The following is a 115,343-nucleotide window of genomic DNA, read 5'->3' as shown; positions in this document are numbered from 1 at the left end:
TGGGCCAGGCCCAGCGGATCGCCCTGGCCCGAGCCATGCTGCCCACGCCTTCGCTATTGTTGCTCGACGAGCCAACCGCCAGCCTGGACGCCCGCAGTGAACAACTGGTGATGCGGGCGCTGGATGAGGCTTCCCGCCGCCAGACGACAATTCTGGTTACACATCAGTTGTCGGATCTGGGGGGATACGACGATGTCTGGGTGATGGGGGATGGCCGAATCGTGCAACAAGGTCCTTACGCGCATTTGGCGACGACGCCCGGCCCCTTCGCCGATCTGCTGGCCCATCGCCGGGGAGATTGCTGATATGCGGATATTACTGCCCTACCTGGCCCTTTATCGCCGACACGGCGGACGTATCATCCTGGGCATGCTGCTGGCCGTGGCGACCTTGCTGGCCAGTATCGGTTTATTAAGCTTGTCCGGCTGGTTTCTGGCCGCCTCTGCGCTGGCCGGCGCGGCCGGGCTATACAGTTTCAACTACATGTTGCCCGCCGCCGGCGTGCGCGGCGCGGCGATAAGCCGCACGGCGGGACGCTGGGCGGAACGCGTGGTTAGCCATGACGCCACCTTCCGGGTGCTTGCGCATCTGCGCATCCATGTCTTTAGTCGAATTCTGCCGCTTTCACCCGGCGTTGTCGCCGGCCTTCGCCAAGGCGAGCTGCTCAATCGGCTGGTGGCCGACGTAGATACCCTCGACCATCTGTACTTGCGTGTTCTCTCGCCCCTCCTGAGCGCTTTGGTGGTCATTCTGACGGTCACTCTCGGCTTGTGCTGGCTGGACATTCCGCTGGCATTGACGCTGGGCGCTATCATGCTGGCGATATTGCTGCTGTTTCCGCCGCTGTTTTACCGCGCCGGCAAACCCGTCGGCCAGGATTTGACCCGCCTGCGCGCCGCTTACAGGTCGCAGGCGATAGCCTGGTTGCAAGGCCACGCCGAGCTAACCGTCTATGGCGCCGCCAATCGCTTCCGGGAGCAATTGGACAATACCGAGCGACAATGGCAGCGACGGCAGCAACAGCAAGCCGATATCGCCGCGCGCGCTCAAGCGTCGCTGACCCTGATTAGCGGGCTGACCGTCACGCTGCTGCTCTGGCTGGCCGCCGGGGGTATCGGCGGCCACGGCCATCCCGGCGCGCTGACGACATTGCTGGTGTTTACCCCGCTGGCGGCGTTCGAGGCTCTCGGACCGGTCGCCGGCGCTTTCCAGCATCTCGGTCAGGTTATGGCTTCCGCCGGCCGTCTCACGGATATCATCAGTCGCCGGCCGGCGGTGACTTTCCCGCCCGCGGGCCCGGCGGTAAGCGACGGCGCGGACTTGACGGCGGATAACATTCGCTTCAGTTATCCAGACCAGCCGCAAGCTGCTCTCAATGGTGTTTCGCTGCGCGTACGCCCGGGCGAGCACGTGGCGATCCTCGGGCACACCGGCAGCGGTAAATCCACCTTGCTGCAACTACTGACCCGCGCCTGGGATCCCGACGGCGGCCATATTCGGCTGAACGGAGAAGCATTGACCGCCTGGAGCGAACCGGCGCTGCGCGCCATGATGAGCGTCGTTCCGCAGCGGGTGCATATTTTCAGCGCCACCTTGCGGGACAACCTGACGCTTGGCGCGCCGGCAGCGGACGATGCCCTGCTGTCCGCCGTGCTGGAACGCACCGGGCTGACGCGGTTGTTGGAGCGGGAAGGATTGGGTCAGTGGCTCGGCGAGGGCGGACGACCGTTATCCGGCGGCGAACAACGCCGGCTCGGCATTGCCCGCGCCCTGCTTCACGATGCGCCGCTGCTGTTGCTGGACGAACCGACCGAAGGACTTGACGCCGGAACCGAACGGCATATTCTGGCGTTGTTGCATGACATCGGCCATGACAAGACTGTGGTGATGATTACACATCGCTTGCAGGGATTGGAACGGATGGATCGGATTTATGTCATGAACGACGGTAGAATCGAAGAACAAGGCGCGCATGACGATTTGATGGCGAAAAAAGGCCGTTATTTCCAGTATCATCATTAGGCACGGAGATACCGGAGACGGTGTCAGGCAAGAGTGAACCCGCTCGGCCGCATGTCGGTAAAGGGGAAAATAACGAGACGTTTTATGCGATTATATCGGCTGTCACCCAATTCATTGCAATTTCCCCCGCCGACGGCCGCGCTGCATGAACCTAACGGTTTGCTGGCTTTCGGCGGCGATTTATCCCCCGAACGCCTTTTGCTCGCCTATCAACAGGGGATCTTTCCCTGGTATTCTCCGGGCGACGTGATCCTCTGGTGGTCGCCGGATCCCCGCGCCGTGTTGTTCCCGGATGAATTCCACGTCAGCCGCAGTCTTAAACGCGCATTATCCCGCATTACCTTTCGCATTACCCTGAATCAGGCTTTTGACAGGGTCGTCGCGTCCTGCGCCGAGCGGGGCATGGAGGGAACCTGGATCGGTCCGGAAATCGAAATGGCTTATCAACGCCTTCATCAGCTTGGCCAGGCCCATTCCATCGAAGTCTGGGAAGGCGATGCGCTGGTGGGCGGCATGTATGGCGTGGCTTTGGGCGCGCTGTTTTGCGGCGAATCCATGTTCAGCCGGCGGGATAACGCCTCAAAAATCGCGCTGTTGGCCTTTTGCCGGTTTTTTAGCCAACAAGGTGGAAAACTGATAGACTGTCAGGTATTGAACTCACATACGGCCTCGTTAGGCGCGCGGGAAATTCCCCGGCGCGACTATCTTGCCCAACTGAGTCAGTTACAATCATTAACGCTAACGCCCCATTGCTGGCAACCGCAAACTCTCTCTACCGCCATGTTGAACAACGGCACGTCTTCCGGCGGATGACGTGTTGTCCTTCATCACTTCTTTACATACCGAGGGTTTTTCGGCATTATCTTGCCGGTTAAAAATGATGGTTTTCAAACCTAGAGGATTCGATGGCCAAAGAAGACAATATTGAAATGCAAGGCACGGTACTGGACACACTGCCGAATACCATGTTTCGTGTGGAACTGGAAAACGGACATGTGGTCACGGCACATATCTCCGGTAAAATGCGTAAAAACTACATCCGCATCCTGACGGGCGACAAAGTCACTGTTGAGCTGACACCGTACGACCTGACCAAAGGCCGCATTGTCTTCCGTAGCCGCTGATAAGCGTCACACCCTTTCTTCTCCACGGCAAGACGCGAGATACCCAGTAAAGTCCGGCCCGCCTATAGCTTGTCTGTGGGGCGACGGATATCAGCCCCGCCGCCATGGGTCGGCGCGCCTTTCGCCAATTCGGCACCCATTTACCCCTCAAAAAAAAAGCGATGCTCAAGCATCGCTTTTGTGTTGCGCCTTCGCTTATTGCGTTAGGCCAATCAATGAACCGCGCCCTCCGCTTTGCGCTTTTGCGCGCTAAGGAAGTGATAAGTCAACTTTTTATTATCTTTATCCAGTTTAACTTTTACCGAACCGCCATCCACCAGGGTACCGAACAACAATTCATTGGCCAACGGTTTTTTCAGATTTTCCTGCATCACGCGAGCCATCGGGCGGGCGCCCATGGCCTTGTCGTAACCCTTGACCGCCAACCAGTCGCGGGCCTCGTCGCTGACTTCCAACGATACCCCCTTGGCGTCAAGCTGGGCTTGCAGTTCCACAATGAATTTATCCACCACCTGCTGAATAATTCCCGGAGACAAGTGATTGAACCAGATGATGTTATCCAACCGATTGCGGAACTCGGGCGTAAAGATTTTCTTGATCTCGCCCATCGCATCGCTGCTGTTATCCTGCTGAATCATCCCGATGCTCTGGCGCTGAGTTTCCTGCACGCCGGCATTGGTTGTCATCACCAGAATGACATTGCGGAAATCGGCCTTACGCCCGTTATTGTCGGTCAAGGTGCCATTGTCCATTACTTGCAACAATAGGTTGAAGACATCCGGGTGCGCCTTTTCGATCTCATCAAGCAGCAACACCGCATGGGGATGCTTGAGCACCGCGTCGGTCAGCAAACCGCCCTGATCGTAGCCCACATATCCCGGAGGCGCGCCGATCAAGCGACTGACCGTATGCCGTTCCATGTATTCCGACATGTCGAAGCGCAAAAGCTCGATATCCAACGCTTTCGCCAGTTGGACCGTTACCTCGGTTTTACCCACCCCGGTGGGCCCGGCGAACAGGAACGATCCCACCGGTTTATGTTCCTGCCCCAGTCCGGCGCGGCTCATTTTAATGGCTTCGGTCAGCGATTCAATGGCTTTGTCCTGACCAAACACCAACAACTTCAACCGATCGCCCAGGTTGCGCAGCACGTCCCTATCACTGGCGGACACGGTCTTTTCCGGGATGCGGGCGATGCGCGCCACCACTGACTCGATATCGGACACATTAACGGTTTTCTTGCGTTTGCTCACCGGCAACAGCCGGCTGCGCGCGCCCGCCTCATCGATAACGTCGATGGCTTTGTCGGGCAGATGCCGATCATTGATATATTTCACCGCCAGTTCCACCGCCGCGCGAACCGCCTTGGCGGTATAACGCACGTCGTGATGGGCTTCGTATTTGGTTTTCAGCCCATTTAGGATCTGCACGGTTTCTTCCACCGACGGCTCGGTAATATCGATCTTCTGGAAACGGCGCGCCAACGCCCGATCTTTTTCGAAGATATTGCTGAATTCCTGGTAGGTGGTGGAGCCAATCACCCGGATTTTCCCGCTGGACAACAGGGGCTTTATCAGGTTGGCGGCATCCACTTGCCCGCCGGAAGCAGCGCCGGCGCCGATGATCGTATGAATTTCGTCGATAAAAAGAATACTGTTCTGATCCGATTCCAGTTGCTTGAGCAGGCCTTTGAAGCGCTTCTCGAAATCGCCGCGGTACTTGGTGCCGGCCAACAGAGAGCCGATATCCAACGAGTAGAGGGTGCAATCGGCGATGACTTCGGGCACATCCCCCTGGACGATACGCCAGGCCAGGCCTTCGGCGATGGCGGTTTTACCCACGCCGGATTCGCCCACCAGCAGCGGATTGTTCTTGCGGCGGCGGCAAAGAACCTGAATCGCGCGTTCCAATTCGCGGTCCCGGCCAATCAGAGGATCGATGCTCCCCACCCGGGCGAGCTGGTTGAGATTGGTAGTGAAGTTTTCCATACGATCCTCCCCGCCTGCCTGCTCTTCATTGACCGGATTCTCAGGACCGGGTGCCTGTGATTCGTCTTTGCGCGTGCCGTGGGAGATGAAATTCACCACATCCAGGCGGCTGACATCGTGCTTGCGCAACAGATAGGCGGCCTGGGATTCCTGCTCGCTGAAAATCGCGACCAAAACATTGGCGCCGGAGACTTCGCTGCGCCCGGAGGACTGGACGTGGAATACCGCGCGTTGCAACACCCGCTGGAAGCTGAGCGTGGGCTGGGTGTCCCGCTCTTCATCGCTGGCCGGCAAGGTCGGCGTGGTCTGTTCGATGAACGCCTCCAATTCCTGGCGAAGCGCGGTCAAATCGACCGTACACGCCTCCAGGGCCTCGCGCGCGGAAGGATTGCTGAGCAAAGCCAGCAACAGATGTTCCACGGTCATAAATTCATGCCGGTGCTCGCGCGCTCTGGCGAAAGCCATGTTTAAACTGAGTTCCAGTTCTTGATTGAGCATTGGCACCTCCCCCCAAATATATCGCCTTTTCAGGCCTTTTCCAGCGTACAAAGCAACGGATGCTCATTTTCCCGGGCATAACGGTTGACATGCGCCACCTTGGTTTCAGCGACCTCAGCGGTAAAGACCCCACAAGTGGCCTTTCCCTGATAATGCACTGTCAGCATCAGTTGCGTTGCACGTTCAACATCATAAGAAAAGAACTTTTGAAGTACGTCAATAACAAATTCCATCGGTGTGTAATCGTCATTGATAAGTATCACTTTATACATTGATGGGGGCACTACCGCATCTTTCACCAGGTCTTCAGCAAGATGCTGTTCACCCGGTCTGTCACTTGTCTTGCCCATCGTCTTTCCGTCGGAACATCTTTCAATACCTGAATGAACGTTGCGGCAAGCGGGTATCTTATCGCCACAACCCCCTCATGATCGCCAGTCTATCATCCCGATAGCGGTGATGCTTCCTGCTGCTGCCTATCTCTATAATAGGATTCCGATCGCAGCTTTCGTATTGCGTTTTTGTCAAAAAAGTGTCAATAGCGTTATCTGCTTCAAACTTTGGCAATGTCGTCGGCCAACTGTCCCCGCATCCTCTTGACCTATTGTTCCTATCCTCTAGAGTGTACTTGCGTAAGCGGCCGTGGTTTTGATGGAACGGGCTTACAACGTCAACAATCCTCATCACACTTCAAGATTCGGTTGCGAGGGATGTAGAAACATGGAGACGGGTAAAGTTAAATGGTTCAATAACGCCAAAGGTTTTGGGTTTATCTGTCCTGAAAGCGGCGGCGAGGATATCTTTGCGCATTACTCAACAATCCAGATGGACGGTTATCGAACACTCAAAGCCGGACAAGTTGTCAGATTCGATGTTCATCAAGGTCCCAAAGGGAATCATGCGAGTCTGATCGTACCTGTCGAAACCGAGACTGTCACTGAATAACACGCCTCGCGATTAATGCATAATGATATTGGTTAAATGCCAGTGGCTATCGCTGGCATTTTTATGCCTTGTACCATCTGTCCCCGCTTACTCAAGGTATAACATTTTTAATTTAAGACGCAAGCATAATTATACCTGCAGTAAACAGTCTGTTTGCCCGCCCGTCGCCACTATCACCGCCCCCGGATCGCCGGGGCGAACACCCGGCGGGATCCGGTACCGGATGGGTCATAATCTCAATATCAAATAAACAAACGAGGTATGAGCGCCATCTTTACCGTCGGGTTTCACCCTGGTTGAGACACGCTTTGCTGGAATGATGCTTTTACTTGCACTGTTCCAGGGCGTATCACCATGAGCCAATTCATTTCCCGACGGGAAAACGCCGCCGTGGCGGAATCCGGACGGCAACTTGCGACAGAACTGTTCCTGGGCCGCCGAATACCTGGTCCGGCCTGGCGCCGCCGCTACTATCGCTGCAAATTCATGCTGCGCCATCTTTCCACCCTGCGCTATTCCGGTCCCTGGCTGGAACAGCTGGCCCGCCATCCGCTGAGCGACCGGTTGATGGCCGCCCAGCCCGGTCTACCCTGCAAGCTGCATCGCCCCTACCTGGCCGCCAACATGACCCAAGGCCAGCGTCTGGCCGCTCTACAATACCATTATAGCTACCTTTATCAGCATCTGCCCGTCGGTTTGCTCGACAGGCATTACTGCCGTGACGGGGCGCTGCTGGCGGTGCTTGACGCTAAAAACGAGCGGCGATTCACGCTGCGCTTGTGCTCGCTGGATCAATTGAACCGCGAAGGCGAGGCCACCCTGGTCTTTGCCGATGAACAAAATGTCATGCTGGCGGAAATCACCTTCGCCATCATGCCGGAACAAGGCGCGACCCTGTTTATCGGCGGCTTGCAGGGCGCTCACCGGCAATTGCCCCACGATGCAATCCATTCGGCCACCAAGGATTGTCACGGCTTGTTCCCCAAACGCCTGGTATTGGAGGGCGTCGCCGCGCTGGCGGAGGCTCTCGGCGTCAAACAGATACTGGCGGTCGGCAACCGGACACATATGTACCGGGAATGGCGCTATTTTTATCGGAGCAAACGTTTTTTGCACGCGGATTATGACCGGTTCTGGCTGTCCATGCGCGGATTGCCACAGGAACGGGGTTACTTCAGACTGCCGCTTCGCATCGCCCGAAAGTCCTTCGATTGCCTGCCCAGCAAAAAACGCGCTGAATATCGGCGTCGCTACGCCATGCTCGATAGCATCGCGGATCAGATCAACGCCCATTTCAACCCGCTTTAGACAATCCCCGCCGCGCAACATTCCCCCTACGGCGATATCGCGCGGCGCGACTTTACAGCGCCGGAGGTTTTGGTTAGTTTAATGCGGCACTTCGCCCGCCGCGCAAAAGGATGTGACCCCCGTTATGTATTCCGGCCTGTTGATCATTCTTCTCCCGCTGATTGCGGGCTACCTATTGCCTTGCCTGCCTTCTTACCTGGTTCGCCTCGTGGATCGCGTCCTGAGCGGCATGGTCTACGTCATTTTGTTTTTCATGGGAATAAGCCTGGCCTTTCTTGATAATCTGGCCGCCAACTTAATGCTGATAGCCTGGTATGCCGGGTGCAGCGCAAGTTGTATTCTGGCATGCAACGCCGTCGTCTTGTGGCAGTTGGAGAAGCGCGCGCCCTGGCGCGCCGACGGTTTGGCGCTCCGGCGCCCTGCCTCGCGCTGGCGCATGGCGCTTGATTCGCTGAAATTATGCCTGGTGGTGGCGGCCGGATTTTTGATCGGTCTTAGTCAATGGCACTGGTTGACCATTGCCTCAAAGGCCAGCGAATTCGCCCTGCTCCTACTGCTGATGCTGGTGGGTATTCAGTTACGCAACAGCGGCATGACGTTGCGCCAGATCTTGGTGAACCGGCGCGGCGCCTCCATCGCCCTGGCGGTGGTGTTGAGTTCGCTGGCCGGCGGCGTGTTGGCCGCCGCCGTGATGGGATTGCCGCTGCGCACGGGTCTGGCGCTGTCTTCGGCTTTCGGCTGGTACTCCCTGTCGGGTATTTTGATGAGCGACGCGTTCGGTCCGGTGGTGGGCAGCGCGGCGTTTTTCAACGACTTGACCCGCGAACTGCTGGCCATCATGCTGATCCCAAGCTTGATGCGGCGCAGTCGTGTCACAGCGCTGGGATTATGCGGCGCCACTTCAATGGATTTTACCCTGCCGGTACTGCAACGCAGCGGCGGACTGGACGTGGTGCCCGCCGCCATCGTCCACGGTTTTTTGCTCAGTCTGCTGGCCCCGGTGCTAATCGCCCTCTTCACCGCTTAAACGCGCCGCCTTTATCGGATTCATCCCCTCCGGTGCTGCCATTCCTGGTCTAAAAAGACTAAGCTTGTTTGGCATAAATTTTTGACTCCGTATGAGGTGTCACTCCACCAAGGGGTAAGCTATGAAACAAACCGTTGCATCAATGATTGCCAATACGCTGGAGCAAGCCGGCGTTAAACGAATCTGGGGCGTGACGGGCGATTCGCTTAACGGCTTGAGCGACAGCCTGAACCGCATGGGCACCATAAAATGGATGGGAACACGCCATGAAGAAGTGGCGGCCTTCGCCGCCGGCGCCGAAGCCCATCTTACCGGCCAATTGGCGGTGTGCGCCGGTTCGTGCGGACCAGGCAATCTGCATCTGATTAACGGTCTTTATGATTGTCATCGCAACCGGGTGCCGGTATTGGCCATCGCCGCCCATATTCCTTCCAGTGAAATCGGCAGCGGTTATTTCCAGGAAACCCATCCCGAAGAACTGTTCCGGGAATGCAGTCATTATTGCGAGCTGGTGTCCAATCCGGAACAATTACCGCAAGTACTGGGAATAGCCATGCGCAAGGCTATCCTGGATCGCGGCGTGTCCGTCATCGTCCTGCCTGGCGATGTTGCGCTGAAGGCCGCGCCAATAGAAGGCAAGCCGGTATGGCACACGCCCCGACTGCCGTTGGCGGTGCCACCGCACGATGAACTGGAAAAGCTGGCCAATCTGCTTAATCATGCGGAAAACATCACGCTGTTATGCGGCAGTGGTTGCGCCTTGGCTCATGATGAAGTCGTCCAGTTGGCCGGATTGCTCAAGGCGCCGGTGGTACATGCCCTGCGCGGAAAAGAATGGCTGGAATGGGATAATCCCTATGACGTCGGCATGACCGGACTTATCGGCTTTTCGTCCGGATATCAGGCCATGATGAACGCCGATACCCTGGTTTTGCTCGGCACGCGCTTTCCTTATCGGGCCTTTTATCCCACTGAGGCCACCATCGTTCAGTTGGACATCGATTCATCCAGCCTGGGCGCTCATTGTCCGGTGAATATGGCCCTGATGGGGGATATCAAATCGACGCTGACGGAATTGTTGCCGCGACTTAAGGAAAAACTTGACCGCAGTCATCTTGACGCGGCGTTGGAGCATTACCGCCAAACCCGCGAGGATCTTGATACGCTGGCCAAACCGAGCGGCAACAAGCCTATACACCCGCAGTATGTGGCGCAGCAAGTTAGCCGACTGGCGGCGCCGGATGCCATCTTCACCTGCGATGTGGGTACGCCCACCGTTTGGGCCGCCCGCTACCTGACCATGAACGGCAAGCGCCGTCTACTGGGCTCGTTCAATCATGGTTCCATGGCCAATGCCATGCCGCAGGCGCTCGGCGCGCAATCCGCCTATCCCGATCGTCAGGTGGTGGCGATGTGCGGCGACGGCGGTTTCGTCATGCTGATGGGGGATTTTCTTTCTCTGGTGCAAATGAGGCTGCCGGTAAAAATTGTTATCTTCAACAACAGTGTATTAGGTTTTGTCGCTATGGAAATGAAAGCCGGCGGCTACCTTACCGACGGTACCGAGCTGCATAACCCGAATTTCGCCGCCATCGCCCAGGCGGCCGGGATCAAAGGTATTCGGGTGGAAAAATCTGCCGACCTCGATTCCGCGCTGGAAGAGGCGTTTGCCACCGAGGGGCCGGTGGTGGTGGATGTGGTGACCGCCAAAGAAGAGCTGGCGATGCCGCCGCAGATTAAGTTTGAGCAGGCGAAAGGATTCAGTCTTTACATGTTGCGCGCTATTATCAACGGCCGCGGTGATGAAATAGTGGAATTGGCGAAAACCAACTGGCTGCGTTGATATTTGGCGCCGGGGGTCCGAAACGGCGATGAACGGCTCGGATCCGCCGGCGCCGAATGCGGCCGTATTCAAAAGATTAGCGGAGCAAGCATGATCGATTTACGCAGTGATACGGTCACCCTGCCCGGCGACGAGATGCGCCGGCGGATGGCCGAGGCCGATGTGGGTGACGATGTCTACGGCGACGACCCTACCGTAGCGGCGCTGGAAGCCGACGGCGCGCGGCTGAGCGGTAAAGAGGCGGGACTTTTCTTTCCCAGCGGCACTCAAGCCAATTTGGTGGCATTGCTCAGCCATTGTCAGCGGGGCGAGGAATATATTGTCGGTCAGCAGGCGCACAACTACCGATTCGAAGCCGGCGGCGCGGCGGTGCTGGGCAGCATTCAGCCGCAACCCCTGGAAGCCGACGCCGACGGTACGCTGCCGCTGGATAAAGTGGCCGCCGCCATCAAGCCCGATGACTTTCATTTCGCCCGGACCCGGCTGTTGTGCCTGGAAAACACGCATAACGGCAAAGTTCTGCCGTTGGAATATCTGCAACGGGCGTGGCAGTTTAGCCGCGACCACGGCTTGGGGTTGCATATCGACGGAGCGCGGATTTTCAATGCCGCGGTCGCCCTTGATGTGCCGCTAATCGATATTGCCCGCTATTGCGATACGCTGACCATTTGCCTGTCCAAAGGACTTGGCGCGCCAGTGGGCTCATTGCTGTGCGGCGACGAGGCGTATATACGGCAGGCGAAACGTTGGCGGAAAATGGTCGGCGGCGGTATGCGCCAAGCCGGCATACTGGCGGCGGCCGGCCGTTATGCCCTGTCCCATAATGTCCAGCGCCTGCGCGAGGATCACGACAACGCGCGCTGGCTGGAACAACAGCTTGCCGCCCTGGGGGTGGAAATCATGGCGCCCGGCGCCCAGACCAATATGCTGTTTATCCGCCAGCCGGCGGAACTGGCGGCCAAACTGGGTCCCTGGATGAAACGGCACGATATCAAAATCACCGCCGGCACCGTGACCCGTCTGGTGACGCATTTGAATATCAGCCGCGCGGATCTGGAAAAAGTGGTCGGGGTCTGGCGTGAGTTTCTGCAACACCACGACGAATTAACCGCCGCCACCGTCAGCAGGGGCTACTTCCAGTAGCGCATCAAGTATCGCCTCGGTTTCCGCGTCCGGCCGGCCGCGGAAATCGCCGGGACGGAAATGCATCTGGAACGCCGCCACCGCCCGCTGTTGCAGGGCCTCCGACATACCCGGCGTTACATCATACCCATAACGGGCCATGCGCTCGAGAATACCGGCCATGGGCACCGCCGCGTGCGGCGCCCTGCCTGCCAGATAATAAATTACCCGCTGCCGTTTCGGCCAGACACCGACGCCCGCTTCCGCCAACTGCCGCCAGGGGAACAGCGGTCCGGGATCCTGTTTGCGACGCCAGGCGATGTCGCTATGGCCGACCACGTTATAGGGGGCGATATGATAGCGGTTGATAATGTCCCGGCATAAGGCGATGACCACGGCAATCTGTTCAGGCGGATAAGGCGCGGCCCGAAAGCCGGTCAATCCCCGGCGATAACCGGCATTTTCGATTTCGATGCCGATAGACGTGTCATTAAGGCGGCTACGCCCCCGCCAGCCACTCTCTCCGGCATGCCAGGCGCGGCGAGATTCGTCCACCAAACGGTACACCCGGGGAACCCGATGGTCAGAACCGTTGGCGAGAGGCACCAGATAATGGGCGCTGACGCCGCCGGCGGTCAGCGTGGCGAGTGAACCGTCAAAATCCTCCGCGGTATAATGCAGTACCAGGAAATGGATACGTTCGTCCACGCCGGCGGCCCGGTAACTGTCGTCCAGCCGATACGCGATTGCCTGTTGCGTATCGGACTGGCAGCCGGCACAGCACAGACAGAGTAGCACAAACCGCCAATAGCCGCCTGGGACCAATAGCCGGACAAGCCCGGCGCCTATTCCATTGTACAATCTGCCGTCACCCCTCTGGCGGATATCCGCGCCGCCTCGCCTGGACCGCCCTTGCCTTGGGGCATCGCGCATCCTTCGCCGGCGCCCATTGCGCCACAAACGCCTGTTTTTTCATTATACTTAATGCATCCCGCTTTCCCGTTCCCATTCCATGCAAGGTTAAAAATGAACAGAAAATTATGCGTATTGCTGCCCTTGGCGTTGATCGTCAGCGCCTGTACCCAGGTTGAGCCGGCATTCAAGGATATCGGCACCCGCAACGGCCCGTGCGCCGAAGGCGGCCCTGATAAGGTGGCGCAGCAATTTTACGATCTCCGTATGCAACAGCCGTTGCGGGGCCGTCCGGACAGCACGCAACTCGCACGGTACCGCCCCTACTTGAGCGACGGCTTGTACCGAATCCTGGCAGAGCGTCTGCAACACCCGGCCACGGCGGCGAAATTGCCGGCAGGGGATCTGTTTAGCAGTAATACCGCCGGCCCGACGTCGGCCGAAGTATACGACGCTTCACGGATTCTGAATACCGATGCCAGAAATATACCGCTGCGGGTGGCCATGTCGCGTCAGCGCGGGGACAGCGCCCCCGTCCGGTGGCGGGATGAGGTTCTGATGATCCGCGAGGGTCATTGCTGGGCCATTGATGATGTGCGCTATCTCGGCCCGATGTCCCCCTGGCCGGCCGGTACGCTGCGCCAGAGCCTGGCGGAACGCTAGTCGATGACGCCGTCGGCGGAGGATGCCGGCAGCCGGCCATCGCGGGCAAGCCGGCAGAAAACGCCTTGCCCAGGCCCGGCATCTTGCCCACAGGGGAAGAACCGGCGCCGGGGTATCTGGCACAGGCCTCGCCGCGGGAAAATGCCCGGGGCGCAAGCCAGCATGCATAAGGTGATAATGACGGTTTATAAAGCATAACACGAAGGTAGATCCCCGCCATAAAGACGTTTCGTGCTGCTTACGATATAATTAACACACTAAATGTAAATTTTGATCTTGATAGATTGCATCCGTCGCCGGTGGACGTTAACATCTGCCGCCTCAATGGCTATTCAGTTTCATCGCATGAGTATTCAGCTTAACCGCATCGACTGTTTTTATGGCGCCTATCAGGCCCTGTTTGATATCACTCTGGATTGTCCTGCCGGAGAAACACTGGTGCTGCTGGGCCCCAGCGGCGCGGGCAAAAGTTCACTGCTCAGGGTGTTGAATTTGCTGGAAACGCCGCGTGCCGGCCAGTTGTCCATCGCCGGCAAGCAATTTGATTTTCAGCAGGCGCCGGGGGAAAAAGCCATTCGCGAACTGCGGCAAAACGTCGGTATGGTTTTCCAGCAATATCATCTGTGGCCGCATTTGACCGTGCGGCAGAATCTTATTGAAGCACCATGCCGGGTGCTGGGACTTGGCAAGTCGCAAGCCAACGAGCGGGCCGATAAGCTCTTGGAGCGGTTGCGCCTGACCGATTTCAGTAACCGTTTTCCCTTGCATTTGTCCGGCGGCCAGCAGCAACGGGTGGCCATTGCCCGCGCGCTGATGATGGAACCGCAGGTTCTGCTGTTCGATGAACCCACGGCGGCGCTGGACCCGGAAATCACCGCCCAAATCGTCAGTATCATCCGTGAGCTGGCGCAAACGGGCATCACCCAGGTGATTGTCACGCATGAAGTCGAGGTCGCGCGCAAAACCGCCAGCCGCATCGTCTACATGGAAAATGGCCGAATTGTGGAGCAGGGCGACGCCAGACGATTCGCCCAACCACAAACCGAGGCCTTTGCTCATTACTTATCGCACTAGAATTTGGATAAAAAAATGAAAAAAATCCTGATCGCCGCCGTCGTACTGGCCGGATTAACCACTGCCGCCAACGCCGCCGAAACTATCCGTTTTGCTACCGAAGCATCCTACGCGCCATTTGAATTCGTCGATGCCAACAATGCCATTCAGGGATTCGACATTGACCTGGCCAAGGCGTTGTGTAAAGAAATACAGGCACAATGCACCTTTACCAATCAGGCTTTTGACAGCCTGATCCCGAGCCTGAAATTCCGCCGTTTCGATGCGATCATCTCCGGAATGGATATTACGCCGGAACGTCTCAAGCAAGTGGCGTTCACCCAGCCTTACTATGAAAACTCGGCGATTTTTATTGCGCAAAAAGGCAAATACGCCGATTTGGCCTCGCTGAAAGGAAAGCGCGTCGGTATTCAGAATGGCACAACCCACCAAAAATTTCTCCAAGACAAACATCCGGAGATCACCGCCGTTCCCTACGATAGCTATCAGAATGCCATTCTCGATCTGAAAAACGGCCGGTTGGACGCGGTATTCGGCGATACCGCCGTGGTTAACGAATGGCTGAAGAAAGACGCCGATTTGGCGACGGTGGGCGACAAGATTACCGACAAGAACTATTTTGGAACGGGCCTGGGCATCGCGGTACGCCAGGACAACCAGGCGTTGGTAAATCAATTCAACACCGCGTTGAACAAGATCAGGCAGGACGGGACCTATCAGACCCTCTATCAGAAATGGTTTCAGAAATAATTCGGCTCCATGACTGAATTTTATCCTATAGCCAGCGCCGCCGGGACAACCCTCGGGCTGGCAGTGTCCGCGCTGGCGGTCGGCCTGCTGTTGGCAATGTGTTTCGCCGCATGGGAATCCGTGCGCTGGCGCTGGCTGGGTTTGCTTGGCGCCGGCGTGGTCACGGTATTGCGCGGTCTGCCGGAAATCCTGGTGGTTTTGTTTATCTATTTCGGCGCGGCGCAGCTGTTGCTGTCGCTGTCAGACGGGGTGACCCTGCATCTGGGTTCCACCGTCCTCGCCCTTCGCCTGCCAAACGAAATCAATGTCAGCCCCTTTCTGTGCGGGGTTATCGCGTTGGCGCTGCTCTACGCGGCCTATGCGTCGCAAACCTTGCGCGGCGCGTTAAAGGCCATACCGCGCGGGCAATGGGAATCGGGACAGACGCTGGGCATGGGTAAGCGGACGATTTTTTTCCGGCTGATTATGCCGCAAATGTGGCGACACGCCCTGCCCGGTCTGGGCAATCAATGGCTGGTACTGTTGAAGGACACCGCGCTGGTATCGCTGATAAGCGTCAACGATCTGATGCTGCAAACCAAAAGCATCGTGAATTTCACGCAACAGCCGTTCACCTGGTATCTCATCGCCGCGGCGGTGTACCTGATCATCACGCTGCTGAGCCAGATTATCCTGCGCGCCATTGAGCGGCGGACAACGCGCTTTGAAACGAGGGCTTCCTGATGCCGGCCTATTTTCCGGAGCTGCTGAAAGGACTGCCGGTCAGCCTGTCCCTGACGGCCTGCGCCATCCTCATCGCGCTGTTGCTGGCGCTGCTGTTTACCGTGATCATCAGCCTGAAAGTCCCGTTGCTGATGCCGCTGGTGAAAATATACATTACGCTATTCACCGGTACGCCGCTGTTGGTGCAGATTTTCCTGATTTATTACGGGCCCGGCCAGTTCGCCGCCCTGCGCGCCATTCCCTGGCTATGGTCCCTGGTTTCGCAGCCCTGGCTCTGCGCCATGACGGCGCTGGCGCTTAACAGCGCGGCCTACAGCACTCAGCTTTTCGCCGGCGCCATGCGCGCCATCCCGGCTGGACAATGGCAATCCTGCGCCGCCCTGGGGATGTCGCGTTGGCAATCCCTGCGTCTGTTGATGCCGTATGCCGTCAAACGCGCATTATCCGCCTATTCCAATGAAGTGGTACTGGTGTTCAAGAGCACATCGCTGGCCTATACCATCACTTTATTAGACGTGATGGGACACGGCCAATTACTGTATGGCCGCACCTATGACGTGATGGTTTTTGGCGCGGCCGGGGTTATCTATCTCTGCGTTAACGGCATTCTGACGCTATTGATGCGGCTTATCGAATACCGCGCCCTGCGATTCGAGCGGCGTAATTAAGCGCGGCGGCTAAGCAACGCCAACGTCTCATAGTGGGCGGTGTGCGGGAACATATCAAAGAGCTGCGCTTTGTCTATCCGGTAGGATGGCAAAGCCCGCACGTCCCTTGCCAGGCTGTTGGCCTGGCAACTGGAATAGAGAATCCATGGCGGCGCCAGTCGCTCAAGATAATGGCACAAGTCCTCGCCGATACCGCGTCGCGGCGGATTCACCAGCACCAGATCCGGCCCGTCATCGCGACTGTCAGCGAAGCGGGCCAAATCCAACGCCTGAAAGCCGACCTGGCGCAACCCCATGATTTCGGCCGACTGCCGGGCGCTGGCGATAGCGTCGGCGCTGATTTCGATCCCGGTCAGCCGGGTGCGCGCGCCGGCGCAATGCAAACCAAATCCCCCCGCGCCGCAAAACAAATCCCATAGACCGGTTATCGCCAGTTCGCTAACCCACTCGCGGGCGGTTTGGTACAAGCGGGCGGCGATTTCCGGGTTGGTTTGGAAAAAACTGCGGGGCCGGATAAACAGCGGCACATCATTTAGCCGTTCCTCCAAGGCAATTTGTTCCGTCAGGAGAATTTCCGTTTCTCCTTCCAAAATGGCCATATGCACCGGCTGAATGTTGACCGAGACGACCCGTAGCGCCGCAATCCGCTCTTGCAGCCACGGCAGATGCGCGCGTAACGCGGCCAGCTTATTTTCGGAGCGCAGCACGAAACGCAGCATCATGTCCCCGTTATAACTGCTGGCGGTCAGAAGAACGAACTTTAATTCTCCACGTCGGCGTCCCACCTGATAAGGGGTCAAACCGACACGGCCAATAAAGGTTTTCAGCAAGGCGAACACCGGCGCGAAAGCGGGCGGGTAAAGCGGACATTCGCTTAAGTCCACCGGTTCGCCCCCGGCGGACAACATTCCCAGCGAAGGGCGCTCGACACTACCGCCCACCACCATTTTGGCTTTATAACGGAAAGACGCCTGGGTCGATGACACCGGCTCAAGCCACCGCGCCACCGTTAGACCGCTTAGGATCTCGGCCAAATCAGCCTGCTTGTCCAACAGTTGTTGAGCATAAGGTTTCGCCAGCCATTGGCAGGAACGGCATTGTTCTGAGTTAAATAATTCGCAATTCATTAGTAGACAGAGGAAACGGTTAGGCCGCGCATTGTAACACCGTCCGCGCGGACAAATCATCTAGCTTAGAGGCGAAACCTCCGCCCAATGCGGGACGCGAAGAACTGCGCCGGGGCGGCCTGTCTGACAAGCCGCGCAATAAGGCCGACGCGAAGACAGCGGCGATACAATCTCAACCACGGGCGGCCCGTTGCCGATCCAACCGCCGTTGCTTGTCGCTGCGCGCCATCAACCACCAGGCAAACAGACCGATAATGCCCACTACGCCCAAGATAATCGTGGCCAGGGCATTGATTTCCGGGTTAACCCCCATCCGCACACTGGAAAACACCAACATCGGCAAGGTTGTCGATCCTGGGCCGGCGACAAAACTCGCAATGACCAGGTCATCCAAAGACAAGGTAAACGCCAGCAGCCAGCCGCTGATAATCGCCGGCGCAATCATCGGCAAGGTGATGACGAAGAAGACTTTGATAGGCGTTGCGCCCAGATCCATGGCCGCTTCTTCAAGGGATTGATCCAGCTCGCGCAACCGTGAATTGACTACCACCGCCACATAAGCGCAACAAAACGTCACCTGAGCCAGCCAGATGGTCAAAACACCGCGCTCGGCCGGCCAGCCGATGGCATGTCCCATTGCCACAAACAGCAACAGTAGCGACAGGCCGGTGATGACATCGGGCATCACCAGTGGAGCGGTCAGCATAAACGCGAACAGGTCTGAACCGCGAAAACGGCCGAACCGGACGATGACCACCGCCGCCAGCGTGCCCAGTATGACCGCCATGGTGGCGGTGGCCGCCGCCAGGGACAGGCTAAGCGTCACCGCGCTTATCATTGCGTCATCATGGACCAGCACCCCATACCAGCGTACTGACCAGCCTGCCCATACCGTGACCAATTTGGAACTGTTGAACGAGTAGATCACCAGCATCAGCATCGGCGCATACAAAAACGCGAAGCCCACCGCCAAAATCGCGATGCGCCATGCGGAGCGGACCACGGGCAAATTATTCATGCCTGTTCCTCTTCCTGTCTGTTTTGATGTTTATGGAACCACATGATGGGGACGATAAGCAGCACCAGCATGACCACCGCCACCGCCGACGCCACCGGCCAGTCGCGGTTATTGAAAAATTCCTGCCAGAGGATGCGACCTATCATGATGCTGTCCGGTCCACCAAGCAGCTCAGGTATCACATACTCCCCCACCGCCGGAATAAACACCAACATCGAACCGGCAATGATTCCGCCCTTGGTCAATGGCACAATCACCTGAAAAAAGGTTTTCAGCGGCCGCGCGCCAAGATCCAGAGACGCCTCCACCAAAGAATAGTCCAGCCGGGTTAACGCGGTATAAATCGGCAACACCATGAAAGGCAAATAAGCGTAGACCACGCCGATGTACACCGCCAAATTGGTATGCAGGATAACCAGCGGCTGATCAATAACGCCAAGCCACAATAAGACGTTATTCAGCACGCCATTTTCCTTGAGTATCCCCATCCATGCGTAGACACGGATAAGAAACGAGGTCCAGGACGGCAGAATGACCAGCAATAAAAGAATATTCCGCGTTGATGGCCGGCTGTGCGCCACCGCCCAAGCCACCGGGTAGCCGATTAACAGGCAAATACCTGTGGAGATGGCCGCCACCTGTAGGGATTGCAGATAAGATTCGATATATAACGGATCACTGAGCAATTGCAAAAAGTTGCCGATATTCAGCGTGATGTCTAATTTGCCATCTGCCCAGCCGATGAGGTCGGTATAAGGTGGAATGGCGCGGGCCATATCCGCCAGGCTGATTTTAAAGACAATCAGAAACGGCAGCAAAAACAGCAGTAACAGCCAGAGATAGGGCAGGAAAACGACACCTTTGCGGCCATGGCGCATCTGTAGCCGCGCCAGCCGGCGGGAGAAGCGATACCCACCGCTTGCCGGGCGAACGGTTTTTTTTTCAAGGGGAACCATCATGTTTTTCCTCCGCTCAAACCGTCAGCACGACGCAGCTGTCCGCATCCCAGCACAGGCGAACCTCATCTCCCCATGTGGGCGCGCCCTTGCGGAACCGGTGGGCATTCTGCAATTGCGCGCTGATGATCTGCCCGCTGGCCAGCCGTACGTGATAAATGGACAAATCGCCGAGATAGGCGATATTCACCACGTCCCCGGTCGCGAAGTTATAACCGTCCGCCGGCGCGTCATCGCACAACATGACTTTTTCAGGACGCAGCGCGATATGCACCGGCACGCCGTCCAATACCGAGACATCGGAATTGACCTGTAGCGGATGCGTCATGGCCGGGCTATGCATAATCAACGATTCGTCGCGCCGTTCCGTGAGCAGCCCTTCAAACATATTGACCGAACCGATAAATTCCGCGCTAAAGCGGCTGTTGGGATGCTCGTAGATGTCTTCCGGTTCGCCTATTTGCACGAATTTACCGCGGTTCATGATGGCGATGCGGCCCGCCATGGTCATGGCCTCTTCTTGATCATGGGTGACCATGACGCAGGTCACCCCGACCCGTTCAAGAATATCAACCACCTCAAGCTGCATACGATCACGCAACTTTTTATCCAATGCGCCCATGGGTTCGTCCAGCAGCAACAGCTTAGGACGTTTGGCCAGGCTGCGGGCCAAGGCCACGCGCTGCCGTTGACCGCCGGAGAGCTGGTGCGGCTTGCGATCGGTAAATTCGCGCATATGCACCATGGCCAGCATCTCATCCACCCGTTGTTTAATTTCCACGCGCGGCAGTCGGTCTTGCTTGAGCCCGAAAGCGATATTTTGCGCCACCGTCATATGGGGAAAAAGCGCATAAGACTGGAACATCATATTAATGGGACGCTGGTAAGGCGGCATATTGGCCAAGTCCTGGCCATCCAGCACAATCTGGCCGTGGGTAGGCTGCTCAAAACCCGCCAGCATACGCAGCAACGTGGATTTGCCGCAACCGGACGCACCCAGTAAAGCAAACATTTCCCCTTTATAGATGGTCAAACTGACATCATCCACCGCCAACTGCCCGTCAAATGTTTTGGTCAGATTGCGTATTTCCAGCAATGGCGTAACCATGTTTTGATTTTTAGGTTGCGGGCGGGGTGTTGCATCATTCACTGACATGTTTCTCCGAAAAGAGGAAAACGGCCCCCTTCCAAGGTAGCCGTTTCTGAAAAAGCATGACAGGCGGGGGTTTAAGCCGCCTGTCGGTTAAAATGTCCACGCCCGCGCAGACGGTGCTACTTACCGCTTTTCACCTTGGTCCAGGCACGGGTTATCACGCGATCGATGCTCGGCGGCTGGACTTTGAGGGTAAAGAGCTTGGCGCGCACATCCGGCGGCGGATAAATGCCGGGATTATCGCGTACCGCCGCATCCACGAAAGGCGTCGCCGCTTTATTACCGTTGGCATAGAAGATCTGATTGCTGACATTGGCTATCACTTTGGGATCCATCAGGTAGTTCATGAACTGATAGGCTTCATCAACATTTTTGGCATCGGCGGGGATGGCCAGTACATCGAAAAAGGCCAGTGCGCCTTCTTTAGGGATACTATAAGCAATATTCACGCCATTTTTCGCTTCTTTGGCGCGATTGGCCGCCTGCATGACATCGCCGGCCCAGCCGATGGCCACACAAATGTCGCCATTGGCCAAATCGTTAATATATTGCGATGAATGGAAATACCGAATGCTCGGACGCAGCTTGAGCAGCAAATCGGTCGCCGGCCCGGTATAGTCGGCGGGATTGGCGCTGTTGGGATCTTTGCCTAGATAGTTCAATACCGTGGCGAAGATCTCCGAAGGCGCATCAAGGAAGGACACGCCGCAACTTTTCAGCTTGGCCAGATTTTCCGGTTTCAACACCAGATCCCAACTGTTAACCGGCGCATTTTCCCCCAGAATCGCTTTAACTTTATCGACATTATAAGCAATACCGGTGGTGGCCCACATGTAAGGGATGGCGTATTTGTTGCCCGGATCGTGCCGACTGATTAATTTCAACAGGTCAGGATCGAGATTTTTATAATTAGGCAGCTTACTTTTGTCCAGCGGACGGAATACGCCGGCGGTCAATTGGCGCTCCAGAAAACTGGCCGAAGGCACAACGATATCGAAACCGGTGCTGCCGGCCATCAGTTTACCTTCCAGCACTTCATTGGAATCAAACACATCGTATACGACTTTGATACCGGTCTGCTTTTCAAAATCCGGCACGGTATTCGGCGCGATATAGTCCGACCAGTTATAAACATGCAATACTTTTTGTTCCGCCGCTGTCGCGGTGACAGACGCAACCATCAATAGCCCGGCGGCCATACCGGTCAGCCATTTTTTACCTTGGGTCAACATCCGTTGCCTCCTCCAAACCCCAGAAGATGAGAAAAAGCCATGTGCATCACATCCGAAACACAATGCCCCATTAAAGTGCAGCGGCTGATGGAATACCGAGAACAATTATTATTCACCCGATACGCCGGGAACAATGGCGTACACTACCTTATTCCCTAATGATCCAGAGCAGCATCGCAAGCATAACCGCAGCGACTTGGCTACGCCAGTGATCTGCAAAAAAAATGAATTTAATAGATTATTTATTCATAATTAATATAACAATAAAGTTATTCGACGACACCCTGAGGCATATTAAAATCGCCGGCGGCGGAAAGTCGTACTGCCCATGGCCGCCAGCGTAAATCCGCCCTAGGGGCCGTTGCCGCCCAAGCAGCGGGAAGCCTCGCCCCACGCGGCGTGAGCCGTCACGGTCCAGGAGAGCGTTGGGATAGGTTTCATCCATCACTGGGGTAAGCGTCGCGGCCAATGCCGGGACTTCTTGAAATATGACGACTAGCAATACGGAAAAAAAGAAGGGACATCAGGCCCGCTACTCAAAGGCGGATAACGGCGGGCTAATGAATAACCGGTACTGTATGCTTTTGTTCCATCGGGGGTTCTTCTTCTTCGATAAATAACAGATCGTTGGCCCGCGCTTCCAATATCAGCATGGATACCTGTTCCTCCGCCTGCTGCATAAAATAGCGGAACTGGCCGAAAGTGACCCCCGTTTCAACACTCAGCGACTGACAGGCCACCAATTTCGGCAGGTTATCATCTTATATATCGATAAACGCCTTAACGGTGAGGGAGCTGGCGTTAATCTGGCTCAGGTCGCCCACCAGCGCGATCAACGCCGTGGGGCGTACTTCAGCAAGCCCGGAGAACAAAATAACATTATCTATCAAATCGATTTTTGCATCAAAAATGCCATCATAATTTTGCATATGCGGTAAATGCAATGCCTGACATGAGTCGCATTCAAAGAACGACAGGCTTAACTTGGCTAACCAGCGTCTAAGAATATCGAGATCCGGGACAACAAGTGAATCCATAACGCCAACCTCAAATTGGAAATCGAAACGGGGCATAGCTTACGGAATATTCATCGAAGGCGCTATGGCCTGACGCAGTAATTTACATCAAATCCCTTCATTGGCAAAAATTGACATCCTATCCTTTCTTGCCAACAATCCATTTTCCGCTTTCATCGTATTGATTTTAAGGATTTCCTCCCGTCAGCCCGCCATTCTGAACCACTTACCGTCCGGTGGGACGGGCAAATTCCGAAAATACCGCACCGCGTTGCCATTGACGGCGGATTAAGGGGTGCGAGGGATTGAGCGCTGCAGTTCGATATAACGGATCATTTTGCCGGCGATATCCACCCCCGTCGCGGTTTCTATTCCCTCCAACCCCGGCGAGGCATTGACCTCCATCACCAGCGGCCCGCGGTCGGCGCGCAGTATATCCACCCCGGCGGCTTTCAAGCCCAGTATGGCGGCCGCCTTGACGGCGATTTCACGCTCGCTGTCGGTAATGTCGATTTTCTGCGCCGAACCGCCGCGATGCAAGTTGGAGCGGAATTCCCCCGCCTGCGCCTGACGTTCAATGGCCGCGACGACATTATCCCCTATCACCAGGCAGCGGATATCCCGGCCCCGCGCTTCGCGGACATACTCTTGCACCAAAAACTGGGCCTTCAATCCGCGAAACGCGTCGATGACGCTCTTGGCGGCCTGGGATGTTTCCGCCAAGACCACGCCGATACCCTGCGTGCCCTCCACCAGCTTGACCACCAGCGGCGCCCCGCCCACCATGGCGATGAGGTCGCCGGTATCGTCGGGGGAATCGGCAAACCCGGTGATGGGCAAATCGATACCTTTTCCGGCCAGCAATTGCAGGGAATGCAGCTTATCCCGCGCGCGGGTAATGGCAGCGGAATCATTGAGGGGATAGGCGCCCAGCATTTCAAACTGGCGCAACACGGCGGTGCCATAAAAGGTCATGGCGGTGCCTATCCGTGGGATCACGGCATCATAGGCCGCAAGGCGCTTCCCCCGATAGTGTATGGACGGCGAATCGCGGTTGATATTCATGTAGCAGGAAAGCGGATCGATGACGTCCACGCAATGATGACGCGCTTCGGCGGCTTCCTTTAGGCGCTTGCAGGAGAAAAGGGAACCGTCGCGGGAAAGGATGGCAATTTTCACACAGTATCCTGACTTGTCGGCAAAATCCGCCTGATAATAATCCCGGGACGCATTCCGGTCGAGCAATGTTTTAGCGACACGCCGACGCGCCGTGACGGCAGCGGCCAGATAGGCGTCGGCCATCAAACCGAAAGGCAATTACTGCTTTTTTTTGACGCAGGTCACAGGCATAGTAAGGGGTAACAATAAAACGTAGCGGCTTTAACCAATTCGTTGCCATTGTCAATTTGAAGCTTAAGGAGTGAATATGTTTGCTGTCATTTTCGGACGTCCGGGATGCCCATATTGTGTGCGCGCTAAACAATTGGCGGAAAAACTGACCGATGAACGAGACGACTTTTCCTTCCGTTATGTCGACATCCATGCTGAGGGGATCACTAAAGCCGATTTGTCAAAAACAGTCGGCAAGCCGGTGGAAACCGTACCGCAGATTTTCATCGATCAGGTGCATATCGGCGGATGCACGGATTTCGAAGCCTATGCCAAGGAACATCTCAGCCTTTACCAGCAACAGTAACCACAAGTCCTGTTTCGCGGACCGGCATCCCCCGTCCGCGGACGGCGTCGCCCTCCCGCGCGATCCTGTCTTCCCTCTGTTTTAAAGCAACGGCCGTGTGAACATTTCCACAACGAAATAGCATCCCAGCGCCCCGAAGGCGCACCAGAACACCGCGCTTAATAAATAGGTGAACTGATACCAAAGCGTATAATGCGAAGATGCGCCCAAATTAAAAAGCAGCAGGCACACCGGAAACATCAGCAGGACGCCGGCGAGCGGGCCCATTATCTTGTGCTCAGGCGACAACAGGCTGCCGATGATACCCGGCAATAAAAACAACAACAACCCCAGTGCGGCGCCATGTTGTTTGGCGCTCTCCACAACAAACCCGCTCTCCTGGCTGGCGAACACAACCAGAAACAATACAGCGCTGCTTATGGTTCCGGCCCTAATACGATTTATCGTCATTTCCGCCTCCCATCTTTTGCCCTGTTCCAACACCCTCTGGTACATGCCATAAGTGTCTGGTATACAAACTGCAGCGAGAAATCATGCTTTCCGGCAAAACCGCTTTATTACGATCAGCTTTAATCCCTTTAATTAATAAAGTTAAATGGGATAATTATCGGGACGGCATTTAGCGTTGTGGGCACCCCGGCAAACATAAACTCATCGCATACCACAAAAGGACGCCCTGATTCACAGCAATCAATATAGCGGATAAATTCATTAATATCAAATAGTTGCTAGTAACAATATCGTTATCGGCAGTGATTAGTAACGTATCGAGGTTGTTAAAAGCCGATCACATTTTGTTATAAATCAGGATACAAAAAAAAATCCACAGACAGCGATAATACATTGGCTAACGACAAGCGTGTCATTCAATTGATTTTTTTTTCGTCGATATTTTTCGATTCACGTTAAGCTCCCTTACGGCGAGGAAGACTCCCCCGTTATTTCAATGAACGATAAATAACATCTGCGATAACATAACAACGCCAATTTCGGTTTTTTCCTACCTCCGCCGCGGATCGTCGATAACATTAATAATCGTCAACAATGGAGATAGGCCGGGCGAGGCGTTTTACAGCCGCCATATCCCGGATTGCCGCTTCATTGCCAGCGTTCTCCCCCCAGCAACACATTGTCCATACGTCAGGATGCGCCTGGGGACGATAAGAACATCCCGTCTCTCACCGAGGCCCGCCATTGACGGTGCAAGTTGTGGGCGGCCCCGGCACCGCGGATATGCCGTCGCGGTGCCGGGGCCGCCTACGGAGATAACAATTTTATTAACGGATGGAAATTTTTGAGGCCACTGCGAACTTTTTTTGCGCACATGAGTCTCAATTGATGCCACTGCTTTTCTTTGATGTCCCCAAATTGAGGAGCCCGATAGTCCCGCCTTATTCAGGTTCAAGACTTTCGGGTTTTTTATTGGCCGTTATAACACTGTTCACCTAACAAATCCCGGCATAGGTCACAACCTGACACTTGGAGCCCTTCCCAGCAAAGGGGATATAGACCCGTCATACCTTCATTTGCCGTTTTGTTGGCTATGCCCGCTCGCCCCAGCCAGCCATGTTCCTGGGAGGATGTAAGACATCCTGTCTCTCGCCGGAGGCCCGCCGTTGGCGGTTAAAATGCGTTCCCGACGAATTTATCGCCCCCTTGCCGCCGCCAAGCCGCTCGGTGTATTTAGCGTATTGATATAGCCGGTCTGGACAAGGACAGCGCGGAAAAACCGAAGGGCGCGCGGGAAGGAGAACATCGTCGCAGGCAATATGAACGCGATTGCCGGTGGCCCGCCATGAAGGCCCCCAGTGAGGGATCGCGTTATGCCGATACCAGGCAAGATAATGTATGACCGGGATAACTTGATATCATCAACCGATACCGGGTCGCCACCAAGCCGCATAGATAATAGACAGGAGATATTTTCCTGGCAAAAAATTTCAAAATTCGCTTATTCATGCATCAATAATCGAAATTTACTAAAAGAAAGTCGCCTCGATGCCATTGGCGGTTTTCTATTATCGATTCCCGTAATTAACGCGGGCGAAGAATAAACGAGAGGTTTCTTTGGTGGCAAAAAGAATCGACGGGCTTCAAAAAAAACGGCTTTACCTCATGAAGTGTCCGTTTAATTAATATAGTATACCGCCGGGTCATCCAAAGAGACGCGATGTCATTGATATTTCAATTCCTCGCAATAAAGTTTTGAATAGGTAATAGTTCAAGCAGGGTGTTTTTACACCCCGCCCCGTTTTACCCCGGAGAAAAGATGAATACGACGCAATTCAGTACGCTGGCGGTCGCCGGCCGCGAAACCGCATTAGCGTGGCGCAAATCGGATTCTGTCTGGATGCTGAGCCTTTATGGCACGGCGATCGGCGCAGGCGTGCTCTTTCTACCCATCAATGCCGGCGTTGGCGGTTTTCTGCCGTTATTGATAATGGCGCTGCTTGCCTTTCCAATGACGTTTTTCGCCCACCGCGGGCTGTGCCGCCTGGTGTTGTCGGGAGGACCGGAATGCCGCGATATCAACGACGTCGTCGAGCAGCATTTCGGTTCACGGGCGGGAAATCTGATCACAGTGCTTTATTTCTTCGCTATCTACCCGATTCTGCTGATTTACAGCGTCGCCATCACGAATACCGTCGAGAACATCATCATCCATCAATGGCACTTAACCGCGCCGCCGAGATATCTCCTATCGTTATCATTGCTGGCGGGCTTGATGGCCATCATCCGGCTGGGCAAAAATGCCATCATTAAAGTGATGAGTATTCTGGTATTCCCTTTTGTGGCGGTATTGATGTTTTTGGCGGTTTACTTGATTCCTTATTGGAATACGGAAATATTTCATCAACAACTGTTCGCCGGCAGAAATGACTACTCCGGATTATTGAATACCTTATGGCTGGCGGTGCCTGTACTGGTTTTTTCCTTTAATCATTCGCCTATTATTTCCGCGTTCGCCATCGCGAAAAAGGGGGAGTATGGTAAAGACGCGGAGCGCAAATGCTCAAGAATATTACTGATAAGCAATATTCTCATGGTTTTGACGGTAATGTTTTTTGTTTTTAGCTGTGTTCTCAGCTTATCGCCAGAGCATCTAGCCGAAGCGAAAGAACAAAATGTGACGATTTTGACCTTCCTGGCCAATCACTTCAACACGCCGCTCATAGCGCTCATGGCGCCGCTGGTGGCGCTAGTGGCCATCGCCAAATCCTTTTTCGGGCATTACCTTGGTGCCTGCGAAGGATTTTCCGGCTTATTGGACCGGGCAATACGCGCCTGCGGCCATCAAGCCGCGCCCACAACGCTTCGGCGCATCACCGGAGGTTTCATGTTTGCCACCGCCTGGCTTACCGCCACGGTAGACCCCGGCATTCTCGATATCATTGAATTGATGGGCGGCCCGATTATCGCCTTGCTGCTTTTCCTGTTACCCATGTACGCCATTGAAAAGGTACCGGCACTCGCCGCCTACCGCGGCGCGCCGATTAACTACTTTGTCTGGGCGATCGGATTGATTTCATTGGGCGCTATCCTTTACAAATTATGGTAATCGCCAGCGGGCGGCGCCCCCCTCCCCGTGAGGAGGGTCGTCGACGCAAAAGGTGAAAGCGCGTCATACTTCACGTCGCCTCTTGAGTGGGCGGCGTTCCCAACCAGGATAACGCGAGCCTGCCGCCGCGAGGCAACGTGAATCATCAAGAATAGCATCAGAGTAAGTTATGCAGTTTCAGCAAAAGCCAATCCCAGATCTGGCGGAAGATATTGCCTTTCGGTACATCTTCCAGCGCAACCAATGGCCGTTGCTCAATCATCTTGCCATCCAACTGAAAGTCGATGGTGCCCACCACCTGATTACGAACCAACGGCGCCTCAAGGGTGGGCGTATTCAGGGTAAAGGTGGCTTTGAGATTTTTCATTTGCCCTTTGGGCAAGGTTACCGCGGCGTCCTTATCCACCCCGAGATCAACTTCGCTGCGATTACCATACCAGACCCGCTGTTGCGTGAAGGGACGATTCGCGGCGATAGGCGTTGCCGTTTCGAAAAAGCGAAACCCCCAGGTCAGGAGCTTTTCACTATCGCGAAATCGTCCACTGTCGGTAGGGGCGCCCAGTACAACCGAAATCAGCCGCATGCCGTCGTTGGTGGCCGACGCCACCAGGCTGTTGCCGGCTCCGCTGGTGTAACCGGTCTTGATACCGTCGACATTGAAACTGCTACTCCACAATAACCGGTTACGATTGAGTTGCTTGATCTTATTGAAAGTGAACTCTTTTTGCTTGTTTAGCGCATACTCGTCCGGGACGTCGCGTATCAACGCCTGGCTAAGAATGGCCATATCGCGCGCGGTGCTGTATTGCCCATCGGCGTCCAGGCCATGGACGGTCAGGAAATGCGTATTTTTCAACCCCAGCACATCCGCATATTTGTTCATCAGATTGACGAACGCGTCCTGGCTGCCGGCAACATAGTCGGCCAGGGCGATACTGGCGTCATTACCGGACTGCACCACGATACCATTGTTCAGATCGGCGACGGAAACCTGCTCGCCGGGCTTAAGGAACATCAGGGACGAACCGCGTAATTGCGGATTTCCGGTAGCCCAGGCATCGCGACCAATGGTGACTTTATCATCGGGTTTGATTTTACCGGCCTTAATGGCTTGCCCAATGACATAACTTGCCATGATTTTGGCCAGGCTGGCGGGATCCAGCCGTTCATCGGCGTTGGATTGCGCCAGAACCTTGCCGCTTTGGTAGTCCATCAGGATATAGGCTTTGGCGTTGACATCCGGCACGCCGGGAACCGTGTCCGCCTCGGCGACGGGGACGGAGAGAACGAATAAGGCGCTAAAGGTCAGCGCATAACAGTGAGATTTAAGAGCAAGATTCTTCATGACGTGACCAGAGTATCCATTCAAAAAATGGTTACCGCGTTACTCACGGTAGCGGATCGGGCATAACAGGCAAAGAACGGCTTCCAGTGCTGCCCGCATGCTCAAACGAGCTGAGTATACTCTAAATACATCGAGTTGCATCGCGGCGGCAAGGCCGCGACAGCTTGGTCGGAAACGCATGCGAACCTGGCCAGCAAAGGGGTGAACTCGAAGTATGCCGAGTATATATGCAATGTTTCTTAACTTTGCCTCAACGACAAGAATTTTTCAGCTCTTTTTACATGCGAATCGTGCCCGCCTCCCGTCCCCCCCCTGTCCGAGCAAGGGTTCGCGGCGTATTTTGCCGATTCAGGCCAATTGTGGAGGCAAGCCCGCGGCAGCGTAGCGGCCCACGCGACCGGGGCCGTCACAAAGAAAGAAGGAGGGAAGGGATCTGGCGAATTAACGCCGGCCATGTCTGTCGGCGCGCCGGGCCAGCCAGTCGCCGGCAACCTGAACGATTTGCACCAAAACAATTAACACCACGACAGTGATAATCATGACTCGCGTCTCATAGCGGTAATAGCCGAAACGGATGGCCAGGTCGCCCACGCCGCCGCCGCCCACAATGCCCGCCATGGCGGAATAGCCGATAAGGCTCACCAGTGTTATGGTCAGGCCGCGCAGCAACCCGGCCAACGACTCAGGCAACAACACAGTGAGGATAATGCGTAGCGGGCCGGCGCCGAAGGCCTCGGCGGCTTCGATAATGCCCGGGTCTATTTCCCGTAAGGCACTGTCCACCAACCGGGCGTAAAAGGCAATGGCCGCCACCGATAACGGCACGGACGCCGCTACCGGGCCGATGGTGTTGCCCAGCAATAATTGGGTCAGCGGCAATAGCAAGACCAGCAGAATCACGAACGGAATAGAACGGATCATATTGACCAGCACGGTACCCGTCAGATAGAGCGGGCGGTTTTGCCAAAACAAATGTCGGTCGGTCACAAAAATCATCACACCCAAAGGTAAACCGCCAATCAGGGAAAAAAGAGCGGCGATGCCGACCATTTGCAGGGTTTCGCCAAAGGCGGTCACCAAATCAAGCCATAAGTCAGCCATGCAGCACCTCCGTTTGCGCCGTATTTTGCCGAATATAGGCCACCGCGGCGGCCACCTGTTCCGGCCGATCAGGATGCGTCAGCAACGCCACCAATAATCCCAGGGCGCGATGGTTGATGTATTCGATTTTCCCATGCAGGATATTCACCGAAACGCCAAATCGAATTGCAACCTCCGAAAGGACCGGCTGTTCGGCCGAGGCGCCGACGAACGTGATTTTCAGCAAGGTACCGCGCAAATCCCGCATCAGTCGGGGAGGCAGTTCCAAATTAAAGGTATGCGAGACCAATTGACGAGTGAAATCATGGCGGGGAGTGGCGAAAACATCGAATACATCGCCCTCCTCCACCACTTTGCCGCCAGTCATCACCGCCACCCTGTCGCAAACACTTTTGATAACGGTCATTTCGTGGGAAATCAGCACCAAGGTGATCCCCAAGCGGCTATTGATTTCTTTTAGCAAGTCCAATATGGACGACGAGGTTTCCAGGTCAAGGGCCGATGTCGGTTCATCGCATAACAACACCGCCGGCTGATTGGCGATGGCGCGGGCGATACCCACCCGCTGTTTCTGGCCGCCGCTCAATTGCGCCGGCAACGCACGGGCTTTCTCTTCCAGTCCCACCATGGACAGGATCTCAGGAACCCTGCGGGCGATTTCCGTGGAGGATTTGCCAGCGGCTCGCAAGCTGAAAGCCACATTGCTCGCCACCGTGCGGGTATGCATCAAATTGAAATGCTGAAAAATCATCCCAATGGATTGCCGCTGCCGACGCAAGTCCGCGCCGCGAAGCACATCCATGCGCACCCCATTGACGTTGACAGTGCCGGCGCTCGGCCGTTGTAGCATATTGATAACACGCAACAACGTACTTTTGCCCGCGCCGCTGGCGCCCACTATGCCGTAGACTTCGCCTTTGCCTATCCTCAAGCTGACATCATCCACGGCTCGGGTCACTTGTTGTTTCGCCCGACTAAAATCCACACTGATATGGTCTAGCTCGATCATCGTTCGCCAGTTCCATCCTTTTCAATCAAGACAGAAGACTCTCGGCGGACCAGGCCGCGCGAGATTGTTTTTTAAGGATGGGATACCCGCATCCAGTCAGGTTTCTGGAACTGGCTGAATTCGCCGGCGGGATTATTTATCACGGCGGCATATGCCGGGGATTGTACCGCGGCCTTAATATCCTTGACGAAAGGCTTATCCTGATCTTCGCTGCGCACGGCAATGACATTCTTGAGATTTTCATCCAAGGTTTCCAGCGCCAAGGCGCTGGACAGCTTCAAACCGGCGGCGATAGCGAAATTGCCGTTCACCAGCGACCCGGCGACACTATCCAATGTGCGGGGCAATTGTGCGGCATCCAGCGGTTTGAACACCAGACCACGCGGATTTTGTGCAATATCATGTTCAGAGGCCCTGGTCGGATCAATATCGCTTTTAATGGTAATCAAACCCAACTTGACCAGAAAACGCAAACCACGGGCCAGATTGGTCGGGTCGCTGGACAAAGTGATAATATCCCCTGCTTTGAGTTGATCAAGTTGCGTGATTTTGTGGGAATAGAAACCCATACTGGCTGTGGGTACCGTAATCAGTCCCGAGATTTTAAGGCCTTTATCAGCGGCGAACTTTTGTAGATACAATGTATGTTGAAACAGGTTGGCGTCGATGCTGCCATTGGCCAGGGCGATATTCGGTTGCACATAATCGCTAAATTCCCTCACAATGACTTTATACCCTTTTTTGGCCAGCTCGGGTTTGATGGCCTGATTGACCATATCCCCATAGGGGCCGGGCGCAACGCCGAACACAATGGTCTTGGGATCGCTATTTGCCTGTGCCGTATGCAACCCGACAGCAAAAAGCCCGACAATAAATAAACCGCGCAAAAATTTTAAAACCACCATAGTAATGAATATCCTTCATGAGGAATATATACTCTCGATACTTCGATTCGCGTGTAAGAGTATAACCCGTGTTACACAATCATTGATGGAGACACACTTTATCAAAAATTATTTCAAATTCCCTAATAAAATAGAATTTCAGAATAAAATATCGTTTTACTTTATCGGTTAACTTTTTCAATCACGGTATTGTAGAATAGCAAACAAAAGTATTCTACTTCGCCATCCTATCTGCCGATCGGCGTTGTATATGCCAGTTTCATCTAAGCATATTGATAATCGGCATACTCCATGCCGCTTTTTATTGGCTGTTTTCCTCCCGGCCACGCCATCTTGTCTACGCCCTGGAAAGGCATGAACAGCCACCCTGACCTTCACCCACGGCCCGTTTTGGCGGCTCAGGGTCTTTCCTGACAAATTTACCACTTAATGTACCGCCGCAATGCGGCTGGAATTATTTGCAGTATATTGTTTTCCCAAAGCCGTTAAGATAATTTTATTGATACCGCTTTGTGCTTTGGTGCTCCGCTGGAGTCGCCGTATTAACCCAGCCTTTATTGGTACATGTCAACGCTGAGAGGGTACAATGCTCACTATCTGGGGTCGTGAAAACTCTATAAATGTTAAAAAAGTATTATGGTGTGCGGCCGAACTTGAACTTATCTATAACTTTATTCCCGCAGGAGGGGAATACGGCAAAAATAAAGAGCCCTTGTTTCTTTCCCTAAACCCCAACGGTCTGGTCCCCTGCTTGCAGGATGACGTAAATGATCTGGTATTGTGGGAATCCAACACTATCGTGCGTTACTTAGCGGCCCGCTATGGCCAGAATATCTGGCCGCTTCGTGATCCCCTATCCCGGGCGATATCGGAGAAATGGATGGACTGGACATTGTCCACGCTGGCGCCGGCGCTGCAACCGTTGTTTTTTCATGTTGTGCAAACGCCCGCCGGCAAGCAGGATACAAAACGGATTGAGGTTGGTATTGAAACCTGCGAGGGTCTCTTTGATATTGCTGAAAACGCATTGGCAAAACAGCATTATTTTTCCGGCATCGATTTTAGCATGGGTGATATTCCCATCGGCTGTTTCGCTTACCATTGGTTCAATATGGATATTCCCCGCAAACCTCGCAATGCGTTGCAACGCTGGTATGATGCCATTTCGGCCAGAACGGCTTTTCAAGCCAGGGTAATGACACCCTTTATCTGAACGGCCGCGCGCCGAGGTATCGCCACCTCGGCGCACGAGGGCCCGCAACCGACATATCCGGTTAATGAACGGCCCGGCCGGCGAATCCGGCCCCGAGGGCAACGAGCATCATTCCAGCCCCAACTTGAGCAGACTACCGTCCCGCTCATCAGTCAGCACGTAGACATAGCCGTCGGGGCCGACCCGCACATCACGAATACGCTTGCCGAGATTCATCAGCAGGCGTTCTTCCGACACAACCTTGTCGCCGTCAAGGATCAAGCGAAGCAGCGCCTGTTGTTTGAGCGCGCCGATAAATAACGAATGCCGCCAGGCGGGAAAACGTTCGGCATTATAAAATGCCATACCGCTTATTGCCGGTGATTTTTGCCAATACCAGATAGGTTGCACCGTTCCCGCCACCGTTTCACCCTTGGCCTCCGGAATTTTTAAACCGGAATAGTTGATGCCGTAAGTCGCTATCGGCCACCCGAAATTGGCGCCTTTGGCAATGATGTTTACCTCATCACCGCCCTTCGGGCCATGTTCGTCTTCCCAGAGAACGCCCGTCCAGGGGTTGATCGCCATTCCCTGGGGGTTACGATGGCCAAGCGACCAAATTTCCGGTCGGGCATTTTCGTCATGAACAAAAGGATTATCCGGGGGCACATCCCCTTCAGCGGTCAAGCGGACGATTTTACCCTGATGCTTAGTAAGATCTTGCGCGGTGGGCCGGCGATTATTTTCACCCAGGCTAATAAACAGATAGCCTTGGCGATCAAACACCAGACGTCCCCCAAAATGCTCCCCGACGGACAGCTTCGGTTGCTGACGGAATATGACGTTAAAATCGGACAAGCGTCGGTTGTCATCCGATAAACGGCCATAACCCACAGCCGTACCGGCATCATCTTTACCTTGTTCGGCATAGCTAAGATAAACCCGCCGCGATTGGATAAAATCCGGCGCCAAAACCACATCGAACAAGCCCCCTTGCCCTCGGGCATAAACGGCCGGTACCCCTTCGATAGGCGCGGAAAGGGAGGTGCTCGGCGACCAATAGCGCAACCGTCCGACCCGCTCGGTGATGAGCATCCCCGCCTCTCCCGGTAAAAAGGCCAACGACCAGGGATGATCCAGATCGGTTTGCAATGTGGTTACCTTAAGTTCGGCTGCGATTCCTTGTCCGCCCGACAAAAGCAGACAGCCCGACAACAAAAGGACGACTCGCCATTTCATCTCGTTGTCTCCTGCAAAAAAGTCCCTTTTAAGCGTAGAAATGACCTTGCCGTAAAGCGATCGCCAGCGGGCGGTTTTACAATTTCTGACAAAGTTTCGGGTTCAAGGGGACAGGTCTGGCCTAACCCAGTGAGGTCTTTTCAAGCCTGGGGGAAACCCGTTTATGCCACGCTTCCTCGGCGGCCGGCTCCCCGAATACGCGGATACCGCGCCGACCGCACGGTATCCGATCACGGTGCGATAATCGAGCTGACGCCGAACAGTGATTTTGACAAGCAGCCGTATGATTGCATTGATTAATGATAATCTGTTTATAATTATGTAGTCTAAATAATTCATATTGCATCACGGCGGCCACCGAACGCCACCAACGGCGTGGCAACATCAGCATGCAAGAAAACGGATAACGGCGACAGGGCAATGAACAGGGGTACCCGACCCGTGGCCCGCACAACAGGATAAACACGCTATGCCCCAGTCTCTTCGCTATTTCAGCATGATAGTTATAACCCTGGGCCTGACCATCGGCGGGTGCGTTTCACATTCGCCGGCAACGAAGGCCGATAACGGGCAGCAGCGCCTGACCGACCAAAGCGTGCTGGCGGTCAATTGGATGCAACAGTCTGGCGAGTACCGCGCGCTCTCCTTTCAGGCGTTCAACGCCGCCGAGATGGCCTTTGATCAGTCCGTGGCTAAGCATGGTTTGAAAAAGGCGGTGGTGGTGGATTTGGATGAGACGATGCTCGATAATAGCGCCTATGCCGGCTGGCAGATTCAACAACATCAGCCGTTCAGCGGGCCAACCTGGAGCCGTTGGACACAAGCCCGACAAGCCAGGGCATTACCAGGCGCGGTGGATTTTTCTCATTATGTTATTGCCCACGGCGGCCGAATTTTTTACGTCTCCAACCGTGACGAGCGGGATTACCAGGCAACCGCCGATAACCTCAAGGCATTGGGATTCGCCGATGTTTCGGCGCAAACCTTATTGCTGAAACCCGCTGGCGGCAGTTCAAATAAGGCTGGACGATTCGATGCTCTGCAGCGGCAAGGTTACGACATCACCGTTTTTGTGGGCGATAATCTTAATGATTTTAGCGGCGAGCCTTATCATCAGTTGAACACCCAGCGGCGCGAGTTTGTCAATCACCACCAGGGCGATTTCGGGCGTAAATACATTATGCTGCCCAACCCCAGCTATGGCGATTGGGAAAGCGGCCTGGCTCCAAATTACCTTTCCGCCAGTCCGCAAGAAAAGCTGCGTATACGGGCGAAAATGGTCGAGGCATGGGATGGGAAATAGGCGCCTGCTTTTTTGTTGCGATACTGCTTATTCATGCCGGAAAGCGATCTCAATGACATTGCTAAGCGGTTAGCTAAAAGCCGCCGCCATCTGCTTTAGTTCGGCTATATAATCCGGGCGTTTCTGACGGATTACGTCTTCGTGGATTTTGATGATAATGGCTTTCAAAACATCGGCACGGGTGGTTAAACCCTGTTGCTGCATTACCTCATCCAGCTCGCGTTTGTTTTTTTCGCTCAATTTCATGGATAATCTTTTTGAGGATTTCGCTTCGGCAAGCTCCGTGTGCAGCAGACTCGCTAAGCCATCCGCCGGGAAATGACCAGTGTAGATGGCATGCAGGTAATACAGCAATAAATTTTTATGAAAGCTTTCGTTCAATTCCGGGGCAATCTGATCAGTGGCCATATTGAGAATATCAAGATAATGCGCGGGCACTCGAATCTCCATGGATGACTTAATGTTGTCGTATTGCGCCTTGATTTTAGGCGTAGACTGACTAGGAACGCCAACCACTTGATCGCATTTGTCGCATACCGCCGCCAACACGTTTTTCACTATGCCGCTGTGGTCGCTGAAATCCACGTCCCGCAGCAGGTAAGTCGCCGTGGAAGGCCCGCAATGATGGCAAAGCACATTTTTTTTCTCACCTTCTTTAACAATTTTCATAATATGCCTCATCATGGTGAACACTAATAAAGAAAATATCGTGGCAATAAAAATAAAATTTCACGTACCATCTAACCTGGTCTTTGTAAGGTTTCAAAATATGAATCATCACATCAGAATCATGATAATGTTTGTAACAACAATAATAATCACCTGATGTTTTCGTGATCAGCTCAATGACATATTCCTCACTAATCTGACCAGTGGCGAACAGGTTTTTGACATCGATTTTACCCCTTGCTTCATGAGTATAGGCTCCAGCCTTGAGGCGCTTGATCGCTTCTTTTTTGATATCGTTGAATCCCATCGACCGCTCCATTTTGTACGAAGTTTTTCGTACAGTCAAGTCTTATCGCCCATTCATTATGGTAACGACGATGATTTTGTTAAATGGTTTTTGCTGAGGGTTGCGAAGACGGTTCCACAAAGCCACCGGAAATGCGCGAGGCGAGCGAACGAGCCATTATCGGGCAGCCGACCCGATAATTCAGATCCCGTTACTTTTGATTAAGGGCGACTCGCTACCGGCTTGCCGTCAGATTTTAAGTTTTGGGTCAAGCGCATCACGCAATCCGTCGCCCAACAGATTAAAAGCCAGTACCGTCAGAAAAATCGCCAGGCTGGGAAAGATGGCGGTGTGAGGCGCCGTGACCATATCGGCCCGGGCCTCGTTGAGCATGGCGCCCCATTCCGGCGTGGGCGGCTGAGCGCCAAGACCGAGAAACGACAAACTGGCGGCGGTAATAATGGATGTACCGATACGCATGGTAAAATACACCACAATGGAAGACAGCGTTCCGGGCAGAATATGCCTTAGAAGAATGACCCTATCGGGCGCGCCGATACTGCGAGCGGACTCGATAAAGGTCTGATGTTTGATAACCAGCGTATTACCGCGCACCAGGCGGGCAAAGGCCGGGATACTGAAGATGGCCACGGCGACGATCACATTGGTCATTCCGCTGCCCATGATCGCCACTACGGCAATGGCCAGTAAAATACCCGGAAAGGCGAACAGCACATCGCAAATCCGCATGATGATCCGGTCCCACCAGCCTTCATAATAACCGGCCACCAATCCCAGCAACGTGCCGACCACCATACCCAGCAACACGGAAAAAAATCCGGCCGCCAATGAAATACGGGCGCCCATCAGAATTCGGCTGAAAATATCCCGGCCAAGGGAATCGACTCCTAACCAATGAACCAGGGTCGGTCCCTGGTCCAACCTGTCATAATCAAAGTAATTTTCCGCATCATACGGGGCTAGCCAGGGCGCTAAAATCGCCACGATAACCAACAGCAGAACGAACGCGCCCGCCGCCATCGCCAGGGGCTGGCGCCGGAACCTCCGCCAGAATTCACGCCAGGGCGTGCGCACCCGCTGCGCTGAGACGATAGGCATGGCCGCCATGGCGGCCTCTCGGCGCCAGAATTTCATCGCGAATCCTTAGCGGTACCGGATCGCAGGATTGATGGCCGCATATAACATATCCACCAAAAGATTGATAAGAATGAACTCGAGGGAGAAGAGCAAAACTTCCGCTTGAATCACCGGATAATCGCGCATCTCCACTGAATCCACCAGCAAACGTCCCAGACCGGGCCAGTTAAAGACCGCCTCCACCACAATGGAGCCGCCCAGTAAAAACCCGAATTGCAGGCCCATCATGGTTACCACCGGGATCATCGCATTACGCAGGCCGTGTTTCACGATAACCCAGAACTCCCTTACCCCCTTGGCACGAGCGGTGCGCATGTAATCTTCCTGCAGCACTTCCACAAACGATGCCCGGGTAAAACGCGCCATGATGGAAGCGACCGCCGCGCCCAGCGTCAGGGCGGGCAAAATATAATGCCGCGGGCTATCCGCCCCGACCGTCGGCAGCCAGCCCAGTTTTACCGAAAAAATCTGCATGAGCAGCATACCCAGCGCAAAAGCCGGAAAAGAAATCCCGGTCACCGCCAACGTCATACCAATGCGATCCGGCCATCGATTGCGCCATACCGCCGATACGATACCCAACGCCATACCGATTATCACCGACCATAACATGCTGGTCACCGTCAACCAGAACGTCGGCATGAAACGGGAAGCGATCTCAACGCTGACCGGACGTTTCGACACCAGCGAAGTGCCGAAATCGCCCCGCACCGCGTGAGAAAGAAACCGGACAAACTGCTGGGGCAAAGGTTTATCCAGGCCCAGATCCTGCCTGACCAACGCCACCACCGTGGCATCGGCATCCGAACCCGCCACCAGCCGTGCCGGATCTCCCGGCAGCAAATGCACAAACAGAAAGACCAGCACCGCCACAATGAACAAGGTTGGCACCAGCCCCAGCAAGCGTTTGAGAAAATAATTCAGCATCGGCCTATTTCATATCGGCATGACTGAAATCGAAAGAGGTATCAGGCATGACATAAAAGCCGGTCAAATCCTTGTTGTGCGCGTATAAGATTTTCTCGGTCAGCAAAAATACCCAGGGGGCATCAGCCCAGATTCTGTCCTGAGCATCCTTGTACAAACGGGCTTTCTCCGTTCGATCAGTGGTTTTCAGCGCATCGGCCAAATCCCGGTCGACCTGGGGATTACTGTAGAAAGCGGTATTAAAGATGGCCGGCGGCGCCGACTGGGTGGCGAACAACGGCGTGAGCGCCCAGTCAGCCTCGCCGGTGGAAGCCGACCAGCCGGTATAAAGCATCCGCACACCGGTCTCCTTCACGCCCTTGTCTTCCACCTGCGCGGCGCGCTGTCCGGCGTCCATGGCGGTTACCGTGACTTTAATGCCGACCTGCGCCAGCTGCTGCTGGGTAAATTGCAGCGCTTTCTGGAAAGTGCTGGTGTTATGGGACGACCACAGTGTGGTGGTGAAGCCGTGAGGATACCCCGCCTCTTTCAACAGCTCGCGCGCCTTGGCCGGATCATAGGGCCAGGGTTTGTATTGCACCGCATAATCGATCGCCGCCGGCAGCGGGCCTTGCGCGGGCACGGCGTAGCCTGCGTAAGCCACCTTGATAAGCGCTTCTTTGTTGATGGCGTAGTTGATGGCCTGGCGGACCTTAAGATTATCGAACGGTTTCTGGGTGACGTTCATACTGATATAGCGCTGTAGAATCGATGGCGCCGATTCTAATTGCAACTGGTTGTTTTTCGTCAATAAGGCGGCCTGCTCGTAGGGTACCGGATAGGCGAACGTGGCTTCGCCGGTTTGCAGCATGGCGGCGCGGGTATTGTTATCCACCACCGGGCGCCAGGTGATACTGTCGAGCTTGGCGGCGCCCTTTTGCCAATAACCATCGAAGCGCTTGACCTTCATATAATCGGTTTGGTTCCACACCACGAATTGATAGGGGCCGGTGCCCACCGGATGAAAACCGATGTCTTTACCATATTTGCGTAGCGCCGCCGGAGAAATCATGACCGCCGCCGGATGCGAGAGGTTATTGATAAAGGGCGAGAAAGGGGTTTTCAAGGTAATCTTCACCGTATAAGGGTTGACGACCTCGGTTTTGGCGATCATTTTAAACAGGTTATAGCGTTTTAAATGATTATCGGGATTGCTGGCGCGATCCAGATTCACCTTGACCGCCTCGGCATTGAAATCGGTGCCGTCCTGAAACTTCACGCCCTGGCGCAGTTTAATGGTATAGACCAATCCATCGGGGCTGACCTGATAACTTTTTGCCAGCACATCGATTTGCTTCATGTCTTTATCGAATCCAAACAACCCTTGGTAGAAAGACTTGGCCACCGCCTGAGACAAGGTGTCGTTGGCATCGTAGGGATCCAGGGTAGTAAAATTGGATCCCACCGCAATCACGGCGTCTTTGGCGGCCCATGCCGGGGATGACGCCAGTGCGGTCAGAACAACCGTTGCCGCCAGCCAGCGGCCTTTATTTTGGTGCTGCATCATAACATTCTCCGTGCATATCCTTGTCAATAAACGCCGCCGACCAGGTGGCGAGCCACAAAGTGCCCCTCCCCCACCCGGACCAGCGGCGCAACCAGGGGGTCGTCACCCAACGCCCGAACCGGGCTTGGGATCTCTTCCGCCGTCAGCGCGCGCTCAGGCCGCCGCCGCGCGGGATCGGCCACCGGCACGGCGGCCATCAATTTTCGCGTGTAGGGATGCTGTGGATGCGCAAATACCTGCCGCCGGGGGCCGATTTCCACGATTTGCCCCAGATACATTACCGCCACGCGATGGCTGACGCGCTCAACCACCGCCATATCATGAGAAATGAATAAGAAAGCGATACCGAATTCCCGCTGCAAATCCAGCATCAGATTGATAATTTGCGCCTGAATCGAGACATCCAGCGCCGATACCGATTCATCGGCCACGACCACCTTGGGATTGAGCGCCAGCGCGCGCGCGATGCATATACGCTGACGCTGTCCTCCTGAAAATTCATGAGGGTAGCGTCGGGCGTGTTCCGGCGACAAGCCGACACGCTCCAGGAGGGCCGCGGCCCGACGTTCGGCGGCCTTACCGCGGGCCACGTCGTGAACCAGCAACGGTTCCATAATGGAATAGCCCACCGTGAGACGAGGGTCAAGAGAAGCATAAGGATCTTGGAAGATAAACTGAATATCCCGACGCATATGCTGCAACTCTTCATCCGGCATATTGACGATGGAACGGCCTTCAAACAAGATATCACCGCCGCGGCTTTCCACCAGACGCAGTAATGCCCGGCCCGTGGTGGACTTGCCGCAGCCGGATTCCCCCACCAATCCCAGGGTTTCGCCGGGATAAAGATTGAAACTGACTTTTTCCACGGCATGCACCCGACGCCGCACCCGATTGAAAATCCCCCCCCGCAGGTCGAACCCGGCCACCAGATCCTTGACTTCAACCAGGGGCCGTCCCCCGGGCGCCGGCGGCTTACCGGCAAAATCCCCGGTCGCAAAGTCATGTCGCGCCGGATCGTTGGCGGTGGAGATGATCCGCTCATCCAGCGCGCCTTCGCCCACTTCTGCCGCCATCGGCGCGGCGGGCCGGTAACCATCCGACGCAAGCTGTGTTCGCCAGTCCTGCAACAACGGGAACTTGGCCGGAAGATCCTGGTCGGCCATGGAACCCAGCCGGGGCACCGCCGCCAGCAGCGCGCGCGTATAAGGATGGCGCGGCTGGGCAAATAATGCGCTTACCGCCGCTGATTCCACATCACGGCCCTGGTACATCACCAGCACCCGATCGGCCATCTCCGCCACCACGCCCATATCATGGGTGATGAAAATCACGCCCATGCGCATTTCCCGTTGCAAACTGCGAATCAGTTGCAAAATCTGCGCCTGGATAGTGACATCCAACGCGGTAGTGGGCTCGTCGGCTATCAATAACGCCGGCTTGCAGGACAGCGCCATGGCAATCATGATCCGTTGGCGCATGCCGCCGGACAATTGATGCGGGAAACGGTCCAACATATTGCGCGCGGTGGGAATCCGCACCAAATCCAGCATGCGTAGAGCCTCGGCGCGTGCGCCGCGATGATCCATGCCCTGATGCAGCCTTATCGACTCGGCTATCTGTTCGCCAACCGGAAACACCGGATTAAGCGACGTCATCGGCTCTTGGAAAATCATTGCCATATCCGCGCCGCGCAACGTGCGCATCATCGACGGATCAGCGGCGGCCAAGTCGATTATCCGGCCATCGCGACGGCGGAACAACAGCGTGCCGTTGATGATCCGACCACCACCGAGTTCAACCAAACGCATCACCGACAACGCGGTCACCGATTTGCCGGACCCCGACTCGCCGACGATCGCCAGCGTCTCGCCCCGGTCGACGGTAAAAGAAATCCGCCGGACGGCATCGATAGACTCACCCTCGTGGTCGAACCCCACGGCGAGATCATGGGCGGCCAACACCTGGTTTTCCGGCAGGAATGGCGCATCAGCGCTAAGATTCAAATGTTCCGTTGCGCCGGCGGCCATCAGCGAGCATTCCCGACGGGGGCGCCCCATTGCGCAGAGGTGTCGGCCCGGTACCCGTTTTGCCCATCAAAAGGCAAGATCCGCCGCGCGATCACGCCGCCATGGATGACTATGACTGGTCTGTTCACTGAATCCGCTACCTTCGCCCGCTTGAAAAAACGATACTGTCCGGCCCGCGGTTACACCATGGCCGACGACCGATACTATGCCTTCCCGTCAAAAGGCCGCAGGTGAGTCAGAACCGCACGCAAAGACGCCGCACGGACAATCCGCGAGAAGATCTCGTATTGCCCGGTCCTAGACAACCCACTCACCGGCCCTGAGTGACAGGATCTCTTGGTGATGGAGAAGAAACGCTACTGTTTTGACTATATTGACCCTGCCGGCCAGTGTAAAGAAGAAATGCACGCTATTGATTGCATAAGCCTTATTGGCATTTGCTTATAATACCGCCGCCTGTCAGCCACACGCCAGCCGACATCCGTTCTCGTCGACGGCGTTTTCTGCCATAATGGCGCTATCATCACGATACCGGCCGCCGCACGTCAGGCCGGTGACACAGGAGTGAAAATGGTTGAGTCGCGTTCCCCTTTGTTAACATTGGAGCAAGCCTTGGAACAAATGCTATCCCAGGTTTCTCCCCTGACCGACAGCGAATTTCTGGCACTCACCAATGCCGCCGGCCGGATTTCCGCCGCGCCGGTGATTTCGCCTATCGATGTTCCGCCTTTCGACAATTCCGCCATGGACGGTTATGCGGTCCGTCTGGCGGATATCGCCGAGGGATCGCCATTGCCTGTGGCCGGGAAAGCCCTCGCCGGGCGGCCTTTTGCCGGCGACTGGCCACCCGGCACCGCCTTGCGTATCATGACCGGCGCGCCGGTACCCGCAGAAGCCGAGGCGGTCATCATACAAGAGCAAGCCGATATGACGGGGGACGGCGTCCGTTTTACCGCGCCGGTCAAAATCGGGCAAAATATCCGACGGGTCGGCGAGGATGTCCGCCGGGGCGGTCAAGTTCTGCCGGCCGGCCGGCGGCTCGGCGTGGCGGAACTGCCGCTGTTGGCATCCCTTGGTATCGCCGAAATCGCCGTACTGCGCCGGTTGAAAGTGGCGCTGTTTTCCACCGGCGACGAACTGCGTCCCATCGGCAGTCCGTTGGCCGCCGGACAAATCCACGACACCAATCGCTTCACTGTCCGCTTGATGTTGCAGCGCATGGGATGCGATATCCAGGATCTGGGCATTGTGGCCGACAACGCCGCCGCTTTGCGCGAGGCGTTTCGCCAGGCCGATGAGCAGGCGGACTTGCTTATCACCAGCGGCGGCGTTTCAGTGGGCGAGGCGGACTATACCAAAACCCTGTTGGAAGAAATGGGGCGTATTGACTTCTGGCGGCTGGCCATCAAGCCCGGTAAACCCTTCGCCTTCGGCCGCCTGAATCACGCCTGGTTTTGCGGTTTGCCCGGCAATCCAGTTTCAGCGGCGGTAACCTTTTATCAATTGGTCCAGCCGTTAATTGCTTGCCTGTCCGGCCGTACCGGTTGGCGATTGCCGGCGCGCCTGCGCGCCCGACTGACGACGCCGGCCAAGCCCTCCCCGGGCCGTACCGATTTTCAACGCGGCTATTTTCAAAGCACGACGCAGGGCGGGATTGAAGTGGCCGGCACCGGTCACCAGGGGTCGCATATTTTCAGCTCTTTTAGCGCGGCCAACTGCTTTATCATCCTGCCGCCGGGTCAAAACAGGCTCATGCCCGGCGACGAGGTGGAGATAGAACCGTTCAACACCGTGTTGCTAGACTGAGGCCGGACCGTGGCGAATGAATTGAGTCGAGAAGAAATACTGCGCTATAACCGGCAAATTACCTTGCGGGGTTTTGATTTCGACGGCCAGGAAAAACTCAAGTCGGCACGCGTGCTGGTTGTCGGATTGGGGGGGCTGGGTTGTGCGGCCGCGCAGTATCTTGCCGCCGCCGGCGTCGGTCGGCTTGACCTGCTGGACTTCGATCAGGTGTCCCTGTCAAACCTGCAACGGCAAATCCTGCATACCGATGAGCGGATAGGGATGGCGAAAGTCGCCTCCGCCGCCCAGGCGTTGTCGGCCATCAATCCGCACATTGTGCTGGCCCCCCATAACGATCACCTGGATAACGACCGGCTGGACGCGCTGATCAGCTTGTGCGACGTCGTAGTTGACTGCAGCGACAATCTCGGGACCCGGGAACAGTTGAACCAGTTGTGCTTCTCCCGGCGCGTACCCTTGGTGTCCGGCGCCGCGATTCGCATGGAAGGTCAACTCAGCGTGTTCACCTATCGCTCCGGGGAGCCTTGCTACCGTTGCCTGAGCCGGTTGTTCGGCGCGGAAAACCTAACCTGCGCCGAATCGGGGGTTATGTCTCCGCTGGTGGGCGTCATTGGTTCGCTGCAAGCCATGGAGACCCTTAAATTACTTACCGCATTCGGTCGGCCCGCCAGCGGCAAGCTGGTGATTTATGACGCAATGACGCTGCAATTTCGCGAGATGACGTTAACGCGCGATCCGCGGTGCGCTATCTGCGGCGCATCCTGACTGGCGTTGTGTCCCGCCGGGCCGGACGATCGGCCCTACAGGCCGCGGTAGATCAATTCAGCCCCTGGCTGCGCAAATAGTCTTCATAATTACCGGTGAAATCCACGACGCCTGCTGGCGTCAATTCCAAGATCCGGGTCGCCAGGGAACTGACGAATTCGCGATCATGCGAAACGAAGATCAGCGTGCCTTGATAAAGCTCCAGCGCCGAATTCAGTGATTCAATGGATTCCATGTCCAGGTGGTTGGTGGGTTCATCCATGATGAGAATATTCGACTTTTGCATCATGAGCTTGCCAAACAACATTCGGCCTTTTTCCCCGCCGGACAGCACGCCGACCGGTTTCAGAATATCATCCTGGCTGAATAACAAACGGCCAAGCACGCTGCGCACCGATTGTTCATCATCGCCCGGCTGTTTCCACTGGCTCATCCAGTCGAAAACCGTCATGTCTAGGGCGAACTCACCGGCATGATCCTGCGCATAATAACCGAGACGCGCATTTTCCGACCATTTGATCAAGCCGTCGCGCGGCGACATTTCCCCAACCAGGGTCTTGAGCAACGTCGTTTTACCGATGCCGTTGGGCCCCAGCACGGCCACTTTCTCACCGACCTCCAACATCAGATTGAAGCCCGTAATGAGCGGCGGCAGGCCCTCATAGCCTTGGACAAGCTGCTGCACTTCCAGGGCATTGCGGAATAATTTTTTGTCCTGTTCAAAACGGATAAACGGATTCTGCCGGCTGGATGCCTTAACCTCATCCAGTTGAATTTTTTCTATTTGTCGCGCGCGCGATGTCGCCTGCCGCGATTTAGAGGCGTTGGCGCTAAACCGGCTGACAAAGGATTGCAGTTCGGCAATCTGCGCTTTTTTCTTGGCGTTGCCGGCCAATAAGCGCTCCCTTGCCTGAGTGGACGCGGTCATGTAATCATCGTAATTACCCGGATAAATACGTAATTCACCGTAGTCCAGATCGGCCATATGCGTACAAACCATATTCAGGAAATGCCGGTCATGGGAAATTATGATCATGGTGCTATTACGTTCGTTCAGCACCTGCTCCAGCCAACGGATGGTATTAATGTCCAGGTTGTTGGTCGGTTCATCCAGCAACAGGATGTCAGGGTCGGCAAATAGGGCCTGGGCCAGCAACACCCGCAACTTCCAGCCCGGCGCAACTTCGCTCATCAACCCCTGGTGCTGTTCGAGCGGGATGCCGACGCCCAGCAACAACTCTCCCGCTCTGGCTTCAGCGGTATAACCGTCCATTTCGCCGTACAAAACCTCCAAATCGGCGACCCGGTAACCTTGTTGCTCGTTCATATCGGCCAGGGCATAGAGGCTGTCGCGTTCCTGTTTAATCGCCCACAGTTCCGCATGGCCCATTATCACAGTATCCAAAACCGTGTATGTTTCGAAGGCGAATTGATCCTGGCGCAGCTTACCCAATCGCTCGTCAGGATCGTGCGTGACATGACCGGCGCTAGGCGGCAGGTCGCCGCCCAGTATCTTCATGAGCGTCGATTTACCGCAACCGTTGGCGCCAATCAGGCCGTAGCGATTGCCGCTGCCGAACTTAACGGAAATGTTTTCAAACAGCGGCTTACTGCCAAATTGCATGGTGATGTTATTACTGATTAACAAAGCGAATACTCGTTATAAAATTGTGATATTCCACACAGTATGCCACAAATGAGAGATAAAAAGCGCGCTTTCTCCTCCATCGCGCAAGGCGGAAAGCCATTGGCGCACGCAAGTCGCCCTATTGCCTTCAGCGGCGCCGAACACAGAGAAGAAATGTTGCAGAGGGGGGATCGGCAAGACAGCACGTTTTTGCCGCGATCAAGACAGGTACTCGTCAACCTCGCGTTGCCATGTTGTTGGTCGCGGCGCGTCCCAGGCGCATTGCAGGCAATGTGACTGGGACGATAGGGATATCCCGTCTTCCACCCACGTACCGCCATAGGCGGTTCACATGCGTTTCCGACACAGATGTCGATCATTTGCCGCCGCTTGGCAACTTAAATGATGTAAAGCCTGGCCGTTCATGGTCTGAATGCCGGCCATATCAATACCCGCCCATATATGGACTCAGGCTTGTGGCTCATCCAATCAGAAACGATAGCCTACGCCGGCGATCCAGGTACCGACATCAACACTGCGGATACGGCTCTGTTCATAAGAAACGTCCAGAGCGACATTTTCCATTGGGTTGAACTGTAAGCCCGCGCCGTAAGAAAAACCAACATCGTCGTTATTTTGTGTATGCCGCACGCTTTGGGAATTATTGGTGAATTTACCAGCACCAATACCCACTACGCCATAAATACTTGCCCAATCATTGATGCGATATACCGGGCCGCCGGTGAAGCCATAATATTGGCCTTTTTGATAATCACCGTCCTGGACTTGATTTTTTTCAATGTAGGTAAAAGAACCAATAGCGCTCCAAGGGCTGGTGTTATCCCATTCGTAGCGATACTTCAAGTTAAAACCATTGGCTTTATTAATGATGCCTTGCGCATCACCCTGGGCATAACCGATGGACACGGTGCTGTCGCCGGCCATGGCCGAACCTGCTGTGACGCTCAGGACACAAGCTAATGCTGAAAGACATGCAATTTTTTTCATACCCACCTCAAATGTGAAATTTACGTCCTAACCGTGAAAATATACCAAAAAATAGCACGAAACTCTGCTAGAGAATTGTTGTCTAAGTAAACGTATCGTGTAACATAAGTTTTCTGACTTATCTATCTTATTCATTTGGCAGCGAAAATCGCGCAAAATGTCCAGATTGGCTTTACTTAACCTTACATGATATTGAGAAAATTCCGAAGCACATGACCAAAATTAGACCAATTTATCCGCCTCGTCTGTTTAAACTTTTCAACAAGTCATGTCGTTTATTTCAAGATAGCGTTTAAATAATTCAAGTTGCATCGCAGCAGCAAATGAGCAAACCCGGCCAGCCAAACGACAACTTGATGTATGAGCAGTATACACCCCTGGTAAATTGACGTCTGGTTATCTATTGGCCATTTTAGCGAGGCCTGTTTATCGGCGATGTTCACGCATTTGATCAGTTGGCCATTTCTGAGCCGGCAGGAATAAAAATACCCTGTTTCGCATCGCGGTTCTGCTGCGGAAGGCGCCAATGGGTTCCCGGTTAATTCGGCACTTGCCTGTTGCCGCGATACAATGGGATACCCCTTAAATGTTGTAAAGTTTATTTACGCGTCAATGCGTCAACTGGTACAAATAATGCATATTTTGATTTTTTGAGGGACAATTTAGCCAGACGGCATCAATATCCTTTTATGGTAAATAAAAAGGGGAAATAATGTACGTTTTTGAACAATTTTCTCTATTTAAACGTCACCTGGAGATACAGCGCGACGCACTGTCTAAGACACGCTGTTTTTCCTTTCTTTGCCGGGGGAGGGGTTAGTCCCATTCTCCTTTTTGTTGTATACTTGTCATATTTCAAGTTGCCTCTTTGCTGGCTGCGTTCGTTCATCCCTATCACATGGTTATCTATGCAGCCGCACAGTTAACTATGCTTCTGTGGACTTGTTCGCTTGCCGCCGCGATGCACCTTGAATTATTTAGACTAGTTAATTTATCAGCCAAAAGTTTGTAATGAAAATTATTACCGTTTGCCATACCTTCGCGCCAATGACGGAAAATGGCATGTTATTCGTTTAGGTTGCGGCGCGTCGGCAAGTGACCATCACCGCAAAGGGCTTCCCCCCTGCAGTAACAGGGATGCGCGAACGCGCGAAGAGGCGCTGAAGCGGCGGATACGGGCACGCGGCAAATTTGCCGCTTTCCGCGGGCGGTAAGGTCTCCCGGCCTTGAAGGGATCGGGAAAACGGGGGGCGAAAGGTATCGGCGATACGAGCGATAGGCAACATTGGGCGCGTTTGTTGCTATACTTATTAGCCTGAACGAATCAATAATGATCAATTAAGAGGACGATTGATGATGAGTACCGCTAAACTGGTTAAGACGAAATCTTCCGAACTGATTTATACGCGTAACGATATGGACGAAAATCTAAAAACGGCCACTATCGCTCTGCTAAACCGTTTGGTTGTGGAATACGTGGATCTGGCATTGATCACTAAACAGGCGCACTGGAACATGCGGGGCTCCAATTTTATTGGCGTTCATGAAATGCTGGATGGGTTCCGCGACGCCATCTTGGAACACCAGGACACCATCGCCGAACGCGTTGTGCAACTGGGGGGGGTCGCGCTGGGTACGGTCCAGGTCACTAATGATAAAACGCCGCTTACCAGCTATCCCACCAATATTCACAGCGTGCAGGATCATTTAAAAGCGTTGGCGGAACGTTATGCCATTGTGGCCAATGACACCCGCAAAGCCATCACTGAAGCGGAAGACGACGATACCGCCGATATTTTCACCGCGGCTTCCCGTGATTTGGATAAGTTCTTGTGGTTCATCGAATCCAACATCGAATGATTTGAAACGACGCCCCGCGCTGATATGACGTAGACGGGCGAATATTCCATATTCAGGCCGGCAACCTTCGTTGCCGGTTTTTTTGCCCAACAAGGCTAAAACGGGTAGTTAAAACGGATAGTGTAAACGGATAGTGTAAACGGATAGTGTATTAGCGAGGACCCTATCATGGCGAGCGGGTGGGCGCCGGATGGCGCTGTACAAGATCAAATCGACTCCACCATTGAGGACGAGGTGCGGCGGGCCCGCCAGGCGTTGTCCCATGGCGAGGGTTCAGCTTACTGCCGCGAGTGCGGCGACCCCATCCCCGAAGCCAGGCGCCGCGCATTGCCTGGCGCGCAACTTTGCCTGCCGTGTCAGGCCCAGCATGATAAAAAGACTCACTTCTCCGGTTATAATCGCCGCGGCAGTAAGGACAGCCAATTACGCTAGCCGGCTCGGCTGGCCGGATGATACCGTTCGCGTCGCTTTCTCAGGCCGGGCATTGAAACTTTTGCCGGCGGGATTTACTCTAAACAGAAATGACAATCCGTCTACCGCGTCATCAGGCACTTCAGGCCGGATCCGTGCGCGGTCAGCGATGCGGCCGCCGACTCGGATTGCGGCCGCCCCATCGACAGCCAGTCCGGAGCAATGATGAATCAATCCGCTTATCATTATTACGAACCGCGTCATGGTCATCATTTGGCGCATGATCCGCTGAATGCCATTATCGCGCCCCGCCCCATCGGCTGGATAGCCTCGGTGAATCAACACGGCCAGCGCAATCTTGCACCTTACAGTTTTTTCAATTGCTTTAATTATTCTCCACCCATTATCGGCTTTTGCAGCGTCGGCTGGAAAGATAGCGTCGCCAATATCAACGCCACGGGCGAATTTGTCTGGAACCTGGCGACCCGGCCATTGGCCGAAGCCATGAACGAAAGCTCGGCCTCGCTGCCCCCCGGCGAGGATGAGTTTATGTTCGCCGGTCTGACGCCCATCCGGGGCACCCGGGTGGCCGCGCACCGGGTGGCGGAAAGCCCGGTGCATTTTGAATGCCGGCTCAGCCAATGTATCCGCCTGTTGGATGCCGACGGCATCCAATTGGAAAGCTGGCTGGTACTCGGCGAGGTGGTGGCGGTGCATATTGATAAATCGTTGTTTGATGAACAGGGTATTTATCAAACGGCAGCCGCTCAACCCATTCTACGGGGTGGCGGACCGAGCGCATACTTCGGTATCACCGACGAACAACGTTTCGATATGATGCGGCCCGACGCCCGGTTGTAATTCACGCAAAAGGATAACCGGCAGCCCGTTTCTCACCAAAGGCCCGCCGCAGGCGGTTTTGACGAGCGTCTTGCTCACCGGCCGTCCCCATGCAACCTGGGCACGCTAGCGCACGGCCCGGGCGAATTGTTCACACATAGCCTCATCCCCCTGAGCATTGGATGCCAGTAGCCGTTCGCCATCGACCACGCTTATCCTCGCCTGCCAGTCAAAATCAGCGGGGGGTTGCGGCCGCTTGGCGGCATTGGCGATATCGATTTGTGCCTGCCGCCAGGCTTCATCCGCCGTTTGATTGCACACCCGCGCCAGGTAAGCGGGATTAAAGCCTTCGCCGGTCAGACTCCGTAACGTTTCGTCATGGCTAACGCTGTTGCCCGGCCCCCAGTAGTGCTCCGCCAGCGCCGGCCCGATGGACGGATTATCCGTCAGGTAACCGTCGCGATCGAGAAAAAAGCGCCGGGTCTGCTCCACCGCCATCAGCGCCAGCAAGTACCCCTGATAGGAGCAGGCCGATTCCTGCGACAGCAGATGCGGTATCGCCAGCAAGGGACGGGGGCTGCCGTCAATACCGAGGATGCGCTGCTCGCACTCCCGCGCCAACCGGGTGATATTCGGCGGTGTCAATTGCGCATCCGGCCACTGATACAATGCCCATTCGAAATAGGGCACCAGAAGAATATGCCGTTCATTGAAAGCCCGCATCGGCTGCCGGGCGGCGATAAGCGCCCGCAGCAGATCATCCGGCGGCGGGTTGCCGTTGCCGTCCAGGGCATAGCGTTTAAGCCAGTCGACATCATCCAGCAGGCTATCGCAGAACATGGACTGGGTTTCAGCATAAGCCATGGATGTGGGCGGATACTCCTGGGAAAAGCAAGGCGCGTTTTGGCGGATGTTGGCAAAGTGCGCCGCATGGCCGCCCTCATGGAACAGCGTATTAATACCGGCGATACCGCTGCCCACTTGATCGGGCTTGGCCAGGCTGGTGAAATTGATCCGGGCCGGCAGCCACCGCCCCTCATCTAAAAAAGCCGGCACCGGCCCGTGCATAAATCCGTTTTCATATTTGTGCTGGCGCACCAGCAGATCGAGCTGCAGTTGCGCGCCGTTAAAGCCAATATGCAACCGTTTGAAACTGTCTACCCAGCGGCGCAGGGAAGCGGAAAAAGGCAGGTAAGGATCCAGGCGACGCGTGACGTCGCCGGCGGTGGCATAACGGATATTCCACGGCTGCAAGGCATGTTCCCCCTTATCCTGCGCCAATTGCCGCAGACTGCGCAAATTGGCCTGCCGGGTTTGCTCCTCGAACTTATCAAGAATCGCGAATAATTGCTCCGGGGTCATTTGCTCGGTCTTGCTGACCTTATAATCGAAATAGTTGCGATAGCCCAATTGACGGGCGAAACGATTGCGCAGACAAACCAGATGGGGAAAGCCGTGACCAAGCAGCCACTGTTCCAGATCCCGCAGGGCCTGCTGAGAACTCCGCCGGCGGCCTTCGTCGGTGTTATTGGCCTGATTGGTCAACAGTTCACCCAGGGTGGCTGGCACGCGCTCACCGTTATCATTCACATGGGTCAATTGCACGGTTTTGCGTTGCGTAAAAAGGGCGTTTTCCGCTGCAATGATCTCATCCATCAATACCTGCGCCCGCGGGTCCTCAATCACGTTGCAGGCAAAAAAACGCGCCCATCCCCGCAAGCCGTGCAATAGCGCATCCCGTTGCGCGCCAGCCGGTTCCCGCTCTAATGCAGCGATATGCCGACGAATTTCACCGGGACGGGCGGGATTGGCGATAAAACGCTTGTACGCCTGCTCCGCCTGCTCGAAACGCGCCGGAATCGCTTCGCCGCCGATAGCCATATAGTTTTGCCAGAACAAATCCTCTTTATGCTGGTGAACCGCCAGGTAATCCTGGTTAAGGGCATTGAAATACTCCCGTATCTGTTGCATGTTTTTCCTCAGCGTAATCGCGATGCTACTCAAGCCGCCGTCTTTTCCGGCGCCGTATCGGATAGGCACGAAATAGGATCTCCGGCAATCGCCCGGTCAACGTCGTGCCCTGACGTACCTTCCCTTGGCTTTGATATCGCCTATCAGCCGTCGGCGCCGAATACCCGGCCAATATAATCGAGCGCCGCGGGCAGCTCTGAGAAGCGGCCGGCGGCCAATAAACAGCAAGCCAGTTGCAGCCGTATGGCTGTGGGCAGAGGACACTCGCCAGCGAGACATGCCCGCGTCCAATGAACGGTCGACGCCGCATCGCGACCGGCGGGCAGCATTTCCGACGGGGGCAGCGGGTGATCCGCCGGGTCCAGCAATAGCTGGCGCTGCCCCTGATAGAGGCCATAGATCGGCGTCAAACGCTGCGGGTTGGCATAGGTTTCACCTTCGGTGCCGTTCATCAGTAACGCGTTGCTATTGATGGACGTGAAAAAATTGCCGACTCGAGCGATGTATTCCGGGTGCGAAACACTGGCCAGACGCCAGTGCAAATGATGTTGAAACGGCGTCGCGAGTTTTGCCAGCGTATGGGCGCTATTGCGCACCCCCATCCGCCAACGTAACATCAACTGGCCATCCAGCGCCGGGCACAAGCGAACGATGGGAATAAACACCGGTTGTCGCGCCAGGGCCAGGGCGCTTTGCGCCTCGGCGGCGGAATCCTGCCAGGCCACGCCCAATTCGCGAAAAATTTCCGCGCTGGTCACTCGCCCCGGATCGCCGGTAACGCCATGCACTACCACCGGGAAATCCAGCCGCGCCAGCGCCAATGCCAGCAACGGCGTCAGGTTGGCTTGTTTGCGGGCGCCGTTATAGCTGGGAATGACTATGGGCATCGGTCGATTCACCGGCGCCTGCAGCGACATGACCCGCTCTTGCATCGCCTGATAAAAGCCCAGCAATTCCTCCTCGCCCTCGCCCTTGATGCGCAAGGCAATCAATAATCCCCCCAGCTCCAACGGCGGCATGTCCCCTGCCAGAATAGCGCGATAAAGCGTATAGGCCGTTTGCCGGTCGAGATCGCGGGCGTGATTTTTACCTCGCCCTACTTCTTTAATGATCCTGCTGAAATCCATAATGGGTATCATTGTTCAATGAAACATTTCACCGTCACTGAGCATAGTCCCGGCGACAGCCGTTTTTCAAATCTTTCATTCCGGCACGATCGGCTGTTCGATGGGGAAAACCGGCAACGCCGCCAGCAACCGACGGCCATAGGGTTTGGTAAGCAGCCGTCGGTCGTAAACAACCACTTCGCCGGTACAACCATGACTGCGAATTAAACGTCCGACCTGTTGTATCAGCGCAAAGGAGGCGCTGGGCAAGCTTTGCACCTCGAACGGATGACGTTTCTGGCTTTTCAGCCATTCTCCCTCAGTGAGGATGACCGGGCTATCCACCGGCGGAAAGGCGATTTTGTGAATGTGCACCTGGGTTAACAGTTCGCCTTTTAAATCCAGACCTTCGGCGAAGGATTGCAAGCCCATCAAGACGCTGACGCCGCCTTGGGAAATGCGTTTGCGGTGTTCCTCAATCAGGCGGTAGCGCGGTTGGTCGCCCTGCACCAGCAACGATAAACGCAGATCCGGCACCTGCGCCAGAAAGGCCTGCATGGCGCGCTGGCTGGCGAACAACACCAGCATGCCCCGGTGAGCCTTTTTCGCCAGTTCGCCACGAAAATAACGGGCCATTTCCGCCAGATGCGCCGTTTCGTGCGCGATAGAAGGCTCATGGCGCATGCGCGGAATAACCAGCTTGCCCTGATGTCGGTGATCGAAGGGCGACGCCAGCGCGACGAACCGGTCGCCGGCCCGATCATCCAGTCCGCTGAGCTCCCGCAGACGATCGAAACTGTTCAAGGACCGCAGCGTGGCGGAAGTCACCACGGTATGCGGGACTCTCGACCAAAGCAGCCTCTCCAACTGTTCGCACACCCGTATACCGACGCAGTGCAAATAAAGATGCACGCCATTATCGCGCGACTCGCGGGTCAGCCACTTGCAGACCGGCGCGTTGGACGCCTTTTCCCGGGCCGCCAATTGCCAAAGACGGCCGGCCGACTCCCAATATTCTTGGAAACGGCTGGCGTACAGCAGCGCCTGGTGCAACCGCACTGTATCTTGCCGGCCGGTTTTTTCACCCAAATCGTTGATTAGAAACTCGGCGAGCAGGCGTAGCCCCTCGGTAAGTTTATGCAAACGCTCCGCCAAGGCGACCATGTCTTCCGGCAAGCGGCCCATGGAAAAACGGTACTCTGCGGCGATACTCTCGGACGGCAAATAAGCCGACGCCTGTCGCTCAAACATCTGCGTCAGCTCGCGAATTTCATCGCAATGGTTTTTCAATCGTTCGGTCTGGCTCAAACGGGGCGGACGGGCGGGCTTGAATTGGCTGAGCGTCTGTTCGATGAGGCGCATGAATTGCTCTAGCTGATGCGCGACGAATCCACCGGTGATCTCGCCGGACATTTCCAGCGCATCGCGGGCCACATCAGGCAAATGATGGCCTTCATCAAATACCAGCAGCATGTGCTGCGGCTCGGGCAATACCGAATCATTATCCAAAGCCGCCATGACCAGCGCATGGTTGGCCACTACCACGTCGGCATGTTCGATTTCCCGCCGGGCGAGAAAAAACGGACATTCACGGAAATAATGGCAATTGCGGCCGAGACAATTTGCTTTGTCGGTGCTCAATTTGCGCCAAAGCCCATCTTCCACCGTGCGGGGATAATGATCGCGCAGACCGTCCCAGGCCAGGCTCGCCAGCGCCTGCTGCAAATCGGCGCATAAAGCCTGCTCGGCATCGTCGGCCGCCAACAGTTCATCGTCGATAAAGAATTTCAAATCCCCCTGAAATGCCCGATCCGCGGCCAACGCCGACAGATTGCGGGGACAGACGTACCGGCGGCGGCCGAACGCGGCGGTAAATGTCAAATCGGGGATCAGCTTTTTTAATAGTGGTAAGTCCTTGTCAAATAATTGATCTTGCAGGGCCACATTGGCGGTACTGACCACCAGCGGTTTTTCCTCCGCCCGACCTATGGCGATACCCGGCAGCAGATAGGACAGCGTTTTGCCCACGCCGGTCGGCGCCTCGATCACCAGATGACGCTCAATATCACCCGACAGCGCCCGCGCGACCTCGGCAATCATTTGGCGCTGCGCGGGACGCGGTATGAAATCAGGAACGGATTTTTGCAGCGCTTTATACCAATTAAGGATTTGCGCCTTGACGGCAACGGACAGCGGCATCTTCAATGTTTTCTGGGCAAATGACGGGTTATTGTCCCACAGAGGGCTTTGCACGTCAGCCCGCCACTGGATATAACTTCAGGTTTTTCGTCGCGCCTCGCAAAAAAGCCCGCGGCGAACGTTGTCCCGGCGGGGCTTGCCGGTATAATAGCGGTTAAACCTATGTTAAGGAAAAGCATGAGCCTAACCAAAGTTGTCATTCTCGGCGTCATTTCCCTGCTTGCCCTCGGCGCCATCGGCGGAGTAATGCTGTCCGGCTACATCATCATCGTCCACAGTTGAACGGCGCGCCGGGATTGCCAAAAGCGTCAGCCGCGGTGGAAAACGGCCAGCCAGCGCTCAAATAGCATATCGCAAATGATCGCCAGCAGCGCCACCACGATGGCGCCTTGTAACACATAGGCAGTATTAAAGCCGCTCAGGCCAATGATGATCGGCGATCCGAGGGTTTTGGCCCCCACGGTGGACGCAATGGCTGCGGTGCCGATGTTGATTATCACCGAAGTACGGATGCCGGCAATGACGACCGGCGCCGCCAGCGGCAATTCGACCCGCATCAATATTTGCCGACGGGTCATGCCCGCGCCGGTGGCGATTTCCCGTAAAGACGCCGGCACGGTCTCCAATCCGGCAATGGTGCCCTGGACAATGGGCAGCAAGCCGTACAGCACCAGCGCAATAACAGCCGGCTGTTCGCTAAATCCCATGACCGGCACCGCCACCGCCAGCACCGCCACCGGCGGGAACGTTTGGCCCACCGCCACCACCGTCTCCACCAGCGGGCGAAACGCCATGCCGGCCGGGCGGGTCACGCCAATTCCGGCGCCGACGCCTATCGCCACCGCAATGATACTGGATACGAATACCAGCCGAATATGCGCCCAGGCCAGGGCGGCGAAGCTGTCCTGCAAATACACCGGCCGATCAAGGGTCGGAAACAGATAGGAAAAAAGCCCACTTAACCGTGGCATGCCGAACATCAGCATCAGCAGCAATAACAGGCACCAGCACAACGGATCAGCGAGAATCCGACGCAGCATCGCCACCCCCCGGCTTAACCTGTCGCACCAAGTCATCGAGGTGGAGCACGCCGAACCGGTTTCCCGCCGCGTCCACCACCGGCAATCGGTTGGTCTGGCGCGCGACGAATTCCGACAGGGCTTCGCGCAGGGTGATGTCAGCCGATATCGCCCCCCCTTCCAGTTGTTCTCCCCTACGTGCCCGCACACCGACCGAATCCAGCGCCAGCAATTTTATCCCTCTATCGCCAGGGCCGAAAAAGTCGCGGACGAAATCATTGGCCGGTTCAATCAACAAGTGTTTTGGCGCGCCTTGCTGTATGATTTTGCCCTGATCCAACAGCACAATGCGGTCCGCCAGCGACAACGCCTCGTCGATATCATGGGTTACCAATACAATGGTTCGACCCGATAGCCGGTGGATGCGGGCAATCTCGCCTTGCAGGGCGGTCCGCGTGACCGGATCGAGCGCGCCAAAGGGTTCGTCCATCAATAACACCTCCGGGTCGGCGGCAAGCGCCCGCGCCACCCCGACCCGCTGCTGCTGCCCTCCTGAAAGTTGATGAGGATAGCGATGGCGGAATTGCGCCGCGTCCAGATGCAGCAACGCCAGTAATTCGGTTACCCTATCGCGGATTCTGTTCCGCGGCCACTTCAGCAGTTGCGGTACGGTGGCGATATTCTCCTCCACCGTCCAGTGTGGAAAGAGACCGATGGATTGAATGGCGTAGCCCATCCGCCGGCGCAGTTCCTGCGGTTTGAATGCATGGATTTCTTCGCCGGCGAAGAGAATTTTGCCTTGATCGTGCTCTATCAGCCGGTTAATCATTTTAAGCGTGGTTGACTTACCGGAACCGGATGTCCCGATGAGTACGGTAAATTCGCCGGCGGCGATATGAAGATCCAACTGTTCAATCGCCGGCTTGCCGTGGAAATATTTACTGACGCGCTGAAATTCAATCATGGACGTCCCCGGTCAATAACGGAAATGATCAGTTTGAACAGCGTATCCACCAGCACCGCCAGGGCGATGGCCGGAATAACCCCCAACAACACCAGTTCCAGGGCGCTGCTCAACAGGCCCTGGAACATCAGCGCGCCGAATCCGCCGGCGCCGATCAGCGCGGCCACCATGCCCATGCCCACGGTCTGGACCGCGATTATCCGCACGCCCGATACAATAACCGGCAACGCCAGCGACATCTCCACCCGTAAAAAAATCTGCCCGCGGGTCATCCCCATGCCCAACGCGGTTTCAATCACGTCGGCGGGCACTTGCCCTAGGCCGGCATGTACGCTGCGCACCAAGGGCAATAAAGCATAAAGCACCAACGCTATCAAGGCCGGCGCCAATCCGATACCGCCAATGCCCAGCGCCCGGAGCCAGGGCCAGGTATTGGACAGGGCGCTTAACGGGGCGATAAGCAGGCCGAAAAGCGCGATGGCGGGAATGGTCTGGATGATATTGAGCATGGAGAACAGCAACGGGCGCCAACGAGCCGAATAATGGCACAAAAAGCCCAGCGGTATGCCAATGGCCAGAGCCGGCGCCAACGTACCGAACAATAACGTCAGATGTTCGCCGAAAGCGGTTTGGAAAACCTGTTGCCGGTTAACATATTCCTTAAGCAGCGACAACTGATCCAACCGGCCTGTCGACAACAACCAAACCAGCGGTAGCCAGACCTGAACATTAACCAATACCCGCAGGGTATGACTGGCGGTGGCCCGGCTAACGGCGTCGGCGGCCATGAGCAGACAAAGCGCCGCCATAAGCCAGAAACCGCTGCCGAATGACGTGCGCGCCAAGGCGTTGCCCTGGCCGGCCAGCCGAAAGGCGGCGGCGCCCGCTTGCGCCGTCAGGCAAAACAGGAACCCTTCCGCCAGCAACACCGTGGCGATCGAAACCCATCGTGAGGGAGTGGCCCAGCAAAGCATGCCGGCCGCCGCCGGCGGCAATAACCAAAACCAGCCGACGGACACCAGTTTCGCCAGTCCGATTCCCTGCCCCGTCAGTAAGCGGTTGGGGGCAAAATTTACGAAGGGCAACAGGCTTCCTGCCAGAACCAACATCACCAGCAAGGTCAGCAATACCGGATTTTTCACCAAAATAACAAACTCCCCGGCGCGTCTGGCGGATTTATTTCACGAACCCCTGTTGTTTTAAATAATCGGCCGCCACCTTGCTGGCGTTTTGTCCTTCCACCGCGATGCTGGCGTTCAGCTTTTGCAAGGTCGGCGTATCTAAGGAAGCGAACACCGGTTTTAACCAATCGGCTATTCCGGGATGCTGTTTCAGCACCGCCTCGCGGATAATGGGCGTCGGCGCGTAAATGGGCTGCACGCCCCGGGGATCGGACAGCGTATGCAATCCCAACGCGGCCACCGGACCGTCAGTACCGTAGGCCATGGCGGCATTGACGCCGGATGTCCGCTCCGCCGCCGCTTTCAGCGTTACCGCCGTGTCGCCGCCCGCCAGTGATAGCAACTGATCCTGGCGAAGCTGAAAATCGTAGGTTTTCTCAAACGCCGGCAGGGCATCGGGGCGCTCGATAAATTCAGCCGATGCCGCCAGTTTGAATTTGCCGCCATTTTTCAGATAACGGCTCAAATCGCTGAGGGAATCGAGATGCTGGTTTTTAGCTAAATCATCGCGAACGGCGATAGTCCAAGTATTATTGGCCGGCGCGGGATCCAGCCAGACAATATGGTTTTTGTCATAATCGAGCTGCTTGACCTTTTGGTAGCCGGCGTTGGCGTCTTTCCAAACCGGATCCTTGGCGTCATTAAAAAAGAAGGCGCCATTGCCGGTGTACTCGGGATAGATATCGATTTCGCCGGAGGTAATGGCGCCGCGCATCACCTGAGTCGTCCCCAACTGCAGTTTATTGATGGTTTTGACGCCGTGCGACGCCAGGACCTGAAGGATGATATTACCGAGCAAAGAGCCTTCAGTATCGATTTTCGAGCCGACGCGGACCGGGGAATCCGCCGCCTGCGCCTGGACGCTGGCGGCCATACCGAGCATGAGTACGGCAAAGCTTAGCAGGCGTCCTTTGGCAAAGAGTTGGGTCATGATGTGCATTCCTATGGTAAATGATAAAGGGATCGACACCGAACCGCCAATCGAAGATAGGTTTTTGAATAATAGTTCATATGTAAATTCATACCCCAAATAATTCGCCTTATGTTGCGACGTTAAGCGAGCGGACACCGCAACATAACTGCATCGGGAAGTAGGCCGGATAGCGCCGTCCAAGAGAACTTATCCGAATGGCGCCGCGGCAAGATCACAAAAAGGGCGCTTTATCGCCGATCATAAACCGCATCACCGTCGCGCGGCGTTCATACGGTCTTGACCGGCGCCGTGTTATCAAAGCAATGTGAAACGGGCGGTTTTGACCCGGGCGGAATCCAATCCGACCATAACATCAAAAGCGCCAGGTTCGGCGACCCGTTGCATCTGCTGGTTATAGAATTTCAAAGCATCGACATCCAACCGGAAGGTTACCCGCTTCGATTCCCCCGCCTTGAGAAATACCTGGCGAAATCCACGCAGTTCCTCGACCGGCCGGCTAATGGATGCGGTCACGTCGTGAATATACAGTTGAGCCACCGTGGCGCCGTCCCGATGACCGCTATTGGTCAGGGTAACGCTGACCGCGATGCTGCCATTGCGGGATAGGGTCGGGCTGGACAGCCGTATGTCGGAAACGGTGAAACGGGTGTAACTCAAGCCATAGCCGAACGGGTAGAGCGGCCCATTGGCCTCGTCGAAATAATGGGAGGTATATTTATCAGGCGCCTTGAAATTGTACGGCCGCCCAGTGGGAAGGTGATTGTAATAAATCGGGATTTGTCCCACTGAGCGAGGAAAGGACATCGGCAGCTTGCCGGACGGATTGTAGTCGCCGAACAACACATCGGCAATGGCGTTGCCGCCTTCGGTGCCGCTGAACCAGGTTTCCAGCATCGCGTCGGCCTGCTGATCTTCATGTACCAGCGCCAGCGGGCGGCCGTTCATTAGCACCAGCACCAAAGGCTTGCCGGTAGACTTCAACGCGGCAATCAATCGTTCCTGGCAATCGGGAATAGTGATATGGCTGCGGCTGGAGGCTTCATGAGCCATGCCCTGGGATTCCCCCACCGCCGCGACGATCACATCCGCCCGCCTGGCGACCTTGACCGCCTCGTCAATCATCGCCTGCGGTGTGCGCGGGTCAAGCGTCACGGATTGTTCATAGCTGTTTAAAAAAGCCACCATATCTTTATGATCGGTGATATTCGAACCCTTGGCATACAATACCGTCGCTTTGCCCGCCACCGCGTTGCGAATGCCCGCCAGTAACGTGACGGCCTGGTCGACGCGACCGGCCGCCGACCAGCTGCCGAGGATATCGCGCTGGTCGTCGGCCAACGGTCCGATGACCGCAATGGTTCCCTGTTTTTTCAGCGGCAGCGTCTGCAGACGGTTTTTCAGCAGCACCAGGGTCTGCCGCGCCACTTCCCGCGCCTGGGCGCGGTGCAGGCGGCTTTCGGCGTTCGTGTCCTTAGGATCGCTGCCCGCCGGCCCGAGATGGCTATAGGGATTACGGAACAACCCCATATCGTATTTGACGTTCAATACATGGCGGACCGCATCGTCAAGCTCCGCTTCGCTGACCGCGCCGCTTTTGACCAGGCCCGGCAGATAACGACTAAAATACACATCGCCCATGCTCATATCAATACCGGCGTCCAGCGCGATTTTTACGGCTTCGCGCGGCGAACCGGCGACACCGTGATCGATCAGTTCTTTTACCGCGCCGTGATCGCTGATGGCGATACCTGTAAAATGCCACTGTTTGCGTAACAGATCTCTTAGCAGCCAGGCATTGGCGGTGGCCGGCGTACCATTGATGGTGTTCAACGCCACCATGACCCCACCGCTACCGGCATCCAGCGCCGCTTTGTAGGGAGGCAGGTAATCCTGGAACATGCGTTGCGGGCTCATATCGACGGTATTGTAGTCCCGGCCGCCCTCGGGCGCGCCATACAGGGCGAAATGCTTGACGCTGGTCATCAGGGAATGCCGGGCGGCGGGATCCTTGCCTTGCAGCGATTGCACCATTACCCGGCCCATTTCGCTGGCAAGGAAAGTATCTTCGCCCAGGCCTTCGGACACCCGACCCCAACGGGGGTCGCGGGTAATGTCCACCATTGGCGCCCAAGTCATATTCAAACCGTCCTCGCTGCCCTCATAAGCGGCGATACGCCCGCTGGTCGCCACTGCGTCGAGATTCCAGCTCGACGCCAATCCCAAGCTGATGGGGAAAATGGTCCGCTGGCCATGGACGATGTCATAGGCGAAAAACAACGGTATCTTCAATCGGCTCAATTGCATGACCTGGTCTTGCATGGCGCGAATATCCGGACGGGTAACCGTGTTGAATATCGCCCCCACCTGACCTTTTTTTATCATTTCCCGTATGGCTTCCTTGGGATTGTCCGGGCCGACGCTGATAAGACGCAACTGACCGATTTTTTCCGACAGCGTCATTTTTTTTAATAACGCGCTGACATAAGCATCGCGGGGTAAATTCGGGGAAGGAAGCAGATTATCCGCCGCCATGGCGGTATTAGACAAAAACGTTAATGTTGCCACCAGGCCAAAAGAGCACAGCCATTTCATATCGTCATTCTCACAATCGCAAAAACAAACCGGGCGGTGGGCCCGGTAAGGAATTCAAATCGACGTACTATACTCTGAATACGTCGCGTTGCATCGCAGCGGCGCCTGAGCCGACCCCGGGGGCATGGCCGGCGCCATGGCTGTTGTGAGCGGGCATCGCCAGCAAAGAGGCAACTTGAAGTATGAGGGTATATGCCATCGGGATATAATAAATTCAGTGTAGCCCATCACAGCATCGTCGGGATAGGGTTAAATTATTGAAAGCGTTTTTGTTGACCGCGATGCCACCTGAATACTGAGTGCCTAAAACGCAGCTTGGCCCGCCGCTGAAAGGGCCATATCGACTGGGAGACATGATGCCGCAGACTTCGCCCTATTCATCTTATCTGTTTATTGAGCAGTTAAAAAAGCGGGTCGGCAAGAACGGCGTTCTCACCGGCCCACGGCGTACCCAGCGTTACCGCCGGGGGTTTCGCTCCGGCAGCGGCCCCGCGCTCGCGGTGGTTCTGCCTGGTTCGCTGCTGGCACTCTGGCGGGTGCTGGAAATCTGTGTCGCCGCCGACAAAATTATTATTATGCAATCGTCCAATACCGGACTTACGGAGGGATCCACCCCCAACGGCGACGATTACGACCGTCAGGTGGTTATCGTCAGCACCCGGCGTCTGTCGGGCGTTCAAATTATCGATGAAGGTCGGCAGGCGGTCGCCCTGGCCGGCAGTACGCTTTACGACCTGGAGAAAGCGCTGGCGCCTTATGGCCGCGAGCCGCATTCGGTGATAGGGTCTTCTTGCCTGGGGGCGTCGGTCATCGGCGGCATATGCAACAACTCCGGCGGTTCATTGGTCAAACGCGGGCCCGCTTATACCGAAATGGCGCTGTATGCCGCCATCGACGCCACCGGACAGTTGGTGTTGGTCAATCATTTGGGCATCCGCCTGGGGCATTCGCCGGAACAGATTCTAACCCGGCTGGAAAACGGCCAATACGGGGCAAAGGATATTCTTGCGCCGGATCGCGCCTGTTCCGATCACGAATACGTCAAGCGGGTCAGAGACGTGACGGCCGATACGCCCTCGCGTTTTAACGCCGATCGCCGTCGGCTGTTCGAGGCGTCCGGCAGCGCCGGCAAACTGGCGGTGTTCGCGGTACGGCTGGATACCTTTCCCGCCGAGCAGCAGCAACAGGTCTTTTATATTGGTACCAACGATCCCCAGACGCTCACCGCGCTGCGGCGGGATATCCTCGGTGGGTTCGTCAATTTGCCGGTAGCCGGGGAGTATCTGCATCGGGATTGTTTCGACATCAGCGAGAAATATGGCAAGGATACATTCATTTTAATCAACCGGCTGGGTACCGGGCGGATGCCCCGACTGTTCCAGCTCAAAGGCCGTATCGACGCGACGCTTAACGCGCAATCCTGGCTGCCATCGCACCTAAGCGATCGGGTGTTGCAGGCTTTGAGCCGGCTATGGCCGTCGCATCTGCCGCCACGCATCAAAGCCTACCGCGATCGGTTTGAACACCACTTGCTGCTGAAAATGTCCGGCGAGGGGATCGATGAGGCTCGGCATTATCTGGCGGGGTTTTTCAACGGTGCCGACGGCGATTATTTTACTTGTACGCCCCAAGAGGGCGACAGCGCGTTTTTACACCGTTTCGCCGCCGCGGGCGCGGCGGTGCGCTATCATGCGGTTCACAGCGACCGGGTTGAGGATATTCTGGCCCTGGATATCGCTTTGCCGCGCAATGAAACCCGCTGGTTCGAAACGTTGCCGCCGGACATCGATCGGCAGATCGTGGCCAAGCTGTATTATGGCCATTTCCTGTGCCATGTTTTTCATCAGGACTATATCCTGGCCAAAGGCACCAATCCTCATGCGCTAAAACAACGGATGCTGGCGGAACTGGATCGGCGCGGGGCCGAATATCCCGCTGAACACAATGTGGGCCATCTTTATCACGCCAAACCGGCGCTGGCGGCGTTTTACCGTCAAATCGATCCGACCAACGCCCTGAATCCCGGTATCGGCCAAACCAGTAAGTTAAAATATTGGCAAGAAAAACGGGAGCATTCATAACCTGTCCGCGCCAGCCCGTAAATTTCCCCGGCCCGGTTCACCGGGTTACCGAACAAGCGGACGAAATGTCATGCCGTTTTGTGGCATCGTATTCATTACCTGTTCTTAGGGGCTTGGCAAGCGACATCACCTTTGCAATACTGCTTGACAGTGTTACAAGTCATGAACGCGGCATACGATAATTGACGGAATCCTCCAAAGGAATGCATCGCGCCCGCGTCGGAAAATACCGCGACTTATCCGGCGATTATCATGGCATCAGGGATGAACGGTTCATTTCATTCTACAAGGCGCCGACTCAGTGATGAAATATGTGATTGTTGGAACAGGCAACATCAGTAAAACCTATATCGGGGCGTTACAATCACTTCCCGGCAGCCAAGCGGTGGGTTTCGTCTCGCGCAGCGGCCGCGCCGGCGAAAACGTTCAGTCCCTGCCCTGCTGGCCGACGCTCTCGGCGGTGGATCGCCCGTTCGATGCGGTTATCGTGACGACGCCAAATGGCGTGCACCCTGTCAGCGCCATTGAGGCGGCGCGGATGGGCAAACATATTCTGGTGGAAAAACCGCTGGGCATCACATCCTCGGCGATGGAAGAGATGATTGATGAAGCGGCGCGTCATCATGTCGTTCTGGCGGTCAGCTATCAACGCCGCACCAATCCCGATAATCTGGCGGTCAAGGCGCTGATGGATCACGGCGCGTTCGGCCGGCTCTATAGCGCCGATCTCAGTTGCCGTTTCTGGCGCGACCAGCGCTATTACGACAGCGCCGACTATCGCGGCGGCTATGAATTGGATGGCGGTGGGGTATTTATGCAACAAGCCTGCCATCATATCGATAACTACATCTGGCTATTCGGTATGCCGGAAAAGGTTCAGGGCGAACTGGCGACCTTCGCCCACCGGATGGAAGCGGAAGATCACGGCGCCGTGGTGCTGCGCCATGCCAACGGCATGATCGGCACCATTGTGGCGTCGACCTGCGCCCCGCCGGGTTATCCCCCGCGACTGGAAGTCAGTTGCGAAAAAGGCACGTTCACCCTGCTTAATGATCGCATAAGCGACTGGCATATCGAGGGCATCGACAATCCCTCCAGCAGCGATCAGCAGGCCGAGGATGTCGGCGCCAGTAGCCCCGTTATCAGCGATTTTTCCCGCCACGAGGCCGTCCTTGCCGATTTCGAGCAGGCAATCGCCCAGGGAACCACGCCGCTGGCGGATGGCAACGACGCGCGGCGCGCAACCGATCTTATCCTGGAGATCTACCGCTGCCAGCCGAGGTCCCATTAATGTTGCAGCTCAGGGCAGCCCGTATCGACGAGTTGGACAAACTCACCGAGCTCTGTTTGCAATCCAAGGCCGTCTATGGCTACGACGACGATTTCATGCGATGTTGTCGGGAAACATTGACATTCCATCCCGCCGATGTGGAAAGTTCCTCCATTTGCGTGGCGGAATGCGATAGAGAATTGCTGGGCGCCGCCCAGCTGTTTTTCAGCGAGGGCAATGCCATTTTACAGCGCCTGTTCGTCTCTCCCGCCAAAACCCGGCATGGCATCGGCAAAGCATTGTTTGGTTGGTCGCTGCAAATGGCCCATCGCGCCGGCGCCAGACGTTTATTGATTGATTGCGATCCCCAGGCCGCCGGCTTTTTCCGACGGATGGGCGCCCGACCAGAAGGGGTCGTCGATTCCAATATCGTGCCGGATCGCCGGATGCCCCGTTATCAAGTCACCTTGTCGTCTCGCCGACCGCCTTCGGCGGAGTAGCCGCGGCGGACGACTTGCTTATCTCAAGGGAGTCGACAATTTTGTACGAATTGCATATCGCCAACAAAAACTATTCTTCCTGGTCGCTGCGTCCCTGGCTATTGATGACGGCGCTGAGAATTCCTTTCACCGAAGTCGTTCATCCGTTTCAAGGGGCCAACAACGCCGGCATATTCGGTCATTTTTCCCCTTCGGGACGGGTGCCTGTACTGTATGACGGCGCCCTGGCCGTTTGGGATTCCCTGGCTATCGTGGAATACCTGGCGGAAATTCACGCCGGAGTTTGGCCGGAGGATTACCAGGCCAAAACCTGGGCACGCTGCGCGACGGCGGAAATGCACGCTGGATTTAGCGCGCTACGGAATATCTGCCCCATGAATTGCGGTATTCGGGTAACGCTGAACCCCGTGCCGGCGGCGCTGACCGAGGAACTCGTCCGTCTGGACGCCCTGTGGCAAGAAGGGCTGCGTCAATTCGGCGGTCCGTTCCTGGCTGGCGAGGAATTCAGCGCCGTCGATGCGTTTTACGCGCCGGTGGTCATGCGAATCCAGACCTATGGATTGCCGCTCTCCCCCGCGGCGCAAGAGTGGTATCGCACCATGCTGGCGTTGCCGTCGTTGCAGGATTGGTACCGACAGGCGCTTGCGGAAGCATGGCGGGATGAGAGTCACGAAGCGGAAAGCCGCCAATACGGGGAAATCACCCAAGACCTGCGCCGCGCTTAATCCACTTCGCCGCCTTGTCCCGCCGCGGCGTTACGCGCGGTCATGCCGGCCTGGCGGGCTTTTTGTTTTTTATAATTCAACGCCGCCGCCGGCACCGGCGACGCTTTGCCGGTTTCCAGCCAGCTACGGATGCGATTGGCGTCGGCGAAATGGGTATACTTGCCGAACGCGTCCAGAACAACCAGCCCCACCGGCCGATGATTGATAACCGTGCGCATCACCAGGCAATGCCCCGCCTGATTGGTGAAGCCGGTCTTGGTCAACTGAATCGCCCAGTCGGGACGATAGACCAGATGATTGGTATTACGGAACGGCAAGGTATACGCCGGATGTTGAAATTTCGCCATGGTTTCATGGGTAGTGCTTAACTCGCTCAGCAACGGATACTGTTTGCTGGCAATCAACAATTTGGCCAGGTCCCGCGCCGTCGAGACATTGCGCGCCGATAAACCGGTCGGCTCCACATAGTGGGTATGCAGCATGCCCAAAGAGCGCGCCTTGGCGTTCATGGCGGCGATAAATGCCGAATAGCCGCCGGGATAATGATGCGCCAGGCTTGCGGCCGCACGGTTTTCCGAAGACATTAACGCCAGCAGCAGCATATCGCGGCGGCTGATTTCACTGCCGACCCTGACCCGGGAAAAAACGCCCTTTAATTCCGGCGTCTGATGAATATCCACCGAGATAATCTCATCCAACGGCTGGTGGGCGTCCAACACCACCATCGCGGTCATCAACTTTGACAGCGAGGCAATCGGCACCACTTCATCGGCATTGGTGGAATAAAGTAAATGATCGTCGGTCATATCCACGACGATGGCGCTACCGGAAGCAATCACCAAAGGCGATAACGGCACCGCCGTCGCCGGCGCCGCGTTGATTGCGGCAAAGGCATTGCCGACCATGACATTGCCGAGCGTGAAAAGCGAGGCGCTCAAACACGCGACTCGAAAAAAAGATAACATTATTTTAGCACCTGAGAACCATGGCGTAACGCATGAATGACGCCATAGTATAGCGAATCATTGAAAAACGAAATATCCTTGTCACGCTTCACGTCCCCCCTGCGCTGATGGCGTCCTACGCCCTTGCTGCGAAGACATCCAGGGTTGTCGCCAATGAACGCCATGCGCTATCCCCAGATTTTTACACAACAAGCGCGGCGCGCGCATTTTTCCTGGCGGCCGGTATGGGTTTGCTATAATTGCTCTTACGTTAGCGACAATACACTATTTAACGCCCATGCACCGTCCCGCTGTGACACCTTGATGACGCATCTATCTCAAATGCATCGAATTGCCTCAGCGCGGCATAACCGACGTTGCAACCGGAAAGGTCACATGCCGCCAACCAAGAGGCAGTTTGTAGGATGACGAGTCAAGACGGCAACGAAACCCGCCAGTCAGAGAAGACATCGCCGGAGCGTGACCCTCAGCACCTCGGCGATCGCCCGGCGAATACCGGGCATAACGATGGACCGCGGCAAGACAGCCAGTCCCGGCAAGAATCCTCGGTCAATAATGGCTCGCCGGAGGACGACCAAAACGATGCGTCGACCGCATCCCATAATGGGCCCGGCAAAAAACCGTTAATCATCTTGGCGGTGGTCGTGCTTATACTTGTTATCGTCGCAATGTATTTCTGGCTGACGACCCGTAATCAGGAAACCACCGATGACGCCTATACCGAAAGCGACGCGGTCACCATATCGCCCAAAGTCTCCGGTTATGTGATTGATCTGGCCGTCCGGGACAACCAGCGGGTGCATAAAGGTGATCTGCTGCTAAAGATCGATCCGCGGGATTATGTCGCCCAGCGAGACCAAGCGGTAGCGCAGCTAGGGCTGGCCGAGGCCCAATTGCATCAGTCCCAGGTGCAACTGGCCTTGTCCCGGGTGCAGTATCCGGCGCAATTATCCCAGGCTCAGGCGCAATTGGCCCGCGCCGAGGCTAACCAGCAAAACGCCGAGGCCGAATACCGCCGCCAGCGCGGCGTCGATCCCCGAGCCACATCGCAGCAAAATATCGATACCGCCAACGCCCAGCTCAAGGCAGCCCGGGCTGATACCGCCAATGCCCGCGCTCAAGTGGACGTCGCCCGGCAGGTGGCATTGCAGATCCGCCAGGCCCAGACCACTGTCGAAGCACGACGGCAACAGGTGCGACAGGCCAAGGCGCAATTGGAGAGCGCCAATCTCAATTTGTCCTACACCGAGGTTCGGGCGCCGTTTGACGGTTTCGTCACCCGCCGCAATGTTCAGCCCGGGTTGCTGGTCCAGGCCGGCGGCGCCCTGATGTCGGTGGTATCGCCCAATGTCTGGGTCATCGCCAATTTCAAAGAATCCCAGCTGACGCATATGCGGCCCGGCGATCGGGTGGATTTGTCCGTCGACGCCTACCCTTCCCTGGCGTTGCAGGGCCATGTCGACAGCATCCAGCAAGGTTCCGGTTCGCGATTTTCGGCCTTCCCGGCGGAGAACGCCACCGGGAATTTTGTTAAAATCGTTCAGCGGGTACCGGTTAAGATTGTCATCGACAGCGGTCTGGATCCGAGTATGCCGTTACCGCTGGGCCTTTCGGTCGAACCCAAGGTCTATTTGAAATGAGCGCGGATCGTCACTGGCGGCCGGCCGCCAATCCCTGGCTGGTGGCATGGGTGGTGACCTTGGCGGTCTTCATGGAGATCCTGGATACCACCATCGTCAATGTCGCGTTGCCGCACATCGCCGGGACCCTGTCCTCCAGTTACGACGAATCCACCTGGGTATTGACCTCCTATCTGGTGGCGAACGGCATCGTTTTGCCCATATCAGCCTTTCTCAGCCGGGTGTTCGGACGCAAACAGTATTTCCTGATATGCATCGCCATGTTTACCCTGTGCTCATTCTTGTGCGGGATGTCCGACGAATTGTGGCAGATCATTTTGTGCCGCGTCTTGCAGGGATTCTTCGGCGGCGGCCTGCAACCGATTCAACAATCGGTTTTATTGGATTATTTCAAGCCGGAGGATCGCGGCAAGGCGTTCGGCCTGTCTTCCATCGCCATCATTGTGGCGCCGGTGGTGGGGCCGACCCTGGGCGGCTGGATTACCGATAACTACAGTTGGCGCTGGGTTTTCCTTATCAATATCCCCATTGGTATTCTTACCGTGATCGCCATATATCAATTGTTGGAAGATCCGCCATGGGAACGTCGCATTGAGGGCCGTAAACTGTCCATCGACTACATTGGTATCGGCTTGATTGCCTTGGGACTGGGATGCCTGCAGGTCATGCTTGATCGCGGCGAGGACGACGACTGGTTCTCTTCCGGTTTCATCCGGCTGTTTGGCTTGCTAACGGTTATCGGCCTGGTGGGGGCGGTATACTGGCTGTTGTACACGAAAAAACCGGTCGTGGAACTGCGTTGCCTCAAAGACCGCAACTTTGCCGTTTCAAGCCTGTTGATGGCCGGTATGGCCATGATCCTTTACGGCAGTTCGGTGACCATACCGCAGTTGGCGCAACAGGAACTGGGCTATACCGCCACCCTATCCGGCCTGGTCATGTCCCCTGGGGCGATTTTAATTGTGCTTTCCATTCCGCTGGTGCTTAAACTGATGCCGATAGTGCAAACCCGCTGGCTGGTGGCGTTTGGCTTCACCTTATTAACACTGGCCTTCATGTATTCCAGCCGGCTGACGCCCAACGTGGACTATTTCACCTTGGTGCTGATGCGCAGCATGCAATCCATCGGTTTGGGTTTTCTTTTCGTCCCGCTGACCACGCTGGCCTTTGTTACGCTGTCGCCGCGGCTCAACGCCGATGGTTCGGCGTTATTCACCATGTTTCGCAATGTGGCCGGCTCGGTGGGCATTTCGTTATCCACCGCCGCCATTACCGAACGCAGCCAGGTCCACAGCGCTTATCTGGCGCCCAACGCCACGCCGCTCAATGAGCAGTTTCAACAGGCTATCGCCGCCGGCGCGGCGGTGGTGCGCGATTTCTCGCTGCAAATAGGCGACCCGGTGCAGAGCGCCGCCGCACAGCTTTATCGGCAAATGATCTTCCAATCAAGAATATTGTCGTATATCGATGTCTTTACCCTCTGCGGCGTAATGGCGTTTATCATGATTCCTTTTTGTCTGCTGCTTTCGCCGGTAAAAAGCGAAGGCAACGCGGGGGCGCATTAGTATGCCGGCCAAACTCAGGGCGACCAGTCCTTCCTGGCTATTGCGGCCGCGTCATGGCGCGGCCGGCCTCCTGATGGCCGCATTGACCGCTTGCTCGATGGGGCCGGATTACCATCCGGTCACGCCGATCACACCCGCCGGTTTCCATGGGCTGGCCGGCGACCGGCAATCCACGCCGGTTTCCGCAACGCTTGCGTCGCAACCGGATCCCGTCTGGTGGCGTAATTTTCAGGATCCCGAGCTCAATAGCCTTATCGATAGGGCCATCGCCGGTAATCTCAATTTGCAACAGGCCGTGCTGCGAATCGCCGGCGCGCGCGAGCAGACGCTACAGGCCGGGGCCGCCGGTTTGCCGTCGGCGACGGCCAATGCCCGCGTGACACGCGAGCAATTAGGCGTTGAGGGTTTTCTTGATTCGTCGCAAATCCGCGCCCAGGCGCAAAATGTCGACCCGCAACTGGCCTCCCGGCTCGATGGCCTGACCCGGCCCATCAATTTATACCAGGGCAGTTTCGACGCCACGTGGGAAATCGATCTTTGGGGTCGGGTACGCCGCTCGATAGAGGCGGCGAACGCCCAGACCCAGTCGTCAATGGAAAGTCGCAACGATGCGCTGGTTTCATTGGAAGCGGAAGTGGCGCGGAGCTATTTGCAGTTACGCGGCGCGCAAAGCGTGGCGCAAACCTTACAGACGCAAATCGACGTGGCCCGCCAAACCCTGGAACTGACCCGCAGCCGGCAACGGAACGGACTGGCGCCGCAAACCGATGTGGAAAACGCCGCCGCGCAGCTAGGCTCCCTGCAAGCTCAGCTTCCTGCTTATCAGGCGCAACAACGGCAAGCCATGAACGCGTTGGCGGTCTTGCTGGGACAACCGCCCGGCACGCTGGATAAGGAGTTGGCGCAACCTAAACCCTTGCCGGCGCTGCCGGCGGCGGTGGCGGTGGGCGTGCCGTCCACGTTGGCGCGCCGCCGGCCCGATATCCGCCAGGCGGAAGCCAATTTGCATGCGGCCACCGCCAATATCGGCGTCTCCATCGCCCAGTTGTTTCCCGATTTATCCCTAACGGGCCAATTCGGCACGCGCAATGACGATGCGGATTACCTGACCCATTGGAGCAGCCATTTCTGGAGCATCGGTCCACAAATCTCCTTGCCGATCTTCCAGGGCGGGAAGTTGGTGGCCAGCGTCCGCCTTGCCAGGATCGATCAGGCCAATGCGGCGCTGGCCTACCGGCAAACGGTCCTGTCCGCCTTGCAGGATGTGGAAAACGCGCTGGTCAGCTACCATACCGATCAGGATCGGGTAACGGGCCTGGAGCAAACCGCGCAGTCAACCCAAAACGCCTTCGAGCTGGCTCGCGACAGCTATCGCAATGGGTTGAGTTCATTCATTAATCTACTGGATGCCGAACGGCAACTGGCCCAAGCCCGACAGCAATTGGCCGCCGCGCGGGTTGAGACCGGCGTAGATCTGGTCTCACTGTATAAGGCTCTGGGAGGAGGATGGGAAAACTACCCGGCGTCCGATTTGCCCCATTATCCGGTGTTCGGTCCGGCGGCTACGGTAAATAATATCCGGCCGGCTAAAAAAACAGCGGAATAAAGAGGTTAACGGCCGCCAGAAAAAAAAGTTGATCCACATCACAAATTTTTGTAGCGCAATATTGCAAAAAAGAGGAAAATTGGTACTGCTTAACCACCAGAGGAGGACTGTTCCTGATGAGTACTCTTACCGCAGGCTTTCATATGATGCGCTGGGAATTGCTCAGTGCAGTGATGATGTTTTTTGCCAGCACCTTGAATGTCGTTTGCCGCAAATCCAGCAAAAATGTTTTGGCTTTCGTCTTTAGCGGCGTCGGCATCAGTATGGCCTATTGGTTCGTCACCGGGTTGTTGGGGATTACCCTATCGGTGGAACTGGCATCCTGGGCCAATATTTGGGCCGGAATGAAAGAATTCGTTACCTATATCATTGCGCATACCCCGCCGGATTGGCAGGTAACCTGATGATCAACGGCTTGCCGGGATTCGGCCGTGGATTCCTCGCCGCTTTAGCCATCTTATTCTGCCCGAGTCGGGTAAGGCCGTTGTCCTCTTATTGAGTGGGCCAACGCTCGCCAGGCAGCACATTCTGATTTCCAAGGTATTTTCCCCCCGCTATTCGTGGGTATGCATGTTCCTATCCCATGGTGTCAAGATCCCCGTCATCTCCCAAGGACGTCTTCGCCAGAAAGGAGCATCGGTGGGCCTAGCGTGAGCGTAACCGGGCGGCGGCAGCCTCCACGGCGGCCTGGCGTGCCGGACGATAGGCCCTAAGACGCGCTATCTCCGCATCCCGCACAGGCGCCGGCGCGGTTTCCGGCCTGCCGGCTTGAAACGGCGGCTCTGGGGCATATTCCAACCCTAACTGAATACGTTCGGCCAGCGACTGTCCGTACGCTTCCGCGATGATCGCCAAGGCAAAATCCATACCCGCGGTAACGCCGCCTCCTGTGATAATATTACCGTCGCGCACCACCCGTCCGGTATCGGCGATAACGCCAAACGCCGGCAACAGATCCCGCCAGGCCCAATGGCAGGCGGCGCGCTTACCCTTCAGCAGACCGGCCGCGGCCAGAAGCAGCGAGCCGGTGCACACCGAACCGATGAATCGTGCGCGTTGGCCGAGTTCGTGGAGACGTCTGAGAAACGCGACATTTTCCATCGCCATAAAGCACCCGTTGCCGCCGGGCACGCAAAGGATATCGCAACCCGTGATGGTCATCAGATCGGCCAAGCCGGTGAACACCATGCCGTCCGCCTCCACTGGCCGGGCATCCTGCGAGGCGACGATGACCCGGACATCGGGCACGCGCGAAAAGAATTGGTGGGGACCGGTGAAATCCAACTGGGTTACTCCCGGATAGATCGGGATCACAATCGTCAGGGGCTGAACCATGGCATATCCTCTCATACTGTAAATTGACAAATTGGCTTGGCCCATCGCAAAGCGTCATGAGGCTTCCGGTTTATGATGATGAACGTCTTCGTTGCCGAGGGCAAATGATGGCACGCGGCGAATAGCTATTTTCAGCCGCGGGAAAAAGTGACAGTATGGCATGGCGTAATCACCCCAACCGCTTGCATAAGGAAGACTATGCTAAAAATATTGGGCAGATCATCATCCATCAATGTGCGAAAAGTCTTGTGGACGTGCGAGGAGCTGGGCATCAAATTTGAGCGTGAGGACTGGGGCGCCGGCTTCAAACCGACCCAGACGCCGGAATTTCTCGCGCTTAATCCCAATGCCTTGGTGCCCGTCATCAAAGACGATGATTTTGTATTATGGGAATCCAACGCCATCATCCGCTATTTGGCTCGCGCCTACCGCGGCGAGGCGCTTTATCCGGCGCCGCCTAAGCAGCGCGCCATCCTCGATCAATGGATCGACTGGCAGGCCACCAGTCTTAATCCCGCCTGGAGTTATGCATTTAACGCCCTTGTCCGCCATCTGCCGCCCGATCCCCGGGAAGCGGATATCGCCGCATCGTTGCGTAACTGGACCGGCAAAATGGCGATCCTTGACAAACAGTTGGCGAAAACCGGCGGCTTTGTCGCCGGCGCGGCTTTCACCCTGGCCGATATTCCTATGGGTTTGTCGGTTCATCGTTGGTTCGCCACGCCCTTCGAACATGCCGATTTTCCCGCGGTCAGCGCCTATTATGAACGATTAAGCCTGCGCCCCGGGTTTATGGCGCACGGCCGTAACGGCCTGCCGTGATACCGTCGTCCGTCCGCGCCGGCGGACGGCATTCCCGACGCATTCAAGCTCGAGCGCAAGCCAACACTTGACCGCCGGTATGGCGTTCTATGGCCTGGGTGATGGCCGCGGTGGACGTTTGCGCCCGGATCTCCTCAAACAACACCCCGGCCTGCGTGTAACCCTTGCGCAGAAAACCCAACCATTGTTTGATGCGGGCAACGTGGTACATGCCGGTATCGCCCGTCTTTTCCAGACTGAGATAGCGGCGCAGCAAAGCGGCGGTCTTCGGCCAGGGCATAATGGGTTCGTTGTCTTTGACCACCCGGCCGAGATTGGGTATGCACAACGCTCCGCGGCCAAGCATCAAGGCGTCGCAGCCGGTGATACGGCGGCAATCGGCGCCGCTTTGCCAATCACGGATCTCGCCATTGGCTATCACCGGGATGGCCAGGCGCCGTCGTATGGCGGCGATAGCCGGCCAGTCAATACGATCGGCGCGATAACCGTCCGCTTTGGTACGACCGTGGACCGCCAACTCGTTAGCGCCGGCCTGTTGCACCGCGTCAGCGATTTCCAGACTGTAACGGGAAGAATCCCAGCCCAAGCGTATTTTTACCGTCACCGGCTGCGAGACAGGCACCGCCTCCCGTATCGCCCTGGCGGCCCGGTAAATCAGTTCCGGATCCTTTAGCAAGGTCGCTCCGCCGCCGTTGCCGTTCACCGTCTTGGACGGGCAGCCGCAATTAAGATCCACGCCCCGCGACCCGAGTTCCACCGCCCGATAGGCATTCTCCGCCAGCCATTGCGGATGCTGGCCCAGCAACTGTACCCGAACCGGCGTGCCGTCGGGTGTTAAACCTGCTGAATAGAGCTCCGGACACAGACGATAAAAAGACTTTACCGGCAATAGATTATCCACCACCCGCAAAAATTCGGTGACGCACAAGTCATACTGATTGACATCGCACAGCAATCGACGCACCAGCGAATCAAGGACGCCCTCCATCGGGGCCAGCAGCACACGCATAATCTATCCGGCAGTCAGAATCGCGTAATACTAGTGAAGGACACAGAGTAATGCAAGATTGCCGGTTGCGGGTAAGCCGCGGCCGGCGAACAAAAAAGCGGATATATCAACACAGACGCCGAACTGTCGGCAGGACACCCGGTTGGGCAAACCCAACCGGATAAAGGGCACGCCTGGCCGGCGCGCACAAGGTTTATTTTTTGCCGCCGCTACGCGAGTCCCGTCCCGCAAAAGAAGCGCCATCGCGACCGGCGCCGCGTCCAGGTTGCGCCACTGCGCCGCCGGGACGACGATGTTGCCCCGCGCGGCCGCCATTTTCACGCGGCGCGCCTTCGTTGCGACCTGTCGCGCCCTGCCCGCCGCCATTGCGCCCCCCAGGGCCCTGACCGCCGCCGCGCGCCGCATTGCCGCGAAACCCCGCGCCGTTTCGGCTGCCGCGACCGGTCTGGATCGGCTCGGCTTTGATGGTCGGGTCGGGATCGTATCCCGGTAGGGCAATGCGCGGTATCGGTTTTTTCAACAAACGTTCAATGTCGCGCAACAGCCCGTATTCGTCGACACACACCAATGATAAGGCTTCGCCGGTGGCGGAAGCCCGGCCGGTACGGCCGATGCGATGCACGTAATCCTCGGCGACCTGCGGTAGCTCATAGTTGACCACATGGGGCAGCATATCGATATCCAGCCCGCGGGCGGCGATGTCGGTAGCGACCAGCACCCGTATTTGTCCCTGCTTGAAATCCGCCAGCGCGCGGGTTCTCGCCCCCTGGCTTTTGTTGCCATGGATTGCCGCCGAGGCAATGCCATCTTTGTTCAACGATTCCGCCAGATGATTGGCGCCGTGTTTGGTACGGGTGAAAACCAGCACCTGGCGCCAGTCATGATGGCCTATCATATACGACAGTAATTCCCGTTTACGCTTCTTATCCACCAAATGCACATGTTGGGTTATCAGATCGGCGGCCGCATTGGGCGCAGCGACGGACACCGAAGCCGGGTTATTCAACAGCGTCGTAGCCAGCGCTTTAATATCACTGGAAAATGTGGCGGAAAACAGGAGGTTCTGCCGACGGTCGGGCAGCAACTTCATCACCCGGCGAATATCGTGGATGAACCCCATGTCAAGCATGCGGTCCGCTTCGTCGAGCACCAGGATCTCCAGTTGGGACAAATCCACCGCCCGTTGGTGGGCCAGATCCAGCAATCGGCCAGGCGTGGCCACCAGCAGATCCACGCCGCCGCGCAATTTCATCATCTGTGGGTTAATACTGACGCCGCCGAACACCACCATGGAACGGACAGGTAAATGCGCGCTGTATTCCACCACGTTTTCGCCGATTTGCGCGGCCAGCTCACGGGTGGGGGTCAGAATAAGCGCCCGTACCGGGCGACGTCCCCTGGCCGGTGTTTTCCGGTCCAGCAGTTGCAGGATCGGCAAAGTGAACGCCGCTGTTTTACCGGTGCCGGTCTGGGCGCTGGCCATGATATCGCGACCTTGCAAGACAAAAGGTATGGCCTGAAGCTGAATCGGTGTGGGCTCTTTGTAACCCTTCTCGGCCAGGGCGCGCAAAATCTCGGCGCTCAGGCCAAGGGAATCGAATGACATAATAATGAATAACTCCAGATCCGCCCCGATTTGCCAAACTCAACACGTTTAGGGGGGATGATCAGATGGGAGGCAACGCCTTTCCATAGTGAACGGAAAAAAACTTAACGTTATTGTAGCAAAATTTGTATCGAAGTGGGATGTATATCTAAAAAATAACTGCAAATGAGCAATTCTTGCAGGGTCAATCGGGAAGTAAGGCGCCAGACCCTGACAAGACAGTCTTTAATGGGCGACACCGGCATTCAAAAATTTCGTTAGAAACTGCCTGGTTCGCTCATGCTGTGGATGCGTGAACACATCCTTGGCCGCCCCTTGTTCGGTGATGGCGCCGTTATCCATGAAAATCGCGCGATCAGCCACATCACGGGCAAAGCTCATTTCATGGGTGACGATAACCATAGTGGTTTTTTCTTCCGCCAGCGCGCGGATAGTGTTCAATACCTCGCCCACCAGCTCAGGGTCCAGCGCCGATGTCGGCTCATCAAACAATATCACCTGCGGACGCATGGCCAGCGCGCGAGCGATGGCCACCCGCTGCTGTTGTCCGCCGGACAGCCGTTTGGGATAGGCCGTCTCCTTGCCGCTCAAACCGACCTTGGCCAACAGCGCCCTTGCCCGTTCAACGGCTTCGTCGCGCGGCTCGCCTTTAACGACCACCGGTCCTTCGATAATATTGTCCAAAACCGATCGGTGGGGAAAGAGATTAAAATTCTGAAAAACAAACCCCACCTGCTGACGCAGGGCGCGAATTTGCTTTTTCTGGACGCTGAGGGGCTGGGCGCCGTCGATAATGATTGACCCCACCTGCACCGTGCCGCTATCCGGCTCCTCCAGAAGATTGATGCTGCGCAGCAGCGTGGTTTTCCCCGAACCGCTCGGCCCGACGATTGCCAGGACATCGCCCTTGTCCACCGTCAGATCAATACCGTCAAGCACCCGATGCCCATTGAAGGTTTTTACCAGCCGCCTGACTTCAATTGTACTCATGACACCTTTCCTCGTTACGTCGGCGAACCGAATCCGCCACACGAAAATTTTTCGCCAACGCGTACCATGGCCGTTGCCGGGACACACCAGGCAAAAACGAAGTCCGCCGACCGACGGGTTCCGACAAGCGCGCGCGCCGGTCAAGCACGACGACATCGGCCGGATAAGCCCGGGCGCGCCCGACAGCACACCGCTCAGCCACAACAACGGTCGTTGAAAAGGGGGTTCAAACGTCCGGATGGTAGGCGAACAGGGCTGGCGCGCCGCCAGTGTGGATAAACAGAATCGGCCCCTCGCCGAAACGCTGCCGGTTTATGCCGTCAATCAGCCCCGCCATGGCTTTGCCGGTATAAACCGGGTCAAGCAGTATTCCCTCAAGACGCGCCATCAGTTGCACGGCCGCCAGCCCCCCGGCATTGGGCATGCCGTAACGGGGGGCAAAATATTCATCCCATAATGCGATATCGGCCAGGGGTGCTGAAACGTTGAGCGCCTGAGCCAACTGCTGCTGCAAGGCCGCCACTTTGGGACGTTGCAATCCGGCACTGCGGGAAACCGTCACGCCGATGACCTGGGTTTGGGGCAATACCGCCTGCAAACCCAGGGCTAAACCGGCATGAGTGCCGGCGCTGCCGGAGGCGACCACCACGCTGCCCGGCCGGGAACCGCCCTCGCACTGCTGCGCGATTTCCAGCGCGCAACGCACATAGCCCAGGGCGCCCAGCGCATTGGAACCGCCCACCGGAATGACATAAGGCCGGAACCCTTGCGCCTCCAGCCGTTCCGCCGCTTCTTCAAGCTGCCGGTCCGGCTGATCGAGCGCCTCGCAATGGATCACTTCCACGCCAAACAAATCAAGCAACAATCGGTTGCCGTTGCCGAGATAGTTTTCCGCCCGGGTGGCAATGGGATTTTCCAGCAACGCGACACAATGCAAGCCCAAACGGGCCGCCACCGCCGCAGTCTGGCAGACGTGGTTGGATTGGATGGCGCCGGCGGTCACCAGCGTATCGGCACCCCGGCGCAACGCTTCCGCCGCCAGGAATTCCAGCTTGCGCAGTTTATTGCCGCCAAGCGCCAAGGGCGTGACATCATCACGTTTAATATAGATTTCCCGACCGAGATGCTCAGAAAGCCGTGACAGGTATTCCAATGGGGTTGGCTGGCCTATCAGATTCAATCGCGGATAATCGGCAAGACGTTGAGACAGATCCATTGGCTATCTCCGGCGACGGCCCGAAAGGAAAGACGCGAATCGGGCCGGTAGTGATGCGTGTTAGCGACGGTTGCCAAAAATACGCAGCAGCATCAGGAACAGGTTGATGAAATCCAGGTAAAGGGCCAGCGCGCCGACAATGGAATATTTACGGAACTGATCCTTGTCGTCAGCCGACAACTGCGCGCCCATGGATTTGAGCCTTTGCGTATCGTAGGCGGTCAACCCAACGAACACCAGCACGCCAAGATACGTCACCACCCACATCAACTGGGTGCTTTTAAGCCAGATATTCACCAGCGACGCCAACACGATACCTATCAGCGCCATAAACAGCAGATTACCGAAACTGCTGAGATCCCGCTTGGTCGTGTAGCCGTAAAGGCTCATGACGCCAAACATCCCCCCCGCCACCGCAAAGGTACCGGCGATGGATGAGGCCGTATAGATGATAAAAATACTGGACAGCGTCAAACCGGTCAGCGCGGAATACAGCATAAACAGCGTGGTGGCGACGGCGCCGCTTAGCCGGTTGACCATCCCGGAAATAGCAAACACCAGCGCCAGTTGCGCAATGATCAGACCGAAGAAAGTCAGTTGGCTTTGGAAAATAAAACTCAATACCGCCGGGGTATGCGCGGCATACCAGGAAACAAAGGCAGTCAGGAACAAGCCGCAAGTCATCCAGCCATAGACCTGCGCCATAAAGGGCTGGATGCCGGCATCGGCGCGCTCCACAATGGAACCCTGAGAACGGGGGAATCGATCCATGACTATCACTTTTAACGTGTTGGGAAAACCAAGGCCGTGACACGGCCACCTGTTCATAGCTTACCACAAAATCCTTCCGGCCCAATAACGCGGACATCGTAAAGATTGTGTGTTAATGCGCGTCTTCGCCGCCGTCTTTATCCTTGCGCCAGCGTTCGGCCGCCAGATGATCGCTGGCGCGTGAGTCCACCCAGCGGCTACCGCCGTCGATGGTTTCACGTTTCCAGAACGGCGCGCGGGTTTTGAGGTAATCCATGATGAACTCGGCGGCCTGAAACGCCGCTTCGCGATGGGCCCCGCTGACCCCGACCAGGACAATGGACTCGCCGGTGCGCAACTCGCCGACACGATGAATGATCGTCACCCGCCCGAGAGCCCAGCGCCGCCGCGCCGCCGCCGCGATATCCGCCAAAGCCCGCTCGGTCATACCGGGATAATGCTCAAGGGTCAGGGCGGCGACGTGTTCTCCCTGATTGTGATTGCGCACTTTACCGGTGAACGTCACCACCGCGCCGTCTGCGTCGCCGGCCGACAGCCACGCGTATTCCGCCGTCATGTCAAAAGACGCCGTATCGACCCGGATGCGGGTTTCAGCCATGTTCAGCCTCCGGTCACCGGCGGGAAAAACGCCACTTCGTCGCCCGCCGCCAGCGGATGATCGGCGCTAACCAGCGTCTGATTCACCGCCGAAAGCAACCGGCCCGGCTCAAGAGCCCGCGACCAGCTTTCACCGCGTGCGGCCAAAGCCTGGCGCAACGCTTCCACCGTAGGGTACCCGGCATCCACCATCAGGCTATCGGTACCCACCAGTTCGCGGACCTGGGCGAAAAACAGTACCCGGATCATTGCGCAACCGCCTGATAGTCGCCGGATTTACCGCCGCTTTTCGCCAAAAGGCGTACCGGACCTATTACCATATCCTTTTGCACCGCCTTGCACATATCATAGACGGTCAGGGCCGCCACAGACGCGGCGGTCAGCGCTTCCATCTCCACGCCGGTCCGACCGGTCAGCCGGCAGCGGGTCTCGATGCGTACCCGATTTTCAGCGGGTTGCGCTTCCAGAACCACCTCCACGTTGCTAAGCGGCAGCGGATGGCACAGGGGAATCAAGTCCCAGGTCCGTTTGGCCGCCTGAATACCCGCGATGCGGGCCACGGCAAAGACATCGCCTTTATGATGCCGCCCATCGACAATCAAAGCCAATGTGGCCGCCGACATGGCGACGTACGCCTCGGCGCGCGCCTCGCGCCGGGTTTCTTCTTTGGCGGAGACATCCACCATTCGCGCTTCGCCGTCAGCGTTAATATGAGTCAGGGACATCGCTCGCTCCTTGCCGGTCTCAACCGCCGATAAAGGACAAATTCCGGGTGTTGCCGGGATCGCCCTGGTGCAGAAAATGGGTTTGTTTTTTCATTTGCAGGCCGCCGGTAATGCGCGCTTTAAGTTGCGGCAACGCGGAATCCCGGTTCAGCAAATCCCGCAGGGGGATGCCCTGCTCACCGAACAGGCACAAATGCAAGTTGCCGGTGGAGGATACCCGCAGCCGATTGCAACTGGCGCAGAAATCTTTGGCGTAAGGCATGATAAGACCAATTTCGCCCTGGTAGTCGGGATGCCGGTACACCAGCGCCGGTCCGTCGGCGCGGCCGCGCGGACTCATTGTAAAACCCAGCGCCAACAGGCGCCGACGCACTGTTTCGCCGGAGACATGGCGGCGGCGGAACAATTCACCCCCATCGCCGGTTTCCATCAATTCAATGAAGCGCAACTGGATTGGCCGCGGTTTTATCCAATTGAGAAAAGTCTCCAACTGCGTGTCGTTGATATCCCGCATCAACACGGTATTGACTTTGACCCGGGAAAAACCGGCCGCAAATGCCGCATCAATACCGTCCATGACCTGCCGGAACCGATCCTGACCGGTGATGGCCTGAAATTGCCGGGCATCCAGGCTGTCGACGCTGACATTCAGCGCGGTCAGTCCGGCGTCGCGCCAGGCGGCGATATCGCGTGAGAGCCGATAACCGTTGGTGGTCACCGCCAGGGTGGTGATAGCCGGGTTTTCGCGCACAGCGGCGATAATCTCGCAAAAATCGCGGCGCAGGGAAGGCTCGCCGCCGGTCAGCCGCACCTTCTCGGTACCAAGTTCGGCAAAAGCCCGCGTAAGACGCCGGATTTCCTCCAGCGACAGAAAGCTCTTGTTATTGTGACCGTGGGGCCGATAACCGTCCGGCAGGCAATAAGTACAGCGGAAGTTACAAACATCCGTAACGGACAGACGCAAATAGTAAAATTTGCGCGCAAACGCATCGATAAGTTGTGGCACCATTAACACCTTTCCAAGTACGGGAGATGCGGACATTTCTATCCTGCACCCTGGCGGCTCTAAGGCCACGGCCAACATGCCATATCGCGCGTGGAAGCGACTTAGGCATGAAGGCTAGGAGTTCGGTTCGACCCACGACAACGCCGTGGCCGGACCTGGCATGGGTATCATTTTAAACCTAATTATTATGCTTAGCCATGGGGGCAATGGAGAAATTTCGCTATATAAACATATATATAGCGTAATTTCATCGGTTTTCGTCCCTGTGTCTAACGAGTTTTCGTGATGCCGAAACGGCAGGTTGGCGATGGATTCAGTCGAGAAGATGGGGCTGCCAGCCAAGCGCCCTTGATAAAATACCGGCTGCCAGCCACCCTTATTCCAAGTGTGGGCCGCACCGGTTATCCAGGGCCGGCAAGAAAAGCCAAATACGGGATGTATGCGAAGCATGGCGTATCCCTTTAGGGTATATACTCCGTATACTTCACGTTGCCTCTTTACTTGCAGGAGATTTATGCGCAATCCCACTTTGGCGCAATTGCAACGCGTGGTGGCGCTCGGCGGCGGACACGGTTTGGGCCGGGCCATGTCCGCCTTGTCATTCCTGGGCCCCCGGCTGACCGGTATCGTCGCCACTACCGATAATGGCGGCTCCACCGGACGGATCCGGCATGCTCAAGGCGGAATTGCCTGGGGGGATACCCGCAACTGCCTTAATCAGTTGGTATCGCGGCCCAGTCTCGCATCCGCCATGTTTGAATACCGATTCGGCGGTCAAGGGGAATTGGCCGGACACAACCTCGGTAATCTTATGCTCAAGGCGCTGGATAATCTCAGTGTCCGCCCGCTTGACGCCATCAATTTGCTACGCGATTTACTTAAAGTGGACGCCCGGTTGATTCCCATGTCGGAACAGCCGGCGGATCTCCGGGCCGTTACCGCCGACGGGCAGACTATCCATGGGGAAGTGGCGGTGGATGGACTGCCCGAGTTACCGGTTAACCTGCGGGTTTATCCGGCGGTGGCGGCGACACAGGAAGCCATTCGGGCGGTAGCGGCGGCAGAATTGCTGCTGATAGGTCCCGGCAGTTTCCTCACCAGCCTGATGCCGCCGCTGTTGCTGCCCGATCTCAGCGGCGCCGTGCGCCTGTGCCCGGCGCCGCTGGTCTATATTGATAATCTGGGCCCGGAGACAAGCGTCGCCGCCACCGCACTGACATTGCGGCAAAAACAGGCGATGATCGAACACGCCATTGGCGGAAATCGGCGCATCGACGCAATCATCACCGGCGTCGAGCGATGCCCGGCGGATACCGGGCCATGTCGGGTGATATGCCGGCCGCTGGCCGTCGCGGGCCAACCCCACCGCCACGACCGGACGCTGCTGCGCGCCGCGCTCGATAGCCTGCTGCTGGAATGGCCCGAGCTGATCAGGACACAGCGATAAACTGTTCGCGCAGGGCATGAATTTCATCGCGCACAGTCGCGGCCTGTTCAAACTCCAGATTTTGCGCGTGCGCCAGCATTTTGGCTTCCAGCTCGCGAATTTTTTGCTCCAGCGCTTTTGGCGTCATATTGCCGTATTGCGCCGCGGCTTCCATGGCCCGGCGTTTCTTCAGCTTGGCATGGGCGGGCGACTGGCCCAGTTCCATGATGTCCGCCACCGACTTGTCAAGCGCCTGGGGAATGATTCCTTTGGCCTCGTTATAGGCATGCTGCTTGGCGCGCCGGCGTTCGGTCTCTTCAATGGCGCGCGCCATTGAAGGCGTTATTTTATCGCCATACAGGATGGCGGTGCCGTTCAGATTGCGGGCGGCGCGGCCGATGGTCTGGATAAGCGAACGCTCCGAACGCAGGAAACCTTCCTTGTCGGCATCCAAGATCGCCACCAAGGAGACCTCCGGCATATCCAGGCCTTCGCGCAGCAGGTTTATGCCCACCAGCACATCGAACTCGCCCAACCGCAAATCCCGGATGATTTCCACCCGCTCCACGGTTTCAATATCGGAGTGCAGGTAACGCACCCGCTCGCCGTGTTCTTCCAGATATTCGGTCAAATCTTCGGCCATCCGCTTGGTCAAGGTGGTGACCAGCACCCGTTCGTTGATTTGCGCCCGCCGACGGATTTCCGAAAGCAGATCGTCCACCTGGGTGGCGACCGGCCGCACCTCGATGCGCGGGTCCAGCAAACCGGTGGGGCGCACCAGTTGATCGATCACCTCGCCGCCGGACATTTTCAGTTCATAATCCCCCGGCGTCGCCGAAACATAGATGGTTTGCGGAGCAAGGGCGGCGAATTCCTCGAATTTCAGGGGGCGGTTGTCCAGCGCCGACGGCAAACGGAAACCATATTCCACCAGCGTTTCCTTGCGCGCTCTATCGCCCCGGTACATCCCGCCTATTTGCGGAATGGTCACATGGGACTCATCCACCACCAGCAAGCCGTCGGCCGGCAAATAGTCGAACAGCGTCGGCGGCGGTTCGCCTTCGCCGCGACCGGAGAGGAAGCGTGAATAGTTCTCGATGCCGGAACAATAACCCAGTTCATTCATCATCTCGAGATCAAACTGGGTGCGCTGCGCCAGACGCTGTTCCTCTAAAAGCTTGTTGCTGGCCAGCAACACCGCCCGACGTTCGGCCAACTCCACTTTGATATCTTCCATCGCCTGCAACAGCCGTTCCCGCGGGGTGACATAATGGGTCTTCGGATAGATGGTGTAGCGCGGCACCATCTGCATCACCTGCCCGGTCAAGGGATCGAACAGCGACAGCCGCTCGACCTCCTCATCGAAAAGCTCCACCCGCAGGGCGATTTCATCGGATTCGGCCGGGAAAATATCAATGACTTCACCGCGCACGCGAAACGTACCGCGTTGGAAGGCCTGATCGTTGCGGGTATATTGCAGTTCCGACAGACGGCGCAATATGGCGCGCTGGTCGATGAGCATGCCGCGGGTAAGATGCAGCATCATCTTCAGATAAGCATCAGGATCGCCCAACCCGTATATCGCCGATACCGACGCGACCACGATGACGTCGCGACGTTCCAGTAACGCCTTGGTCGCTGAAAGGCGCATCTGCTCGATATGCTCGTTTATGGAAGCGTCCTTTTCGATAAAGGTATCCGAGCTGGGCACGTAGGCCTCGGGCTGGTAATAATCATAATACGATACGAAATATTCCACCGCGTTATCGGGAAAAAACGCCTTCATTTCACCGTAAAGCTGCGCGGCCAACGTCTTGTTCGGCGCCAACACCATGGTAGGCCGGTTGAGATCGGCGATAACATTGGCAACGGTGAAGGTTTTACCCGATCCGGTCACGCCCAGCAACGTCTGATGCGCGAGACCGTCCTGCAATCCTTCCTCCAAGCGGCGGATGGCTTCCGGCTGATCGCCGGAAGGCTGGAAACTCGAGTGCAATTTAAACGCTTTACTCATCTGCAGACTACCTACGGGCAACGGGACGACGGGACAGACTTCAAGTATGGGGATGGCGCGATGAATTTGCCAGCGACCAGTCACTGGATACAAAAACAGTATTATTCTACTCGCTGCACCGCCGGACGCAAGAGAAGAAGACTCGCCTTAGGGTTTAACACGCCGGCGCGCGCCAAGAAGAATTATTTTATTTATGAATCGTTAAAAAACTCCTATGGCAATGGAGGTTGACGAAAAAGAACATTGCCAGGCGGACCCCACAATAAATTCCCTTGATTTTAGTTAATCACTTGTTTTTATGGCATATACAAAAAGCGTGGAGAATACAGGCAAAATGATACGAAGCCGCGTGCGCTCTTGGCTGGCCGAGTTTTTCGAAACCTAATACACACGGTTATCCACAGGAATAGTGGATAACTGCCACCGTCCCGCGACCCGCTTGAATTCCATAAAGACGACAATAATGACGTACAGATGACAAAAGCACGTTTTTTTAGCTGTTTTTCACCTTCCTTTCCTTGCCGCTTAGACTGAAATTAACTATTCCTCTATTACGGCGACAACCGTGAGCGCCAACCTGATTGTACGAAAAGCGCACTGTTTGAGTGCTTTAACACTGTATTGCACCACGGAAATCCCTCCCGGCACTCGCAAAGTGCAGTGATCCGCAGTTTGTCCGGTAAATTGCCTTTATTGGCAAAAAATCCTGCTATTACCTGTCCCGGCCTTGGTTCATCCTGTTACCGCTTAAGGTTTTTTCCAAATTGGCCTGATAGTTGCAAGTCTGTTACGCGAGAGAAAGGGCCGCGGCGCCGGACGAAGGACGCTATGCATCGGATGCCGCCGCCGGTCAATGAATTGCCAACAGGAGAGAAGGAGGGAAGCCAATGTTGCGATTGCAGAAAATCAATCAATTTTACGGCGCCAAACATATCCTGCGGGATATCAGTCTGACGCTGCCCCGCAGTCAATGCACCTATCTGCTTGGTCGCAACGGCGTGGGAAAAACCAGTTTGGTCAACACCATTATGGGCCATGTGCCGGCGGCCGGCGGCGCCATAAGCTGGCAGCCCGACGGACAGGACGAACTGGATCTGCTCCGGTATCCCGTGGAAGCGCGGGCGAGCCTGGGTATCGGCTATGTTCCCCAGGGAGCACAGGTATTTTCCCAATTGAGCGTGGATGAAAATCTGCGGGTCGCCCTGCTGGCCGGACGGAACAAGGTTCAGCAGATCCCCCCCATGATTCACGAGCTGTTCCCGACATTATACGATATGCGCCAGCAACGGGCCGGCGAGCTTGTCGGCAGCGTTCAGCAGCAGTTGGCCATCGCCCGGGCGCTGGTACTCAAACCGGAATTGCTGATACTCGACGAACCGGCCGGCACGTTTCCCGCTACCGTGGTGGCACAGACAGGCCGCATCCTTCGCCGGTTGCAACGGGAATTCGGGCTGACATTGCTGGTGGCGGAACAGCAGTTACCGTTCGCGCCGGCCGATGGGGACCGGTTCTGTTTACTGGAAGGCGGCTGCAACGTCGCGCAGGGCGCCCTGGCACAACTGGATGAGGAGCTCATTCAGACGTACCTGGTCGTATAACGTATCGCATAGAAAACAAGACCGCCTATTATGTTTCTTTTCACAACACCGTCTCGCCGTTGCCTTGTACGCACAGCACACCACTCCCAGGGGCGCTAGCCGTAACGCCAGCAGCCCCCGCACGCCACGCTTCCTTCGTTCGGTTCATTTCTTCAGCCAGCGCTTTATACCAGCCGCGACCAGTGGATATAAGACGCCAATGGGGCGCCGGCGGGGTCGGCCAGCCAGGGGATTTCCCCCAGCATGGGCGCGTCCAGGCGTTGGCGGAGGGTATCCAGATAATCGACCAGCCGGTGCGGTCGGGGAGAGAGATGATTGGCTATCCAACCGGCCAAGGGTAGCCCGGCTTGACGTATGGCCGACGAGGTCAACAGCGCATGGTTGATGCAGCCCAGTTTCATTCCCACCACCAGGATAACCGGCAAGTGTTCGGCTGCCACCCATTGCGCGAAACTCAGCGCGTCGCCAAGCGGCGTCAACCAGCCGCCCGCGCCCTCGACAAAAACAATATCCGCCAGGGTGCGCAGCTGGGCCAGGCCATGGGACAGTACCGCCGGATCGATGGGACGCCCCTCATCGCGACTGGCGATATGCGGCGAAGTGGCCTCGAAAAAAGCCAGGGGATTGATCTGTTCATAGGGCGCGGTAATGTTGGCGCTGGCCGCCAGCGCCAGCGCGTCGCCGTTGCGCGCCATCCCGTCGACCATTCGACAGCCGGATGCCACCGGTTTATAGCCGGCCGCACGCAGGCCCGCGCCGCCGGCCGCCCGTAATAACGCGCAGGTGGCCAGGGTTTTTCCGATATCGGTATCAGTACCGGTAATGAAGTAGCTTCTCGTCACGATAAATCAGTCCGTAGATCACATCATAGGTCAGCGGCAACCCGTCGGGTTGCCGCTCCCAAGCGGCATCCAGTCGGCGCAGCCGCTGGCTGCCGCCGAGCCCGGCGGAGCGGCCGGCATGCAGATAGCCCGCGCCCACGCCCTTAATATCTTGTAGCAGCGGCAGCAACCGGGAATAATACAGCCGATGCCGGACGCTCTGCAGGCGATACCGATACGGCCGCAGGGACTGGGCGATGGTTCGCGGCGACAGGAAGCGATTGATATGCTCGCCATCATCCACTTGCCGCCAGGCGTGCGCCAGTTCGCCTAACGATCCTTCCGCCAGAGTGGAAAACGCGATAAGGCCCCCTGGGCGGGTAACCCGGTATAACTCCGACAAAGCCCGGGGCAGGTCGTCGCACCACTGCAACGCCAAATTGGAAAAACACGCGTCCGCCTGATGCGTCCCCAACGGCATTCTTTCAATATCACCCGCCAGGTAAAAATCGGCGGAATCGCGCCGTCGCGCCTGCCCCAGCATGTCAGTCGACAAATCCAGAGCGATGACCCGATTGTCGCGGCGGCGAAAATAACGGCTAAACCAGCCCGTTCCGCAGCCGGCATCCAGTAAGGTTTTATTGTGTAAAGGCCCAAGCCATGCAGCCAGTCGGCGCCCACTGGCGCGCTGGAAAACCGCGTGGCGGTCATAATCGGCCGCCGCCCGGCCGAAGGTTTTGGCGATGTCCCGCTTATGCCGATCGACGCTCATGCGACAATGCTTCCAGTAAGAACTCGATATCGTTTGGCCGATGGGCCGCCGTCAGGGTAACACGCAGGCGGGCGCCGCCCGGCGGGACGGTGGGTGGACGGATGGCGGTCAGCCAGCAGCCTCGCTCGCGCAGGTGGTCGGTCAGCGCCAGCGCCAGTGCGTTATCGCCGACCAGCAACGGTTGAATGGCGCTGTCCGAGGGCACCAGACGATACCCCAAATCGGCCGCGCCGGCCCGGAAATGTTCAATATTCCGCCGCAGGCTTGCGCGCAGAGAGTCGCCGGCGCGAATGGCGTCCAACGCCGCATCAATGGCGCAAACCTGGGCCGGCGGCATGGCGGTGCTATAGATCAGGTGACGCGCATACTGTAGCAAATATTCCGCCAGCGGCTCCGAGCACAGTACCGCCGCTCCCGCCACGCCGGCCGCTTTGCCGAACGTCACCACCAGGATGTCCGGATGGCAGGCCTGCCGGCAGGCGCTGCCCCTGCCCTGTTCGCCGATGACACCGAAACCGTGGGCGTCGTCCACCATTAACCAACCGCCGGCGGCATGGATGATCCGCAACAGTTCACCCAACGGCGCGCTATCGCCATCCATGCTGAAGATGCCTTCGGTGATGGCCAGCCGGTTGCCGACACAAGCCGATCCGGCCAGTTTACGCAGCGAATCCGGACGGTTATGCTGGAAGCGCCGTAACCGGCCTGGCGACAAGGCCGCCGCTTCCAGCAGCGAGGCATGGCTAAGCTTATCGGCCAACAGCACATCGTCCCTGTCGGCCAACGCGGCGATAACGCCCTGATTGGCGACATAGCCGGAATTGAACAGCAAAGCGCGCTCATAACCGAGCCAATGGGCTAAACGTTGCTCCAGCGCTTGATGCGCCTCGCTGTAGCCGGCGATATGCCCCGATCCGGCGCTGCCGACGCCATAGAGTTCGGCACCACGCCGCCAGGCGGCAATAACGGCGGGATCCCGGGCCAGCCCGAGGTAATCGTTGCTGGAAAAATTCAGGTAGCGCCGGCCCTGGTAGTCGATGTGGCGATCGTTGCCGCTCGTCACGGCCTTGCGCCGGCGATACGCATCCGCATCCCGCCGTGTCTGTAGACCACGGCTCACCCGTTCAAGCCAGGCCATTAGCGCGCCGCATCGTAATAGTGTTCGGTATCGGCGGTCAGCAGCGCCTCGGCAAGACGCTGCTGCTGTTCCTGATCGCCGGCCCGCGTATGATGAGGCTGCGGCCGCAATCCCAGCTTGTGGAATAACCGGCGATCCCGGTCTTCTTCCGGATTGACGGTCGTCAACAATTTGCAGCCGTAAAAAATGGAATTGGCGCCGGCCATAAAACAGAGCGCCTGGGTTTGTTCGTTCATCTGCTCCCGACCGGCCGACAGCCTGACATGTGAGCACGGCATCATGATTCGCGCTACGGCGATGGTGCGGATGAAATCAAACGGATCCACATCCGCATTGTCCGCCAGCGGCGTGCCGGGTACTTTTGCCAGCATATTGATGGGAACGCTTTCCGGCGGTTCGGGCAAATTGGCCAATTGCGTCAGTAATCCGGCGCGATCATCACTACTCTCCCCCAGTCCGACAATCCCGCCGGAACAAATCTTGATGCCGGCCGCCCGGACTTCCTCTAAGGTATCCAGCCTATCCTGGTAACTGCGGGTCGTGATGATATTGTTGTAAAATTCCGGCGAGGTATCCAGGTTATGGTTATAAAAATCCAGGCCGGCCGCCGCCAGCCGCTGCGCCTGGTTTGCGGTCAACATACCCAGCGTCATACAGGTTTCCATGCCCAGCGTCTTAACGCCCCGGACCATCTGTTCCAGATAGGGCATATCTCTATCGTTGGGGTTTCTCCAGGCGGCGCCCATGCAAAACCGGGTCGCGCCGGCGGCTTTGGCCTTAACGGCCGACGCCAGAACCTGCTCTACCTGCATCAGCCGTTCAGCCTCCACGCCAGTGTGGTAACGAGCGCTTTGCGGACAATACTTGCAATCCTCCGGACACGCGCCGGTTTTGATGGACAGCAGGGTACTGACCTGGATATGACGGGGATTGAAATGCTGCCGATGCACCTGTTGCGCCTCAAAAAGCAGGTCCATGAAAGGCTGGGCGAACAGAGTCCTGGCTTGCTGCAATGTCCAGCGGGGTTGATGAGGAGTCATGTTGTGCCGTCCTGGAGTGGCGAATGCAAATGTGTTTCGCCAGTGTAAATCCAGCGGGTATACTGTCAACTAAATTTTATAAAAATGGTTTACAGAAATGACCCAGGCTAATGATATGTCCTCCGCCGATATGGCGTTCGATCAACGCCATATCTGGCATCCTTATACCTCCATGACCCGGCCGTTGCCCTGTTATCCGGTAACGTCCGCCGCCGGCTGCGAGCTACGGCTTAGCAACGGGCGTATCCTGGTGGATGGCATGTCGTCCTGGTGGGCGGCGGTACATGGTTATAATCATCCGGTAATCAATGGCGCGGTCAAAGAACAATTACAACACATGGCGCATGTGATGTTCGGCGGCATCACCCATCCTCCCGCCGTCGAGCTTTGCCGCCGGCTGGTGGAGCTGGCGACGCCCCTGGAATGCGTGTTCCTGGCCGATTCCGGTTCAGTCGCGGTGGAAGTGGCGATAAAAATGGCCCTGCAATACTGGCAGGCGCGGGGAGAAGGCCGCCACAGCCTGCTGGCGCTGCGCGGCGGCTATCACGGCGATACCCTGGGCACCATGTCGGTATGCGATCCCGAAAATTCCATGCACAACCTCTACCAGGGCTATTTGCCGGAACACACATTCGTGCCGGCGCCCCGCTCCCGGTTCGGCGAAGCGTGGCAACCGGAGGATATCGCCCCGCTGGAGGCCGCGCTGGCCGCGTCGCACAGTTCGCTAGCGGCAATCATTCTCGAGCCGGTGGTGCAAGGCGCGGGGGGGATGCGTTTTTATCACCCGGAATATTTACGGCAAGTCAGAGCATTATGCGATCGATACGGCCTGCTTTTGATCGCCGACGAGATCGCCACCGGTTTCGGCCGTACCGGCCGGTTATTCGCCTGTCACCACGCGCGGATCGCGCCGGATATCCTCTGCCTCGGTAAAGCGTTGACCGGCGGCTATATGACACTGTCCGCCACCCTGACCACCCGCGCGGTGGCCGATACCATCAGCGACGGCGAAGCGGGCTGTTTCATGCACGGACCGACCTTCATGGCCAATCCGCTGGCCTGTGCCGCCGCCAATGCCAGTTTGTCGCTGTTGTCGACCGGAGCCTGGTTTGAGCAGGTCCGCGCCATCGAATATCAATTGCGTCAGGAACTGCTGCCGCTGCGCAGCCATGAACGCGTCGCCGATGTGCGGGTATTGGGCGCCATTGGCGTGGTGGAAACGCGGATGCCGGTGAATATGGCGGTTTTACAACGCTTTTTCGTCGAACGAGGGGTCTGGATACGTCCTTTCGGCCGTCTGATCTATCTTATGCCCCCCTATATCATTACCACCGAACAACTTTCGCAATTGACGGACGCGCTCGCCGCTTCCCTTGAAAATCCGGCGCATTTTCACTGCCCATAGCGACGTCACACGCTCCCCCGGAGGGGCGAAGATGGCCATGGACGCCGCACATTCGCCTTAAGCGCGAATAATCCACCCAGAAGATCGGTCCGATTGAATCCCGCCGGGTTTGATGCGATATTTTACCCCATGGCGGCCGGCCAGAATTTTGCGTCCTCGACGACAGCAGCGCAAACCGAGCTTAACCTGTTCGGCGCCGCCGACATGGTCCGCCGCTTTTCCCTAACACACCAAATGAGGCAGACATGGCTTTTAAACTGTTCAGTAATGATCTGCAAGATGGCGAAAAAATGCCGGAACGTCATGTTTTCAAAGGAATGGGCTACGCCGGGGACAATATTTCGCCGCACCTGGCCTGGGACGATGTCCCGGCCGGCACCAAAAGTTTCGTGATTTCAGTCTATGATCCGGACGCGCCGACCGGTTCCGGCTGGTGGCACTGGATTGTGGCCAATCTCCCCGCCGATACCCGCAGCCTTCCCCAAGGGGCCGGCTCCGGTCAGGCTACGCTACCGAAAGGGGCGATACAGACCCGCACAGACTTTGGTAAAGCCGGTTACGGCGGCGCGGCTCCGCCTGCCGGCGAGACCCATCGTTACCAATTTACCGTCCACGCGCTGGATGTGGAAAAGCTCGATGTGGACGAAAACGCCAGCGGGGCGCTGGTAGGTTTTAATGTGCATTTCCATTCCCTGGGCAGCGCCACGCTCACTGTCACTTACAACTGACATTTCATAACGGCCGACGGGTTATCATCGCCCGTTGGCCGATGCCCCCTTCGGGCCGTCTGTCAGGCAAAGCGATGTCATTCAACGGCCAAGGAAAGTCACCCACATCGGCCCCTTGCCCGCTTCATAGCGCGCCAGCGGGTGCAGATTGCCGGTTTCGTCATCGATTCGGTAGACCCCGATGTGATTGGACTTCTGTCCGGCCGCCACCAGATAACGCCCCTTTTGGTCAATATTGAATCCACGGGGCTGGGTTTCCGTCGGCTGGTGGCCTGCCAAGCTGAGTAAACTGCCGTCTTCCGACACGGCAAAACAGCTGATAACACTGGCGGTGCGATCGCAGGTGTAAAGAAAGCGGCCGTCGGGGGTGATATGGATATCGGCGGCCCAGCGGGTATCGGCGAATCCGGACGGCATGCAATCCAGCGTCTGAACGATGCGCGGCGCGCCTTCGCCGGACAAGGCGTAGACATCCACGGTGCTGTTGAGCTCATTAATGCAATAAGCGTAAGGCTGGTGCGGATGGAAATCCATGTGGCGCGGGCCGGCGCCCTCGACGGCCGCTATCGCTTCCGGCTTACCGATTTGCAGGCGGCCATCGGCGAGCAATTGATATAAGCGGATGCGATCTTCCTTCAGACAGGGAACCCAGAGCTTTTGGTTTTCGGGATCGATATTGACGGAGTGACAATTGGTCAATCCTTCCAATACTTGGATCGGCGCGCCGGCCACGCCCGATTCGTCGATGGGGCTGACGCTGGCGCAACTCATGCTGTAGGACGCGCAAAACAGAAACCGGCCCTGGCGATCGGTGGAAAGATGGGTCGGGCTACCGGGCAGCGGCGCCATACCGGCTTCAGTCAACAACCCATTATCATCAATACGGTAACTGCTCACCCCGAAAGCGGGGCGCACGCCAATATAAAGATGGGTTTTTGCCGGATTGATCGCCATGGGCTGCCCCTGCCCCTGGGTATCCACTACCTGCAACAGGGTCAGTTGCCCCTCTTTATCCATTTGCCAGACGTGGATTTGCTGACTCTCTGGACTGGCAACATAGACGATCTGCTTCATGAGTTCTCCTGATTAAATATTGGCGCTGATATGTCTGGTCGGCGGGTCTAGCGTATCGTCCCTAAGCATGTCACTGTCGCGGCGGGTTATCCACCGGCATTTTTCACGTTTTCGCCAAACAGCTTACGGTGTACCATTCATAATGAATACTATATTGATCATAATGAGATAACTATGACCTATCGCGTGATTGCTCTGGATCTGGACGGAACCCTATTGGATCGGCAAAAAAGAATATTGCCGGAAACGTTAAAGGCCTTATCGGAAGCGCGTGCCGCCGGCATAAGGGTCGTGGTGGTCACCGGGCGACACCATACGGCAATCCATCCCTTTTATCAGGCATTGCAGTTGGATACGCCGGCCATTTGCTGTAACGGTACCTATTTATATGATTATCCCGCGCAAAAGGTGTCTACCGCCAATCCCCTGCATGTCGGGCAGGCCCGGCGCGTCGTGGCTTTACTTGACGAGTTTGGCATCCATGGGCTGATATATGTGGATGATGCCATGCTCTATGCCCAACCCAGCGACCATGTCACCCGTTCTTTGGCCTGGTCGGAAACCCTGCCGCCAGCCCAGCGGCCGAATTTGCTGCACGTGCCGAACCTGCTCGAAGCGGCCGAGCAGGCCGGCGCAATTTGGAAGTTCGCCACATCCCATCCCGATACTGCCGCCCTGCAGGCTTTCGCCAACGCGGTGGAACAAGAGCTGGGGCTGGCTTGCGAATGGTCCTGGCATGATCAGCTTGACGTGGCGCAAACCGGCAACAGCAAAGGTAAGCTATTACAGGAATGGGTCGCTTCGCAGGGAATGGGTATGGAGCAGGTAATTGCTTTCGGCGACAATTACAATGACTTGAGCATGCTTGAAGCGGCGGGTCTGGGCGTGGCGATGGGCAATAGCGACGATACCATCAAGGCCCGGGCCGATCTGGTTATCGGCGACAATCAAAGCAGCGCCATTGCCGACACCCTCTACCAACGGGTACTGGGACATTAGAGCGCGCCATGCTTCGTGAGGCCCATCGGCGGCGTTGAACCACGCGCCGAGCGGCAAAGCGCTAAAGCCGCCGCCCAGGGCCAATCACAAACGGCGCCACCGGCCGTTCAACGGGGGAATGCCACCGTCAGGGCGCGATGGATACGCTTTTTATCTGCGCGTAAAGCGCCATGCCGGCATGTAGCCCCAGCTCATCGCGGGCCCAGGGACTGATCCGCGCCCAGAGTATCTGTCCGTCGATATCCAGCATCACTTCTACCTGCTCGCCCACCGCCAAACATTCCTTCACGCGTGCCGGCAGAATATTACGGATACTGCTGCCGATTGGCGGCGTGAGCGCCAGCGAAACATCCCCTGAGGCGATACGGATGCGCAGCGTACTGCCAACCGGCTGCGCCACCAGATTGACCCACAAGCGCTGCTCGCCCAACGCCACGGCGGTCATGGCGTAATCCGGATGCTGGCCGGCGACCCGGACCTTCAGCACACTGCTTTGTTCGCCGGGTTTCAACCAGGGACGCAACGCCCGGCTGGCCCACACCTCTTCCAGCGGCCCATAAGCTTTCACTTTTCCGCCATCAAGAATGAGCACCCGCTCGGCCAGTTGCAGAATCTCCTCCAGGCTATGGCTGACATACAAAATCGGGATGTCCACCTCACCCGCCAACCGCTCGAGATAAGGAAGGAGTTCGCGTTTGCGCAACAGATCCAGCGAAGCCAGAGGCTCGTCCATCAACAGAATTTCCGGCGCGCTGAGCAACGCCCGTCCGATGGCCACCCGTTGTTTTTCGCCGCCCGACAGCGTATTGGGATACCGGCGTAGCAAGGGTTCGATGCCCAGTAAGGTGATAATGGCGTCGAACTGAGCGCGCATGGAAGGCGCCATGCCGTAGAACAGGTTGCCTTGCACCCGATAGTGGGGGAACAGACGCCCATCCTGGAAAACATAACCGACCCGCCGCTTTTCCGGCGCCAGAAATACGCGCTGCGCGCTATCGGACAAGGTCCGGCCATTTAGCACAATCCGCCCCTGCTGCGGGCGGGTCAATCCGACAATGGCGTTGATGAGCGACGTTTTGCCGGCGCCGGATACGCCGAAAATCGCCGTAATGCCTTTGCCTGGAATATCGGCCGCCACCTCCAGGCGTAAATCGCCAAGTTCCTGGCGGATATCGACCTGCAACATTATCCCCCCAAACGTTTACGGCCCCAGACGGCCAACCCGTCGGCGATAAGCAGCGACGCCAACGAGAGCAGAATGGCCAGCACACACAGGCGGGCCGCCGCCGATTCCGCTCCCGGCGTTTCAATTAGCGTATACATCGCCAAGGGGATGGTGCGGGTTTCACCGGGAATATTGGAAACAAAAGTGATGGTGGCGCCGAATTCCCCCAGGGAGCGAGCAAACGCCAACACCGTCCCCACGACGATGCCGGGAAAAGACAACGGCAGGGTGATAGTGAAAAAAACGCGCCAGGGACCGGCGCCCAGTGTGCGCGCCGCTTGCTCCAGACGCCTGTCGACGGCCTCCAGCGATATGCGGATGGCGCGCACCATCAATGGGAAAGCCACCACCGCCGAGGCCAGCGCAGCGCCCCGCCAACTGAAACTGAAACTGAAACCCGTCAGTTGATACAGCCAGGCGCCTATCACGCCGCGCCGGCCCATGCCGATTAGCAGCAGATAGCCAATCACCACCGGCGGCAGCACCAGCGGCAAATGAATGATACCGTCCACCAGCGATTTGCCCGGGAAACGGCATCGGACCAGGACCCAGGCGACCAGAATGCCAAGCGGCAGGCTGCAGGATACCGCCCACAGCGAAACCTTAAGGCTTAGCGCGACCGCCTGCCACTCATAATCCGATAATGCCATCAGCGCGGGGTAAAGCCATATTGCTTAAACACCGCGGCGGCGGCCGGCGTTTTCAGATAATCGTAAAAGGCTTTGGCGGCAGCCGTATCGTTGCCTTTGATTAGCGCCATCGGGTATTCCACGGGTTTATGACTGTCTTGCGGAAACTCGCCCACCACCTTGACGCCCTTGCTGGCCACCGCGTCGGAGCCGTATACGATACCCAGCGCGGCCTCCTGACGTTCCACCAGCGCCAGAGCGGCGCGAACATCATTGGCGCGGGCCATTTCGGGGGAAACCGTGTCCCAGGCGCCGAGATGCTGCAAGGCATCCTTGGCATAAATGCCCGCCGGCACATGATCCGGATCGCCTACCGCCAGTTTTTGTCCCTTGAGGAGGGATTTCCAGTCGGTCTGCTTATCGATTTTGACCGTTCCCTGTTGACTCGACTTGGGCGCCACCAGCACCAGATCATTACCCAACAAGGTATAGCGGGTATCGTTGACGATGGTCTGTTTATTCTGCGCGTAATCCATCCATTGCTGATCGGCGGAGATAAACAGATTGGCCGGCGCCCCCTGCTCGATTTGTCTTGCCAGGGTGGAAGATGAAGCAAAAGAGGAGACAATGTCGACCTTGTGTTCTTTCTGATAGGTCTTGGCGATATCCTGCATTGCGTTGGTCAGGGACGCGGCGGCGAAAACCGTCACCTTGCCGCCGTCCGACGCCGCTGTGGCCTGAAATGCCATACCCGCGGTCAATACTGCCCCCGCCACCCATTTCAATGTGTGTTTTTTCATAAGTGCGTCCCGAGTTGTCGTTATGCAAAAAAGCATATAACGGGTGACTTTTTTTGTCATTACTTATTGTAAGGTGTAATGCATTGTTACCGGATTTGTCGACTGGCCGCGCCGCGGCGGCACCTCGCCGGGCGAACGGACACCAACACCGGGCCGGGTTTCGCCACACCGGCCCGGAACGCGGCGATAAGAATCAGCGTTCGGTTTTTAGCCGGGCGGCGCCATGGGCTCGTTCCAAGGCAAGGGTAAGCAAACGGTCCACCAACTGCGGGTAGGTCAATCCGCTGGCTTCCCACAGTTTCGGATACATGCTGATGGAGGTGAATCCAGGAAGCGTGTTGACTTCGTTGATGAGAATATCGTCGTCTTCGGTCAGGAAGAAATCCACCCGCGCCATCACGGCGCATTCCAGCACCCGGAAAGCCGCCTGGGCAAGCAGCCGGATTTCGTCGCTCAGCCGATGTTCCAACTGGGCTGGGATCACCAACCCGGCCTGGCCGGTTTTGAGATATTTGGTGTCATAGGCATAAAATTCATCGTTGGCCAGAATTTCGCCGCACACGCTGACGGAGGGCTGATCGTTACCTAATACCGCGGTTTCGATTTCCCGTCCTTCAATGGCGGTTTCCACCAACACTTTGCGATCATAGGCGAATGCCTGCTCCAGCGCGCGCCGGAAGCCGTCTTCGTCTTCTACTTTGCTGACGCCCACCGAAGATCCCTGTCCAGCCGGTTTGATGAATAACGGCAAACCCAACTGGCCAGTCAGTGCGGCGAAATCCGCCATTGCGGCATCCGATCGGTGCAATGTCACCGATGGGGTAACCGGCAAGCCGGCATCGCGCAAAATCCGTTTGGTCATGTCCTTGTCCATGCAGACGGCGGAACCCAGCACGTCCGGACCCGCGAAAGGGATTCCCAGTACTTTCAACACCCCCTGGACGGAACCGTCCTCCCCTGCCGAACCATGCAGCACGGAAAAAGCCACATCCACCATCGGCAGGATTTCCCCGCTGGCAATGTCGATCAACTGACCGGCGGAGTGGCCGGGCACCACCGCGAGATAATGCGCCGACGGCGCCAGCGCGATACGGGCCGGATCATCGGGATTGACCAGATAGTCAACCTCGTCGCACAGCATCCAGCGTCCCTGTTTATCCACGCCGATCAACAGCACATCGTATTTTTGCCGATCGACGGCATTAATGACATTGATCGACGACCGCAACGAGACTTCATGTTCGGTGGATTGACCGCCGAACAATACCGCCAGCCGTTTTTTGCCGCTTATCGGTTGTTCCATCACTTCCTCTTTGATCGTTAAGGCAACATTTAACGCCAACAGAGTATTAGCCGGCGGACAGCAAGTAAAGTCCCGGTACGCGCGGTCTCATAAAGTGTGATCCGATCCGGAGCCGGCATACCTTTCGCGTCTCCAGAACACCCCGAATCGGCTTTGCGCCGTCAGGCTCTCGTGCGCCAATCCGAATACCATTCGTGGTATCGCGCGCCTGGTCGCCCTTGACCGCCGTTGGCGCGGCATCCCCTAGACTGAAACCCGGCGCTTGTTGAAAGGTTGTTCGGCACCGCCATTTTGCGCGGACGCCTCCTCGGCATCGACATAATGGGATAGCAGGGCGATGCAGTCATCCTCCAACGCGGTAAAAAAGCAGGTCAACGCCAAAGTATGAATCTTGGCCCGCATCAGCGCAGCGCGAATGGCGGCCCGATCCCCGGTTGCAACGGCGCGGCGCGCGTCGGCATAGCTGGCGAATAATTTATTTAATCTTTCATTGTACACATCATCATAATTCAAATGACTATCCGCATTCAGGCTGCTTTTGACTTCGCATGAGGGCAGATGGGTATTATAAATATCATGCAGTAGTGTTTTTATCGTCTCGAAAGACTGCTGGGGTCCCATTGGGGATGTCTCCATTTCATTTTTATAAGTGAGCGCGCCCTATTCCCGCCTGTCGGATATCTATCCGCCAGACGTTGAGCCACCTCTTTGCCGGCGGCGTCGGCCCCCTAGTCAGAGCGTGGCTTATATACTCCCGGAAGGCGCTCGCTGTCCGCCGCGATGCGGCCTGAAGTATGTAGAGTCTATGCCAACCGATTTTATCTCTTTCCTTCAATGAACGACCATTGCTGAAAACTAAACGAAATTCATATCGGCGCGATAGAGACCCCATGCCGGAGCCCAAAGATAAATTATTTGGAATATAAATAAATATACCAACGCATGCAAAATGCCCGCTTCTTTCAATGGCAGAGGTGATGGAACTTCGTTGAAGGGAGACGTCGGTGTTTCGCCAAGATACCCCGCGAATGACGTCAACACAGCACATGACGTCCCGGTGGTATGCCATGGCGCGGGGCGGGAAAACGCCCTCGCCGCGAGCCGCTAAACCGAAGGCGAGGCGGCGCGCCGTGACAACGGGGACATCCGCTTAAGACCGGTTATCGGCCGGATCCTTTTGATCGTGACCCCGTGGTTTGCCAATTTTGGAAATGACGTTGAACAGTTCTCCCAGGAAATAAATCAATCCCAGGATAACCGCCATCACGACCGGCACCATAATCACAACGATAATCAAGCTTTCCAATAATTCAAGCATTCAAGCCTCGTTCATGCCATCGGCACGCCATGTCAGTCATTACGGGTCTTTATACCACCTTCCGACGATGACGACCACGCTTTTCATGTCATCGCGCCAGGCGAGGAATTTGCGCTGTGCCGTCTAATGGGCGACAATTCTTCCGGTTTTCCATGCGAGCGTTTACCTTTACCCCATTGAGAATGCCGAAGATCACGGGAAACACCTCTTACTCACATAAGGCAGACAGGCATGCAGGCCGAAATCCTATTAACCATGAAACTTCAGCAGCGCCTTTTTGCCGATCCGCGGCGAATCGAGCTGCTAAAGCAGATAAAACACACCGGCTCCATCAGCCAGGGCGCCAAACTGGCGGGGATCAGCTACAAAAGCGCGTGGGATGCCATCAGCGCCATGAATGATTTGGCGGAACAAACGCTGGTGGAAAGAGCAACCGGCGGTAAAGGCGGCGGCGGCGCCACATTGACCCATTATGCCGAAAGGCTGCTTCAGCTTTATGATCTGCTTGGGCAAATCCAGCAAAAAGCCTTTGACGTTCTCCAGGACGATCGGCTGCCATTGGACAGCCTGCTGGCGGCCATTTCCCGTTTTTCCCTGCAAACCAGCGCACGCAACCAGTTTTTCGGCACAGTGCTCGCCCGTACCCATCAGCAGGTACAGCAGCACGTCGATATTCTCTTGGCCGATGGAGAAACCCGCCTGGTCGTGGCCTTGACCCAACAGAGCGGCGATCGCCTGCAACTGGCGCCGGGCAAGGAGGTGCTGGCGCTAATCAAAGCGCCCTGGGTCTCGGTGCAGGCCGGGCGGTTACCCGCGGATGCGGCCGACAATGTCTTGCACGGCACCCTTACCCACCTGGAGCAAGGACAGGATAATGATGAGGTGCTGATGGCGCTTGCCAGCGGCGAAATGTTATGCGCCACCGTTCCCAAGGCGATTTCCCAGGAGCAACACTTGGAGGTGGGCCGGGAAATCACCGCCAGCTTCAATGCCGATCAAGTGATTATCGCCACGCTTTGCTGACGTCATAATCCCCCCCGGCCGCTGCCCCTGATGCGGATTTCAAGGGGCAAAACAGTTGACTTTGCCGGATAAAAACCAGATGCTGACGACATCAGTTGCATAAATAGGAACAATCAATGCCGTCATTGCATATTTTGCAAGGATTATTTCGTTTAAGCGATACCCGCTCCCTGGATATCGCGGCACTGGATATTCAATCCGGCCAAGGCTGGGCGTTCGTCGGCGCGAACGGCAGCGGCAAGTCCGCCCTCGCCCGGGCCTTGTCCGACGATTTGCCGATCTTAACCGGGCTACGGCAGAGCGACTTTCAACGGGCCACCCGTCTGTCGTTTGAGCAGTTGCAAAAGCTGGTGGCTGACGAATGGCAACGCAACAACACCGATCTGCTCAGCGAGGGCGAGGACGACACCGGCCGCACTACCGCGGAAATCATTCAGCAGCAGCGGTCGGATCCGGCGTTATGCCGGAAACTGGCGCAGCGGTTCGGTATCGATCATCTGTTGACGCGCCGATTCAAATACCTTTCCACCGGCGAGACGCGTAAGACGTTATTATGCCAGGCGTTAATGGCCGAACCTGATCTGTTGATCCTGGACGAACCCTTCGACGGCCTGGACGTGGCCTCGCGGGCGCAACTGAGCGAGATGCTGCGCGATTTGGCGGACCAGACGCGCGCATTGGTCCTGATCCTCAACCGCTTCGATGATATCCCGGCCTACATTGATCGCGTGGGCATCCTGGCGGACTGTCATTTGTCCCGCACCGGCGATCGAGAGACATTGCTGTCCGAGGCGTTAATCGCCCAGTTGGCGCATGCCGAGTCGCTTCGCGGCGCAACCTTGCCGGAAACCGAGACGCCGGGACAAAAGAACGCACTGCCCCCCAATGAGCCACGCATCACCTTGCGCAACGGGGTGGTATCTTATCAGGACCGCCCGGTTCTGCACCAATTGAACTGGCAAGTGCTACCCGGCCAACACTGGCAGATCGTGGGGCCGAACGGCGCCGGTAAATCCACACTGCTCAGTCTGATCACCGGCGACCATCCGCAAGGCTACAGTAATGATCTGACCCTGTTCGGCCGCCGTCGGGGCAGCGGCGAGACCATTTGGGAAATAAAGCGGCATATCGGCTACGTCAGCAGTAGCCTGCATCTGGACTATCGCGTTAGCGCCACTGCCCGCAGCGTCATTTTGTCCGGTTTTTTCGACTCCATCGGCGTTTACCAGGCGGTGTCGGAACGCCAGCAGCTTCTGACCCGCCAATGGCTGACCCTGTTAGGTCTCAGCGCCGAGGCGGACGCGCCTTTCCATAGCCTGTCCTGGGGCCAGCAGCGGCTGGTGTTAATTGCCAGGGCCATGGTCAAACATCCGGCCCTGCTTATTCTTGATGAGCCGCTGCAAGGTTTGGATCCCCTCAACAGGGAATTGGTTCGCCGCTGGGTCGACGTCCTGATAGGCGAAGGCGAGACGCAGTTGCTGTTCGTTTCCCACCATGCGCAAGACGCCCCCGCGTGTATCACTCATCGGCTGACATTCGTCCCGGAAAACGATGGCTACTGTTATCAAACCGAAGCGCTCTGATATCTTCCCCGCCCTCAAGAGCGGGGTTATGCGGCATAGCCTGATAACGTCATGGCCATAAGCGCCGGCGCCGCGCCAGGGAGAGTTCGCCGGCCGCAACGGAAATGCCGGCATCGGGTATGCCGGCATAATAATGAAAGCGTTACCACCTATACCCTCCATTTTTTTCTGCCAGTCTCACAGACCATACCGTTGATTTACCCTAACTTTCGCCTTACGTCGCGAATTTCGATAGTAATTTAATGTAATCGATTTCATTTTTTCCGGTATGATCACCTTTTAAGGTCATTTGGCATGTTAATTTAGCAGCAACAGAAAAGAAGGAGCCGTGAATGTCGATACTCGTTACTGGTGGTAGCGGTTACATAGGCAGTCATACCTGCCTGCAGCTTCAAGCCGCCGGTTACCAGCCAGTCGTCGTGGATAACTTGCATAACAGCAAGGCCGGCGTGATAAACAGCCTGGCAGCCGTCGGCGGTAAGAAACCGGTTTTTTATCAGGGAGATATCCGGGATAAAGCCTTACTGGCGACCCTTTTTCAAGAACACCGCATCGAGGCCGTTATCCATTTCGCCGGATTGAAGGCAGTGGGCGAATCGGTTCGTCAACCCGTTGATTATTACGAAAACAATGTCGGCGGCACGCTGGCCCTGATTGGCGCCATGCATGACGCCGGCGTCAAGAATCTGATTTTCAGTTCCTCAGCCACGGTCTACGGCGACCAGCCGGTCGTGCCTTATCGGGAGGATTTGCCCACTGGCCGCCCGGCCAGCCCTTATGGCCGTAGTAAACTGATGGTGGAAGAGATCCTGCGCGACGCGCAGCACGCCTGGCCCGACTGGAGTGTAACGCTGTTGCGCTACTTTAATCCGGTCGGCGCCCACCCCTCAGGCGAGATGGGGGAAGACCCCCAAGGGGTTCCCAATAATCTGATGCCCTTTATCGCCCAAGTCGCCATCGGTCGGCGGCCCGAACTGGCCATCTTTGGCAATGACTTCCCCACTCCGGACGGGACGGGCGTTCGGGACTATATTCATGTTATGGATCTGGCCGACGGCCATGTCGCCGCGTTAGCCGCGCTACAAAGCCGGCCTGGCCTGCACGTTTATAATCTGGGATCGGGAATCGGCCACAGCGTGCTGGAGGTGGTCGCCGCCTTCCGCCAGGCCAGCGGGCATGAGATTCCTTGCCGTTTTGCCCCGCGGCGCGACGGCGATCTGCCGGCTTACTGGGCCGCGCCGGAAAAAGCGGCCCGCGATCTCGATTGGCGGGCGACCCGCTCGCTGGCCGAGATGGCCCAGGATACCTGGTGCTGGCAATCCCGGCATCCAAACGGCTATACGGAATAAGAGGAACTTCTATGCAGCAGTTTAATCCCGTCGATCATCCCCACCGCCGCTTCAACCCGTTAAACGGCCAATGGGTGCTGGTCTCGCCGCATCGGGCAAAACGCCCCTGGCAGGGCCAGCAGGAGACGTCGTCGTCCGTCGTGCCGCCCGCCCATGATCCGGAATGCTATTTGTGCCCAGGCAATATCCGGGTTTCCGGCGACCGCAACCCGGACTACGCCACGACGTACGTGTTCACCAACGACTTTGCCGCGCTGATGGAAGACACGCCGGCCGCCCCGGCCGATCAGGATCCGTTGATGCACTGCGAAAGCGCTCGAGGCACCAGCCGGGTGATCTGTTTTTCTCCGGATCATGGCAAGACGCTGCCGGAACTGCCGTTGCCGGCCCTTGAAGCCATCGTCCAGACCTGGCGGGCACAAAGCGCCGAACTGGGCCAGCGCTATCCCTGGGTTCAGGTCTTCGAAAACAAGGGGGCCGCCATGGGATGTTCCAACCCGCACCCGCACGGTCAAATCTGGGCCAATAGCTTTCTGCCCAACGAGGCCAAACGCGAGGATGACAATCAACGCGAATATTTTCGGCGTTACGGCTCGCCTATGCTGGTGGATTATGCCGCCCGGGAATTGGCCGATGGCAGCAGGACCGTGGTGGACACCCGGCATTGGCTGGCGGTGGTGCCCTATTGGGCGGCGTGGCCGTTCGAAACCCTGCTACTGCCCAAAGCGCATGTGCTGCGTCTGGACGCCCTGGATGGCGAACAGGCCGCCGATCTGGCTCTGGCGCTGAAAAAGCTCACCAGCCGCTATGATAACCTGTTCCAGTGCTCATTCCCTTATTCCATGGGCTGGCATGGCGCGCCGTTCATTGAGCAGGATAACCGCCATTGGCAGTTGCACGCGCATTTCTATCCGCCGTTGTTGCGTTCGGCCACAGTGCGTAAATTCATGGTGGGTTATGAAATGCTGGCGGAACCCCAGCGTGATTTGACCGCCGAGCAAGCCAGCGACCGGCTGCGCGCAGTCGGTGATATCCATTTTCGGGAAACCGGAGTCTCCCTATGACCTTAAAAACAATTACTGAATCCACCTTCCGTCAATCATTCGGTTATGCGCCCACCCTGACGGTGAAGGCGCCTGGTCGCGTTAATCTGATAGGCGAGCATACCGATTACAATGACGGTTTTGTACTGCCCTGCGCCATCGATTATGAAACCGTGGTCAGTTGCGCGAAACGGGACGACCGGTTAGTACGGGTTATCGCCGTGGATTGTGACCATCAGCAAGATATTTTTTCGCTAGATGAGCCAATTTTAACCCACGACAGTCAGCAATGGTCCAATTACGTTCGCGGCGTGGTAAAACATCTGCAACAACGGGACGGCCATTTTGACGGCGTCGATTTGGTATTGAGCGGGAATGTCCCGCAAGGCGCGGGACTCAGTTCGTCGGCGGCGCTGGAAGTGGCGGTGGGCAAGGCGATTCAGACATTATACCATCTGCCGCTGGATAACGTCGCCCTGGCCTTAAACGGACAGGAAGCGGAAAACCAGTTCGTCGGTTGCAACTGCGGCATCATGGACCAATTGATTTCGGCGCTGGGCAAAGACAACCATGCGCTTTTGATCGATTGCCGGACGCTGGGCACCAGGCCCGTCCCCATGCCGGCCAATGTGGCGGTAATCATCATCAACTCCAACGTTAAGCGCGGTTTGGTGGACAGCGAATACAACGCTCGCCGGCAGCAATGCGAAATCGGCGCCCGCTTTTTCGCCGTTGACAAACTGCGCGATGTGGAAATGAGCCAGTTTATCGCCGTTGAGAAAGAACTGGATCCGGTGGTCGCCAAACGGGTTCGCCATGTGTTGAGCGAAAATGCGCGCACCTTGGCCGCGGCCGACGCACTGGCGGCCGGCGATCTGGCCAGCATGGGCGTCCTGATGGCCGAGTCGCACGCCTCTATGCGCGATGATTTTGAAATTACCGTTCCACCCATTGATACCTTGGTGGATATCGTCAAAGCCGAGATCGGCGATGCCGGTGGCGTTCGCATGACCGGTGGCGGTTTCGGCGGTTGCGTCGTCGCCTTGGTGCCGGCGGACCTTGTGGAAGCGGTACGTGCGGCGGTGGAAAGCCAATATCGTCGGCGTACCGGCCTTAAAGAAACGTTTTATGTTTGTCATGCTTCCGAAGGAACAGGACTATGTTGAAAGAATATGAGTCGGGCACCGCGCCCGACGGTCAGCCATTCAATTGTGTGACCCTAGGTTTTGAAACCGGCCTACAGATAAGCCTGATGGATTGGGGCGCCACCTGGCTGTCTTGTCAAATGCCGCTTAAATCCGGCGCTCGACGCGAAGTGCTGCTGGGGTGCCCCACCCCGGCGGAATATCCGCAACAATCCGCCTATCTGGGCGCCACGGTGGGCCGCTACGCCAACCGTATCGCCAATGCCGTCATTGAGCGGGACGATCAAACATGGAAGCTCAACGCCAACCAAGGCGAACATCAGTTGCATGGCGGCGCCGAGGGTTTTCATGCCCGTCGTTGGGAATGCGTTGAACATACCCGTACTTCGGTACTGTATCGGTTGTTTTCCGCGGATGGGGATCAGGGATTTCCCGGCAACCTGACGGCCATGGTGCGTTATACGGTCCGCGAGGACAATTCCGTGGTCATTGATTACCGGGCAACCGTCGACAAGCCCTGTCCGGTCAATCTGACCAATCACGCCTATTTTCATCTGGATGGCGCTAATAGCGATGTCCGCCAACAGACATTGCAGATTTACGCCGGCCAGTTTCTGCCGGTCAACAGCGACGGTATCCCGTGCGCGCCGCTTGCCGACGTGGAGGACACCGGCATGGATTTCCGGCGGCCCAAAACCATCGCCCAGGATTTTCTGCGCGATCGCGATCAACAGCGGGTCAAGGGCTATGATCACGCCTATTTGCTGTACAACGCCTGCCACGATGGTGAAAGCCCGGCGGCGCAACTGTGGTCTGCCGATGGCCAGATTCTTCTGCAAACCTATACCACGGCGCCGGCCTTACAGCTTTACACCGGCAACTTCCTGGCGGGTACGCCGGCGCGCCAAGGTGGTGAATATCAAAATTACAGCGGAATAGCGCTGGAAAGCGAATTTTTGCCGGACAGCCCGCACCATCCGGGATGGCCGCAACCGGATTGCTGGCTACTGCCCGGCCAGACCTATCGTTCCCAAACCCGTTATCAGCTCGTGGCGCTCTAACGTAACGGCCGGCGAGTTATTTCACGGCGGATTGATCTTATGCGGTTGCCGCCCTGGCCGGGCAGGCAATATAATAAAAAGAGTTTTCATAAAATCTTCGACGTTAAGGAGTCAAACAATGGCAGTAACGAAACTGGTCCTGGTACGGCATGGTGAAAGCCAGTGGAACAATGAAAATCGCTTCACGGGCTGGACGGATGTGGATTTGTCCGATAAAGGCCGTAGCGAGGCGAAAGCGGCGGGTAAACTGCTTAAAGCCGAAGGCTATATCTTCGATTTCGCCTATACGTCCGTTCTCAAGCGCGCGATCCATACCCTGTGGAACGTTCTGGACGAACTGGATCAGGCCTGGCTGCCGGTGGAAAAATCCTGGCGTTTGAACGAACGGCATTACGGCGCGCTGCAAGGCTTGAATAAAGCCGAAACCGCCGAAAAATACGGTGACGAGCAAGTTAAACAATGGCGGCGCGGCTTTGCGGTTACCCCGCCGGAACTGGAACGCGGCGATGAACGCTTCCCCGGCCATGATCCCCGCTATGCCAAACTGACTGAGTCGGAACTGCCCACCACCGAAAGCTTGGCCCTGACCATTGAGCGTGTCATCCCCTATTGGAACCAGACGATTTTGCCGCGCATGAAAAGCGGTGAACGCGTGATCATCGCCGCCCACGGCAACTCCATCCGCGCGTTGGTGAAATTTCTCGACCACATGAGCGAAGACGAAATTCTTGAGCTCAATATCCCCACCGGGGTCCCGCTGGTATACGAATTCGACGACAATATGAAGCCCATCAAGCACTATTATCTGGGCAATGCCGACGAGATAGCCGCCAAGGCCGCAGCTGTCGCCAATCAGGGTAAGGCCAAGTAAAGCACGTCGATTGACCCTGGCGGCCCCTGAACGCCGCCGCCAGTCGGCATGTCTGACGAATTGGGGAACAGCCGCGCGCGTTCCCCTTTTTTTCGACGGCTATCCGCCGGATCGGGCCTGGATATTTATCCGGTATGCCCCGAAGTCTCAATTGTCATAACGGGACGCGGGTGCGCGCGCCGATCTCGTACCGCCTGCGCCAACTGGCGTAGTAGCGCTTCCGTATCGCTCCAGCCGATACAGGCGTCGGTCACGCTTTGGCCGTAGACCAGCGCTTTACCCTCTCCGAGGCTCTGGCTGCCTTCCGTCAGATGGCTTTCCACCATAACGCCGATGATGCCGTATTCCCCACCTTGCAATTGCGCGCACACATCCTGCCCGACAAGCAATTGTTTTTGAAATTGCTTGCTGCTATTAGCGTGGCTGAAATCAATCATGACCCGTGCCGGCAAGCCTGCTTTGGCCAGTCCTTCCTTCACCGCCCGGACATGGTGGGCGCTGTAATTGGGCTCCCGTCCGCCACGCAGTATGATATGGCAATCGTTGTTGCCGCTGGTATTGACGATGGCGGAATGGCCCCATTTGGTCACCGACAGGAAACAGTGCGCCGCGCCGGCGGCATTGATGGCATCGATAGCCACTTTGATGGTGCCGTCGGTGCCGTTTTTGAATCCCACCGGACAAGACAAGCCGGACGCCAGTTCGCGGTGTACCTGTGACTCCGTGGTGCGCGCGCCGATGGCGCCCCAACTCATCAAATCGGCCACGTATTGCGGCGTGATCATATCCAGGAACTCGCCCGCCGCGGGCATCCCGCTGTCATTGATATCCAGCAGCAGTTTACGGGCGATGCGTAGGCCGTCGTTGATCCGAAAGCTGTTGTCCATTAGCGGATCATTGATAAGCCCCTTCCAGCCGACGGTGGTGCGCGGCTTTTCAAAATAAACCCGCATAACCACCTCCAGTTCATCCTGCAAGGCATGCCTCATGGTCAGGAGGCGGGCGGCATAATCCTTGGCCGCTTCGGTGTCGTGAATGGAGCAGGGACCGATTATCACCAATAAGCGGTCATCAGCGCCATTGAGAATCTTATGCACGGCCGCTCGCGCGGTGGACACTGTTCGTGCGGCCTGCTCAGTGGCCGGATATTTCTCCAGCAAGGCCACTGGCGGCAGCAATTCTTTAATTTCTCTTATTCTTAAATCGTCATTCTGATAATTCATAATGGTTTTATTTCTCTTTGCCCCTGGGCGCTTCATCGCGGTAATGTCATGATTTACTGCATTAATGTCATCCCGGTCGCGATCGATTGTTGTAAACGTGTGTTTTACAGGTCAGACATCAAAAATTTGATCAATACGGAATCTTGACTAAGCTTAAAGTATGACAAGCCGGCGTCAACTGGCATATAAATTGTCGCCGCCGGTAGGCTGATAATTCTTTACAGGGCCTTTGGATGCGCCTCAAAGAGCCGCCCGTATCGAAAAGTTGTAAAAATACGGGCTTCAACCCACCTCCAGCCTGAAAGAGGAAAATGTATGCAAAATCTGACTCCCAAAAACCTGGCGATCTTTCTTTTCACCGCCGTGATGATGTTGGGCGGCGGCGCCGCACTGGCGGCCTCTTCCGACGCCAGCAGCCAAAACTCCGGCACCGGCCTCGACAACCAATCCGGCAGTGAAGGCGCTAAGCAAAATTTACCGCCCAATAATGTAAATAACAACAAAATCAACAATAGCGGAACCGACATGAGTTCCGGCCAAAGCGACAGTCAAGGCGTTTGCCAGGGCGGGAACTGCCCGGACAACACCACCCCCTCCAGCAATCAGTCCGACACTAAAACGGAATAATTATTCCAAAACCTCTTGATCAGCCCCCGCGCGGTCCATATTCGGAACCTGCTAAACCAACGTGGATATGCGTCTTCCAGATTCAGTCCGTGTGAAAATCTTTGGGAAGATGATGTTTAACCTTGGTTAAACCGGCCACATGGCCGGGCGGTTAAGTCGCCCGGCTCTTTTGCTTCCGGGGACGATTCTCCCATCCGCACACACTTTCTGCAACACTTCCGCATCGCCCTTACCTGCCGCGCAAATTGTTACGGCAATCCCGGCGTTCCCCGGTATACTCTTCCCTAGGAAACTTATCGACAGAGGTGGAGATGGCGGAAACACATCAGCATAATCATACCCATGACATCACGGATAACGGGAACCATAAGCGGTTGCTAGCCGCTTTTGTCATTACCGCCGTCTTTATGGTTATCGAAGTGGTCGGAGGCGTGCTGGCGGGGTCTTTGGCGCTACTGGCCGATGCCGGGCATATGCTCACCGACGCCGCCGCCCTGCTCATGGCGCTGCTGGCCGTTCGCTTTGCGCAACGCAAGCCCAACAGCCGCCACACTTTCGGTTATCTGCGCCTGACCACGCTGGCGGCGTTTATCAATGCCCTGGCTTTGCTCATTATTACATTGCTTATTTTCTGGGAGGCCGTGCGGCGTTTCTATCAACCCCACCCTGTTTCAGGCTGGCCGATGATGGCTATCGCGGTAAGCGGTCTGGTGGCCAATCTGCTTTCATTTTGGTTTCTGCATGGCGGCAACGGCGAGAAAAACATCAATCTACGGGCGGCGGCATTGCACGTACTGGGGGATTTATTGGGTTCGGTCGGCGCTATCATTGCCGCATTGGTGATTTTGCTTACCGGCTGGCTGGTCATCGACCCCATTTTGTCGATTTTGGTATCCTGTCTGGTGCTACGCAGCGGCTGGCGCCTGCTGCAAGAAAGCCTGCATGAACTATTGGAGGGCACGCCGAGCCAAATTGACATTGAGAAACTTAAACATGATTTGTCACTGCATATTCCCGAGGTGCGCAATATACATCATGTGCATATTTGGCAGGTCGGCGAAAAACCGGTCATGACACTGCATGCGCAAGTGGTCCCGCCTTATGATCACGATGCCTTGCTGCATCGGATCCAGGACTACCTGCTGCACCAGTACCACATCAGCCACGTCACCATACAAATGGAATACCAGCAATGTCCGGAGGGCGATTGCGGCATCATGATCGCCGGGCAGGACCAGCATGATCACGTGCATCTGCACGCCCACCACCATTGATGACGACAGGCGACGCTTAGGCATTGCCAGCCACCTTGACATTCAATTCGGCGGCGAAAGCCAGCATCCGGTTTAACGGCACCAGCGCCTTGTCGCGCAACCCGGCGTCGACATTGACCTCATGGGCGCTTCCCCCCTCCTCCAGGCCCGATGCGATAGCCTCCAGGCCATTCATCGCCATCCAGGGACAATGGGCGCAGCTTCGGCAAGTGGCGCCATCACCGGCGGTAGGGGCTTCCAGCAAGGTCTTTTCCGGACAAGCCTGTTGCATCTTATAAAAGATTCCGCGATCGGTAGCGACTATCATTTGTTGCTGCGGCAATCGTTTGGCCGCCTGAATGAGCTGACTGGTGGAACCCACCGCATCGGCCATCTCCACCACCGCCTGGGGGGATTCGGGATGCACCAGGATCGCCGCATCCGGATAAAGCCGTTTCATATTAAGCAGCGCGCGGGTTTTGAATTCGTCATGCACGATACAGGCGCTTTGCCAACACAGAACATCCGCGCCGGTTTGTTGCTGGACATAGCGACCGAGGTGGCGATCCGGCGCCCAAAGGATTTTTTCGCCCAAACTGTCGAGATGCTCAATAAGCTCTACAGCGATACTGGATGTCACCACCCAGTCAGCACGCGCCTTTACCGCCGCCGAGGTGTTGGCGTAAACCACTACGGTACGATCAGGGTGTGCGTCGCAAAAGGCGCTGAAAGCTTCGGCCGGACATCCCAGGTCCAAGGAACATTCCGCCTTGAGCGTTGGCATTAGAACGGTTTTTTCCGGACTAAGGATTTTCGCCGTCTCGCCCATAAACCGTACGCCGGCCACCAGTAATGTGGTAGCCGGATGACTGCTGCCGAACCGGGCCATTTCCAGAGAGTCGGCGACGCAACCACCCGTGGCCTCGGCCAAGGCCTGGATTTCCGGATCGGTATAATAGTGGGCCACAATGACCGCATTACGCTTCTTTAAAAGCCCTCTGATTTTAGTATGATAATAAAGCTTTTCATCCGCCTTGAGCGCTCTGGGCTTAGGCGGGAACGGATAAATCGCGGCATTGACATCCATTGCATCGGTCATGGCGTATCTCGTCTGGGTTGATGCGCAACGGTTGAGACCTGAGGCCAACCTGAACTTTACGCACCTTATGTTTCATATACTAAACAAAATAATCAAATTCGCACTAAAAGTCGTCTGCTTTTTGCGTTTTTTTACAGAAACTGTTTAGTTGAAATGACATCATACACGCCCCCGACGGTTTTGCAGGAAACGCTAAGGCCGGGTAATACCCGGAAAGTTTATCAACGCGAACAATGCCAAGCATAGTCGACATCAAACCAACCAAGAGCAAACGGAAAGCGGATTGGGTGTATACACTCCTTTCACTTCCCTTTGACGCGCGGCGGCCAGTGGGCGACCCATTCGTCGGGTATGCATTTGGATCGCCCGTGGCGCAGCCCCGGTGACACAGGATGCCTCTCATAATCCCCGGGCGCATAGCTCACTATGTGACTGGGGTGAGTGGATGTAGCCAAAAGAGGCGACTTGAAGTATGACGAGTATAGATGCCGCATGGCTATCACTCATGCCTTTAGGTCGAATCGGGACAGTTGCTGACGAGGCAAATACAAGCATGTTTTTATTCTCATCCAGGGCAAAGTTTATTAATGGATAAATTACGGCTATTAATGGATGAGCCTCCCGGCACTCACTTATCTCGATAACTTATTGATATTATTATGATATATTGATTTCAACTTTGTCGTGCCAGGTTGATTTTTTTTAAGTGGTGCGCATATACTCAGAATTTAAATGGGGTTATGCATAGGGGACATTATGGTTCGCATCGCAATTGATATGGATGAAGTCATCGCGGATACATTTCCTGCTTTACTGGATTGGTATCGTGAAAGATACGACTGAGTAGGCCCCTTGCGAAACCAGACAGTAGAAGTCTCTTAACTTAAGAGATAGGCTTGGATACATGTCTAACACTAACGCTAATTTTGA

Annotated in this window: 104 protein-coding genes, 1 pseudogene and 1 riboswitch (1 of these 106 running past the window's edge); of the genes and pseudogenes, 47 read left to right on the top strand and 58 right to left on the bottom strand. The window is 56.5% G+C overall.

Translation table 11 applies throughout. The annotated features are described in order from the left end of the window. From cydD to infA, 4 genes are all read left to right on the top strand, one after another. Positions 1 to 305 carry the 3' end of a heme ABC transporter permease/ATP-binding protein CydD gene (gene cydD, locus FCN80_RS06195; RefSeq protein ID WP_136989090.1) on the top strand. 1,459 nt of this gene lie to the left of the window's left edge, so the window shows 305 of its 1,764 coding nt (coding positions 1,460–1,764); the start codon falls outside the window, past its left edge; the stop codon is at positions 303 to 305. A 1-nt stretch (position 306) separates the two neighbouring features. Next, positions 307 to 2,022: a heme ABC transporter ATP-binding protein/permease CydC gene (cydC, locus tag FCN80_RS06190; protein WP_136989089.1), complete on the top strand. Its 1,716-nt coding sequence runs from the start codon at positions 307 to 309 to the stop codon at positions 2,020 to 2,022. Positions 2,023 to 2,106: 84 nt separating this feature from the next. Further along, positions 2,107 to 2,835: a leucyl/phenylalanyl-tRNA--protein transferase gene (gene aat, locus FCN80_RS06185; RefSeq protein WP_136989087.1), complete on the top strand. Its 729-nt coding sequence runs from the start codon at positions 2,107 to 2,109 to the stop codon at positions 2,833 to 2,835. Between the two features lie 92 nt (positions 2,836 to 2,927). Beyond that, positions 2,928 to 3,146 carry a translation initiation factor IF-1 gene (infA, locus tag FCN80_RS06180; RefSeq protein ID WP_028684310.1) on the top strand — a complete coding sequence of 73 codons (219 nt, stop codon included), beginning with the start codon at positions 2,928 to 2,930 and terminating at the stop codon, positions 3,144 to 3,146. 212 nt (positions 3,147 to 3,358) lie between these two features. On the opposite strand, the gene clpA is transcribed toward infA, so the two are convergent. After that, on the bottom strand, positions 3,359 to 5,632 hold the full coding sequence (gene clpA, locus FCN80_RS06175; RefSeq protein ID WP_136989085.1) for an ATP-dependent Clp protease ATP-binding subunit ClpA: 2,274 nt from the start codon (positions 5,630 to 5,632) through the stop codon (positions 3,359 to 3,361). A 29-nt stretch (positions 5,633 to 5,661) separates the two neighbouring features. Continuing rightward, positions 5,662 to 5,982, bottom strand: coding sequence for an ATP-dependent Clp protease adapter ClpS (clpS, locus tag FCN80_RS06170; RefSeq protein WP_136989084.1), 321 nt, complete (start codon positions 5,980 to 5,982; stop codon positions 5,662 to 5,664). A gap of 370 nt (positions 5,983 to 6,352) precedes the next feature. Between clpS and cspD the strand changes: the two genes are divergently transcribed. From cspD to ltaE, 5 genes are all read left to right on the top strand, one after another. Then, complete coding sequence (gene cspD, locus FCN80_RS06165) at positions 6,353 to 6,577, top strand: cold shock-like protein CspD (RefSeq protein ID WP_136989082.1); 225 nt, start codon at positions 6,353 to 6,355, stop codon at positions 6,575 to 6,577. A gap of 354 nt (positions 6,578 to 6,931) precedes the next feature. Then, positions 6,932 to 7,885: a VirK/YbjX family protein gene (locus FCN80_RS06160; RefSeq protein WP_136989080.1), complete on the top strand. Its 954-nt coding sequence runs from the start codon at positions 6,932 to 6,934 to the stop codon at positions 7,883 to 7,885. Between the two features lie 124 nt (positions 7,886 to 8,009). Next, positions 8,010 to 8,912, top strand: a complete 903-nt coding sequence (locus tag FCN80_RS06155; protein ID WP_136989078.1) for a LysO family transporter — start codon at positions 8,010 to 8,012, stop codon at positions 8,910 to 8,912. A gap of 121 nt (positions 8,913 to 9,033) precedes the next feature. Further along, positions 9,034 to 10,755 carry a ubiquinone-dependent pyruvate dehydrogenase gene (gene poxB, locus FCN80_RS06150; protein WP_136989077.1) on the top strand — a complete coding sequence of 574 codons (1,722 nt, stop codon included), beginning with the start codon at positions 9,034 to 9,036 and terminating at the stop codon, positions 10,753 to 10,755. 90 nt (positions 10,756 to 10,845) lie between these two features. After that, positions 10,846 to 11,898 carry a low-specificity L-threonine aldolase gene (ltaE, locus tag FCN80_RS06145; RefSeq protein WP_136989075.1) on the top strand — a complete coding sequence of 351 codons (1,053 nt, stop codon included), beginning with the start codon at positions 10,846 to 10,848 and terminating at the stop codon, positions 11,896 to 11,898. On the opposite strand, the gene FCN80_RS06140 is transcribed toward ltaE, so the two are convergent. After that, the gene (locus FCN80_RS06140) at positions 11,860 to 12,738 is read right to left on the bottom strand and encodes an N-acetylmuramoyl-L-alanine amidase (RefSeq protein ID WP_230492520.1); all 879 of its coding nucleotides are present in this window, start codon (positions 12,736 to 12,738) and stop codon (positions 11,860 to 11,862) included. The genes ltaE and FCN80_RS06140 overlap by 39 nt on opposite strands. 165 nt (positions 12,739 to 12,903) lie before the next feature. Between FCN80_RS06140 and FCN80_RS06135 the strand changes: the two genes are divergently transcribed. The 5 genes from FCN80_RS06135 to artM all read left to right on the top strand — a co-directional run bounded on the left by FCN80_RS06135 (position 12,904) and on the right by artM (position 16,667). Then, complete coding sequence (locus tag FCN80_RS06135) at positions 12,904 to 13,452, top strand: lipoprotein (protein WP_136989071.1); 549 nt, start codon at positions 12,904 to 12,906, stop codon at positions 13,450 to 13,452. A gap of 324 nt (positions 13,453 to 13,776) precedes the next feature. Beyond that, a complete protein-coding gene (gene artP / locus FCN80_RS06130) occupies positions 13,777 to 14,526 on the top strand; it encodes an arginine ABC transporter ATP-binding protein ArtP (protein WP_373880322.1) in 750 nt (249 codons plus the stop codon). Positions 14,527 to 14,541: 15 nt separating this feature from the next. Then, entirely contained in the window at positions 14,542 to 15,276 is a 735-nt protein-coding gene (gene artJ, locus FCN80_RS06125; protein ID WP_136989067.1) for an arginine ABC transporter substrate-binding protein, read from the top strand. 9 nt (positions 15,277 to 15,285) lie between these two features. Continuing rightward, positions 15,286 to 15,999 (top strand): arginine ABC transporter permease ArtQ, encoded by a 714-nt coding sequence (gene artQ, locus FCN80_RS06120; RefSeq protein WP_136989066.1) that lies wholly within the window; start codon positions 15,286 to 15,288, stop codon positions 15,997 to 15,999. After that, positions 15,999 to 16,667 (top strand): arginine ABC transporter permease ArtM, encoded by a 669-nt coding sequence (artM, locus tag FCN80_RS06115; RefSeq protein ID WP_136989064.1) that lies wholly within the window; start codon positions 15,999 to 16,001, stop codon positions 16,665 to 16,667. The genes artQ and artM overlap by 1 nt, the downstream gene beginning before the upstream one ends. Here the strand turns inward: artM and rlmC are convergent. The 8 genes from rlmC to rimK all read right to left on the bottom strand — a co-directional run bounded on the left by rlmC (position 16,664) and on the right by rimK (position 24,486). Further along, the gene (gene rlmC, locus FCN80_RS06110; RefSeq protein ID WP_136989062.1) at positions 16,664 to 17,794 is read right to left on the bottom strand and encodes a 23S rRNA (uracil(747)-C(5))-methyltransferase RlmC; all 1,131 of its coding nucleotides are present in this window, start codon (positions 17,792 to 17,794) and stop codon (positions 16,664 to 16,666) included. The two genes, artM and rlmC, sit on opposite strands and share 4 nt — an antisense overlap. 172 nt (positions 17,795 to 17,966) lie before the next feature. Next, positions 17,967 to 18,812 carry a putrescine ABC transporter permease PotI gene (gene potI, locus FCN80_RS06105; protein ID WP_136989060.1) on the bottom strand — a complete coding sequence of 282 codons (846 nt, stop codon included), beginning with the start codon at positions 18,810 to 18,812 and terminating at the stop codon, positions 17,967 to 17,969. Next, the gene (gene potH, locus FCN80_RS06100) at positions 18,809 to 19,771 is read right to left on the bottom strand and encodes a putrescine ABC transporter permease PotH (RefSeq protein WP_306767850.1); all 963 of its coding nucleotides are present in this window, start codon (positions 19,769 to 19,771) and stop codon (positions 18,809 to 18,811) included. Before potH ends, potI begins: the two co-directional genes overlap by 4 nt. Positions 19,772 to 19,784: 13 nt before the next feature. Next, positions 19,785 to 20,924 (bottom strand): putrescine ABC transporter ATP-binding subunit PotG, encoded by a 1,140-nt coding sequence (gene potG, locus FCN80_RS06095; RefSeq protein ID WP_170975328.1) that lies wholly within the window; start codon positions 20,922 to 20,924, stop codon positions 19,785 to 19,787. A gap of 116 nt (positions 20,925 to 21,040) precedes the next feature. Beyond that, positions 21,041 to 22,153: a spermidine/putrescine ABC transporter substrate-binding protein PotF gene (gene potF, locus FCN80_RS06090; protein WP_136989058.1), complete on the bottom strand. Its 1,113-nt coding sequence runs from the start codon at positions 22,151 to 22,153 to the stop codon at positions 21,041 to 21,043. Positions 22,154 to 22,710: 557 nt separating this feature from the next. After that, entirely contained in the window at positions 22,711 to 22,896 is a 186-nt protein-coding gene (locus FCN80_RS26715; protein WP_230492519.1) for a hypothetical protein, read from the bottom strand. An 18-nt stretch (positions 22,897 to 22,914) separates the two neighbouring features. Continuing rightward, positions 22,915 to 23,226: a YbjN domain-containing protein gene (locus FCN80_RS26710; RefSeq protein WP_230492518.1), complete on the bottom strand. Its 312-nt coding sequence runs from the start codon at positions 23,224 to 23,226 to the stop codon at positions 22,915 to 22,917. A gap of 231 nt (positions 23,227 to 23,457) precedes the next feature. Then, entirely contained in the window at positions 23,458 to 24,486 is a 1,029-nt protein-coding gene (gene rimK / locus FCN80_RS06080) for a 30S ribosomal protein S6--L-glutamate ligase (RefSeq protein WP_306767849.1), read from the bottom strand. 109 nt (positions 24,487 to 24,595) lie between these two features. Here rimK and FCN80_RS06075 point away from each other — a divergent pair, with 109 nt between their 5' ends. Then, positions 24,596 to 24,865 (top strand): GrxA family glutaredoxin, encoded by a 270-nt coding sequence (locus FCN80_RS06075; RefSeq protein ID WP_136989056.1) that lies wholly within the window; start codon positions 24,596 to 24,598, stop codon positions 24,863 to 24,865. 81 nt (positions 24,866 to 24,946) lie between these two features. Here the strand turns inward: FCN80_RS06075 and ybjM are convergent, their stop codons facing one another. Beyond that, on the bottom strand, positions 24,947 to 25,315 hold the full coding sequence (ybjM, locus tag FCN80_RS06070; protein ID WP_170975327.1) for an inner membrane protein YbjM: 369 nt from the start codon (positions 25,313 to 25,315) through the stop codon (positions 24,947 to 24,949). A 1,819-nt stretch (positions 25,316 to 27,134) separates the two neighbouring features. On the opposite strand from ybjM, the gene FCN80_RS06060 reads away from it, so the two are divergent. Beyond that, positions 27,135 to 28,424 (top strand): SLC5/6 family protein, encoded by a 1,290-nt coding sequence (locus FCN80_RS06060; protein WP_136989050.1) that lies wholly within the window; start codon positions 27,135 to 27,137, stop codon positions 28,422 to 28,424. Positions 28,425 to 28,581: 157 nt separating this feature from the next. Here the strand turns inward: FCN80_RS06060 and FCN80_RS06055 are convergent, their stop codons facing one another. The 4 genes from FCN80_RS06055 to FCN80_RS06040 all read right to left on the bottom strand — a co-directional run bounded on the left by FCN80_RS06055 (position 28,582) and on the right by FCN80_RS06040 (position 32,784). After that, positions 28,582 to 29,769, bottom strand: coding sequence for a serine hydrolase (locus FCN80_RS06055; protein WP_136989049.1), 1,188 nt, complete (start codon positions 29,767 to 29,769; stop codon positions 28,582 to 28,584). A 441-nt stretch (positions 29,770 to 30,210) separates the two neighbouring features. Beyond that, a complete protein-coding gene (locus FCN80_RS06050; protein ID WP_136989047.1) occupies positions 30,211 to 30,870 on the bottom strand; it encodes a methionine ABC transporter permease in 660 nt (219 codons plus the stop codon). Further along, positions 30,863 to 31,879, bottom strand: a complete 1,017-nt coding sequence (locus FCN80_RS06045; protein ID WP_136989045.1) for a methionine ABC transporter ATP-binding protein — start codon at positions 31,877 to 31,879, stop codon at positions 30,863 to 30,865. Before FCN80_RS06045 ends, FCN80_RS06050 begins: the two co-directional genes overlap by 8 nt. Before the next feature lie 71 nt (positions 31,880 to 31,950). Then, positions 31,951 to 32,784: a MetQ/NlpA family ABC transporter substrate-binding protein gene (locus FCN80_RS06040; protein ID WP_136989043.1), complete on the bottom strand. Its 834-nt coding sequence runs from the start codon at positions 32,782 to 32,784 to the stop codon at positions 31,951 to 31,953. Between the two features lie 586 nt (positions 32,785 to 33,370). Here FCN80_RS06040 and FCN80_RS06035 point away from each other — a divergent pair. Continuing rightward, complete coding sequence (locus tag FCN80_RS06035) at positions 33,371 to 33,997, top strand: glutathione S-transferase family protein (RefSeq protein ID WP_136989042.1); 627 nt, start codon at positions 33,371 to 33,373, stop codon at positions 33,995 to 33,997. Between the two features lie 108 nt (positions 33,998 to 34,105). Here FCN80_RS06035 and FCN80_RS06030 read toward each other — a convergent pair whose 3' ends face one another. After that, the gene (locus FCN80_RS06030; RefSeq protein WP_136989040.1) at positions 34,106 to 35,215 is read right to left on the bottom strand and encodes a PQQ-dependent sugar dehydrogenase; all 1,110 of its coding nucleotides are present in this window, start codon (positions 35,213 to 35,215) and stop codon (positions 34,106 to 34,108) included. Positions 35,216 to 35,684: 469 nt separating this feature from the next. Between FCN80_RS06030 and FCN80_RS06025 the strand changes: the two genes are divergently transcribed. Further along, positions 35,685 to 36,518: a 5'-nucleotidase, lipoprotein e(P4) family gene (locus tag FCN80_RS06025; protein ID WP_136989038.1), complete on the top strand. Its 834-nt coding sequence runs from the start codon at positions 35,685 to 35,687 to the stop codon at positions 36,516 to 36,518. Between the two features lie 69 nt (positions 36,519 to 36,587). Here the strand turns inward: FCN80_RS06025 and FCN80_RS06020 are convergent, their stop codons facing one another. The 6 genes from FCN80_RS06020 to FCN80_RS05995 all read right to left on the bottom strand — a co-directional run bounded on the left by FCN80_RS06020 (position 36,588) and on the right by FCN80_RS05995 (position 43,134). Next, positions 36,588 to 37,187, bottom strand: a complete 600-nt coding sequence (locus FCN80_RS06020) for a hypothetical protein (RefSeq protein ID WP_136989037.1) — start codon at positions 37,185 to 37,187, stop codon at positions 36,588 to 36,590. Beyond that, positions 37,174 to 37,494 (bottom strand): hypothetical protein, encoded by a 321-nt coding sequence (locus FCN80_RS06015; RefSeq protein WP_136989035.1) that lies wholly within the window; start codon positions 37,492 to 37,494, stop codon positions 37,174 to 37,176. The genes FCN80_RS06020 and FCN80_RS06015 overlap by 14 nt, the downstream gene beginning before the upstream one ends. A gap of 228 nt (positions 37,495 to 37,722) precedes the next feature. Next, on the bottom strand, positions 37,723 to 38,628 hold the full coding sequence (gsiD, locus tag FCN80_RS06010) for a glutathione ABC transporter permease GsiD (protein WP_136989033.1): 906 nt from the start codon (positions 38,626 to 38,628) through the stop codon (positions 37,723 to 37,725). 9 nt (positions 38,629 to 38,637) lie between these two features. Then, on the bottom strand, positions 38,638 to 39,558 hold the full coding sequence (gsiC, locus tag FCN80_RS06005; protein WP_136989031.1) for a glutathione ABC transporter permease GsiC: 921 nt from the start codon (positions 39,556 to 39,558) through the stop codon (positions 38,638 to 38,640). Positions 39,559 to 39,562: 4 nt separating this feature from the next. Further along, positions 39,563 to 41,104 (bottom strand): glutathione ABC transporter substrate-binding protein GsiB, encoded by a 1,542-nt coding sequence (gene gsiB, locus FCN80_RS06000; protein WP_230492517.1) that lies wholly within the window; start codon positions 41,102 to 41,104, stop codon positions 39,563 to 39,565. Between the two features lie 23 nt (positions 41,105 to 41,127). Next, on the bottom strand, positions 41,128 to 43,134 hold the full coding sequence (locus FCN80_RS05995; protein ID WP_170975326.1) for a dipeptide ABC transporter ATP-binding protein: 2,007 nt from the start codon (positions 43,132 to 43,134) through the stop codon (positions 41,128 to 41,130). A gap of 570 nt (positions 43,135 to 43,704) precedes the next feature. On the opposite strand from FCN80_RS05995, the gene moeA reads away from it, so the two are divergent. Both moeA and moeB read left to right on the top strand, forming a co-directional pair. Next, complete coding sequence (moeA, locus tag FCN80_RS05990; protein ID WP_136989030.1) at positions 43,705 to 44,940, top strand: molybdopterin molybdotransferase MoeA; 1,236 nt, start codon at positions 43,705 to 43,707, stop codon at positions 44,938 to 44,940. A 9-nt stretch (positions 44,941 to 44,949) separates the two neighbouring features. Next, positions 44,950 to 45,705, top strand: a complete 756-nt coding sequence (gene moeB / locus FCN80_RS05985) for a molybdopterin-synthase adenylyltransferase MoeB (protein WP_136989028.1) — start codon at positions 44,950 to 44,952, stop codon at positions 45,703 to 45,705. A 52-nt stretch (positions 45,706 to 45,757) separates the two neighbouring features. On the opposite strand, the gene FCN80_RS05980 is transcribed toward moeB, so the two are convergent. Both FCN80_RS05980 and ompX read right to left on the bottom strand, forming a co-directional pair. Then, complete coding sequence (locus tag FCN80_RS05980) at positions 45,758 to 47,353, bottom strand: ABC-F family ATPase (RefSeq protein ID WP_136989026.1); 1,596 nt, start codon at positions 47,351 to 47,353, stop codon at positions 45,758 to 45,760. A gap of 468 nt (positions 47,354 to 47,821) precedes the next feature. Then, positions 47,822 to 48,340 (bottom strand): outer membrane protein OmpX, encoded by a 519-nt coding sequence (ompX, locus tag FCN80_RS05975; protein WP_136989025.1) that lies wholly within the window; start codon positions 48,338 to 48,340, stop codon positions 47,822 to 47,824. 1,356 nt (positions 48,341 to 49,696) lie between these two features. Between ompX and dps the strand changes: the two genes are divergently transcribed. The 3 genes from dps (at position 49,697) to FCN80_RS05960 (ending at position 51,472) form a co-directional block, all read left to right on the top strand. Beyond that, complete coding sequence (dps, locus tag FCN80_RS05970) at positions 49,697 to 50,200, top strand: DNA starvation/stationary phase protection protein Dps (RefSeq protein ID WP_136989023.1); 504 nt, start codon at positions 49,697 to 49,699, stop codon at positions 50,198 to 50,200. A 168-nt stretch (positions 50,201 to 50,368) separates the two neighbouring features. Continuing rightward, positions 50,369 to 50,632, top strand: a complete 264-nt coding sequence (locus FCN80_RS05965) for a DksA/TraR family C4-type zinc finger protein (RefSeq protein ID WP_136989022.1) — start codon at positions 50,369 to 50,371, stop codon at positions 50,630 to 50,632. Between the two features lie 204 nt (positions 50,633 to 50,836). After that, complete coding sequence (locus FCN80_RS05960; protein ID WP_136989020.1) at positions 50,837 to 51,472, top strand: flavin reductase family protein; 636 nt, start codon at positions 50,837 to 50,839, stop codon at positions 51,470 to 51,472. A 105-nt stretch (positions 51,473 to 51,577) separates the two neighbouring features. Here the strand turns inward: FCN80_RS05960 and FCN80_RS05955 are convergent, their stop codons facing one another. The 8 genes from FCN80_RS05955 to bglX form a co-directional block, all read right to left on the bottom strand. Further along, positions 51,578 to 53,422: a M3 family metallopeptidase gene (locus FCN80_RS05955; RefSeq protein WP_136989018.1), complete on the bottom strand. Its 1,845-nt coding sequence runs from the start codon at positions 53,420 to 53,422 to the stop codon at positions 51,578 to 51,580. Between the two features lie 143 nt (positions 53,423 to 53,565). Then, the gene (ybiB, locus tag FCN80_RS05950; RefSeq protein WP_136989016.1) at positions 53,566 to 54,549 is read right to left on the bottom strand and encodes a DNA-binding protein YbiB; all 984 of its coding nucleotides are present in this window, start codon (positions 54,547 to 54,549) and stop codon (positions 53,566 to 53,568) included. Positions 54,550 to 54,624: 75 nt separating this feature from the next. Then, complete coding sequence (gene dinG, locus FCN80_RS05945) at positions 54,625 to 56,781, bottom strand: ATP-dependent DNA helicase DinG (RefSeq protein ID WP_230492516.1); 2,157 nt, start codon at positions 56,779 to 56,781, stop codon at positions 54,625 to 54,627. Positions 56,782 to 57,035: 254 nt separating this feature from the next. Continuing rightward, entirely contained in the window at positions 57,036 to 57,767 is a 732-nt protein-coding gene (locus tag FCN80_RS05940) for an ABC transporter permease (protein WP_136989014.1), read from the bottom strand. Beyond that, positions 57,745 to 58,710, bottom strand: a complete 966-nt coding sequence (locus FCN80_RS05935) for an ABC transporter ATP-binding protein (RefSeq protein WP_136989012.1) — start codon at positions 58,708 to 58,710, stop codon at positions 57,745 to 57,747. The genes FCN80_RS05940 and FCN80_RS05935 overlap by 23 nt, the downstream gene beginning before the upstream one ends. Then, positions 58,707 to 59,852 (bottom strand): ABC transporter permease, encoded by a 1,146-nt coding sequence (locus FCN80_RS05930; protein WP_230492528.1) that lies wholly within the window; start codon positions 59,850 to 59,852, stop codon positions 58,707 to 58,709. The genes FCN80_RS05935 and FCN80_RS05930 overlap by 4 nt, the downstream gene beginning before the upstream one ends. Positions 59,853 to 59,886: 34 nt before the next feature. Next, positions 59,887 to 60,822 carry a glycine betaine ABC transporter substrate-binding protein OsmF gene (gene osmF, locus FCN80_RS05925; RefSeq protein ID WP_136989010.1) on the bottom strand — a complete coding sequence of 312 codons (936 nt, stop codon included), beginning with the start codon at positions 60,820 to 60,822 and terminating at the stop codon, positions 59,887 to 59,889. 297 nt (positions 60,823 to 61,119) lie between these two features. Next, positions 61,120 to 63,417, bottom strand: a complete 2,298-nt coding sequence (gene bglX, locus FCN80_RS05920) for a beta-glucosidase BglX (protein WP_136989008.1) — start codon at positions 63,415 to 63,417, stop codon at positions 61,120 to 61,122. 353 nt (positions 63,418 to 63,770) lie between these two features. Between bglX and dld the strand changes: the two genes are divergently transcribed. The 4 genes from dld to FCN80_RS05900 all read left to right on the top strand — a co-directional run bounded on the left by dld (position 63,771) and on the right by FCN80_RS05900 (position 67,993). Then, positions 63,771 to 65,498 carry a D-lactate dehydrogenase gene (gene dld, locus FCN80_RS05915; RefSeq protein WP_230492515.1) on the top strand — a complete coding sequence of 576 codons (1,728 nt, stop codon included), beginning with the start codon at positions 63,771 to 63,773 and terminating at the stop codon, positions 65,496 to 65,498. A 304-nt stretch (positions 65,499 to 65,802) separates the two neighbouring features. Further along, positions 65,803 to 66,789: a Gfo/Idh/MocA family protein gene (locus tag FCN80_RS05910; RefSeq protein WP_136989005.1), complete on the top strand. Its 987-nt coding sequence runs from the start codon at positions 65,803 to 65,805 to the stop codon at positions 66,787 to 66,789. Beyond that, positions 66,789 to 67,268, top strand: a complete 480-nt coding sequence (locus FCN80_RS05905) for a GNAT family N-acetyltransferase (RefSeq protein WP_136989003.1) — start codon at positions 66,789 to 66,791, stop codon at positions 67,266 to 67,268. The genes FCN80_RS05910 and FCN80_RS05905 overlap by 1 nt, the downstream gene beginning before the upstream one ends. A 41-nt stretch (positions 67,269 to 67,309) precedes the next feature. Next, positions 67,310 to 67,993 carry a glutathione S-transferase family protein gene (locus FCN80_RS05900; RefSeq protein WP_136989002.1) on the top strand — a complete coding sequence of 228 codons (684 nt, stop codon included), beginning with the start codon at positions 67,310 to 67,312 and terminating at the stop codon, positions 67,991 to 67,993. On the opposite strand, the gene pbpG is transcribed toward FCN80_RS05900, so the two are convergent. Further along, the gene (pbpG, locus tag FCN80_RS05895) at positions 67,990 to 68,958 is read right to left on the bottom strand and encodes a D-alanyl-D-alanine endopeptidase (RefSeq protein WP_136989000.1); all 969 of its coding nucleotides are present in this window, start codon (positions 68,956 to 68,958) and stop codon (positions 67,990 to 67,992) included. The two genes, FCN80_RS05900 and pbpG, sit on opposite strands and share 4 nt — an antisense overlap. Positions 68,959 to 69,362: 404 nt before the next feature. On the opposite strand from pbpG, the gene FCN80_RS05890 reads away from it, so the two are divergent. From FCN80_RS05890 to FCN80_RS05875, 4 genes are all read left to right on the top strand, one after another. Next, the gene (locus FCN80_RS05890; protein WP_136988998.1) at positions 69,363 to 70,598 is read left to right on the top strand and encodes an HlyD family secretion protein; all 1,236 of its coding nucleotides are present in this window, start codon (positions 69,363 to 69,365) and stop codon (positions 70,596 to 70,598) included. Then, on the top strand, positions 70,595 to 72,163 hold the full coding sequence (locus tag FCN80_RS05885; RefSeq protein ID WP_136988996.1) for a DHA2 family efflux MFS transporter permease subunit: 1,569 nt from the start codon (positions 70,595 to 70,597) through the stop codon (positions 72,161 to 72,163). The genes FCN80_RS05890 and FCN80_RS05885 overlap by 4 nt, the downstream gene beginning before the upstream one ends. 1 nt (position 72,164) lies before the next feature. Next, a complete protein-coding gene (locus FCN80_RS05880; RefSeq protein WP_136988995.1) occupies positions 72,165 to 73,769 on the top strand; it encodes an efflux transporter outer membrane subunit in 1,605 nt (534 codons plus the stop codon). 116 nt (positions 73,770 to 73,885) lie between these two features. Next, a complete protein-coding gene (locus tag FCN80_RS05875) occupies positions 73,886 to 74,173 on the top strand; it encodes a YjcB family protein (RefSeq protein WP_136988993.1) in 288 nt (95 codons plus the stop codon). A gap of 241 nt (positions 74,174 to 74,414) precedes the next feature. Here the strand turns inward: FCN80_RS05875 and FCN80_RS05870 are convergent, their stop codons facing one another. Next, on the bottom strand, positions 74,415 to 75,104 hold the full coding sequence (locus FCN80_RS05870; RefSeq protein ID WP_136988991.1) for a DJ-1/PfpI family protein: 690 nt from the start codon (positions 75,102 to 75,104) through the stop codon (positions 74,415 to 74,417). Between the two features lie 198 nt (positions 75,105 to 75,302). Between FCN80_RS05870 and FCN80_RS05865 the strand changes: the two genes are divergently transcribed. Then, the gene (locus tag FCN80_RS05865; protein ID WP_136988989.1) at positions 75,303 to 75,926 is read left to right on the top strand and encodes a glutathione S-transferase family protein; all 624 of its coding nucleotides are present in this window, start codon (positions 75,303 to 75,305) and stop codon (positions 75,924 to 75,926) included. A 43-nt stretch (positions 75,927 to 75,969) separates the two neighbouring features. Here FCN80_RS05865 and dusC read toward each other — a convergent pair whose 3' ends face one another. From dusC to moaA, 9 genes are all read right to left on the bottom strand, one after another. Further along, positions 75,970 to 76,935, bottom strand: coding sequence for a tRNA dihydrouridine(16) synthase DusC (gene dusC, locus FCN80_RS05860; RefSeq protein ID WP_136988987.1), 966 nt, complete (start codon positions 76,933 to 76,935; stop codon positions 75,970 to 75,972). A gap of 193 nt (positions 76,936 to 77,128) precedes the next feature. Next, a complete protein-coding gene (gene rhlE, locus FCN80_RS05855) occupies positions 77,129 to 78,541 on the bottom strand; it encodes an ATP-dependent RNA helicase RhlE (protein WP_136988985.1) in 1,413 nt (470 codons plus the stop codon). Between the two features lie 225 nt (positions 78,542 to 78,766). Then, complete coding sequence (tcyN, locus tag FCN80_RS05850) at positions 78,767 to 79,531, bottom strand: L-cystine ABC transporter ATP-binding protein TcyN (protein ID WP_136988984.1); 765 nt, start codon at positions 79,529 to 79,531, stop codon at positions 78,767 to 78,769. A 226-nt stretch (positions 79,532 to 79,757) separates the two neighbouring features. After that, entirely contained in the window at positions 79,758 to 80,747 is a 990-nt protein-coding gene (locus tag FCN80_RS05845; protein ID WP_136988982.1) for a D-cysteine desulfhydrase, read from the bottom strand. Between the two features lie 60 nt (positions 80,748 to 80,807). Then, entirely contained in the window at positions 80,808 to 81,518 is a 711-nt protein-coding gene (locus FCN80_RS05840) for a Bax inhibitor-1/YccA family protein (RefSeq protein WP_136988980.1), read from the bottom strand. A gap of 112 nt (positions 81,519 to 81,630) precedes the next feature. Beyond that, entirely contained in the window at positions 81,631 to 82,116 is a 486-nt protein-coding gene (gene moaE, locus FCN80_RS05835) for a molybdopterin synthase catalytic subunit MoaE (protein ID WP_136988978.1), read from the bottom strand. Positions 82,117 to 82,118: 2 nt separating this feature from the next. Beyond that, the gene (gene moaD, locus FCN80_RS05830) at positions 82,119 to 82,364 is read right to left on the bottom strand and encodes a molybdopterin synthase sulfur carrier subunit (RefSeq protein WP_136988977.1); all 246 of its coding nucleotides are present in this window, start codon (positions 82,362 to 82,364) and stop codon (positions 82,119 to 82,121) included. Continuing rightward, a complete protein-coding gene (gene moaC / locus FCN80_RS05825) occupies positions 82,361 to 82,840 on the bottom strand; it encodes a cyclic pyranopterin monophosphate synthase MoaC (protein ID WP_136988975.1) in 480 nt (159 codons plus the stop codon). Before moaC ends, moaD begins: the two co-directional genes overlap by 4 nt. A gap of 19 nt (positions 82,841 to 82,859) precedes the next feature. Continuing rightward, positions 82,860 to 83,849 (bottom strand): GTP 3',8-cyclase MoaA, encoded by a 990-nt coding sequence (gene moaA, locus FCN80_RS05820; protein WP_136988973.1) that lies wholly within the window; start codon positions 83,847 to 83,849, stop codon positions 82,860 to 82,862. Beyond that, a riboswitch (molybdenum cofactor riboswitch) is annotated at positions 83,837 to 83,979 on the bottom strand. It overlaps the preceding gene by 13 nt. Before the next feature lie 381 nt (positions 83,980 to 84,360). Here moaA and yvcK point away from each other — a divergent pair. Next, a complete protein-coding gene (yvcK, locus tag FCN80_RS05815; protein ID WP_136988971.1) occupies positions 84,361 to 85,293 on the top strand; it encodes a uridine diphosphate-N-acetylglucosamine-binding protein YvcK in 933 nt (310 codons plus the stop codon). On the opposite strand, the pseudogene uvrB reads toward yvcK, so the two are convergent. After that, positions 85,277 to 87,271: pseudogene (uvrB, locus tag FCN80_RS05810) on the bottom strand (excinuclease ABC subunit UvrB); the annotation flags it as partial. The gene yvcK and the pseudogene uvrB sit on opposite strands and share 17 nt — an antisense overlap. On the opposite strand from uvrB, the gene FCN80_RS05805 reads away from it, so the two are divergent. Together FCN80_RS05805 and FCN80_RS05800 are read left to right on the top strand one after the other, a co-directional pair. Then, the gene (locus FCN80_RS05805) at positions 87,263 to 87,517 is read left to right on the top strand and encodes a hypothetical protein (protein ID WP_136988968.1); all 255 of its coding nucleotides are present in this window, start codon (positions 87,263 to 87,265) and stop codon (positions 87,515 to 87,517) included. The pseudogene uvrB and the gene FCN80_RS05805 sit on opposite strands and share 9 nt — an antisense overlap. Before the next feature lie 656 nt (positions 87,518 to 88,173). Beyond that, entirely contained in the window at positions 88,174 to 88,884 is a 711-nt protein-coding gene (locus FCN80_RS05800; protein ID WP_136988966.1) for an ABC transporter ATP-binding protein, read from the top strand. Positions 88,885 to 89,048: 164 nt separating this feature from the next. Here the strand turns inward: FCN80_RS05800 and bioD are convergent, their stop codons facing one another. Genes bioD through bioB form a run of 4 tightly spaced genes read right to left on the bottom strand, consistent with a single transcriptional unit; the run spans position 89,049 to position 92,655 of the window. Next, positions 89,049 to 89,726 carry a dethiobiotin synthase gene (gene bioD, locus FCN80_RS05795; RefSeq protein ID WP_136988964.1) on the bottom strand — a complete coding sequence of 226 codons (678 nt, stop codon included), beginning with the start codon at positions 89,724 to 89,726 and terminating at the stop codon, positions 89,049 to 89,051. Beyond that, complete coding sequence (bioC, locus tag FCN80_RS05790) at positions 89,695 to 90,477, bottom strand: malonyl-ACP O-methyltransferase BioC (RefSeq protein WP_136988962.1); 783 nt, start codon at positions 90,475 to 90,477, stop codon at positions 89,695 to 89,697. The genes bioD and bioC overlap by 32 nt, the downstream gene beginning before the upstream one ends. After that, complete coding sequence (gene bioF, locus FCN80_RS05785) at positions 90,458 to 91,615, bottom strand: 8-amino-7-oxononanoate synthase (protein ID WP_136988960.1); 1,158 nt, start codon at positions 91,613 to 91,615, stop codon at positions 90,458 to 90,460. The genes bioC and bioF overlap by 20 nt, the downstream gene beginning before the upstream one ends. Continuing rightward, complete coding sequence (gene bioB, locus FCN80_RS05780) at positions 91,615 to 92,655, bottom strand: biotin synthase BioB (protein WP_136988958.1); 1,041 nt, start codon at positions 92,653 to 92,655, stop codon at positions 91,615 to 91,617. Before bioB ends, bioF begins: the two co-directional genes overlap by 1 nt. A 97-nt stretch (positions 92,656 to 92,752) precedes the next feature. Between bioB and bioA the strand changes: the two genes are divergently transcribed. Beyond that, complete coding sequence (gene bioA, locus FCN80_RS05775; RefSeq protein ID WP_230492514.1) at positions 92,753 to 94,060, top strand: adenosylmethionine--8-amino-7-oxononanoate transaminase; 1,308 nt, start codon at positions 92,753 to 92,755, stop codon at positions 94,058 to 94,060. Between the two features lie 245 nt (positions 94,061 to 94,305). Then, positions 94,306 to 94,788 (top strand): kinase inhibitor, encoded by a 483-nt coding sequence (locus FCN80_RS05770; protein WP_136988956.1) that lies wholly within the window; start codon positions 94,306 to 94,308, stop codon positions 94,786 to 94,788. 81 nt (positions 94,789 to 94,869) lie between these two features. Here FCN80_RS05770 and pgl read toward each other — a convergent pair whose 3' ends face one another. Next, on the bottom strand, positions 94,870 to 95,862 hold the full coding sequence (gene pgl / locus FCN80_RS05765) for a 6-phosphogluconolactonase (protein ID WP_136988955.1): 993 nt from the start codon (positions 95,860 to 95,862) through the stop codon (positions 94,870 to 94,872). 174 nt (positions 95,863 to 96,036) lie between these two features. On the opposite strand from pgl, the gene FCN80_RS05760 reads away from it, so the two are divergent. Beyond that, complete coding sequence (locus tag FCN80_RS05760) at positions 96,037 to 96,861, top strand: pyridoxal phosphatase (protein WP_136988953.1); 825 nt, start codon at positions 96,037 to 96,039, stop codon at positions 96,859 to 96,861. A 127-nt stretch (positions 96,862 to 96,988) separates the two neighbouring features. On the opposite strand, the gene modC is transcribed toward FCN80_RS05760, so the two are convergent. The 6 genes from modC to FCN80_RS05730 form a co-directional block, all read right to left on the bottom strand. Beyond that, positions 96,989 to 98,047, bottom strand: coding sequence for a molybdenum ABC transporter ATP-binding protein ModC (gene modC / locus FCN80_RS05755; protein ID WP_136988951.1), 1,059 nt, complete (start codon positions 98,045 to 98,047; stop codon positions 96,989 to 96,991). Further along, on the bottom strand, positions 98,047 to 98,736 hold the full coding sequence (gene modB, locus FCN80_RS05750) for a molybdate ABC transporter permease subunit (protein WP_136988949.1): 690 nt from the start codon (positions 98,734 to 98,736) through the stop codon (positions 98,047 to 98,049). Before modB ends, modC begins: the two co-directional genes overlap by 1 nt. Continuing rightward, positions 98,736 to 99,515 (bottom strand): molybdate ABC transporter substrate-binding protein, encoded by a 780-nt coding sequence (gene modA / locus FCN80_RS05745; protein ID WP_136988947.1) that lies wholly within the window; start codon positions 99,513 to 99,515, stop codon positions 98,736 to 98,738. Before modA ends, modB begins: the two co-directional genes overlap by 1 nt. A 193-nt stretch (positions 99,516 to 99,708) precedes the next feature. Then, positions 99,709 to 100,818: a D-alanine--D-alanine ligase gene (gene ddlA / locus FCN80_RS05740; RefSeq protein WP_136988946.1), complete on the bottom strand. Its 1,110-nt coding sequence runs from the start codon at positions 100,816 to 100,818 to the stop codon at positions 99,709 to 99,711. Positions 100,819 to 101,061: 243 nt separating this feature from the next. Further along, on the bottom strand, positions 101,062 to 101,439 hold the full coding sequence (locus FCN80_RS05735; protein WP_136988945.1) for a hypothetical protein: 378 nt from the start codon (positions 101,437 to 101,439) through the stop codon (positions 101,062 to 101,064). Positions 101,440 to 101,968: 529 nt separating this feature from the next. Beyond that, positions 101,969 to 102,136, bottom strand: coding sequence for an AcrZ family multidrug efflux pump-associated protein (locus FCN80_RS05730; RefSeq protein WP_136988944.1), 168 nt, complete (start codon positions 102,134 to 102,136; stop codon positions 101,969 to 101,971). A 231-nt stretch (positions 102,137 to 102,367) separates the two neighbouring features. On the opposite strand from FCN80_RS05730, the gene modE reads away from it, so the two are divergent. The 7 genes from modE to gpmA all read left to right on the top strand — a co-directional run bounded on the left by modE (position 102,368) and on the right by gpmA (position 110,211). Continuing rightward, on the top strand, positions 102,368 to 103,159 hold the full coding sequence (modE, locus tag FCN80_RS05725) for a molybdenum-dependent transcriptional regulator (protein WP_136988943.1): 792 nt from the start codon (positions 102,368 to 102,370) through the stop codon (positions 103,157 to 103,159). 116 nt (positions 103,160 to 103,275) lie between these two features. Beyond that, entirely contained in the window at positions 103,276 to 104,742 is a 1,467-nt protein-coding gene (gene modF, locus FCN80_RS05720; protein ID WP_136988942.1) for a molybdate ABC transporter ATP-binding protein ModF, read from the top strand. A 332-nt stretch (positions 104,743 to 105,074) separates the two neighbouring features. Further along, a complete protein-coding gene (gene galE / locus FCN80_RS05715) occupies positions 105,075 to 106,091 on the top strand; it encodes a UDP-glucose 4-epimerase GalE (protein WP_136988941.1) in 1,017 nt (338 codons plus the stop codon). A gap of 11 nt (positions 106,092 to 106,102) precedes the next feature. Further along, entirely contained in the window at positions 106,103 to 107,155 is a 1,053-nt protein-coding gene (gene galT, locus FCN80_RS05710) for a galactose-1-phosphate uridylyltransferase (RefSeq protein WP_136988940.1), read from the top strand. Next, positions 107,152 to 108,300: a galactokinase gene (gene galK, locus FCN80_RS05705; RefSeq protein ID WP_136988939.1), complete on the top strand. Its 1,149-nt coding sequence runs from the start codon at positions 107,152 to 107,154 to the stop codon at positions 108,298 to 108,300. The genes galT and galK overlap by 4 nt, the downstream gene beginning before the upstream one ends. Beyond that, complete coding sequence (gene galM, locus FCN80_RS05700; RefSeq protein WP_136988938.1) at positions 108,294 to 109,340, top strand: galactose-1-epimerase; 1,047 nt, start codon at positions 108,294 to 108,296, stop codon at positions 109,338 to 109,340. Before galK ends, galM begins: the two co-directional genes overlap by 7 nt. Before the next feature lie 118 nt (positions 109,341 to 109,458). Continuing rightward, the gene (gene gpmA, locus FCN80_RS05695) at positions 109,459 to 110,211 is read left to right on the top strand and encodes a 2,3-diphosphoglycerate-dependent phosphoglycerate mutase (RefSeq protein WP_136988937.1); all 753 of its coding nucleotides are present in this window, start codon (positions 109,459 to 109,461) and stop codon (positions 110,209 to 110,211) included. A 125-nt stretch (positions 110,212 to 110,336) separates the two neighbouring features. Here gpmA and aroG read toward each other — a convergent pair whose 3' ends face one another. Then, the gene (gene aroG, locus FCN80_RS05690; RefSeq protein ID WP_136988936.1) at positions 110,337 to 111,434 is read right to left on the bottom strand and encodes a 3-deoxy-7-phosphoheptulonate synthase AroG; all 1,098 of its coding nucleotides are present in this window, start codon (positions 111,432 to 111,434) and stop codon (positions 110,337 to 110,339) included. A gap of 315 nt (positions 111,435 to 111,749) precedes the next feature. Here aroG and FCN80_RS05685 point away from each other — a divergent pair, with 315 nt between their 5' ends. Both FCN80_RS05685 and zitB read left to right on the top strand, forming a co-directional pair. Continuing rightward, positions 111,750 to 112,061 (top strand): protein YbgS, encoded by a 312-nt coding sequence (locus FCN80_RS05685; protein ID WP_136988935.1) that lies wholly within the window; start codon positions 111,750 to 111,752, stop codon positions 112,059 to 112,061. 311 nt (positions 112,062 to 112,372) lie between these two features. After that, positions 112,373 to 113,335, top strand: coding sequence for a CDF family zinc transporter ZitB (gene zitB, locus FCN80_RS05680; RefSeq protein ID WP_136988934.1), 963 nt, complete (start codon positions 112,373 to 112,375; stop codon positions 113,333 to 113,335). A 16-nt stretch (positions 113,336 to 113,351) separates the two neighbouring features. Here the strand turns inward: zitB and nadA are convergent, their stop codons facing one another. Then, the gene (gene nadA, locus FCN80_RS05675; RefSeq protein WP_136988933.1) at positions 113,352 to 114,413 is read right to left on the bottom strand and encodes a quinolinate synthase NadA; all 1,062 of its coding nucleotides are present in this window, start codon (positions 114,411 to 114,413) and stop codon (positions 113,352 to 113,354) included. Between the last annotated feature and the right edge of the window lie 930 nt (positions 114,414 to 115,343).

The organism is Martelella alba (genome assembly GCF_005217455.1).
GTDB lineage: Bacteria > Pseudomonadota > Gammaproteobacteria > Enterobacterales > Enterobacteriaceae > Acerihabitans.
Note: the sequence above shows the minus strand (reverse complement) of the source record. Positions and strands in the feature narration are given on the sequence as shown.

Coding starts and splice junctions, on each gene's coding strand:
- cydC (WP_136989089.1), top strand. CDS start 307: ATGCGGATATTACTGCCCTACCTGGCCCTTTATCGCCGACACGGCGGA.
- aat (WP_136989087.1), top strand. CDS start 2,107: ATGCGATTATATCGGCTGTCACCCAATTCATTGCAATTTCCCCCGCCG.
- infA (WP_028684310.1), top strand. CDS start 2,928: ATGGCCAAAGAAGACAATATTGAAATGCAAGGCACGGTACTGGACACA.
- clpA (WP_136989085.1), bottom strand. CDS start 5,632: ATGCTCAATCAAGAACTGGAACTCAGTTTAAACATGGCTTTCGCCAGA.
- clpS (WP_136989084.1), bottom strand. CDS start 5,982: ATGGGCAAGACAAGTGACAGACCGGGTGAACAGCATCTTGCTGAAGAC.
- cspD (WP_136989082.1), top strand. CDS start 6,353: ATGGAGACGGGTAAAGTTAAATGGTTCAATAACGCCAAAGGTTTTGGG.
- FCN80_RS06160 (WP_136989080.1), top strand. CDS start 6,932: ATGAGCCAATTCATTTCCCGACGGGAAAACGCCGCCGTGGCGGAATCC.
- FCN80_RS06155 (WP_136989078.1), top strand. CDS start 8,010: ATGTATTCCGGCCTGTTGATCATTCTTCTCCCGCTGATTGCGGGCTAC.
- poxB (WP_136989077.1), top strand. CDS start 9,034: ATGAAACAAACCGTTGCATCAATGATTGCCAATACGCTGGAGCAAGCC.
- ltaE (WP_136989075.1), top strand. CDS start 10,846: ATGATCGATTTACGCAGTGATACGGTCACCCTGCCCGGCGACGAGATG.
- FCN80_RS06135 (WP_136989071.1), top strand. CDS start 12,904: ATGAACAGAAAATTATGCGTATTGCTGCCCTTGGCGTTGATCGTCAGC.
- artP (WP_373880322.1), top strand. CDS start 13,777: ATGGCTATTCAGTTTCATCGCATGAGTATTCAGCTTAACCGCATCGAC.
- artJ (WP_136989067.1), top strand. CDS start 14,542: ATGAAAAAAATCCTGATCGCCGCCGTCGTACTGGCCGGATTAACCACT.
- artQ (WP_136989066.1), top strand. CDS start 15,286: ATGACTGAATTTTATCCTATAGCCAGCGCCGCCGGGACAACCCTCGGG.
- artM (WP_136989064.1), top strand. CDS start 15,999: ATGCCGGCCTATTTTCCGGAGCTGCTGAAAGGACTGCCGGTCAGCCTG.
- rlmC (WP_136989062.1), bottom strand. CDS start 17,794: ATGAATTGCGAATTATTTAACTCAGAACAATGCCGTTCCTGCCAATGG.
- potI (WP_136989060.1), bottom strand. CDS start 18,812: ATGAATAATTTGCCCGTGGTCCGCTCCGCATGGCGCATCGCGATTTTG.
- potH (WP_306767850.1), bottom strand. CDS start 19,771: ATGATGGTTCCCCTTGAAAAAAAAACCGTTCGCCCGGCAAGCGGTGGG.
- potG (WP_170975328.1), bottom strand. CDS start 20,924: ATGTCAGTGAATGATGCAACACCCCGCCCGCAACCTAAAAATCAAAAC.
- potF (WP_136989058.1), bottom strand. CDS start 22,153: ATGTTGACCCAAGGTAAAAAATGGCTGACCGGTATGGCCGCCGGGCTA.
- FCN80_RS26710 (WP_230492518.1), bottom strand. CDS start 23,226: ATGCCCCGTTTCGATTTCCAATTTGAGGTTGGCGTTATGGATTCACTT.
- FCN80_RS06075 (WP_136989056.1), top strand. CDS start 24,596: ATGTTTGCTGTCATTTTCGGACGTCCGGGATGCCCATATTGTGTGCGC.
- ybjM (WP_170975327.1), bottom strand. CDS start 25,315: ATGACGATAAATCGTATTAGGGCCGGAACCATAAGCAGCGCTGTATTG.
- FCN80_RS06060 (WP_136989050.1), top strand. CDS start 27,135: ATGAATACGACGCAATTCAGTACGCTGGCGGTCGCCGGCCGCGAAACC.
- FCN80_RS06055 (WP_136989049.1), bottom strand. CDS start 29,769: ATGAAGAATCTTGCTCTTAAATCTCACTGTTATGCGCTGACCTTTAGC.
- FCN80_RS06050 (WP_136989047.1), bottom strand. CDS start 30,870: ATGGCTGACTTATGGCTTGATTTGGTGACCGCCTTTGGCGAAACCCTG.
- FCN80_RS06045 (WP_136989045.1), bottom strand. CDS start 31,879: ATGATCGAGCTAGACCATATCAGTGTGGATTTTAGTCGGGCGAAACAA.
- FCN80_RS06040 (WP_136989043.1), bottom strand. CDS start 32,784: ATGGTGGTTTTAAAATTTTTGCGCGGTTTATTTATTGTCGGGCTTTTT.
- FCN80_RS06035 (WP_136989042.1), top strand. CDS start 33,371: ATGCTCACTATCTGGGGTCGTGAAAACTCTATAAATGTTAAAAAAGTA.
- FCN80_RS06030 (WP_136989040.1), bottom strand. CDS start 35,215: ATGAAATGGCGAGTCGTCCTTTTGTTGTCGGGCTGTCTGCTTTTGTCG.
- FCN80_RS06025 (WP_136989038.1), top strand. CDS start 35,685: ATGCCCCAGTCTCTTCGCTATTTCAGCATGATAGTTATAACCCTGGGC.
- FCN80_RS06020 (WP_136989037.1), bottom strand. CDS start 37,187: ATGAAAATTGTTAAAGAAGGTGAGAAAAAAAATGTGCTTTGCCATCAT.
- FCN80_RS06015 (WP_136989035.1), bottom strand. CDS start 37,494: ATGGGATTCAACGATATCAAAAAAGAAGCGATCAAGCGCCTCAAGGCT.
- gsiD (WP_136989033.1), bottom strand. CDS start 38,628: ATGAAATTCTGGCGCCGAGAGGCCGCCATGGCGGCCATGCCTATCGTC.
- gsiC (WP_136989031.1), bottom strand. CDS start 39,558: ATGCTGAATTATTTTCTCAAACGCTTGCTGGGGCTGGTGCCAACCTTG.
- gsiB (WP_230492517.1), bottom strand. CDS start 41,104: ATGATGCAGCACCAAAATAAAGGCCGCTGGCTGGCGGCAACGGTTGTT.
- FCN80_RS05995 (WP_170975326.1), bottom strand. CDS start 43,134: ATGGCCGCCGGCGCAACGGAACATTTGAATCTTAGCGCTGATGCGCCA.
- moeA (WP_136989030.1), top strand. CDS start 43,705: ATGGTTGAGTCGCGTTCCCCTTTGTTAACATTGGAGCAAGCCTTGGAA.
- ompX (WP_136989025.1), bottom strand. CDS start 48,340: ATGAAAAAAATTGCATGTCTTTCAGCATTAGCTTGTGTCCTGAGCGTC.
- dps (WP_136989023.1), top strand. CDS start 49,697: ATGAGTACCGCTAAACTGGTTAAGACGAAATCTTCCGAACTGATTTAT.
- FCN80_RS05965 (WP_136989022.1), top strand. CDS start 50,369: ATGGCGAGCGGGTGGGCGCCGGATGGCGCTGTACAAGATCAAATCGAC.
- FCN80_RS05960 (WP_136989020.1), top strand. CDS start 50,837: ATGAATCAATCCGCTTATCATTATTACGAACCGCGTCATGGTCATCAT.
- FCN80_RS05955 (WP_136989018.1), bottom strand. CDS start 53,422: ATGCAACAGATACGGGAGTATTTCAATGCCCTTAACCAGGATTACCTG.
- ybiB (WP_136989016.1), bottom strand. CDS start 54,549: ATGGATTTCAGCAGGATCATTAAAGAAGTAGGGCGAGGTAAAAATCAC.
- FCN80_RS05940 (WP_136989014.1), bottom strand. CDS start 57,767: ATGCTGCGTCGGATTCTCGCTGATCCGTTGTGCTGGTGCCTGTTATTG.
- FCN80_RS05935 (WP_136989012.1), bottom strand. CDS start 58,710: ATGATTGAATTTCAGCGCGTCAGTAAATATTTCCACGGCAAGCCGGCG.
- osmF (WP_136989010.1), bottom strand. CDS start 60,822: ATGACCCAACTCTTTGCCAAAGGACGCCTGCTAAGCTTTGCCGTACTC.
- bglX (WP_136989008.1), bottom strand. CDS start 63,417: ATGAAATGGCTGTGCTCTTTTGGCCTGGTGGCAACATTAACGTTTTTG.
- dld (WP_230492515.1), top strand. CDS start 63,771: ATGATGCCGCAGACTTCGCCCTATTCATCTTATCTGTTTATTGAGCAG.
- FCN80_RS05910 (WP_136989005.1), top strand. CDS start 65,803: ATGAAATATGTGATTGTTGGAACAGGCAACATCAGTAAAACCTATATC.
- FCN80_RS05905 (WP_136989003.1), top strand. CDS start 66,789: ATGTTGCAGCTCAGGGCAGCCCGTATCGACGAGTTGGACAAACTCACC.
- pbpG (WP_136989000.1), bottom strand. CDS start 68,958: ATGTTATCTTTTTTTCGAGTCGCGTGTTTGAGCGCCTCGCTTTTCACG.
- FCN80_RS05890 (WP_136988998.1), top strand. CDS start 69,363: ATGACGAGTCAAGACGGCAACGAAACCCGCCAGTCAGAGAAGACATCG.
- FCN80_RS05885 (WP_136988996.1), top strand. CDS start 70,595: ATGAGCGCGGATCGTCACTGGCGGCCGGCCGCCAATCCCTGGCTGGTG.
- FCN80_RS05880 (WP_136988995.1), top strand. CDS start 72,165: ATGCCGGCCAAACTCAGGGCGACCAGTCCTTCCTGGCTATTGCGGCCG.
- FCN80_RS05875 (WP_136988993.1), top strand. CDS start 73,886: ATGAGTACTCTTACCGCAGGCTTTCATATGATGCGCTGGGAATTGCTC.
- FCN80_RS05870 (WP_136988991.1), bottom strand. CDS start 75,104: ATGGTTCAGCCCCTGACGATTGTGATCCCGATCTATCCGGGAGTAACC.
- FCN80_RS05865 (WP_136988989.1), top strand. CDS start 75,303: ATGCTAAAAATATTGGGCAGATCATCATCCATCAATGTGCGAAAAGTC.
- dusC (WP_136988987.1), bottom strand. CDS start 76,935: ATGCGTGTGCTGCTGGCCCCGATGGAGGGCGTCCTTGATTCGCTGGTG.
- rhlE (WP_136988985.1), bottom strand. CDS start 78,541: ATGTCATTCGATTCCCTTGGCCTGAGCGCCGAGATTTTGCGCGCCCTG.
- tcyN (WP_136988984.1), bottom strand. CDS start 79,531: ATGAGTACAATTGAAGTCAGGCGGCTGGTAAAAACCTTCAATGGGCAT.
- FCN80_RS05845 (WP_136988982.1), bottom strand. CDS start 80,747: ATGGATCTGTCTCAACGTCTTGCCGATTATCCGCGATTGAATCTGATA.
- FCN80_RS05840 (WP_136988980.1), bottom strand. CDS start 81,518: ATGGATCGATTCCCCCGTTCTCAGGGTTCCATTGTGGAGCGCGCCGAT.
- moaE (WP_136988978.1), bottom strand. CDS start 82,116: ATGGCTGAAACCCGCATCCGGGTCGATACGGCGTCTTTTGACATGACG.
- moaD (WP_136988977.1), bottom strand. CDS start 82,364: ATGATCCGGGTACTGTTTTTCGCCCAGGTCCGCGAACTGGTGGGTACC.
- moaC (WP_136988975.1), bottom strand. CDS start 82,840: ATGTCCCTGACTCATATTAACGCTGACGGCGAAGCGCGAATGGTGGAT.
- moaA (WP_136988973.1), bottom strand. CDS start 83,849: ATGGTGCCACAACTTATCGATGCGTTTGCGCGCAAATTTTACTATTTG.
- yvcK (WP_136988971.1), top strand. CDS start 84,361: ATGCGCAATCCCACTTTGGCGCAATTGCAACGCGTGGTGGCGCTCGGC.
- FCN80_RS05800 (WP_136988966.1), top strand. CDS start 88,174: ATGTTGCGATTGCAGAAAATCAATCAATTTTACGGCGCCAAACATATC.
- bioC (WP_136988962.1), bottom strand. CDS start 90,477: ATGAGCGTCGATCGGCATAAGCGGGACATCGCCAAAACCTTCGGCCGG.
- bioF (WP_136988960.1), bottom strand. CDS start 91,615: ATGGCCTGGCTTGAACGGGTGAGCCGTGGTCTACAGACACGGCGGGAT.
- bioB (WP_136988958.1), bottom strand. CDS start 92,655: ATGACTCCTCATCAACCCCGCTGGACATTGCAGCAAGCCAGGACTCTG.
- bioA (WP_230492514.1), top strand. CDS start 92,753: ATGACCCAGGCTAATGATATGTCCTCCGCCGATATGGCGTTCGATCAA.
- FCN80_RS05770 (WP_136988956.1), top strand. CDS start 94,306: ATGGCTTTTAAACTGTTCAGTAATGATCTGCAAGATGGCGAAAAAATG.
- pgl (WP_136988955.1), bottom strand. CDS start 95,862: ATGAAGCAGATCGTCTATGTTGCCAGTCCAGAGAGTCAGCAAATCCAC.
- FCN80_RS05760 (WP_136988953.1), top strand. CDS start 96,037: ATGACCTATCGCGTGATTGCTCTGGATCTGGACGGAACCCTATTGGAT.
- modC (WP_136988951.1), bottom strand. CDS start 98,047: ATGTTGCAGGTCGATATCCGCCAGGAACTTGGCGATTTACGCCTGGAG.
- modB (WP_136988949.1), bottom strand. CDS start 98,736: ATGGCATTATCGGATTATGAGTGGCAGGCGGTCGCGCTAAGCCTTAAG.
- modA (WP_136988947.1), bottom strand. CDS start 99,515: ATGAAAAAACACACATTGAAATGGGTGGCGGGGGCAGTATTGACCGCG.
- ddlA (WP_136988946.1), bottom strand. CDS start 100,818: ATGGAACAACCGATAAGCGGCAAAAAACGGCTGGCGGTATTGTTCGGC.
- FCN80_RS05735 (WP_136988945.1), bottom strand. CDS start 101,439: ATGGGACCCCAGCAGTCTTTCGAGACGATAAAAACACTACTGCATGAT.
- FCN80_RS05730 (WP_136988944.1), bottom strand. CDS start 102,136: ATGCTTGAATTATTGGAAAGCTTGATTATCGTTGTGATTATGGTGCCG.
- modE (WP_136988943.1), top strand. CDS start 102,368: ATGCAGGCCGAAATCCTATTAACCATGAAACTTCAGCAGCGCCTTTTT.
- modF (WP_136988942.1), top strand. CDS start 103,276: ATGCCGTCATTGCATATTTTGCAAGGATTATTTCGTTTAAGCGATACC.
- galE (WP_136988941.1), top strand. CDS start 105,075: ATGTCGATACTCGTTACTGGTGGTAGCGGTTACATAGGCAGTCATACC.
- galT (WP_136988940.1), top strand. CDS start 106,103: ATGCAGCAGTTTAATCCCGTCGATCATCCCCACCGCCGCTTCAACCCG.
- galK (WP_136988939.1), top strand. CDS start 107,152: ATGACCTTAAAAACAATTACTGAATCCACCTTCCGTCAATCATTCGGT.
- galM (WP_136988938.1), top strand. CDS start 108,294: ATGTTGAAAGAATATGAGTCGGGCACCGCGCCCGACGGTCAGCCATTC.
- gpmA (WP_136988937.1), top strand. CDS start 109,459: ATGGCAGTAACGAAACTGGTCCTGGTACGGCATGGTGAAAGCCAGTGG.
- aroG (WP_136988936.1), bottom strand. CDS start 111,434: ATGAATTATCAGAATGACGATTTAAGAATAAGAGAAATTAAAGAATTG.
- FCN80_RS05685 (WP_136988935.1), top strand. CDS start 111,750: ATGCAAAATCTGACTCCCAAAAACCTGGCGATCTTTCTTTTCACCGCC.
- zitB (WP_136988934.1), top strand. CDS start 112,373: ATGGCGGAAACACATCAGCATAATCATACCCATGACATCACGGATAAC.
- nadA (WP_136988933.1), bottom strand. CDS start 114,413: ATGACCGATGCAATGGATGTCAATGCCGCGATTTATCCGTTCCCGCCT.